The 115343-nt window shown below is 38.7% G+C and carries 114 protein-coding genes and 1 pseudogene (1 of these 115 running past the window's edge); 60 read left to right on the top strand and 55 right to left on the bottom strand.

The annotated features are described in order from the left end of the window. A protein-coding gene (locus tag B554_RS0105980) for an alpha/beta fold hydrolase (RefSeq protein WP_019457330.1) crosses the window boundary here: on the top strand, positions 1-470 show its end. Its footprint begins 538 nt before the window's first position; the window shows 470 of its 1008 coding nt (coding positions 539-1008); its start codon lies off the left edge, out of view; its stop codon occupies positions 468-470. A 54-nt stretch (positions 471-524) separates the two neighbouring features. Here the strand turns inward: B554_RS0105980 and B554_RS0105975 are convergent, their stop codons facing one another. Beyond that, a complete protein-coding gene (locus B554_RS0105975; protein WP_019457329.1) occupies positions 525-1142 on the bottom strand; it encodes a TetR/AcrR family transcriptional regulator in 618 nt (205 codons plus the stop codon). Between the two features lie 78 nt (positions 1143-1220). Between B554_RS0105975 and adeD the strand changes: the two genes are divergently transcribed. Next, a complete protein-coding gene (gene adeD / locus B554_RS0105970; RefSeq protein WP_019457328.1) occupies positions 1221-2345 on the top strand; it encodes a multidrug efflux RND transporter periplasmic adaptor subunit AdeD in 1125 nt (374 codons plus the stop codon). Between the two features lie 9 nt (positions 2346-2354). Then, a complete protein-coding gene (adeE, locus tag B554_RS0105965) occupies positions 2355-5468 on the top strand; it encodes a multidrug efflux RND transporter permease subunit AdeE (RefSeq protein ID WP_019457327.1) in 3114 nt (1037 codons plus the stop codon). A gap of 76 nt (positions 5469-5544) precedes the next feature. Here adeE and B554_RS0105960 read toward each other — a convergent pair whose 3' ends face one another. Continuing rightward, positions 5545-6150 carry a nitroreductase family protein gene (locus tag B554_RS0105960; RefSeq protein WP_019457326.1) on the bottom strand — a complete coding sequence of 202 codons (606 nt, stop codon included), beginning with the start codon at positions 6148-6150 and terminating at the stop codon, positions 5545-5547. A 37-nt stretch (positions 6151-6187) separates the two neighbouring features. Next, the gene (locus B554_RS0105955; RefSeq protein WP_019457325.1) at positions 6188-6970 is read right to left on the bottom strand and encodes an SDR family NAD(P)-dependent oxidoreductase; all 783 of its coding nucleotides are present in this window, start codon (positions 6968-6970) and stop codon (positions 6188-6190) included. Positions 6971-7092: 122 nt separating this feature from the next. Here B554_RS0105955 and B554_RS0105950 point away from each other — a divergent pair, with 122 nt between their 5' ends. Next, on the top strand, positions 7093-7659 hold the full coding sequence (locus tag B554_RS0105950; RefSeq protein ID WP_019457324.1) for a TetR/AcrR family transcriptional regulator: 567 nt from the start codon (positions 7093-7095) through the stop codon (positions 7657-7659). A gap of 13 nt (positions 7660-7672) precedes the next feature. On the opposite strand, the gene B554_RS0105945 is transcribed toward B554_RS0105950, so the two are convergent. Further along, on the bottom strand, positions 7673-8812 hold the full coding sequence (locus B554_RS0105945; protein ID WP_029767610.1) for a glycerate kinase: 1140 nt from the start codon (positions 8810-8812) through the stop codon (positions 7673-7675). 394 nt (positions 8813-9206) lie between these two features. On the opposite strand from B554_RS0105945, the gene B554_RS0105940 reads away from it, so the two are divergent. From B554_RS0105940 to epmA, 5 genes are all read left to right on the top strand, one after another. Continuing rightward, positions 9207-11615 carry an FdhF/YdeP family oxidoreductase gene (locus B554_RS0105940; protein WP_019457323.1) on the top strand — a complete coding sequence of 803 codons (2409 nt, stop codon included), beginning with the start codon at positions 9207-9209 and terminating at the stop codon, positions 11613-11615. A gap of 78 nt (positions 11616-11693) precedes the next feature. Then, on the top strand, positions 11694-12485 hold the full coding sequence (gene fdhD / locus B554_RS0105935; protein ID WP_019457322.1) for a formate dehydrogenase accessory sulfurtransferase FdhD: 792 nt from the start codon (positions 11694-11696) through the stop codon (positions 12483-12485). Positions 12486-12592: 107 nt separating this feature from the next. Next, complete coding sequence (locus B554_RS0105930) at positions 12593-12985, top strand: YkvA family protein (RefSeq protein WP_019457321.1); 393 nt, start codon at positions 12593-12595, stop codon at positions 12983-12985. A 104-nt stretch (positions 12986-13089) separates the two neighbouring features. Continuing rightward, entirely contained in the window at positions 13090-14157 is a 1068-nt protein-coding gene (locus B554_RS0105925; protein WP_019457320.1) for a 4-phosphoerythronate dehydrogenase, read from the top strand. Further along, positions 14154-15128 (top strand): EF-P lysine aminoacylase EpmA, encoded by a 975-nt coding sequence (gene epmA / locus B554_RS0105920; protein WP_019457319.1) that lies wholly within the window; start codon positions 14154-14156, stop codon positions 15126-15128. Before B554_RS0105925 ends, epmA begins: the two co-directional genes overlap by 4 nt. Before the next feature lie 57 nt (positions 15129-15185). Here epmA and B554_RS0105915 read toward each other — a convergent pair whose 3' ends face one another. Beyond that, positions 15186-16166: a Tim44 domain-containing protein gene (locus B554_RS0105915; protein ID WP_019457318.1), complete on the bottom strand. Its 981-nt coding sequence runs from the start codon at positions 16164-16166 to the stop codon at positions 15186-15188. 82 nt (positions 16167-16248) lie between these two features. Next, positions 16249-17637, bottom strand: a complete 1389-nt coding sequence (gene radA / locus B554_RS0105910; protein WP_019457317.1) for a DNA repair protein RadA — start codon at positions 17635-17637, stop codon at positions 16249-16251. A 339-nt stretch (positions 17638-17976) separates the two neighbouring features. On the opposite strand from radA, the gene B554_RS0105905 reads away from it, so the two are divergent. From B554_RS0105905 to B554_RS0105880, 6 genes are all read left to right on the top strand, one after another. Next, positions 17977-19500, top strand: coding sequence for an alanine/glycine:cation symporter family protein (locus tag B554_RS0105905; protein WP_019457316.1), 1524 nt, complete (start codon positions 17977-17979; stop codon positions 19498-19500). Between the two features lie 301 nt (positions 19501-19801). Next, positions 19802-21208, top strand: coding sequence for an amino acid permease (locus B554_RS0105900; protein WP_031944927.1), 1407 nt, complete (start codon positions 19802-19804; stop codon positions 21206-21208). Between the two features lie 140 nt (positions 21209-21348). Then, positions 21349-21573, top strand: a complete 225-nt coding sequence (gene lptM, locus B554_RS0105895) for an LPS translocon maturation chaperone LptM (RefSeq protein WP_019457314.1) — start codon at positions 21349-21351, stop codon at positions 21571-21573. Positions 21574-21595: 22 nt separating this feature from the next. Continuing rightward, entirely contained in the window at positions 21596-22846 is a 1251-nt protein-coding gene (gene lysA / locus B554_RS0105890; RefSeq protein ID WP_019457313.1) for a diaminopimelate decarboxylase, read from the top strand. Positions 22847-22851: 5 nt separating this feature from the next. Next, positions 22852-23697 carry a diaminopimelate epimerase gene (dapF, locus tag B554_RS0105885; RefSeq protein WP_019457312.1) on the top strand — a complete coding sequence of 282 codons (846 nt, stop codon included), beginning with the start codon at positions 22852-22854 and terminating at the stop codon, positions 23695-23697. Between the two features lie 103 nt (positions 23698-23800). Further along, positions 23801-24406, top strand: coding sequence for an alpha/beta fold hydrolase (locus tag B554_RS0105880; protein ID WP_019457311.1), 606 nt, complete (start codon positions 23801-23803; stop codon positions 24404-24406). Between the two features lie 49 nt (positions 24407-24455). Here the strand turns inward: B554_RS0105880 and B554_RS0105875 are convergent, their stop codons facing one another. Continuing rightward, positions 24456-25079 carry a LysE family translocator gene (locus B554_RS0105875; RefSeq protein ID WP_019457310.1) on the bottom strand — a complete coding sequence of 208 codons (624 nt, stop codon included), beginning with the start codon at positions 25077-25079 and terminating at the stop codon, positions 24456-24458. 166 nt (positions 25080-25245) lie between these two features. Between B554_RS0105875 and xerC the strand changes: the two genes are divergently transcribed. The 6 genes from xerC to gyrA all read left to right on the top strand — a co-directional run bounded on the left by xerC (position 25246) and on the right by gyrA (position 33395). Continuing rightward, positions 25246-26133, top strand: a complete 888-nt coding sequence (gene xerC, locus B554_RS0105870) for a tyrosine recombinase XerC (RefSeq protein WP_079393627.1) — start codon at positions 25246-25248, stop codon at positions 26131-26133. A 465-nt stretch (positions 26134-26598) separates the two neighbouring features. Then, positions 26599-27348, top strand: a complete 750-nt coding sequence (locus B554_RS0105865) for an electron transfer flavoprotein subunit beta/FixA family protein (protein WP_004699812.1) — start codon at positions 26599-26601, stop codon at positions 27346-27348. A 17-nt stretch (positions 27349-27365) separates the two neighbouring features. Further along, complete coding sequence (locus B554_RS0105860) at positions 27366-28298, top strand: electron transfer flavoprotein subunit alpha/FixB family protein (RefSeq protein WP_004699815.1); 933 nt, start codon at positions 27366-27368, stop codon at positions 28296-28298. A gap of 77 nt (positions 28299-28375) precedes the next feature. After that, complete coding sequence (locus B554_RS0105855; protein WP_025465108.1) at positions 28376-29218, top strand: helix-turn-helix domain-containing protein; 843 nt, start codon at positions 28376-28378, stop codon at positions 29216-29218. 91 nt (positions 29219-29309) lie between these two features. Next, positions 29310-30269 carry an MBL fold metallo-hydrolase gene (locus B554_RS0105850; RefSeq protein ID WP_019457307.1) on the top strand — a complete coding sequence of 320 codons (960 nt, stop codon included), beginning with the start codon at positions 29310-29312 and terminating at the stop codon, positions 30267-30269. A gap of 411 nt (positions 30270-30680) precedes the next feature. Further along, the gene (gyrA, locus tag B554_RS0105845) at positions 30681-33395 is read left to right on the top strand and encodes a DNA gyrase subunit A (RefSeq protein WP_019457306.1); all 2715 of its coding nucleotides are present in this window, start codon (positions 30681-30683) and stop codon (positions 33393-33395) included. Between the two features lie 56 nt (positions 33396-33451). Here gyrA and B554_RS0105840 read toward each other — a convergent pair whose 3' ends face one another. The 8 genes from B554_RS0105840 to B554_RS0105805 form a co-directional block, all read right to left on the bottom strand. Beyond that, on the bottom strand, positions 33452-35098 hold the full coding sequence (locus B554_RS0105840) for an ArnT family glycosyltransferase (RefSeq protein WP_019457305.1): 1647 nt from the start codon (positions 35096-35098) through the stop codon (positions 33452-33454). Between the two features lie 9 nt (positions 35099-35107). Further along, positions 35108-35488: a GtrA family protein gene (locus B554_RS0105835; protein WP_019457304.1), complete on the bottom strand. Its 381-nt coding sequence runs from the start codon at positions 35486-35488 to the stop codon at positions 35108-35110. A gap of 1 nt (position 35489) precedes the next feature. Beyond that, a complete protein-coding gene (locus B554_RS0105830) occupies positions 35490-36470 on the bottom strand; it encodes a glycosyltransferase family 2 protein (RefSeq protein WP_019457303.1) in 981 nt (326 codons plus the stop codon). Further along, positions 36467-37261: a ChbG/HpnK family deacetylase gene (locus B554_RS0105825; protein WP_019457302.1), complete on the bottom strand. Its 795-nt coding sequence runs from the start codon at positions 37259-37261 to the stop codon at positions 36467-36469. Before B554_RS0105825 ends, B554_RS0105830 begins: the two co-directional genes overlap by 4 nt. A 258-nt stretch (positions 37262-37519) precedes the next feature. Next, on the bottom strand, positions 37520-38611 hold the full coding sequence (locus B554_RS0105820) for an ABC transporter permease (protein ID WP_019457301.1): 1092 nt from the start codon (positions 38609-38611) through the stop codon (positions 37520-37522). Continuing rightward, a complete protein-coding gene (locus tag B554_RS0105815; RefSeq protein WP_193760136.1) occupies positions 38608-39738 on the bottom strand; it encodes an ABC transporter permease in 1131 nt (376 codons plus the stop codon). Before B554_RS0105815 ends, B554_RS0105820 begins: the two co-directional genes overlap by 4 nt. A 3-nt stretch (positions 39739-39741) precedes the next feature. Further along, positions 39742-40863 (bottom strand): HlyD family secretion protein, encoded by a 1122-nt coding sequence (locus B554_RS0105810; RefSeq protein ID WP_019457299.1) that lies wholly within the window; start codon positions 40861-40863, stop codon positions 39742-39744. A 13-nt stretch (positions 40864-40876) separates the two neighbouring features. Continuing rightward, positions 40877-42364 (bottom strand): TolC family protein, encoded by a 1488-nt coding sequence (locus B554_RS0105805; RefSeq protein ID WP_019457298.1) that lies wholly within the window; start codon positions 42362-42364, stop codon positions 40877-40879. Positions 42365-42740: 376 nt separating this feature from the next. On the opposite strand from B554_RS0105805, the gene serC reads away from it, so the two are divergent. Next, the gene (gene serC / locus B554_RS0105800) at positions 42741-43820 is read left to right on the top strand and encodes a 3-phosphoserine/phosphohydroxythreonine transaminase (protein WP_019457297.1); all 1080 of its coding nucleotides are present in this window, start codon (positions 42741-42743) and stop codon (positions 43818-43820) included. A gap of 56 nt (positions 43821-43876) precedes the next feature. Here the strand turns inward: serC and B554_RS18940 are convergent, their stop codons facing one another. Further along, a complete protein-coding gene (locus B554_RS18940) occupies positions 43877-44023 on the bottom strand; it encodes a hypothetical protein (RefSeq protein WP_019457296.1) in 147 nt (48 codons plus the stop codon). A 33-nt stretch (positions 44024-44056) separates the two neighbouring features. After that, positions 44057-44998 (bottom strand): hypothetical protein, encoded by a 942-nt coding sequence (locus B554_RS0105790; RefSeq protein ID WP_019457295.1) that lies wholly within the window; start codon positions 44996-44998, stop codon positions 44057-44059. 256 nt (positions 44999-45254) lie between these two features. On the opposite strand from B554_RS0105790, the gene B554_RS0105785 reads away from it, so the two are divergent. Then, complete coding sequence (locus tag B554_RS0105785) at positions 45255-45740, top strand: YaiI/YqxD family protein (RefSeq protein WP_081400310.1); 486 nt, start codon at positions 45255-45257, stop codon at positions 45738-45740. Positions 45741-45750: 10 nt separating this feature from the next. Beyond that, positions 45751-46659, top strand: a complete 909-nt coding sequence (locus B554_RS0105780; protein ID WP_019457293.1) for a DMT family transporter — start codon at positions 45751-45753, stop codon at positions 46657-46659. Positions 46660-46688: 29 nt separating this feature from the next. On the opposite strand, the pseudogene B554_RS19250 reads toward B554_RS0105780, so the two are convergent. After that, positions 46689-46769: pseudogene (locus B554_RS19250) on the bottom strand (PilZ domain-containing protein); the annotation flags it as partial. 137 nt (positions 46770-46906) lie between these two features. Between B554_RS19250 and B554_RS0105775 the strand changes: the two are divergent. The 3 genes from B554_RS0105775 (at position 46907) to B554_RS0105765 (ending at position 51337) form a co-directional block, all read left to right on the top strand. Next, positions 46907-48142, top strand: a complete 1236-nt coding sequence (locus tag B554_RS0105775) for a lipoprotein-releasing ABC transporter permease subunit (protein WP_031944926.1) — start codon at positions 46907-46909, stop codon at positions 48140-48142. After that, on the top strand, positions 48135-48821 hold the full coding sequence (lolD, locus tag B554_RS0105770; protein ID WP_004699850.1) for a lipoprotein-releasing ABC transporter ATP-binding protein LolD: 687 nt from the start codon (positions 48135-48137) through the stop codon (positions 48819-48821). Before B554_RS0105775 ends, lolD begins: the two co-directional genes overlap by 8 nt. 83 nt (positions 48822-48904) lie before the next feature. Continuing rightward, positions 48905-51337 carry a DNA internalization-related competence protein ComEC/Rec2 gene (locus B554_RS0105765; RefSeq protein ID WP_019457291.1) on the top strand — a complete coding sequence of 811 codons (2433 nt, stop codon included), beginning with the start codon at positions 48905-48907 and terminating at the stop codon, positions 51335-51337. On the opposite strand, the gene B554_RS0105760 is transcribed toward B554_RS0105765, so the two are convergent. Beyond that, on the bottom strand, positions 51290-52273 hold the full coding sequence (locus B554_RS0105760) for a lysophospholipid acyltransferase family protein (RefSeq protein ID WP_081400309.1): 984 nt from the start codon (positions 52271-52273) through the stop codon (positions 51290-51292). The genes B554_RS0105765 and B554_RS0105760 overlap by 48 nt on opposite strands. A gap of 132 nt (positions 52274-52405) precedes the next feature. Between B554_RS0105760 and sppA the strand changes: the two genes are divergently transcribed. Together sppA and B554_RS0105750 are read left to right on the top strand one after the other, a co-directional pair. Continuing rightward, a complete protein-coding gene (gene sppA / locus B554_RS0105755) occupies positions 52406-53422 on the top strand; it encodes a signal peptide peptidase SppA (protein WP_019457289.1) in 1017 nt (338 codons plus the stop codon). A 19-nt stretch (positions 53423-53441) separates the two neighbouring features. Then, the gene (locus tag B554_RS0105750) at positions 53442-54251 is read left to right on the top strand and encodes an alpha/beta fold hydrolase (RefSeq protein ID WP_019457288.1); all 810 of its coding nucleotides are present in this window, start codon (positions 53442-53444) and stop codon (positions 54249-54251) included. Positions 54252-54314: 63 nt separating this feature from the next. On the opposite strand, the gene purN is transcribed toward B554_RS0105750, so the two are convergent. Together purN and purM are read right to left on the bottom strand one after the other, a co-directional pair. After that, positions 54315-54944 carry a phosphoribosylglycinamide formyltransferase gene (gene purN / locus B554_RS0105745; protein ID WP_019457287.1) on the bottom strand — a complete coding sequence of 210 codons (630 nt, stop codon included), beginning with the start codon at positions 54942-54944 and terminating at the stop codon, positions 54315-54317. Then, a complete protein-coding gene (purM, locus tag B554_RS0105740; protein ID WP_000071984.1) occupies positions 54941-56011 on the bottom strand; it encodes a phosphoribosylformylglycinamidine cyclo-ligase in 1071 nt (356 codons plus the stop codon). The genes purN and purM overlap by 4 nt, the downstream gene beginning before the upstream one ends. A 135-nt stretch (positions 56012-56146) precedes the next feature. Here purM and cxpE point away from each other — a divergent pair, with 135 nt between their 5' ends. From cxpE to B554_RS0105720, 4 genes are all read left to right on the top strand, one after another. Next, positions 56147-57340, top strand: coding sequence for a chloramphenicol efflux transporter CxpE (gene cxpE, locus B554_RS0105735; RefSeq protein ID WP_019457286.1), 1194 nt, complete (start codon positions 56147-56149; stop codon positions 57338-57340). A gap of 20 nt (positions 57341-57360) precedes the next feature. Beyond that, positions 57361-58059: a DnaA regulatory inactivator Hda gene (gene hda, locus B554_RS0105730; RefSeq protein WP_004699865.1), complete on the top strand. Its 699-nt coding sequence runs from the start codon at positions 57361-57363 to the stop codon at positions 58057-58059. Between the two features lie 307 nt (positions 58060-58366). Further along, positions 58367-60220 carry a rhombotarget A gene (gene rbtA / locus B554_RS0105725; RefSeq protein WP_019457285.1) on the top strand — a complete coding sequence of 618 codons (1854 nt, stop codon included), beginning with the start codon at positions 58367-58369 and terminating at the stop codon, positions 60218-60220. Between the two features lie 15 nt (positions 60221-60235). After that, on the top strand, positions 60236-62680 hold the full coding sequence (locus tag B554_RS0105720) for a CSLREA domain-containing protein (protein WP_019457284.1): 2445 nt from the start codon (positions 60236-60238) through the stop codon (positions 62678-62680). 82 nt (positions 62681-62762) lie between these two features. On the opposite strand, the gene B554_RS0105715 is transcribed toward B554_RS0105720, so the two are convergent. From B554_RS0105715 to B554_RS0105695, 5 genes are all read right to left on the bottom strand, one after another. Continuing rightward, positions 62763-63152, bottom strand: a complete 390-nt coding sequence (locus B554_RS0105715) for a DUF3106 domain-containing protein (protein WP_004699871.1) — start codon at positions 63150-63152, stop codon at positions 62763-62765. After that, positions 63142-63462, bottom strand: a complete 321-nt coding sequence (locus B554_RS0105710; protein WP_019457283.1) for a hypothetical protein — start codon at positions 63460-63462, stop codon at positions 63142-63144. Before B554_RS0105710 ends, B554_RS0105715 begins: the two co-directional genes overlap by 11 nt. Beyond that, on the bottom strand, positions 63452-64066 hold the full coding sequence (locus tag B554_RS0105705; RefSeq protein ID WP_019457282.1) for an RNA polymerase sigma factor: 615 nt from the start codon (positions 64064-64066) through the stop codon (positions 63452-63454). The genes B554_RS0105710 and B554_RS0105705 overlap by 11 nt, the downstream gene beginning before the upstream one ends. A gap of 159 nt (positions 64067-64225) precedes the next feature. Beyond that, positions 64226-65002 carry a TrmH family RNA methyltransferase gene (locus tag B554_RS0105700; protein ID WP_004699877.1) on the bottom strand — a complete coding sequence of 259 codons (777 nt, stop codon included), beginning with the start codon at positions 65000-65002 and terminating at the stop codon, positions 64226-64228. A 58-nt stretch (positions 65003-65060) separates the two neighbouring features. After that, a complete protein-coding gene (locus tag B554_RS0105695; protein WP_025465104.1) occupies positions 65061-66032 on the bottom strand; it encodes a class 1 fructose-bisphosphatase in 972 nt (323 codons plus the stop codon). A gap of 182 nt (positions 66033-66214) precedes the next feature. Between B554_RS0105695 and B554_RS0105690 the strand changes: the two genes are divergently transcribed. Next, a complete protein-coding gene (locus B554_RS0105690) occupies positions 66215-66403 on the top strand; it encodes an NF038105 family protein (RefSeq protein WP_002052586.1) in 189 nt (62 codons plus the stop codon). Positions 66404-66458: 55 nt separating this feature from the next. On the opposite strand, the gene pal is transcribed toward B554_RS0105690, so the two are convergent. From pal to B554_RS0105635, 11 genes are all read right to left on the bottom strand, one after another. Continuing rightward, positions 66459-67022: a peptidoglycan-associated lipoprotein Pal gene (pal, locus tag B554_RS0105685; RefSeq protein ID WP_004699882.1), complete on the bottom strand. Its 564-nt coding sequence runs from the start codon at positions 67020-67022 to the stop codon at positions 66459-66461. Positions 67023-67049: 27 nt separating this feature from the next. Continuing rightward, a complete protein-coding gene (tolB, locus tag B554_RS0105680; protein ID WP_019457280.1) occupies positions 67050-68330 on the bottom strand; it encodes a Tol-Pal system beta propeller repeat protein TolB in 1281 nt (426 codons plus the stop codon). A 94-nt stretch (positions 68331-68424) separates the two neighbouring features. Then, complete coding sequence (gene tolA, locus B554_RS0105675) at positions 68425-69900, bottom strand: cell envelope integrity protein TolA (protein ID WP_019457279.1); 1476 nt, start codon at positions 69898-69900, stop codon at positions 68425-68427. Between the two features lie 3 nt (positions 69901-69903). Then, positions 69904-70356 (bottom strand): protein TolR, encoded by a 453-nt coding sequence (gene tolR, locus B554_RS0105670; protein ID WP_002052868.1) that lies wholly within the window; start codon positions 70354-70356, stop codon positions 69904-69906. After that, a complete protein-coding gene (gene tolQ / locus B554_RS0105665) occupies positions 70356-71054 on the bottom strand; it encodes a protein TolQ (protein ID WP_019457278.1) in 699 nt (232 codons plus the stop codon). Before tolQ ends, tolR begins: the two co-directional genes overlap by 1 nt. A 25-nt stretch (positions 71055-71079) precedes the next feature. Then, positions 71080-71487, bottom strand: coding sequence for a tol-pal system-associated acyl-CoA thioesterase (gene ybgC, locus B554_RS0105660; RefSeq protein ID WP_004699892.1), 408 nt, complete (start codon positions 71485-71487; stop codon positions 71080-71082). A gap of 212 nt (positions 71488-71699) precedes the next feature. Beyond that, positions 71700-73034, bottom strand: a complete 1335-nt coding sequence (locus B554_RS0105655) for a M20 family metallopeptidase (protein ID WP_019457277.1) — start codon at positions 73032-73034, stop codon at positions 71700-71702. Positions 73035-73239: 205 nt separating this feature from the next. Next, positions 73240-74244, bottom strand: a complete 1005-nt coding sequence (gene ruvB, locus B554_RS0105650; RefSeq protein WP_002052424.1) for a Holliday junction branch migration DNA helicase RuvB — start codon at positions 74242-74244, stop codon at positions 73240-73242. Between the two features lie 8 nt (positions 74245-74252). Next, positions 74253-74852, bottom strand: coding sequence for a Holliday junction branch migration protein RuvA (ruvA, locus tag B554_RS0105645; RefSeq protein WP_016146147.1), 600 nt, complete (start codon positions 74850-74852; stop codon positions 74253-74255). Positions 74853-74860: 8 nt separating this feature from the next. Next, positions 74861-75529 carry a hypothetical protein gene (locus tag B554_RS0105640; RefSeq protein ID WP_019457276.1) on the bottom strand — a complete coding sequence of 223 codons (669 nt, stop codon included), beginning with the start codon at positions 75527-75529 and terminating at the stop codon, positions 74861-74863. After that, entirely contained in the window at positions 75529-76869 is a 1341-nt protein-coding gene (locus tag B554_RS0105635; RefSeq protein WP_004699901.1) for a deoxyguanosinetriphosphate triphosphohydrolase, read from the bottom strand. The genes B554_RS0105640 and B554_RS0105635 overlap by 1 nt, the downstream gene beginning before the upstream one ends. Positions 76870-77178: 309 nt before the next feature. Between B554_RS0105635 and purL the strand changes: the two genes are divergently transcribed. The 3 genes from purL to B554_RS0105620 all read left to right on the top strand — a co-directional run bounded on the left by purL (position 77179) and on the right by B554_RS0105620 (position 82907). Beyond that, on the top strand, positions 77179-81012 hold the full coding sequence (gene purL, locus B554_RS0105630; RefSeq protein WP_019457275.1) for a phosphoribosylformylglycinamidine synthase: 3834 nt from the start codon (positions 77179-77181) through the stop codon (positions 81010-81012). Positions 81013-81094: 82 nt separating this feature from the next. After that, the gene (locus tag B554_RS0105625) at positions 81095-82309 is read left to right on the top strand and encodes a multidrug effflux MFS transporter (protein ID WP_019457274.1); all 1215 of its coding nucleotides are present in this window, start codon (positions 81095-81097) and stop codon (positions 82307-82309) included. Positions 82310-82355: 46 nt separating this feature from the next. Next, the gene (locus tag B554_RS0105620) at positions 82356-82907 is read left to right on the top strand and encodes a hypothetical protein (RefSeq protein WP_019457273.1); all 552 of its coding nucleotides are present in this window, start codon (positions 82356-82358) and stop codon (positions 82905-82907) included. Here the strand turns inward: B554_RS0105620 and B554_RS0105615 are convergent. Continuing rightward, on the bottom strand, positions 82902-83495 hold the full coding sequence (locus B554_RS0105615; protein ID WP_019457272.1) for a hypothetical protein: 594 nt from the start codon (positions 83493-83495) through the stop codon (positions 82902-82904). The genes B554_RS0105620 and B554_RS0105615 overlap by 6 nt on opposite strands. 171 nt (positions 83496-83666) lie before the next feature. Between B554_RS0105615 and B554_RS19220 the strand changes: the two genes are divergently transcribed. After that, positions 83667-83792, top strand: coding sequence for a KGW motif small protein (locus B554_RS19220; protein WP_019457271.1), 126 nt, complete (start codon positions 83667-83669; stop codon positions 83790-83792). 68 nt (positions 83793-83860) lie between these two features. After that, positions 83861-84175, top strand: a complete 315-nt coding sequence (locus B554_RS0105605) for an NIF3 1 (RefSeq protein WP_019457270.1) — start codon at positions 83861-83863, stop codon at positions 84173-84175. On the opposite strand, the gene B554_RS0105600 is transcribed toward B554_RS0105605, so the two are convergent. Then, a complete protein-coding gene (locus B554_RS0105600) occupies positions 84168-84968 on the bottom strand; it encodes an enoyl-CoA hydratase-related protein (protein ID WP_019457269.1) in 801 nt (266 codons plus the stop codon). The two genes, B554_RS0105605 and B554_RS0105600, sit on opposite strands and share 8 nt — an antisense overlap. 109 nt (positions 84969-85077) lie before the next feature. Here B554_RS0105600 and B554_RS0105595 point away from each other — a divergent pair, with 109 nt between their 5' ends. Then, positions 85078-85644 carry a nicotinate-nicotinamide nucleotide adenylyltransferase gene (locus tag B554_RS0105595; RefSeq protein WP_004699920.1) on the top strand — a complete coding sequence of 189 codons (567 nt, stop codon included), beginning with the start codon at positions 85078-85080 and terminating at the stop codon, positions 85642-85644. Here B554_RS0105595 and B554_RS0105590 read toward each other — a convergent pair. Beyond that, on the bottom strand, positions 85636-86562 hold the full coding sequence (locus tag B554_RS0105590; protein WP_019457268.1) for a LysR family transcriptional regulator: 927 nt from the start codon (positions 86560-86562) through the stop codon (positions 85636-85638). The two genes, B554_RS0105595 and B554_RS0105590, sit on opposite strands and share 9 nt — an antisense overlap. 97 nt (positions 86563-86659) lie before the next feature. On the opposite strand from B554_RS0105590, the gene gstA reads away from it, so the two are divergent. The 3 genes from gstA to B554_RS0105575 are packed head-to-tail and all read left to right on the top strand — an operon-like array spanning position 86660 to position 87887. After that, entirely contained in the window at positions 86660-87280 is a 621-nt protein-coding gene (gstA, locus tag B554_RS0105585) for a glutathione transferase GstA (protein WP_019457267.1), read from the top strand. A 12-nt stretch (positions 87281-87292) separates the two neighbouring features. Next, positions 87293-87505: a 2-hydroxymuconate tautomerase family protein gene (locus tag B554_RS0105580; RefSeq protein WP_019457266.1), complete on the top strand. Its 213-nt coding sequence runs from the start codon at positions 87293-87295 to the stop codon at positions 87503-87505. Position 87506: 1 nt separating this feature from the next. Continuing rightward, a complete protein-coding gene (locus B554_RS0105575; protein WP_019457265.1) occupies positions 87507-87887 on the top strand; it encodes a nuclear transport factor 2 family protein in 381 nt (126 codons plus the stop codon). Between the two features lie 4 nt (positions 87888-87891). On the opposite strand, the gene B554_RS0105570 is transcribed toward B554_RS0105575, so the two are convergent. The 8 genes from B554_RS0105570 to dapD all read right to left on the bottom strand — a co-directional run bounded on the left by B554_RS0105570 (position 87892) and on the right by dapD (position 92985). Continuing rightward, a complete protein-coding gene (locus B554_RS0105570; RefSeq protein ID WP_019457264.1) occupies positions 87892-88254 on the bottom strand; it encodes a glyoxalase superfamily protein in 363 nt (120 codons plus the stop codon). An 11-nt stretch (positions 88255-88265) separates the two neighbouring features. Then, positions 88266-88835, bottom strand: a complete 570-nt coding sequence (locus B554_RS0105565; RefSeq protein WP_019457263.1) for a CAP domain-containing protein — start codon at positions 88833-88835, stop codon at positions 88266-88268. 119 nt (positions 88836-88954) lie between these two features. After that, complete coding sequence (locus tag B554_RS0105560; protein ID WP_019457262.1) at positions 88955-89416, bottom strand: peroxiredoxin; 462 nt, start codon at positions 89414-89416, stop codon at positions 88955-88957. A gap of 17 nt (positions 89417-89433) precedes the next feature. Next, a complete protein-coding gene (locus tag B554_RS0105555; protein WP_019457261.1) occupies positions 89434-90120 on the bottom strand; it encodes a diphthine--ammonia ligase in 687 nt (228 codons plus the stop codon). Positions 90121-90211: 91 nt separating this feature from the next. Then, entirely contained in the window at positions 90212-90628 is a 417-nt protein-coding gene (locus B554_RS0105550) for a hypothetical protein (protein ID WP_019457260.1), read from the bottom strand. A gap of 13 nt (positions 90629-90641) precedes the next feature. Next, a complete protein-coding gene (queC, locus tag B554_RS0105545) occupies positions 90642-91313 on the bottom strand; it encodes a 7-cyano-7-deazaguanine synthase QueC (RefSeq protein WP_019457259.1) in 672 nt (223 codons plus the stop codon). Positions 91314-91353: 40 nt separating this feature from the next. After that, positions 91354-92064: a 7-carboxy-7-deazaguanine synthase QueE gene (queE, locus tag B554_RS0105540; protein ID WP_019457258.1), complete on the bottom strand. Its 711-nt coding sequence runs from the start codon at positions 92062-92064 to the stop codon at positions 91354-91356. Positions 92065-92163: 99 nt separating this feature from the next. Continuing rightward, positions 92164-92985: a 2,3,4,5-tetrahydropyridine-2,6-dicarboxylate N-succinyltransferase gene (gene dapD / locus B554_RS0105535; RefSeq protein WP_004699931.1), complete on the bottom strand. Its 822-nt coding sequence runs from the start codon at positions 92983-92985 to the stop codon at positions 92164-92166. Positions 92986-93269: 284 nt separating this feature from the next. On the opposite strand from dapD, the gene carO reads away from it, so the two are divergent. Further along, positions 93270-94019, top strand: a complete 750-nt coding sequence (gene carO / locus B554_RS0105530; RefSeq protein ID WP_019457257.1) for an ornithine uptake porin CarO type 1 — start codon at positions 93270-93272, stop codon at positions 94017-94019. A gap of 89 nt (positions 94020-94108) precedes the next feature. Here the strand turns inward: carO and B554_RS0105525 are convergent, their stop codons facing one another. The 6 genes from B554_RS0105525 to B554_RS0105500 all read right to left on the bottom strand — a co-directional run bounded on the left by B554_RS0105525 (position 94109) and on the right by B554_RS0105500 (position 99618). Beyond that, positions 94109-95032: a CysB family HTH-type transcriptional regulator gene (locus tag B554_RS0105525; protein ID WP_019457256.1), complete on the bottom strand. Its 924-nt coding sequence runs from the start codon at positions 95030-95032 to the stop codon at positions 94109-94111. Between the two features lie 71 nt (positions 95033-95103). Beyond that, positions 95104-96165 (bottom strand): sulfate/molybdate ABC transporter ATP-binding protein, encoded by a 1062-nt coding sequence (locus B554_RS0105520; RefSeq protein WP_002052588.1) that lies wholly within the window; start codon positions 96163-96165, stop codon positions 95104-95106. Between the two features lie 11 nt (positions 96166-96176). Continuing rightward, on the bottom strand, positions 96177-97061 hold the full coding sequence (gene cysW / locus B554_RS0105515; RefSeq protein ID WP_004699936.1) for a sulfate ABC transporter permease subunit CysW: 885 nt from the start codon (positions 97059-97061) through the stop codon (positions 96177-96179). Then, positions 97058-97891 (bottom strand): sulfate ABC transporter permease subunit CysT, encoded by an 834-nt coding sequence (gene cysT / locus B554_RS0105510; RefSeq protein WP_004699938.1) that lies wholly within the window; start codon positions 97889-97891, stop codon positions 97058-97060. The genes cysW and cysT overlap by 4 nt, the downstream gene beginning before the upstream one ends. Positions 97892-97971: 80 nt before the next feature. Beyond that, a complete protein-coding gene (locus tag B554_RS0105505; RefSeq protein WP_019457255.1) occupies positions 97972-98580 on the bottom strand; it encodes an RBBP9/YdeN family alpha/beta hydrolase in 609 nt (202 codons plus the stop codon). 30 nt (positions 98581-98610) lie between these two features. Further along, on the bottom strand, positions 98611-99618 hold the full coding sequence (locus tag B554_RS0105500; RefSeq protein ID WP_002052521.1) for a sulfate ABC transporter substrate-binding protein: 1008 nt from the start codon (positions 99616-99618) through the stop codon (positions 98611-98613). Between the two features lie 262 nt (positions 99619-99880). Here B554_RS0105500 and pabC point away from each other — a divergent pair, with 262 nt between their 5' ends. The 4 genes from pabC (at position 99881) to B554_RS0105480 (ending at position 102924) form a co-directional block, all read left to right on the top strand. Beyond that, positions 99881-100693: an aminodeoxychorismate lyase gene (gene pabC, locus B554_RS0105495; RefSeq protein ID WP_019457254.1), complete on the top strand. Its 813-nt coding sequence runs from the start codon at positions 99881-99883 to the stop codon at positions 100691-100693. A 1-nt stretch (position 100694) separates the two neighbouring features. Continuing rightward, positions 100695-101765 carry an endolytic transglycosylase MltG gene (mltG, locus tag B554_RS0105490; RefSeq protein ID WP_019457253.1) on the top strand — a complete coding sequence of 357 codons (1071 nt, stop codon included), beginning with the start codon at positions 100695-100697 and terminating at the stop codon, positions 101763-101765. A gap of 9 nt (positions 101766-101774) precedes the next feature. Beyond that, on the top strand, positions 101775-102374 hold the full coding sequence (gene tmk, locus B554_RS0105485) for a dTMP kinase (RefSeq protein WP_019457252.1): 600 nt from the start codon (positions 101775-101777) through the stop codon (positions 102372-102374). A gap of 133 nt (positions 102375-102507) precedes the next feature. Beyond that, positions 102508-102924: a PaaI family thioesterase gene (locus B554_RS0105480; RefSeq protein WP_019457251.1), complete on the top strand. Its 417-nt coding sequence runs from the start codon at positions 102508-102510 to the stop codon at positions 102922-102924. Between the two features lie 57 nt (positions 102925-102981). Here the strand turns inward: B554_RS0105480 and nadB are convergent, their stop codons facing one another. Further along, on the bottom strand, positions 102982-104625 hold the full coding sequence (gene nadB / locus B554_RS0105475; RefSeq protein ID WP_019457250.1) for an L-aspartate oxidase: 1644 nt from the start codon (positions 104623-104625) through the stop codon (positions 102982-102984). A 231-nt stretch (positions 104626-104856) separates the two neighbouring features. On the opposite strand from nadB, the gene B554_RS0105470 reads away from it, so the two are divergent. The 12 genes from B554_RS0105470 to B554_RS0105410 all read left to right on the top strand — a co-directional run bounded on the left by B554_RS0105470 (position 104857) and on the right by B554_RS0105410 (position 115159). Then, positions 104857-106233, top strand: coding sequence for a Do family serine endopeptidase (locus tag B554_RS0105470; RefSeq protein WP_004699956.1), 1377 nt, complete (start codon positions 104857-104859; stop codon positions 106231-106233). A 120-nt stretch (positions 106234-106353) separates the two neighbouring features. Beyond that, complete coding sequence (locus tag B554_RS0105460) at positions 106354-106806, top strand: acyl-CoA thioesterase (RefSeq protein WP_019457248.1); 453 nt, start codon at positions 106354-106356, stop codon at positions 106804-106806. Positions 106807-106982: 176 nt separating this feature from the next. Beyond that, entirely contained in the window at positions 106983-108800 is a 1818-nt protein-coding gene (gene lepA / locus B554_RS0105455; RefSeq protein WP_004699962.1) for a translation elongation factor 4, read from the top strand. A 69-nt stretch (positions 108801-108869) separates the two neighbouring features. Then, positions 108870-109697 (top strand): signal peptidase I, encoded by an 828-nt coding sequence (gene lepB / locus B554_RS0105450; protein WP_019457247.1) that lies wholly within the window; start codon positions 108870-108872, stop codon positions 109695-109697. Between the two features lie 23 nt (positions 109698-109720). Further along, positions 109721-110095, top strand: a complete 375-nt coding sequence (locus tag B554_RS0105445; RefSeq protein WP_019457246.1) for a DUF4845 domain-containing protein — start codon at positions 109721-109723, stop codon at positions 110093-110095. After that, a complete protein-coding gene (gene rnc / locus B554_RS0105440) occupies positions 110067-110759 on the top strand; it encodes a ribonuclease III (protein ID WP_019457245.1) in 693 nt (230 codons plus the stop codon). The genes B554_RS0105445 and rnc overlap by 29 nt, the downstream gene beginning before the upstream one ends. An 11-nt stretch (positions 110760-110770) precedes the next feature. Then, positions 110771-111793 carry a GTPase Era gene (era, locus tag B554_RS0105435; RefSeq protein WP_077163210.1) on the top strand — a complete coding sequence of 341 codons (1023 nt, stop codon included), beginning with the start codon at positions 110771-110773 and terminating at the stop codon, positions 111791-111793. A gap of 18 nt (positions 111794-111811) precedes the next feature. Beyond that, on the top strand, positions 111812-112012 hold the full coding sequence (locus B554_RS0105430; RefSeq protein ID WP_004699972.1) for an NF038104 family lipoprotein: 201 nt from the start codon (positions 111812-111814) through the stop codon (positions 112010-112012). A 9-nt stretch (positions 112013-112021) separates the two neighbouring features. Beyond that, complete coding sequence (recO, locus tag B554_RS0105425; protein ID WP_019457244.1) at positions 112022-112735, top strand: DNA repair protein RecO; 714 nt, start codon at positions 112022-112024, stop codon at positions 112733-112735. A 13-nt stretch (positions 112736-112748) separates the two neighbouring features. After that, a complete protein-coding gene (gene pdxJ / locus B554_RS0105420; protein WP_019457243.1) occupies positions 112749-113474 on the top strand; it encodes a pyridoxine 5'-phosphate synthase in 726 nt (241 codons plus the stop codon). A gap of 6 nt (positions 113475-113480) precedes the next feature. Next, positions 113481-114125, top strand: coding sequence for a tRNA-(ms[2]io[6]A)-hydroxylase (locus B554_RS0105415; protein WP_004699979.1), 645 nt, complete (start codon positions 113481-113483; stop codon positions 114123-114125). A gap of 272 nt (positions 114126-114397) precedes the next feature. Further along, a complete protein-coding gene (locus B554_RS0105410) occupies positions 114398-115159 on the top strand; it encodes an SDR family NAD(P)-dependent oxidoreductase (protein ID WP_019457242.1) in 762 nt (253 codons plus the stop codon). The last annotated feature ends 184 nt before the right edge of the window (positions 115160-115343 follow it).

Below are 115343 nucleotides of genomic sequence, written 5' to 3'. Positions count from 1 at the left end.
ATCGCAGTATTGATCAATGGTATCAGCGTGAACTGAAAGTGAGTGCTGAGTCTATTAAAGCTTATGAATTAAAAACTTATTATCAGGGGCAATGGAAGCCTGAATATGATAAATGGGTAGATATGTTAGCTGGATTAAATGCAGGGAAGGGACATGAAAAAGTCGCTTGGAACTCAGCACTTATTTACGACATGATTTTTACTCAACCTGTCTATTATGAATTCTCTCATCTTAAAGTGCCTACCGTGCTGTATATCGGTACAGGTGACACAACTGCAATTGGTAGTGATATAGCTCCACCTGAAGTTAAGGAAAAAATTGGTCAATACAGTGTTCTAGGTAAAGAGGCTGCAAAATTAATTCCAAACGCTGAATTAATTGAATTTTCAGGTATGGGACATTCACCACAAATGCAAGACCCGAAACTATTTCATGAGGCTTTGATCAAAACTTTAAAGAAATACGATTAATGATTTGAGGCAATAAAAGCCCCTCTAAATACGGAGCTTTTATTGCTTAGACAATTATTCTTTATACTGCCATGCCTTTAAAAACATTGAACAAACTTCTTGATTGAGTTTTTTTAATTCCTGAGGAGTGGGTAGTGCACCACCTAACATTGTTGCAGGATAAGAATATCCCATCATAGCACCCAAAAAGGCTTTAGCAGCTTCATCAGGATGTTCAACTTGAATTAAGCCTGCATTGTGTGCAGTTTCAAGAATATGACTTAAAGACCTCTTAATATTGCCTTGAGTACGATTCTGGATTTTAGGAAGAATCTCTTTCATTTCAACTAAAGCAATAATCATTAATCGTTGCAGACGAATCGCATCAACATTATAAAAATGAGTTTGCACAGCGTGCCCAATATCAAATAAACGTTGATCTAATCGTTTGTTGCTAGCATCGTGCTGCTCAATAAAAGGAGCTTCCATTTCTGCTTTTAAATGATCGAAGACTTCAATCAGCAGCGCTGTTTTGGTTGGAAAATGGTTATATAAAGTTTGTCGATTTGTACCAGCTTTAGTGGCAATAGCCTCTAAACGGACTTCTAAACCTTGTTCAAGAAAGAGTTCACGTGCTGCTGCTATAAGAGTTGGGCGGATTCGAGAGGGACGTCCTGGAGATTTTTTTAACATATGGTGTTTTCTTGCACATCTTATTTATTTACTTTACAGTAAAGTAAATAAATTGTCCATATTTCTCGGGTTCCCGATATGCCTGATATTCATTTTTTTAGTCGTAAAACCTTGTATTTATTGCCTCTGCTCTTGTTTCTAAGTGGATGTGATTCTGAAAAACCTATTGTTAAAAATAACCAAAAGGTTGGTGTTATCACTATAAAAAAAGAGACGATTGAATCTTCTTATCAGTTAGCTGGAAGAACAGTGGCTTCTGAAATTTCACAAGTGCGTCCACAAGTAAACGGAGTAGTTGTTGAGCAGTTGTTTAAAGAAGGCTCTCAGGTGAATAAAGGACAACCGCTTTATAAAATTGATTCGTCACTCTATCGCGATAGTGTTGATGAGGCTGCAGGTAATCTTTCTCTTGCTAAAGCAACAGTGAACTCAACTCGTCTGCAAGCGGAGCGCTATAAGGAGCTCATTAAGGTAAATGGAGTGAGTCAGCAAGAACTTGATAATGCATTAAGTGCTTATGAACAGGCAAAAGCTACCGTTGCGGTAAATGAAGCTGTATTAAAAACAGCACGAACAAATTTACGTTATACACAAGTTACTGCGCCTATTTCAGGTCGAATAGGACGCTCTTCAATTACACGCGGTGCTTTAGTCACTTCGGCTCAAACAGACCCTTTAGCAACCATTCAAAAACTTGACCCGATGTATATCGATTTAACCCAGTCGAGTGATGAATATATGGCGCTGCGTAAACAGCTTACTGAAAATGGAATAAAACCAACTCAACTTTCAGTCCGTTTACAGCTTGAAAATGGTACTACTTATTCGCAGCAAGGTACCTTTAAATTCAGTGATATTGCAGTGGATGAAGCGACAGGAAGTATCACGTTGCGTGCAGCATTTTCAAATCCAAATCATGGTTTATTGCCGGGAATGTATGTGCGCGCAGAACTTGGAACGGGTACGCGGCCTAACAGCATCTTGATCCCCCAAGGTGCTCTTTTCAGAGATGCTGATGGAAACGCGCTTGTATGGGTGGTCGGAAAAGATAATAAAGCTGAACAAAGAAAAATTAAGCTAGGAAATGCAATGGATAACCGTTGGTTAGTGATATCTGGCTTGAACGAAGGAGATCAAGTCATTGTTGATGGCTTGCAAGGTTTAAGTGCCGGTATGGCGATTGAACCCACACCAATGAGCTGAGGATACGCTATGTTGTCGAGTTTTTTTATTGCACGGCCTATTTTTGCTTGGGTTCTTTCTATTTGTATTATGGCCTTGGGTACCATTTCTATTTTGACCTTGCCCATTGAACAATATCCAGATATTGCACCACCGGGTGTAAACGTCACTGCAAATTATCCCGGAGCATCTGCCAAAACTGTTGAAGATAGTGTGACCCAGATTTTGGAACAGCAAATTAAGGGCATTGATGGTTTACTTTATTTTTCATCGAGTAGTAGTTCGGCTGGTCAGGCACGTATAAGCTTAAGTTTTAATCAAAAAACAAACCCTGACACAGCGCAGGTTCAGGTACAAAACGCCGTCAATCAGGCGCTTAGCCGACTTCCTCAAGAGGTTCAGCAACAAGGCATTACCGTAACAAAGTCACAGGGTGACAGTTTATTGGTCTTTGCACTTTACGATGAAAGTAACACAAGAACTTCTGTCGATATATCCGACTACATGGTGAGCACACTTCAAGACCCATTAAGTCGCGTTGATGGTGTAGGTGAAATCACAGTATTTGGTGCTCAATATGCAATGCGCATATGGCTCGATCCGCATAAACTAAATAGCTATGGCCTTATGCCTTCCGATGTCAGAACTGCAATTGAAGCTCAAAATGCACAAATTACAGCAGGTGAGTTAGGTGCATTACCGACTCGTGACGGACAGGCTTTAAATGCAACAGTAACCGCATTATCCCGTCTACAGACTGTCAACCAATTTGAAAATATTATTTTACGGACTCAAACAAGCGGTGCTGTTGTTTTACTTAAAGATGTGGCTCGTGTAGAGCGCGGTGCAGAAAGCTATCAAACCTCTACACGTTTGAATGGAAAGCCAGCTTCAGGTATGTCTATTCAACTTGCTTCGGGCGCCAATGCTTTAGAAACCGCTGAAAGGGTGAAAGCTGAGGTCACGCGTTTAACCGGCTCTATGCCATCGGGGTTAAAAGTTGCATACCCTCGTGACAGTACGCCATTTGTCGAAGCATCTGTAAAAGGGGTGATTAAAACTTTAGCTGAGGCAATTGTTCTCGTCATTATTGTTATGTTCTTATTTTTGCAGAGCTGGCGTGCGACTTTAATTCCAGCTATTGCGGTTCCTGTCGTATTGTTAGGAACATTTGGCGTACTCAGTATATTGGGCTATAGCATTAATACGCTGACTTTATTTGCGATGGTTTTGGCAATTGGTTTGCTTGTAGATGACGCAATTGTCGTTGTAGAAAATGTCGAGCGGGTTATGCATGAGCAAAATCTTGATGCTCGGCAAGCCACCCTAATTTCGATGAAAGAAATATCGGGTGCGTTGGTCGGTATTGCGATGGTCCTTGCTGCGGTATTTTTACCGATGGCTTTTTTTGGTGGTTCTGTCGGCATTATCTATCGCCAATTTTCGGTAACACTCGTATCGGCTATGGTGCTTTCAGCCATTGTTGCTTTAACTCTTTCACCTGCGTTGTGTGCAACCTTACTCAAACCTGCAAATGAAAAACATAAGCAGAGAAAATTCTTTACTTGGTTCAATCGTAAAGTCGAACAAGGGCAATCGGGCTACCGTACCAAGTTGCTTGCGGTTTTAGGTAAACCCAAAATATTCATGATCATATTCTTAGGCATTACAGCTTTGTTAGGCTGGCAATATACGCGTATGAATACTGGGTTTTTACCACAAGAAGACCAAGGCTCGGTTATGGTCCAGTTTAGTACACCTGTAGGCACGACACTCGCTGAAACAGAACGGGTGGGTAATCAGATAGCAGATTATTTCCTGACGAAAGAAAAGGATAATCTCAATGTGATTTTCATGGTGATGGGTAGAAATAACGCAGGCAGTGGGCAAAATGTGGGAATGGCATTTGCTGGACTCAAACATTGGGATGACCGAGAAGGGAGTCAAAACACAGCAGAAGCAGTGATTGCTCGGGCAAACTCATATTTCAAGTCACTGCGTAACGCACGTGTTCAGGTACTTTCACCAGCCGCGGTGAGGGGGCTTGGACAATCAAGTGGTTTTGAACTTTGGTTACAAGATGCTGAAAATAAAGGACGTGATGCTTTACTGGCGGCACAAAACACTGTGTTAAAAGCAGCAAGTGCTGATTCTGGCTTAGCAGCAGTCCGTCTAAATAGTTTAGAAGATAAAGCTCAGTTACAAGTCGACATCGATCAAAGAAAAGCCAGTGCACTTGGTTTGGCTCAAGCCGATATCAGTAATACGCTGTCGTCGGCATGGGGTGGATCTTATATTAATGATTTCATCGATCAGGGACGTGTTAAGCGAGTTTATATGCAAGGAGACGCGATTTATCGTTCCTTACCTCAAGATATTGGGCAATGGTATGTTCGCGGTGCGACAGGTCAGATGACGCCATTTTCTAGTTTCTCTTCTGTAAAATGGCAAATGGGACCCCAAATGCTGCAACGCTTTAATGGTCTTTCAGCTGTACAAATACAAGGTTCTGCGGCAACTGGTGAAAGTTCTGGTGGAGCTATGGATAAGATGCAGCAGTTAGTTGATCAGCAACAAGGCTTTAACCTTCAGTGGAGCGGGTTGTCTTATCAAGAGAAGTTAGCTGGTGGTCAAACCATTTGGTTATATTTAGCCTCAATTATCTTTATCTTTTTATGTTTGGCAGCACTTTATGAAAGTTGGTCTATTCCTGTTTCTGTCATGCTAGTGATTCCTTTAGGCCTGATTGGAGCTGTAGTGGCTGCAAGTCTAGCTGGTTTTGTGAATGATATTTACTTTCAGGTGGCTATGCTTACTACCATTGGACTTTCTGCCAAAAATGCTATTTTGATTGTTGAATTCGCGGCAGCTAAGTTAGAGGCAGGACAAGCATTGATGGAAGCGATTATTGAAGGTGCAGGTCAGCGATTACGCCCCATTATTATGACATCTCTGGCATTTGTGGCTGGTGTTCTTCCATTGGCTGTATCTACAGGTGCAGGGGCTGTAAGCCGTAAAGAAATTGGTATAGCCGTAACGGGCGGTATGATTTCTGGTACCTTACTTTCTATTTTCTTTGTGCCTTTATTTTTTCTGTTAGTTCGTCGTTTAACCAATAAATTAAACGCAAAAAAGGCAAAATAATGTTGCAAAAATAACATTTCAGCTAAAAGTTAGCCCCTCATGCTATTTATAGTATGAGGGGCCAAAATTTTAGTACTTAGAATGTATTTTGAATAATCACATCGTCGTAAGGAAGTTTACCCACACGTGGGTAAGGTTCAGAAGCCGACTTACCAACGGCAATCATTAAACACACCACATGGTCTTCAGGCAAGTTAACAAGCTTCGCCATTGCGTCAAAGTCAAAACCGTCCATAGGGCAGCTATCTAAACCATGTTCTTGAGCAAGTAACATGAGGGTTTGAGCAAAAATGCCCGCACTACGCATCACTTCGTCACGTTGAGTTTGTGGGCGGTCACGGTAATACTGGTCAATCGCACCTACCATAATATTTTGCACTTCTGGAGTCGCACCATCCCATACACGTTTAGCATCGGCTTCCCATGTATTTACTTTTGCACATAACACAATCAGTAAAGATGCTTCTGTAACTTGTGGTTGGTCCCAAGCAATGGCACGAATTTTTTGTCTTAACTCAGTGTCTTCAATAATCACTGGACGCCAATGTTGCAAGTTAAAAGCACTTGGTGCATTTGCTAAAACTTCTTGTAATAACTCTTTCTTGTTATCTTCAGATAACTGAAAAGAAGGGTCGAAGCGTTTAATCGCACGGCGCTTACGGAGAGCATCAATAACATTCATAAGTTTTTCCTACTTAAGAGTTGGGTAGCGGTACTTGTTAGTTTTTATAACGTTGAGCTACTTCAGCCGAAGAAAAGTTTGGTAGTAAAGTGATACGTGATTTTTCAAAATTATTCCATTGATTTTCGTCTTTCAGCACAGGAATTGTAATTGTTTCTTTGCGATCAAAACCGATAAGAGCAGCATCTACCAAATCATTGACATCCATTAATGGTGGTACTTGGCTTAAATCCATACCTGAACGTTCCCAAATTTCAGTTTTAGTTGCCGAAGGTAATACTGCTTGTACATATACGCCATGATCTTTTAACTCTAAATGTAAACCTTGGCTAAAAAATTGGATGAAGGATTTACTTGCACCATAAATGGTAGAACCAAATTCAGGCGCTAAGCCAAGCACAGAGCCTAAATTAATAATGGCACCTTTACCTTTATTTACGAGTTTTTGAGAAATTGCATGAGATAACCGCACCACCGCACTCATATTTAAAGTCAGAAGTTTTTCAATCTCATTACGATCTTGAGTTAAAAAGTTTCCGTTTAGTGCAATGCCAGCGTTATTTACCAAAATTTCAATATCAGCATCGTTTTTGAGTACATCTTCAATTTTACTGATGTCCTGATCTTTTGATAAATCGGCTTGAATGAACTCGACCTGTACACCGTATTTTTCTTGAAGGTCCTTCGAGATTTTATCTAAGCGGTTGGTGTCTCGTGCCACCAGAATTAAGTTATGGCCACGTTGAGCAAATCGGTCTGCATAGACAGAACCAATCCCTGACGAAGCTCCTGTAATAAGTACTTTTGATTGAGCTGACATGTGATGTCTCCACGCTTTAATTTTTAGATGATAATCATAATCTAAAATAACTAATTTTTGATGTCAATCATAATCAATGTATAATTATGATCAGTAGGGTGAATAAAAGTGGGTGCGTCAACATGAAAGTCAGTAAAACTCAGGTAAAGGAAAACCGAGAAAAAATTGTTGAAAAGGCGACTCAACTGTTTCGTAGCAAAGGCTACGATGGGGTCGGCATTGCCGAGTTGATGTCTAGCGCAGGTTTTACCCACGGCGGCTTTTATAAACATTTCACTTCGAAAACAGACCTTGTCTCAATTACTGTTAAACATGGGCTTGAGCAGGTTTTAAAAAGAATAGAAGGTTTAAACTTAACTCAATTTATTCAGCTTTATGTGTCTCGTACTCATCGAGATAATCGAGATTTGGGCTGTACCTTAACAGCGCTATCTTGTGATGCCGCAAGACAGCCCGACGAAGTAAAAGTCGAATTTGAAGAGGGCATTGAGCAACTTATTCAGTTCATTATGAATGAACGCGCCAAACAAGTTTCTTTGGAAACGCCAGAGTTGAGAAAGCAAGCCATTAATATTCTTGCCCAGTCTGTAGGGGCAATTGCCTTGTCTCGCGCATGCCCAGACCAATCAAACCTTAGCGATGAAATATTGGAAAGCTGTAAAGAGAACCTTTTAAAATTAGCCGACTAAGCTTTTTTATCTTTCAAGCTGGTTTGCTAAACTGAATTAATCTCGAAATATCGACTGTTCGTTCATAAATGAGTTCCGCCGCATGTTCACAGGCCTGTTCTAATGTAATGGGGCCATTGGCTAGCGAAAAAGCAGCCGTAACCCCATGTTCATAAAGTGCTTGGTAGCCTTCGCCTAATGTCCCAGCAATCACAATCACAGGTACATTGTGCGCCTTTGCTATTTGGCTCACCCCAAAAACTGTTTTACCACTTAAAGTTTGCTGGTCAAATTTACCTTCACCCGTAATCACCCAATCTGCATCAGCAATTTTACGTTCAAGTTCATTCAGTTCAGCCACGACTTTAACACCAGCTTTAAACGACGCATTTAAATAACTTTTGGCAGCAAACCCCAAACCACCCGCAGCACCTGAGCCTGCTTCATCTCGTTTGTCAAAACCTAAAAGCTCCGCTGACACATCGGCAAAATGTGCAAGTGCTGCATCAAGTAACTTTACTTGAGTCGGAGAAGCACCTTTTTGTGGACCAAAAATATGAGATGCGCCATTTGGGCCGCAAAGTGGATTGGTCACATCGGCAGCCAGTAAAAACCGTGTGTGCTGAATGCGAGAATCGAAATGTGTTAAATCAATTTTGGATAGATTGCTTAGAGCGAGGCCACCTGCAGGTAAAACGTTTTGATTGGTATCGAGCAAAACTGCGCCCAAAGCACTGAGTAAACCTGTGCCGCCATCATTAGTGGCACTACCGCCCACAGTTAAAATTATGTCTTTTGCACCTGAGTCTAAAGCATCCAAAATGAGTTGGCCTGTTCCAAACGTTGTGCTGTGGCAAGCATCACGCTCTGACGGTGGGACTAACTGTATGCCGCTCGCTTGAGCCATTTCAATGATGGCGATTTTTTGTTTTTCTAACCATCCCCATTTGGCTTGAACAGGCTGACCTAAGGGGCCAACCACAGTTTTTTCACGCCATTCACCTTTGCAGACTTCTAACACTGCTTCAATGGTTCCTTCGCCTCCATCTGCCATTGGGCAAATCAAAGTTTCTGCATGACGAAAAACTGCTTGCCATCCTTTGGCAATGGCCTGAGCTACCTTTAAAGCAGATAAGCTGTCTTTAAATGAGTCAGGGGCAATCACAACCTTCATAAATGCTCTAATAAGAATAGATTTATCATTGTTTTATACTGCTTAATGCCAAAAAACCATAGTTAAACACATGTAAGTGTCAATTTAAAAACACTTTCACTCTGTTAAGTGTGAAGGCTAATAATGTTTTGATCTGTAAAAACCACAGTTATTATTTTTTTAAATATTTGTTTTAATTAGTATTATTTAAATGGTGTACTTGGGGTGAATGATTGTAATTGTAAACAATATGGCACATATTATAAGAAGCCTTGAGCCAGCTTTTAAAATATGAGCAATAACATCAAAAGCAGACTCTACTCATCGGTAATTAGCGGGTAGCTTTGATCAAACCATAATTAAATTGTGATTTCATTGAGCCTGTTGAGTGTAAAAGAAATAAGAGGATGAAAAAGTGGATAATTCAGAAGAACAAAAGCACATACAGGAAAATAATAGTTTTGCGCGAATTGAGCCATATACTCATCCTGCTGGTGGGTGGGGCGCACTGCTCAGTGTTGCTCGAAACCTAAAGCGACAAGATATTTTAGGCAAAGGCTCAATTACCTTACTCAACATTAATCAGCCGACAGGTTTTGACTGTCCCGGCTGTGCATGGCCAGAAAAGAAAGACGCTCACGCATTTAACTTCTGTGAAAATGGTGCCAAAGCGGTTGCCTTTGAAGCAACCAGTAAAACCGTTACTCCTGAATATTTCGCAGGGCATACAGTCAGTTGGCTGTCAGAACAAAGTGACTTTTTCCTAGAAGACTTAGGCCGCTTAACCGACCCAGTTCGTTATGATGCTGCAACCGATAAATATGTGCCTATTTCGTGGGATGATGCATTTAAGCTTATTGCTCAACATTTACATGCGCTAGATAACCCAGACCAAGCGGCATTTTATACGTCGGGCCGTGCCAGTAACGAAGCAGCATTTTTATATCAATTGTTTGTAAGAAGTTTTGGAACAAATAACTTTCCAGACTGTTCGAACATGTGTCATGAAACCACAAGTGTCGGTTTACTTGACTCGATTGGTTTAGGAAAGGGCACAGTCACCCTAGATGACTTTGATATAGCTGATGCTATTTTTAGTTTTGGTCATAACCCCGGCACCAACCATCCGCGCATGTTAGGTACTTTGCGTGAAGTGTCTAAACGCGGCGGCAATATTATTGCGATTAACCCAATTAAAGAACGAGGCCTAGAGCGTTTCCAAGACCCACAAGCACCGCTTGAAATGATGACTAACGGCAGTACGCCAATTAGTCGTTATTATTTCCAGCCAAAAATTGGGGGTGACTATGCACTCATGTTAGGGATGTTAAAGCACTTAAATGAGTGGGATAAAAAGGCAATTGCCTCAGGTAAACCAAGCGTTTTTGACCGAAACTTTATTGCAGTCAATACCGTTGGTTTCGATGAAATGATTGCCGAGGTAGAAAGAACTGAGTGGGCAGATATTTATAAGCACTCAGGTCTGTCGCCTGAACATTTAGAAAAACTAGCTAAACTCTTTTTAGAGTCAGAGCGCTCCATTTTCTGTTGGGGTATGGGCATTACCCAGCACCGCCACGGAACCGCTAACGTACATATGCTGGCAAATTTATTGTTGGCGCGTGGTCAAATTGGCAGACCGGGTGCAGGACTTTGTCCGGTTCGTGGGCATAGTAATGTGCAAGGCGACCGCACGATGGGTATTAATGAGTTGCCTAGTCCTAAGCTGCTCGATAGCATTGACCATGTATTCGGTATTAAATCACCAAGAAAAAATGGGCATGGTGTAGTCGAAACCATTAAAGCTATGGCTGAAGGCGAGGTTAAAGTCTTTATTGGTTTAGGCGGAAACTTTGCAGTTGCAACTCCCGATACCCCATATACCCAAGAATCACTTAGAAAATGTGATTTAACCGTTCATGTCGCAACGAAATTAAATCGTAGTCATTTGGTATGTGGTAAAGATGCACTCATTTTGCCGTGTTTAGGCCGTACCGAAATTGATGAACAGCTTCACGGTCCACAAGCCATTTCGGTTGAAGACTCAATGAGTAATGTTCACTTGTCGGCAGGGCGCAACACGCCAATTTCTAAAAATATTTTGTCTGAACCGGATATTGTGGCAAGAATGGCTGAAGCGGTACTTCCAGACAGTCAGATTAAATGGAAATGGTATATCGAGAGCTATGACCGCATTCGTGACTCAATTGCCGATGTATTTGATGAATTCCATGACTTTAATTTACGTGTTTATAAACCGGGCGGTTTTCACTTAGAGCATCCTGCTAATCAACACATCTGGAATACAAAAAGTGGTAAAGCGCAGTTTATGATTACACCTCTGAGTGAGGTTTATGCCGATAAGGAAAATCAGTACGCTGCGGCATATACCGAAAGTAAAGTATATACCTTAATGACTACTCGTTCTCATGACCAATACAACACCACTTTATATGGGCTAGATGACCGTTACCGTGGGGTCTTTGGTCAGCGCCGCGTATTGTTTATGAACCAAGCCGATATTGATGAAGCAGGCTTTGAAGCAAACCAGTGGGTCGACATTGAAAGTGTTTTCTCGGATGGTGTGAAGCGTATTGTGCATAGTTTCCGTATTGTGCCGTATAACATTCCGCGTGGCAGCTTGGCCGCTTACTATCCGGAAACCAATCCTTTAGTGGCATTAAGCAGTCACGACAAGTATGCCAAGATTCCGGCTTCGAAAAGTGTTCCTGTGATTTTGCATCCCGGAAATGCACCTGAGCACTTTAACTTGGCAACAGCCGTTGACCCTGAAGATGCAGATAGAAAAGTCAGCAGCCTTTAAATCAAACACGACATTTAAAATGTAACTCAAACAAATGGCGCTCTAAACAAGCGCCATTTTGAAATAAGGGAAATAACTTTGACACCACATGCTTATGGGGTTGAAACATTACCAGTACAGCGGTTTAACAAAACCGAATCTGAAAATGTTTTAGATCATATTGTGCAAGAGTACCCAATTGCTTTGGTATATAACGGTATTTCACATGCGGTGATGATGGCAACACCAACCGATGTCAAATTATTTGCCAAAGGTTTTAGTCTTTCAGAAGGTATTTTGACCAGTTTAAAAGAGCTATATGCGCTTGATGTACATCAAAGTGAATTGGGCATTACGGTGGAAATGACCATTTCATCGAGAGCATTTGCTGCTTTAAAACAACACCGCCGTATGATGGTAGGTCGTACAGGTTGTGGTTTATGTGGCATTGAAAGTTTGGAGCAGTTTCAGTTAGATGTTCCCAAAATTACAACGCATGCATCAAAAATATGGCTTGAGCAAATTCCGAATGCTATTTCCCATTTGAAAGCCCAGCAAGAAATTACCGCTTTAACAGGTGGGGCACATGCCGCAGCATGGGTAGTTGATGGTCAAATCATGGCTTTATTTGAAGATGTAGGACGCCATAATGCCTTAGACAAATTACTTGGTTATTTAGCCCAAGAAAACTACGACACCAGTTTAGGTTTTGTGGTCATGACCAGTCGGGCAAGTTATGAACTGATACGAAAATGTGCTCAATTGAATATCAGTTTGTTGGCTTCAATTTCAGCACCCACCAGTATGGCTATTCACTTAGCCAAACAATCTGGTCTGACATTGGCAAGTTTCTGTAGGGGAGATAGGTTTGTTTTATATACTGACATTTAAAATATATTTGTCTTAAAACAAAGCTCATCTGACATTTCTGTTGCTTTTAAGCTATGAGTAGATTTTATAGATTATGATAAAACTCTACAGGTTCAGAGACAGTCAAAATGTCTTGGTTACAATCATTAAAAGAATGGGCAAAACGTCTAAGAAAACAGATTATTATGCTTTGGTTTGCATCAAGACATCCTCAAATGCCGTGGTTACCTAAAGTTATTGCTGTAGTGGCTGTAGCTTATGCTTTTAGTCCCATCGACCTAATTCCAGATTTTATTCCTATTTTGGGCTTTGTAGATGATGCGATTATTTTGCCCATACTCATTTGGTTAGCACTTCGCTTTACGCCAGAACAAGTCATTTTTGATGCAGAACAGCAAGCGAATGAGTGGTTAGAGGAACATGAAAAAGCACCACGAAATTATTTAGTTGCTGTACTCATTATTCTAATTTGGATAACACTTGCGGTCATGGCCTATTTTTATTTAGGCGGTGGTTTGTAGATAAGCCAAACTTAGAAACCCTGTGTGAATTTAGCGCCCTGAACATTGTGCTTTGCTGCAACTCAAAGGATAATAACGTTTTTATAAGCTATGAGTTGCAGACAATGAAAATCGTCGCAGATGAAAACTTGGCATTTACCGATTACTTTTTTTCAGAATTTGGCGATATTCAACACCATGCAGGGCGCACCTTAATACACGCAGATGTAAAAGATGTTGAAGCTTTATTGGTTCGCTCAGTCACCGCAGTGAACGAAAGTTTAATTCAAAACACTGCTTTAAAATATGTGGGTAGTGCCACAATCGGAACCGATCATTTAGATATTCAAGCCCTTGAAAAGCATGATATTACATGGGCCAATGCAGCAGGTTGTAATGCACAAGCGGTTGCTGAATATGTGATTACTGCTTTACTGCATTTAGATGTGAACTTTTTAGAACAACAAGAAAAATTTACGCTAGGCATTGTTGGTCTTGGAAACGTGGGGAAACGTTTGGCCTATATGGCTCGGTTGCTTGGCTGGAACGTCATTGGTTTTGACCCCTATGTGCAGTTAGATTCAATTGAAAATGTAAGCTTTAAAACCCTATTGCAACAAGCCAATGCTATTTCAATTCATGTACCGCTCACCAAACACGGTGAGCATGCGACGTATCATTTGTTTGACGAAAATGCTTTTGCAGCGCTTCAACCTAACACAATTTTAATTAATAGCGCTCGTGGTCCAGTCGTGAAAGAAGCCGCTTTAATGCAAGACATTCAACGTACCCAGCGTAAAGTCGTGCTCGATGTATTTGAACATGAGCCAGTGATATCAGATGAGCTTTTAAATATGTTAGCGTTGGCAACACCGCATATTGCAGGTTATAGCCTCGAAGGTAAGGCTCGCGGTACACAAATGATTTATGAAGCGTTTTGCCAAAAATTTGGATATGACATCAATAAACGTTTTGAAACTCAGTTGCCTGCATGCGAAGACTATTTTTCAGGACATGATTTAAAAGCGGTTTTAAAGCAAAAATTAGCTCAAATTTATGATATTGCTCAAGATGATGCCAACATCCGTGCCTGCGTTAAAGACGGTAAAGTAGAGCAAAAAGCATTTGATTTATTACGTAAAAATTATCCGCTGCGCCGTGAATGGGCAGCACATGGGGGGACACAGGCATGAGTTTAAGTTATCAACCTACTTGTTCAATTGATGCTTTAAAGGCTCGTGCTAAGCTTTATAACCAAATTCGCCAGTTCTTTGCAGAACGTGATGTCATGGAAGTCGAAACGCCAATTGTTTCACAAGCAGGCGTTACCGATGTGCATTTGGCTTCAGTTCAGACTTTGCGTCATATTCATGGCAAGTTGCAGACTCAGTATTTACAAACCTCGCCAGAGTTTGCCATGAAGCGTTTATTGGCAAGTGGTAGCGGGCCGATTTATCAAATCTGTAAGGTGTTCCGAGATGATGAACACGGGCGTAAACACAATAGTGAATTTACCATGCTTGAATGGTACCGTCCGGGTTTAGACTTAAAAGCATTAATGCATGAAACAGCCGATTTATTACAAACTTGTTTGCAGCATCGCTTTGGTGAAGTGCGTCCATTTATTTTAAGTTATAAGCATGCTTTTCAGGACCGTTTAGACATTAACCCTTTGCAGGCCACTTTGAAACAACTCAAAGATACGGCAAATCGTGTTGGGTTAAATCTCGATTTGGGCGATGACCGCTTAGCTTATATGGATTTGTTGTTTTCTCATTTTGTTGAGCCAAGTTTAGGTTTTGATGCACCTGTATTTTTAACTGACTTTCCACCAGAAATGGCGTCTTTGGCGAAAGTGAAAGTAGATGAAGATGGGGAAGAGGTCGCAGCGCGTTTTGAGGTTTATATTGAAGGCTTAGAGCTTGCCAATGCTTACGATGAATTGCTCGATGCAGACGTGTTACGTTCACGCTTTGAAGCAGATAATGCAGAACGGGCTAAGCAAGGGCTTCATGTCATGCCCTTAGATGAGCACTTATTGGCTGCGTTACCTCACATGCCTGAATGTTCAGGAATTGCTTTAGGCATAGACCGTTTACTTATGGTTGCAACCGATCAACTTAAAATTGAAAAAGTCATCGCATTTCCAGCCGAAATTGCCTGAGGGCGAGCAAATAAAAAAGCCACATATTGTGGCTTTTTTATTTAGAGCTTAGTTAAATTAAGCTTGTTGAATACCTGCAACAACCCAGTCTTGCTGAGAGCCAACAGGTTTTACAAAGTGCCAGATTTCAGTAAATGGCTGTGGCAAGCTATTTAAATCTTCACTTACTGTACCTGTGAAGCGTACGCTCACAATGTATTGACCATTTTCAGTCGCACTGTCTACAACCATTGCATTTAAGTTACTAAACTCAGCAACGTCCTGATCTTGATTCTCCATGATGTCGTTATACATAGAGTTATAAAGCTCAGGTGTTAAGTAGCGACGAATTTCTTCAACGTTACTTGCACTGTTAATTGACTGAATGTGGTTAAAACGCTGACGAGCAACACGTAAGAAAGAAGCAGGCTCACTACCATCTGGTAACTGATTGCCGTTACTTGTTGTTGCACCACCAAACGGAGCGTGAGTTGCAGCTGTACCGCCAGCAACCGACTGACCAAAAATATTGGTGTTGTCGTTTGAGTTAGTTGGCGTAGCCGAACGTCCAAAAGTGTTTTGACCGTTGCTGTTTGGAGCATACGGATTATTTGCTGCTAATTTTTTTTTCCCGCCAAATTTGCGAAATACAAAAAAGGCAACAGCAGCAGCAAGTAATACCCATAACCAACCTGGGATACCACCTTTCTTCTCTTGTTGTTGAGCAGCTTGTTGCTGATTGTCTGGCTGGGTTACACGTTGTTCAGTTGATGTTGGTTTATCATCAGCTAAAGCATGTGCTGCAACAGCACCTACGGCAGCACCAGCTACACCAGCCGCAACCATTGAACCCACACCCGGACCAGATCTTTGAGGTGCTGTAGCAGGTTGTTGAACTGGAGCCACTTGACGAGGTTGTTGATATGACTGGCTTGAAGTGGTAGAGCGTGCCATGCCGTGGCTTTTACCACCACCTGCACGTTTTGCTTCAGCAACCGGAGAAATTGCCAAAGCAGCCATTAAAATACCCGTTATCAAGCCGCGCTGGTGTACTTCCATAGGAAATTCCTGTTTAAAATTAATTTGTAATTGTATTTATGCAGCCATTTACACTAAATTTCAACTATAAAAATATGTTTTTTTATGTCAATTCATCACTGAGTTGCATTGCTTCAGTGAGGGCTTCATGTAAGCGTGCCACAGCAATCACTTGAACGCCCGGAATCTCTTTTTGTGGGGCGTTTCCTCTTGGTAAAATGACGTATTTAAAGCCATGTTTTGCAGCTTCTTTCAAGCGCTCTTGTCCATTTGGTACTGGGCGAATTTCACCTGAAAGCCCAACTTCACCAAAAACTGCAAGTTGCTGTGGTAATGCTTTGGTACGTAAACTCGAAGCACAGGCAAGTAAAACAGCTAAGTCAGAACCTGTTTCAGTAATTTTTAAACCACCGACAATATTGACATAGACATCTTGTCCTGTAGTTTGCACACCGCCATGACGGTGCATTACAGCAAGCAACATGTTTAAGCGGTTTTGTTCAAGACCAAGTGCGACACGTCGTGGTTGTCCTTGCGCATCATCGACTAAAGCTTGAACTTCAACTAAAAGTGGGCGAGTACCTTCACGGCTAATCATGACAATTGAACCGGGAATGGCTTCATCGTAACGACTTAAGAAAATAGCAGAAGGGTTAGCCACTTCACGTAAGCCTTTATCGGTCATGCCAAATACGCCTAGTTCGTTAACTGCACCAAAACGGTTTTTAACAGCACGAATCATACGATAACGTGAGTCTGACTGACCTTCAAAGTAAAGTACACAGTCCACCATGTGTTCTAAAACACGTGGACCTGCAAGTGCACCTTCTTTGGTCACGTGACCAACAATAAAGAGTGCCGTGCCACTATTTTTTGCATAGCGGGTTAACAAAGCAGCAGATTCACGAATTTGTGAAACACCACCCGGAGCAGATTGGAGCGTTTCTGTGTAAAGCGTTTGAATTGAATCTAAAATTGCAACAACAGGTTTTTCTTGCTCTAAAACTTCACAAATGCGTTCTACACAGGTTTCAGCCATAACTTTTAACTGATCTGTCGGCAGGTCAAGGCGCTGAGCACGTAAAGCCACCTGAGACAACGATTCTTCACCCGTAATATAAAGTGCAGAGCTTTTTGCACTTGCCATGTAGGTTGCTGTTTGCAAAAGAATAGTCGATTTACCAATACCCGGGTCACCACCAATTAGTACCACTGAGCCTGTGACCAAACCACCACCAAGTACACGGTCAAACTCGCTAATACCTGTAGGTAAGCGGGTTTCATGAGAAACGGAAACTTTATTTAGTGTTGTGATATTGGCAACTTGGCCTGCGTAGCCCCCAATTTTAGGACGTGCGCGATGGGCTGTAGTCGGCTCGAGTTTGACTTCAGTCAGAGAATTCCATTCACCACACTCTGAACATTGACCAGCCCATTTAAGATGATCGGCACCACATTGCTCGCAACGGTAAACAGTTTTGACTTTACTCATAAAAAATTGAAATTTTGCTCGATATTATAGAAATATAGTTCTTTGGAAATTCTTCATATATTTTCCCTTAATTTTTCATAAAAGAGTATTAGGAAATTTGAAGGGATATTTTTAAGAACTAACAAAGGAAGGACACCAAAAATAACACGATATAAGATTTTTACAAGTCAGATAGGGTTTGTTTTAAATGCCTATACAAAATCTAAGCTATCCCCAAGGAATGTATTTTTACTCAAGTCTATATCACGGTTTATCATAGGTATGGCATGGATATTGCTCAATTGAAAATGAACAAAATAATATGAGTATTGTATTTTAAAAATACAAAGGTTGATATCTATGAGTGCAGCAGAAATTGTTGATTCGGTTAATAGTATTATATGGAGTAAGGCGCTGATTTACTTATGCTTAGGCGTCGGTTTATTCTTTTCTATTTTGACACGATTTGTTCAAGTCCGCCAAATTAAAGAAATGGCCAGACTATTAATAAAAGGAACTTCTTCAGAACAGGGAGTTTCATCATTTCAAGCTTTATCCGTATCTCTAGCCGGTCGTATTGGTGTAGGTAATATTGCGGGTGTTGCAGCAGCAATTGGTTTTGGTGGACCTGGTGCAGTTTTTTGGATGTGGATGGTTGCATTCTTTGGTGCTGGTACAGCTTATGTAGAGTCAACACTTGGTCAACTTTATAAAGTTGAGTATCAGGGACAATATCGTGGTGGCCCAGCATTTTATTTTGATAGAGGATTAGGTCAGCGTTGGTTGGGAATTGTATTTGCTATTGCTGCAATTGTTGCTTGTGGTTTGTTTTTACCGGGGATTCAAGCAAATGCAGTAGGAAAAGCTTTTACCCAGATTACTGGTGAAGGTGCAATTGTTTTTGGTGATGTAGGTGTTTATAAACTGGTTGCTTTAGTTGTCGTAATTGGTTTGCTTGCTATCCTCATTTTTGGTGGTATTAAACGAATTGCTCAATTTGCTGAACTGGTTGTACCTTTCATGGCAATTGGTTATTTCCTCATGGCTGTAATCATTGTTGTGGTTAACATTTCAGATCTTCCAAAAGTATTAAGTCTAATTTTCACTGATGCATTTACTCCAATGGCGGGTCTTGGTGCTGCAATTGGTTGGGGGGTAAAACGTGGTGTTTATGCCAATGAGGCAGGGCAAGGAACAGGTCCACACGCAGCAGCGGCAGCAGAAGTTCAACATCCAGCTCAACAAGGTTTAGTACAATCTTTTTCAATTCACTTTGACAGTATAATTGTTTGTTCTGCTACTGCATTTATGATTTTAATGACAAGCCAATATAATGTTCAGGGGGCTTTAGAAGCAGGTCAATTTCTTGTTCAAAATGTTCCCGCATCGACTGAAATTGGTTCACCAGCATTTACACAATTAGCAGTGAGCACTATTTTTGGTAATTTTGGTCAGATCTTTGTCGCTTTAGCCGTATTCTTTTTTGCCTTCACCACCATCGTAGCTTATTACTATATAGCAGAAACAAATCTTGCTTATTTGAGCTACATTACAAAATCACCATCATTATTGTTTATTGTGAAATGTTCAATCATTCTCGCTGTAGGCTATGGTTTGCTTAGTGCGACAGGTTATATCTGGGGTATTGGTGATATTGGTGTAGGTTTAATGGCATGGATTAATATTATTGGTATCGTAGTCACCTACTTTATTTATAAACCAACGATTAAAGCACTCAAGGATTACGAAGAACAACAAAAAGCTGGAGTAAAAGAATACACTTTTGATCCTATTAAATTAGGAATTAAAAATGCAACATTCTGGGAGGAACGCTTGAAGAAAAAACAAGAAATAGATACACAGTTGAAAAAAACAGGTAGTTAAATTTTAGAGATAACATAACTCACAAAAGGTGGTCATATTGACCACCTTTTTTTATATGAGATTGATCATTAAATGAGAAACTGCATGTTCCAAAGATGTGCGTTGTATTGCTTGGTTCTTGTGCGTATTATCAGATTTAATGGTATGTATCTTTAAATTATCAGCCATACAGACAAAATTGGTTAGCTGAAAAGTTGTCAAAAAATATACATTTAAAAGATACCTGCAAATGGTGCGATATCGTCTTTTTGATTTGGATTTAGCTAACGGACTAAAAAAATTACTGGAGTGTATTCATAAAATGTCGAATCAAAATCTGAGTGAGCCTCATGAACAAGGTGAACTCCATCGAAGCCTCTCTAATCGGCATTTACAGCTGATCGCGATTGGCGGTGCAATTGGTACTGGATTATTTATGGGATCAGGCAAAACAATTAGTCTTGCTGGTCCATCGATCTTATTCATTTATTTGATTATTGGCGTGATGGTGTTTTTTGTCATGCGCGCGCTTGGTGAATTACTTCTTTCAAATCTTGCCTATAAATCATTTATTGACTTCACCACTGATTTAATCGGTCCATGGGCGGGTTACTTTGTGGGATGGACATACTGGTTATGTTGGATCACGATTGGTATCGCTGACCTTTCTGCAATTATCTACTACTTACAATTCTTCAATAATGGTCTACCTTTCTCGCCTGTCGAAGGGGCAATGATTAGTGTTGCCGCGATTGTATTTATTATGGGCTTAAACCTACTGACAGTACGTTTATTTGGTGAATTAGAGTTCTGGTTTGCACTCATTAAGATTTTAGCAATTATCATTTTAATTGCTGTAGGTCTATGGATGATCTTTACTGGCTTTACGTCTAGTACGGGTGAGGTTGCTTCATTTACTCATTTGTGGGCGAATGGTGGGTTCTTCCCAACAGGTGTGCATGGCTTCTTGGCTGGTTTCCAGATTGCAATCTTTGCTTTCGTTGGTGTTGAACTTGTGGGAACAACGGCTGCGGAAACAAAAGATCCAGCACGTAACTTGCCAAAAGCAATTAACTCCATTCCAATTCGTATCATTATCTTCTACGTCTTGGCATTGCTTATTGTGATGTCTGTAACGCCGTGGAACAGAATTGATCCAGCGATCAGCCCGTTTGTAAACTTGTTTAGCCAAGCAGGTGTTGCAGCGGCAGCAATCTTGATGAACTTGGTGGTATTGTCATCGGTTATGTCATCAATGAATAGCGGTGTATTCTCAACAAGTCGTATGTTGTTTGGTTTATCTCGTGAAGATCAAGGACCGAAAGCTTTTGGTAAATTGAACAGACGTGCAGTACCTGCAAATGCATTGTATTTCTCTGCTGCGTGTTTATTGTTAGGTGCAGCATTACAGTATTTTGTACCTAATACAGTAGAAGCATTTACTCTAGCAACAACTCTTTCAACCATTTTGTTCATTTGCGTGTGGTTACTTATTATCTGGAGTTATATCCGTTACTACACGACACGCCCTGAACTGCATGCCAAATCAACATTTAAATTGCCGGGTGGTTTATTTACCTGTTGGATCACGATTATTTTCTTTGTTGGCATGATTTACGTGTTGTCTTTAGAGCCAGACACGTTTAAAGCGCTTAAAGTCAGCCCAATTTGGTTTGTTATCTTGATCATTGGTTATTTCTTCTTTTATAAACCGCGTCATAAAAAGTAATTAAATTTATTTGGTTATGACTAAACGCTGGCTGAAAAGCTGGCGTTTTTTATGCATATTGTTTTTCTCTTTAAGTTTACTCTTTAGCCGCTTGCATGATCACGGTATACTGCATCGAATTGTTTAAATCAGGTGCTCAGATGCTTCGTGTCATTTGCCTCATCAGTTTATTGAGCAGCAGTATTTTGCTTACAGCTTGTGGTCAGTCAGGAGCATTGCAGCTACCTTCTGATCCAAATTATGACAACCGTGCAAAATACTTGCTTTATCGTAATAAAGAATCAAAACCAGCTGTGCAAAAGGATGAAAAGTCTGATCAGCCAGTCGAGTCATCATCAGCCCAAAACCAAACTACATCACCTTAAGCTTTGAAATAAGGACACATTCATGAGTTTCACTCGCATTAATGGAGTATTGCATGCAGAGCAATGTTCTATGGAGCAGCTTGCGCAGCAATTTGGCACCCCTTTGTATGTTTATTCAAAAGCGGCTTTTGAAAAACATTACTTGGATATGGACCGTGCTTTTGACTTTATTGATCATCAAATCTGTTTTGCGGTGAAATCTAACTCAAATTTAGCGGTTCTTAGTGTCTTGGCAAAACTTGGTGCGGGTTTTGATATTGTATCTGGTGGTGAGCTGGCTCGCGTTTTAAAAGCGGGTGGAGATGCATCTAAAGTTGTTTTTTCAGGTTTAGGTAAAACCGAAGCAGATATTGAAACATCACTCAATGTAGGTATTGCTTGCTTTAACGTAGAGTCTTATGCCGAATTAGACCGCCTTCAAAAAGTGGCAGCTCATTTAGGCAAAAAAGCGCCGATTTCATTACGTGTAAATCCAGACGTTGATGCAAAAACGCATCCTTATATTTCAACTGGTTTAAAAGAAAATAAATTTGGTATTCCAAGTGATACAGTTTATGAAACTTATCAATACGCGGCTTCTTTACCTAATCTTGAAATTGTAGGTATTGATTGTCACATTGGTTCACAGCTCACTGAAACTAAACCGTTTGTTGATGCTTTAGACCGTGTCATGCTGATGATTGATGAGTTGAAAAAACTTGGTATCAATCTTAAACATATTGATATCGGTGGTGGTTTAGGTGTTTGCTATAAAGATGAAGCACCGCCAAGTGTTGAAGAATATGCAAACTCTATGAAACCAGCTTTAGAAAAGTTAGGTCTCAAGGTTTATATGGAGCCGGGTCGTAGCATTAGTGCAAATGCGGGTGTACTTTTAACCAAAGTTGATTTACTGAAGCCAACAAGTCATCGCAACTTTGCCATTATTGATGCAGCAATGAATGATTTGATTCGTCCTGCTTTATATGAAGCTTGGATGGATATTCAGCCTGTTGTGCCACGTACCGATACTGAAGAAAAAGTATGGGACCTGGTTGGTGCGATTTGTGAGACAGGTGACTTTATTGGTAAAGATCGCTCACTCGCATTACAAGAAAATGACTTGTTGGCTGTACTCGGTGCAGGGGCTTATGGTTTTGTCATGAGTTCAAATTACAACACGCGTGGCCGTGCAGCAGAAGTCATGGTATCAGGTGAAAAGAGCTATTTAATTCGTGAACGTGAAACGGTTGAGTCGCTTTGGGAAAAAGAACGTTTATTGCCTGAGGAGTAAATGAGATGTTGTTAGAATTTACCAAAATGCATGGCCTAGGCAATGACTTTATGGTGGTTGACCTGATTAGCCAAAGAGCTTACTTAGATACGGCAACCATTCAACGTTTGGCAGATCGACACTTTGGTGTTGGTTTTGACCAGCTTTTAATTGTTGAGCCACCAGATTTACCAGAAGCTGACTTTAAATATCGCATTTTCAATGCAGATGGTTCTGAGGTTGAACAGTGTGGTAATGGCGTACGTTGTTTCGCGCGTTTTGTACACGAGCGTCATTTAACCAATAAAACCAACATTACCGTACAAACCAAAGCAGGTATTGTAAAGCCAGAGCTTGGGCAAAATGGTTGGGTGCGCGTAAATATGGGCTACCCAAAGTTTCTACCAAATGAAATTCCATTCATTGCTGAGCAACCAGAAGCTTTATATACCCTTGAGTTAGCAAATGACCAAAACATTAGTATTGATGTGGTCAACATGGGTAACCCACACGCGGTCACTATTGTTCCAGACGTACTCACTGCTGATGTAGCAGGTATTGGCCCACAAGTTGAATCACATCAACGATTCCCTGAACGTGTGAATGCTGGTTTTATGCAAGTGATTGATGAAAAACATGTTCGCTTACGTGTATTTGAACGTGGTGTTGGTGAAACTTTAGCTTGTGGTACAGGAGCATGTGCTGCTGCGGTCAGTGGCATGCGCCGTGGTTTGCTTGCTAACTCAGTTGAAGTTGAACTTGCTGGCGGTAAGCTACAAATTGAATGGCAAGAAGGTGATGTAGTCTGGATGACTGGTCCAACAACTCATGTATATGATGGGCGTTTGGATTTACGTTATTTCCAAGGTTAATCGCATGGCCTAAATAGTAGCCTCTTTTCATCAGTTAAAGTGATAAAAGAGGCTTTCTTTTATATGTACAATAACTTTTTAATTTCATTACTTTATAAAAAATATGAATAATTTAATTTTCTTACCTGGTGCATCAGGCAGTACTGCATTTTGGCATCCTTTAATTGAAAAATTACCTCAGCAATACCGTACAAAAATTATTGGTTACCCCGGTTTTGGCGATACACCAGAATCCCTTGAAGTGAAGAGTTTTGAAGACCTAACAAATTATGTGGTCGATCAAATTAATGAAGAATCTATCATTGTTGCCCAATCTATGGGTGGGATTTTTGCCGTTGCCGCAGCGCTACAAAAACCTCATTTGGTGAAAGGGCTGGTCTTAATTGCTACTTCTGGTGGAATCAACCTTAAACCATTTAATGTTCAAGACTGGCGTGAAGCATATAGCCAAACATTTTTAAAATATCCAGATTGGTTTGTTACCACTCATGCTAACTACGAAGAGTTTTTGCCAGATATAAATGTTGAAACTTTATTAATCTGGGGCGATAACGATCCAGTGAGCCCAGTTCAGGTAGGTCAATATTTAAATCAAAAGTTTGAAAAGTCGACGTTATATGTTGTGAAAGGTGGGGACCATCAATTAGCAGAAAAACATGCCGATGAAGTTGCAGTCCAAATAGAAAACTACTTAAAAAACTTCATGTAAATCTTTAGCTATTATTTGGCGTGCTATGTGTTAGCACGCTTTTTAAAATTTATCTCTTACTGAAAGCTAATTTCAATGCGAACAACACAAAAATACTGCCCGTAATTCGGTCCATATATTTTACAAATTTAGGTTGTTTTAAATAACGTGAAAGTGGTTGCATAGCTAAAATTAATAAAGTTGACCATATTATTCCAATCACCACATGAATCATTACAAGTCCCATTACCCAAGTAACAGCCGATGCTTGCGCTGGAATGAATTGCGGAAGAAATGAAATATAGAAAATGCCAACTTTAGGATTGAGTAAATTGCCAAAGAAACCTTTAATGAACCAATTCTCTGAAGTAGGGCGATTGGAACTATTTTCTTGCATGTCTGCGAGTTGGTTACGTGGTTTTAAAATCATATTTAAACCAAGCCATGCGAGATAAGCAGCTCCCATCCATTTTAGAATATTAAAAGCTAAATCAGATGCCATAAGTAGAGCGCCTAAACCGCAGGCCACGACAACTCCCCAAGCGATACAGCCAAGACTAATTCCTAGAGCTGCTTGGAACGCTTTAGATTTACCCTCAAGTGTAGCGGTACGAATAATTAAAGTCGTATCTAAGCCAGGAGTAAGCGTAAGTAAAGTAATGGCAATTAAGTAGGGAATGAGTATGGTAGTCATGACAGCAAGGTTCCGACGAATACTTAAAGTGAAGTGTAATATATAAGTTAGATTCATTATGCTGTGCGATATGAAATTTTCATGATCAATTAGTTTTTGGTACACTCAAAAAAAAATGGGCAAATAAATGGAGAGCAATTTGGATTTTGCATTACAACTGCTCTCGATGTGGTTGAAAGAAAGAAAAATTCAGAACCAGTCTGAGCATACAATCACGGCTTATGAGCGAGATGTGAAAAGCTTTCTTGAGTTCTGTGACTCAAAAAAAATTGATTTAAAAAATGTTGAAGCTTCAGATTTACGTGAATATCTAGCTCAACGTGTTGAGCAAGACCAGTTAAGCGCAAGTAGCATGCAGCGTCATCTCACTTCTATTCGTCAGTTTATGAAATGGGCTGAACAGGGCAAATATCTAGAAATTAATCCCACTGACGACTTTAAGTTAAAACGTCAGCCTCGGCCTTTGCCGGGTATGATCGACATAGAAACGGTTAATCAAATTTTAGATCAACCTATGCCAGAGAAACCAATTGATCAGCAGCTTTGGTTAAGAGACAAAGCCATGTTGGAACTACTGTATTCAAGTGGTTTACGACTCGCAGAACTACAAGGCCTAACCATTAAAGATATCGATTTTAATCGTCATCTTGTTCGTATTACGGGTAAAGGAAATAAAACCCGTATTGTCCCATTTGGGAAAAAGGCAAAAGAAAGTCTATTGAATTGGCTCAAAATTTATAAAATCTGGAAAGGCCATTTTGACCAAAATGCTTCTGTTTTTATTTCTCAACGAGGTGGTGTGCTCACTCCTAGGCAAATCGAGAAGCGTGTAAAACTTCAGGCGCAAAGAGCCGGTGTAAATGTCGATTTACATCCGCATTTACTTCGCCATTGTTTTGCCAGCCATATGTTATCGAGCAGCGGTGATTTAAGGTCGGTGCAAGAAATGTTAGGTCATAGCAACTTATCGACTACGCAAATTTATACGCATATCGATTTTGATCATTTGGCTCAAGTGTATGATCAGGCTCATCCACGAGCGACTAAGCATTAGGTAGTTTAAGATAATTTATTTATCAATAAGCGACTTTGATTGCACTAAATAAGGTGAATGTAGAGATCATTTGTATTTATTTACAAATTTGTATAAAGAAAAAGGGTGAAATTACCCAATTGACCATTTTGATCTTTGCACAATTTGTCAGCATATATAGCCTGAAAACGACAAATTTTGAGTCTTTTACACCGTGCTTATGCTTCTTACTAATAAGGTAAATAAAATAAAAAGATAATAAAAATCAATGTATAAAATAGACTTTAAAAAGAATAAAATAGAGGGTAATCATGTATAAATTTTTTTTTATGAACTGATGATTTCATTTTTTTTGTACTGTTCCAGAAAATTGTGACTTGACCGAAATGCCAAACACATTGCAAGATAGGGTACCTAAAAAATTTTAATCGAAGAGTTAATATACTTTTCTCAACATTTACTTTTGCTAGAACAGCCGAGGATTACATGAAGGCTCTTGTTGCTGTAAAACGCGTGGTTGATGCCAACGTTAAAGTTCGTGTTAAGCCGGACAATAGTGGGGTTGACCTTACCAACGTTAAAATGTCAATCAACCCATTTTGTGAAATCGCAGTGGAAGAAGCGGTTCGCTTAAAAGAAAAAGGAACAGTATCAGAAATCGTTGTTGTTTCTGTTGGCCCTAAAGAAGCTCAAGAACAAATCCGTTCTGCAATGGCTTTGGGTGCAGACCGCGGTATTTTAGTTGAAACCACTGACGAAATTGGCGCTTTAGAAGTTGCTAAAATCTTAAAAGGTGTTGTTGATGCTGAAAAACCAGAACTTATCCTTCTTGGTAAACAAGCAATTGATGATGACTCTAACCAAGTAGGTCAAATGCTTGGCGCATTATTAGGTGCTGGTCAAGGTACGTTCGCTTCTGAAGTGAAAGTAGATGGCGGTAAAGTACAAGTGACTCGTGAAATCGACGGTGGTTTACAAACTGTTGAGCTTGCACTTCCTGCAATCATTACAACTGACTTGCGTTTAAACGAGCCACGTTATGCAGCATTGCCTAACATTATGAAAGCTCGTAAAAAACCGCTTGATACTAAATCTCCTGCTGATTACGGTGTTACAGCTGGTACTAAGCTTAAAACTGTTAAAGTTGAAGCTCCAGCAGAACGTAAAGCTGGCGTACAAGTGAAATCTGTAGATGAGCTTGTAGAAAAATTGAAAAATGAAGCGAAAGTGATCTAATACGGAAGGATAAAATCATGAGTATTTTAGTTATCGCTGATCACAACAACCAAACACTTAACGGTGCTACTTTAAACGTTGTTGCTGCAGCACAAAAAATCGGTGGTGATATTACTGTATTAGTTGCTGGTTCAGGCGCTCAAGCAGTTGCTGACGCTGCTGCTAAAGTTGCTGGCGTAAGCAAAGTATTGCTTGCTGACAACGCGGCTTATGCAAACCAATTAGCTGAAAACGTAGCTGGCTTAGTTGCTGACTTAGCTAAAGGTTACAAATACGTTTTAGCTGCTTCTACCACTACTGGTAAGAACATTCTTCCACGTGTTGCTGCACTTCTTGATGTAAGTATGATCACAGACATTATTTCTGTTGAATCTGCGAACACATTCAAGCGTCCAATCTACGCTGGTAACGCAATTGCAACTGTTCAATCTGACGAAGCAATCATTGTTGGTACTGTTCGTGGTACAGCATTTGATCCAGTTGCTGCGGAAGGTGGTTCTGCTGCGATTGAAACAGTTGGCGAAGTAAAAGATGCAGGCATTTCTAAGTTTGTATCTGAAGAAATCGTTAAACTTGATCGTCCAGAATTAACAGCTGCTCGTATTGTTGTATCTGGTGGTCGTGGTGTAGGTTCTGGTGAGAACTACCACAAAGTACTTGATCCATTAGCTGACAAGCTTGGTGCAGCACAAGGTGCTTCACGTGCAGCAGTTGATGCAGGCTTCGTACCTAACGATTTCCAAGTTGGTCAAACTGGTAAAATCGTTGCACCTGAGCTTTACATTGCTGTAGGTATTTCTGGTGCGATCCAGCACTTAGCTGGTATGAAAGATTCTAAAGTTATTGTTGCAATCAACAAAGACGAAGAAGCACCAATCAACAGCGTTGCTGACTACTGGTTAGTTGGTGATTTGAACGCTGTAGTACCAGAGTTAGTAAGCAAGTTGTAATTTACAGCTTGTCACTTATTCAAAAAACGCCCTTGTGCTATAACTAGCCAAGGGCATTTTTTATTTAGATCATTATTATGAATATTAATTATTCCGCTTCCATAGAAGCTCATCAATTGCATCAGTCATTGGTGAGATTGGCACGGGCAGATATGGCACGAGATTATTTATGTATTCGATCTAAAAATCAGCATGGGCTAGCCAATATTAAAGTTAACCAGTTGCATATGGGATTTATCCTATATGGGCAACAACAATTGAATCTTCAAACAAAACAAATTAATTTTAGTGCTGGCGATCTCTATATCATAAAACCCGATACGGTTATCGATGCAGTTAATCTGCCTGACCCTATAACGGGTGAATATCTCACTATTCTTGTGCCTATGTGTGACGAAGTCATTCAAGCTGCACAAATGATTTGGGCAAAGCCCGTAGTCGACAGAACAGAAGCAATATTAAAGTTTTCAATTGATGATTTCGCTACCTCTTTAACCGAGTGGCAAACAGCTTTGTTTAATCATGATGTGGTGAAAGCACGTTTATGTATTACCGCTATGCTTGTACAGTTATGCCAACAGCACTTCTCAGATGTATTAATTGTACCGCCACCTAAATTGACAAAAATCATTCACGATTGGGTAATAGAGAATCCACAGCACCATTGGCAGTCTCGTGAGTTTGAAATGCGACTGGGTTTGAGCAGTGCAACGCTTCGCCGTAAGCTCAGCTATGAAGATACAACCTTAAGAGAAACGATTACACATGCACGTCTTACTTATGCACTTGAGATGTTGTATTCGAAAAAACTACCCATGAAAACCATTGCAGCCAAATCGGGATATCAATCGGTTGCTATTTTTCGTGATCGCTTTGTAGGGCGTTATGGTATAGATCCTGCCCTTTTAGCTGCTGACTAAGCTAATTTGAGCGTTTCATATCGCTTATTGAGCGATTTAGATAGATAAAGGCCAGTAGAGTTAAAGTATTAAAAATACCAAGGACTCTATGATGAAATCATTAACATCACTTGCGATATTATTACTGCTGAGTGCCAGTACAGTTATACATGCAGAACAAAAGCCAACCGTGCATCAGGTTGATGGTTACTTTTTACAACCCGTAGGAAACCTTAAAGTAACGGCATTGTTTGATGGGGAACTGGGACTGCCTCGTAGTGATTTACTGGGTATTTCAGCTGAAAAAGCCAATCAACTGTTTGAAGAAAATTTTGTTCCTGTAGATGAGCATAATCAGATTGTCACGGATTTCTCTGCCTATCTTGTGCAAACACCGACACAAAATATTTTAATTGATGCAGGAACTGCAAAATGTTTTGGGCCTACTTTGGGTCATGTACGTGAAAATTTAAAGAAAGCAGGTGTACAGCCTGAACAAATAGATACCATCTTAATTACACATGCCCATCCTGATCATTTATGCGGTATTACACTTGATGGCAAAATGGCTTATCCAAATGCGAAAGTTTATCTGGCTAAAGAAGATATCGACTTTTGGACATCATCTGCAAATGAAGCAAAAGCCACCGATTTTTTTAAACCAATATTTAAAATGACGCGTGATGCCTTACAGCCATACCAAAAGTCAGGACAACTAGTTGCTTTTACCAAAGCCACTTTTAACGTACCGAATGTTCAACTGATCGTGACTCATGGTCATACGGAAGGTCATTCTTCATACTTAGTAGATGGACAAAACGGTCAAAAGTTCTTAGGTCTAGGTGATGTGGTACATTACGGTGCAGTCCAATTTCCTTATCCTGAAGCAAGCTACAAACCCGATACTCACTCGAATCAGGCTATAGCTGTTCGTAAGAATATCTTTGAACAAGCCTATAAAAACCAATGGTGGGTAGGGGCAGCACATATCGCTTTTCCCGGCATTGGACACATTGGTAAAAGCTCAACAGGATATCAATGGATACCGGCTCAATACCGTCCTGTAAAATGATAAGTTCAAATTGATTATTCAAAAAAAGAGCAATGAATTTGAAAAATTGACTCGGAAACTTTAGCTCAAATATTGCTAAGTTGGGTTAAGACGAAAAGTTTGATTCTTTAAATAGATGAAATGTGTTCTAAAAAGAGCACTTTCATGCTGTTTATATTTTGGTCGAATAATTGAGTTTTAAGGAATACATTTAAAAGTAGAAATCTATAATTTTAACTTATTAATTCTAATAGAATTTTTATTGTAAAAAAATGCTATTTTAAGATCGCTAAACTCCCAGTTAGCGAGCAATTTATGCTATAGTATACAGCTATATTTTTTTCGATTTTAGTTCACTTTCCGGAACTAAATTTTTTGCAAGATCAAGACATATAAACGGATAGAAATATCTATCTGTAAGAAGGAGTATGCATGAGCGTATCGGAAATCCGACCGATTGCCATTGAGGACGAACTCAAGCATTCATATTTAGATTACGCAATGAGTGTAATCGTATCTCGTGCATTGCCGGATGTGAGAGACGGTCTTAAACCTGTTCACCGTCGTGTGCTTTATGCCATGCACGAATTGGGCAATGACTATAACAAAGCCTACAAGAAATCTGCTCGTGTCGTTGGGGACGTAATCGGTAAATATCACCCGCATGGTGATTCAGCTGTTTATGAAACCATTGTTCGTATGGCTCAAGACTTTAGCTTACGTTATTTATTGGTTGATGGTCAGGGTAACTTCGGTTCGATCGATGGTGATAGTGCCGCGGCAATGCGTTATACCGAAGTCCGTATGACTAAGCTGGCACATGAGCTTCTTGCAGATTTAGAAAAAGACACAGTTGACTGGGAAGATAACTACGACGGTTCAGAACGTATTCCTCAGGTACTTCCGACACGCGTTCCAAACTTGTTAATTAACGGTGCTGCTGGTATTGCTGTAGGTATGGCAACCAACATGGCACCACACAACATGACAGAAGTTGTGAATGCATGTTTGGCTTATGCTGATAATCCGAATATCTCGATTGAAGGATTGATGGAATACATTACTGGTCCTGACTTCCCTACAGGCGGTATTATTTACGGTAAATCAGGTATTGTTGATGCCTACCGTACTGGTAAAGGTCGTTTACACATTCGCGGTAAATACCATTTCGAAGAAGATGAAAAGACAGGTCGTACAACCATCGTCTTTACTGAAATTCCATATCAAGTCAACAAAGCAAGAGTGATTGAACGTATTGCTGAGTTAGTTAAAGAGAAAAAACTTGAAGGCATTTCAGAGCTTCGTGATGAGTCTGATAAAGACGGTATGCGTATTGCTATTGACTTAAAACGCGGTGAAAACGCAGAAGTCGTTGTAAATAACTTATTCTTAAATACCCAGCTTGAAAACTCATTCAGCATCAACATGGTTTGTCTAGACAACGGACAGCCAAAATTGATGAATCTGAAAGATATTATTGCGGCATTTATTCGTCACCGCCAAGAAGTTGTGACACGCCGTACCATGTTCGAATTACGTAAAGCACGTGAACGTGGTCATATCTTGGAAGGTTTGACAGTTGCTTTAGCAAATATTGATGAAATTATTGAAACCATCAAAACTTCTGCTAACCCTGCTGAAGCGCGTGAGCGTTTACTTGCTGGTGAGTGGGCAGGTGGTGGTGTTATTTCATTACTTGAAAAAGCAGGGGCTATTTCGGTTCGTCCAGATGAAATTGAAGGTGAAGATCCAAATCGTCCATTTGGTCTAAGCGATTCAATTTACCGTCTATCTCCGACGCAAGTAGGCGCAATTTTAGAATTACGTTTACACCGTTTAACAGGTCTAGAACAAGACAAGTTACACGCAGAATATACTGAAATTTTAGGTCAAATTGCTGAACTGACGGCAATTCTAAACGACTTCAACTTGTTGATGGCTGTTATTCGTGAAGAGCTAGCACAAGTATTACAACAATATGGTGATGCACGTCGTACCGAAATTGTTGAATCTCGTGTTGATTTCTGTCGTGAAGATTTAATTCCAGAAGAACAAGTGGTATTAACTGTTTCTCAAACGGGCTATGCAAAAACTCAACCACTTTCAGACTATCAGGCACAGCGCCGTGGTGGACGTGGTAAGTCTGCAACCTCAATGAAAGATGATGACTTTATTCAACATCTGATTGTGGCATCGAACCACGCGACGGTACTTTGCTTTACCAACGTAGGTAAAGTGTATCGCCTGAAAGTATTTGAAGTTCCTCAAGCATCACGTGGGGCAAAAGGCCGTCCAATCGTGAACTTGTTACCTTTAGATGCAAATGAAACCGTCACTGCTATCTTGCCGTTAACAGAGTTCCCAGAAAACCACTATGTGTTTATGGCGACTGCTTCTGGTACGGTTAAGCGTGTTGAGTTAGAACAGTTTGCTAACATTCGTTCAAATGGTTTACGTGCTATTGAACTCAATGAAGAAGATACCTTAATTGGTGTTGCGATTACTGATGGTAATCAGCAAATCATGTTGTTCTCTAACGAAGGTAAAGCGATTCGTTTTGCTGAAACTGACGTACGTGCAATGGGTCGTACAGCGAAAGGTGTACGTGGTATGCGCGTGAGCTTCGCAAGCAGTACCTTAAGTGAAGAAGATGCAGACGTTGAAAACGATGAATCGGATGATAACGATGATTCAGCAGATTCAAATCTAGTAAGTCGTATTGTATCGCTTGTAGTTGTACCAGAGACAGGTGAAGTGCTATGTGCGAGTGCCAACGGTTATGGTAAACGTACTCCTGTAAATGACTTCCCAACCAAGAAACGTGGTGGTAAGGGTGTTATTGCAATTAAAACAACTGAACGTAACGGTGAGCTAGTTGGTGCAGTTTCTATTGATGAAACTAAAGAGTTATTGTTGATTTCTGATGGTGGTACGCTTGTTCGTACACGTGCCGCAGAGGTTGCAATGACAGGCCGTAATGCTCAAGGTGTTCGTCTCATTCGTTTAAGCGAAGAAGAAACTTTAGTTGGTGTAGTTTCAATTGAAGCTGTAGAAGACGAAGAAGAACTTCTTGAAGGCGAAGTAGATACGACTGAAACCGATAGTGAAGAAGCAGTATCTAATAATGAAGATACTTCTGAAGAGTAAAACGTTTTAAAATAAAAAAAGGAAGCTTAGGCTTCCTTTTTTTATGTCTAATCTATTTATTTTGCTGGATGGAAAATAAATACATCATAGTTTCGGTAGTGTAGAGTTTTCACAGAAGGATCTTTAGTTGCAAAATTATTTGGCTGACTGACTACAATCAAATCTTGCTTTTGGGCTAAGGCATCTTTAAGTTGCTGCTCGCTCCATAAATACTTCTTACGTTCAGGCTCAAATAACAGTCCATCCTTAATTTCTAAAGAGGCGCTATCAGAATGAACACTATCCCATTCATTTACAATGTAGACAGGCTTTTTAAGCTGTAAAAGGAAAGGCACATCATAGAAATAGTAATTATAGAAAACTATTTTTGTAGATGGGGTGATGTACTCAGCAAAATCTGTTTGGCCCACATTATTTTTAGTATCTAAAATACGAACAGCAAAAGGAACCGCACTACATAGAACAATTAAACTTATAAAAATATAGTTTAAATAGCTCACTTTTTGCTTTTTATATAACCATACTAAAACCAATGGAAGCACAATTAACAGTGTGCCAATCGTGTAAATGAAGACAGCTTCGTGTTGGAAAAAAGGCTGATTCGCACGCAGAAAATGTGGGGTAGCCACAATACCTATTCCAAGAATCATAATAAATACAGGAGTACCCCATACCTGTAATTTGGTTTTATAACTGTTTTCAAGAACCTTATTCATCACAAGTGCCAAGAAAATAGTAAGGGGCGGGACAGCAGGTAAAATATAGCCCGCTAGTTTAGAAGGTGGAATAGAGAAGAAAACCGTGACAGAAATAAACCACCATACAAGCAAGGCAAATACACCAGATTGCTTATGATCTTTAAAGACGGTCTTAATAGATTCAAATCGACTTGCAAAAAAACAAGGTAAAGAACCAACAAATAAAATAAGTAGATAGAAACACCACGGTTGCTTATTATTAAATTCTTTTGAACTAAATCGACTAAATTGTTGGTCAATAAAGAAATAATGCAAAAATTGAGGATATTTACTTTGTACTGCGTATAACCATGGACTAACGATAAGTAAGAATAGCAATATCCCTAATGGATTAAGAAGCGAAGGTATTTTCTTCCATTGTTTTGTGTAGAGTAACCAAGGTAATAAAATCATGCCTGGAATGAGAACACCAATAAGTCCTTTACTGAGAAAGGCTGCTGCGCCTGCAAAATAACCTAAAAATAAGATAGATTTACGTGCAGAAATAGTGAAATCAGCAAAGCATAAAACGCTTAATGTAATCCCGGATGCTACTAACAAGTCATGGTTAATGTATTGACTACTACCAAAAAAAAGTAGGTTAGTCGCTAAAATAATAACCGTGAGTTGCGCTACACGCTCTGAAATATGTTTTTTTACAAACCAGAATAGACCAACTAAGGTGAGTGTAGCTGCTAAAACAGGTACTAAGCGTAACACCCATACATGCACCCCAAAAATTTCCATAAAAATAGAACTTAACCAATGGAGCAATGGCGGTTTATGCATAAATGGTAAACTATCGATTCGTGGAGTTAACCAATCTCCAGATTCGACCATCGCTCGGCTAATATCTCCGTAGCGGCCTTCATCCGGTACTGACAAAGGTCTTATCCAAGAAAGAACAAGTAACCAGCATGGTAAAAAAAATAATAAAAATTTCGAATTACGAAGCCATTGCTGCATACACAATCCTTAATGTTGAAATGCAAAAAAACGGTTAAGCAAAAAAGTCACGACAGAAGTCAGAACAATTGCAATACACACTAAGGTTGAAACAGGAATGTCAAAATAAAGATTTGAAAGTAAAAGAAAACTTTCATTAAATAAAAAACCTAAGCCTGCAACTAATGTGAATTTTGGTAAAGTCTGACGATGAGCAAGATGCTGTGCTTTAAAAGTGAAAATGCGATGCCCGAAATAGCTCACCCAATAGGCAACTAAAAATGCAAGTAAATTGGCATATTGCAGCTCGACATGCTTCTTAAACAGAAGCATGGCTACACTATAGTGGGTGAGTGCTGCTGCGGCACCAGTAGTGGCAAACCGCGTGAGCTGAAAAATATGAGCAAACATGTTAGAAACTTGAGAAAGTATTTTCAGGCTTTGTGATGGATTTTTCTTGTTTAATATGAGAATGTTCGGATGCAACAATGTACTTTGGTCTATTTTTTACTTCCGCATAAATTCGACCTACATATTCACCAACAATACCCAAGAATAGCAATTGTATACCACCTAGTAATGTCATGCCTGCTACAAGTGTTGCCCAACCTGGAACAGAAACACCCTCAATCAAGGTTTTAAGGATAATCCATGTTCCGTAACCCATAGCACCTAAAGCTAAGATTGCACCTAAATAAATACAAATGCGTAAAGGTAAATCTGAAAAACCAGTTAGACCTGACATAGCTAAGTTAAAGAGAGCTTTTACGTTAAAACTAGAACGACCATGTTGACGTTCTTGCTCAGAAAAATTAACGCCTATACTTTTGAATCCAACCCAAGCATAAAGACCCTTCATATAGCGGTTTTTTTCTGGCAATTGTTTAATTGCTTCAACAACTTTTGCATCTAGTAGGCGGAAGTCGCCCGCGCTTTCAGGGATATCGATCGGAGAACTTAAGTTTAATATACGATAGTAACCTTGGGTTAAAACACGTTTAAGCCAAGATTCAGTAGTACGATTGCGAATACCATACACCATGTCATAACCATTTTTCCAAAGGTTAATCATGGTTGGAATTGCTTCAAATGGATGTTGAAAATCAGCATCAATGAGTAGCGTCACTTCACCTGTTACATGATCTAAGCCAGCACTTAGCGCTGCCTCTTTACCAAAGTTGCGTGAAAGTTCAAGCACAACCAATGGGTAATCATCAATCATTGTTTGTAGAATAGGAATGGTGTCGTCTTTACTCCCATCATCTACAACAATAATTTCATAGCTAAGATTTTGCTGTTTTAGACTATTTGCTAAAGCAGGAATAAAAGTTTTTAAATTTTCTGCTTCGTTATAGGCTGGAACAACGCAGGATAAAAATGGTTTTGTGTTCATTGCATTGCCCCTAGTCTAGTGAGCTGTATACCATATTGCTGACAATCAAGTTGGAACTGATCCGAACTGAAATATTCATATTCTTGTATTCGGGCATGTTGAATCGGATCTTGATCATTTGATTCTGCAAGCGCTGGATGGCACATAATCAGTAAGTGGTCTTTTGCATGCGCAAGCCAATACTGGTTCAGTTCGCCATAGTCAGTTTGCTTAAAATCATAAATGCCAGCAAATTGGTCATTTTGATTAAAATGATATGTTTGACATGCTTTTGCTAAAGAATTAGAGCCGAGTGCAGACAGCACGCGAGTCTTAAAACGATAGTGAGGTAAATCTATCGGGTGCTGTAAATTTCGAATCCAACCCGTAAATTTTTTCTCTTTTAACAATTGCAGCAAAATATCGCGTATGAATGGAAATTGATGAATATGCTGATGTCCATCAATAAAATCTGGGTGCTTTCCCATGACTGAAACAAATAAGTCCCATTGCTCTTCAATACATTGGATAATTAATTCACGATTCAGACTTGAAGACCATGCACGTAAAATAAGCATGGGTAAGGAAAAAACAGTATTACCTGAAGCGAAAGCATGGGTAAGATTTAAATGTAAACCAACATCAACTTGGTCACTAAAAGGTTTTAATTTGGCAGCAGCAGTTTCCCATAAATCAGACTGAGTCATACATGAGGTCGCTTGAAGTGTACCTTGTTCAATTAATTGAATAATTGCGTCAGATATTTCCGCATTCATTGCAAAGTCATCTGCGCAATAACACACCTTTGCCATATTCAAGTTCCATAATGGGTCAGAGTAGCAGAGATACCCTGAAAAGCTGCTGAAAAACTAAACAGCTTTACTATGAACAAATATCCTTAATTTCAACTTAAAGTTTTCTTAAGGTTTTATGACAATTGATACAAATTAATGCTTTGAATTTGTTTATTTTTTTATAAATTTTTGGTCAATTTCTTAAAGAAATATTTTTAACTATAAGATTTTATAGTAAATAAAATTATAATTTGTATGTAATGTCTATTCATATTCTCACTTATTTTCTTTTAAGCGAGAATACGCTGTAATTAAAAAAATGATTCCAATTGTTGCAAGAAAAATTAATTTAGGTATCACAACATTTAAAGGAACACCCATTTGATTAAGCTGTACAAACATTTGTACACCGTGTGTAGAAGGTAAGCACCAAGCAAACCATTGTAACCATTCAGGCATGGCATGGTGGGGCCATGCGGTACCAGTTAATAAGAAAAGCGGAACTGAACTAAATACAATAATATGTCCAGCACGTTCAGGCATGTCTAAAAGTGAGCCAATCAACATGCCTAATCCAATCACACAACTAATAAAAATTGGAACCGCGACGAGTAAACCAATAAAATTTCCACCGTGTGGATAGTCGTTGAACCACAAGGTAAAACCAAAAAGATAAAAACTACCTAAGCAACCAATAGTAAATAGGCTGGCAAAAATTCCAGCAAACCGAACAGCTGTAATTTTTTTATGCTGTTCGCGGTAGCTTGCAATCAGCATGGCTAAGCCTAATACAATCGTTTGATGAATAATGAGTGTGGCAACTGCTGGAAAAATATAGCTTCCATAACCTGAAAGGGGATTAAATAAAGGAACCTGATGAATAGAAAGGGCTGGTTGGAAATGAGTACGCTCTCCAAATTTTTCAACATATTCTTTTAATGTGGCCTCAATAGAAGTAGCAAGACCTAACCCAATTTCTTTAGTTTTTAAAAAGTTGGTTGTACTTAAGTATAAGCCAATACCACCAGTTTCTCCGCGGCGTAGGCTCTGTGTTAAGTTGTTGGGTAAAAGTAAAATACCATCTGCTTTTTGTTCACGAACCATTTGTTCGGCTTCGAGAAAATTAGCAGTGACATCAACAATTTTAACGTGCGGACTATTGCTAGTTTGTCCAATAATTTGAGAGCTTAAAAGACTCTGTTCCTCATCAACAATGACAATTGGAATTGATTCGGCACGTTCAGCTTTATAGGCAGTTGGATAAAAAAAGCTATAAAGAATGACTGATAAAATCAGTGTAGTGAAAACCGAACTGTTACTGACAATATCTTTAAATGTTTGGGCATAAGCCTTTAAAAATTCTTTCATTGTGCTGTCCCCCGAACTAGTTTTTTAAGCAGCAAGGAACTCAAAATGAAATAAATAAGACAGTAGCCAATCAGTATTAAAAAGGGTGTCATTGAAATAAAAAGTGGACTTCCAATCACCCATTGTTCGGTTTGGAGCTTTGCATAAGGTGTATATGGAATAATTAAAGACCAAAATTTAGTGAAAATTGGTGCATTATTTAAAGGCAGAGTAACCCCTGCAAAACTTAAAGAAGACCCGCCATATACCGCAATAAAACCAAAAGTTTTACTTAAATTTTTGGTGGCAAGAATGACGGTGCTACTAATGAGTGCATAAGAAAAATAAAGCAAGAACTGGGCAACTAATAAGAAACTGAGAGAACCTGCGACAAACCAACCGCGAATCTCAACCAACCAAAACATCCATAACCAAGTCCAGAGACAAAAAATAAAGCTATAAAGTAAATTTTTAGTCAGTAAGCCGCGAATAAAATTTTCACGGTTAACCCACTGGTTTAATGTGCCGCGTTTAAGCTCTTGTCCAATAGCAAAAGCCACACAACAACAGAGTAATAGATGCAAAACAGCAGGAACCATAAAAGGTTCTAAATAAAATTCATAGCTCATGCTTGGGTTATAGAGCGTTGAAATTTTAACGTGCGCTGTAGGAACATCTAAATAGGGGATATTATTTGCTAAATAACTCTGGCCTGCATAGTCTGCTAAAGCATTGAGTGTACTGACTAACATGGCAGAGGAAATCGTATTTCCTACGCTAAAAAAAGATTGGTTAAATGCAATGCTAATTTGAGCGTCTTGAGCTTTTACAAAACGTTTTTCAGCACCGTCAGGAATAAAAACATAACCCCAAATTTTGGTTTCATTGAGGAGTTTTTCAGCTTCGGTCGGGCTTGCAGTAATTGTTTTAACATCTACCGTATGGTTTAACGAAAGATATTTTTCAATATTGCGGCTCAGCTCACTTTGGTCCTGATCAATAATTGCGATAGGTAAATGTTCAGCCTTACCTGCATAAAACATGCTGCTAAACAAAAAAATGATAAAAGCAGGGATGAGTGTCACCATACACAAATCCCATTTATTGCTTCTTAAGTAGTTTAGTTCACGTAATATACTGGCAAACATGTTTTATTTTTCTTCTTTAATTTTAAATAGAACACTCATACCAACCTTTAAGTCTTTGACAGGACGCTCAGGCACTAGATGCAATTTAAAGCTACGAATATCATAACCACCAGTCTGACGAGTGGTTTTAATCGTGGCAAATTCACCTTCAGCATCAATATTTTTTACTTTAAACATTACGGTTTGATTCAGCGCAGGAATGAATCCTTCTAGCGTTTTGTTTTTATAAACAGAAGCGTACTGATTTTCACCGACATTTAAACTCACCCACAAATCATCATCTTCTAAAATGCTGACAACCGGCACACCTATTGCAACTAGTTCAGAAGGTTTACCATAAGTTTTTGAAACTGTACCTGAAATAGGAGCGAGTAAGCGGGTTTCTGCTTCAAGTGCTTGGGCTTCACTGACAGCTGCTTTTGCAATATCCACTTGAGCATCTGCTGTAGATTTCTGCTGACTGGTACTTCCGCGCTTTGCTCGCGCATATTGTTGATAAGCTGCCTCACTTAACTCTTGAGCAGAGGTTTGGGCTGCAAGCATCTCATCTCGTCTTTGACGGGAAATGACACCTTGTCTATATAAATTTTCTCCACGCTGATAAGTGGTTTTTGCAAGATTTGCTTGAGCTTTCATACTCTGCCAGTTGGCATACAGAGTATCAATATTTTCTTGTTGCGAACCTCGATCCACAGTCGATTGAAGTGCTAAAGCTGATTGTAAGGTTGCTAAGGCTTGTTGCTTTTTGGCTTCTATTTCTGGACTGACTAAACGAACTAGAGGTTGTCCTTTAGAAACTTTTTGACCTTCTTGTACATAAATTTCTTCAATACGACTTGGAACTTTAGTGCTCACGTGAATCGTTTCAGCCTCAACTCTGCCTTGTAATTCAATAGGCTTTGGTTGATAACTTTTCCACAAACCGAAAATGATCAAACCTAACAAAGCAATAATGACTACACCAATTATTAGTTTAATTTTTGAATTTTTAGGTGGCTGAGTATTACTTTTATTCGACTTTACTTCTTGAGTATTGTCAGTTTGAATATTTTGTTGATCTTGACCTGTTTGCTCTGTATCCGTAACAGGTGAATCTTGTTGAGAAGAAGATGATTCTTGATTCATTTTATGCCCCTTATTAGCGGATATAGTCAGTATGTGGTTGAGTCACATAAGCTTTAAACTGGTCCATAGAACCATGGCTTTGCAATAAGGTTGCAAGTGACATGACATATTTATATGCATTTAAAGCCATTTCTGTTTTTAGAGCACTTAATGCATTTTGCGCATCAATAACTTGTGTGGCTGTTCCCATACCTTCACGGAATGAAAGTTCCTGAATACGTAAGTTTTCTTGAGCTGCACTAATATTTCTTTGCAATAACGTGTGACTTTGCTGTGCTGAATTGAGCTCGTTATATGATTTATTCAATAATCCTTCAATTTCTTGTTTAGTTCGCTCAGTTAATAGTTCTGAGGCATAACGTTTTAACTCGGCCGCATGAATATTCTTATTTTTATCTACACCTGAAAACAAGTTGTACTTTGCCATCACACCTACAATCCAGTTTTCCTTTTCATCTAGTGCATATTCGCCAAAAGCAAATAGACTTGGTTTCTTTGCTGCTTGTTGAGCTTGAATATTTGCATTAGCCAATTGAGTATCTAACTGCATTTTTTGCACAAGACTCGATTTTTGAGCGTAACTACTTAGTAGTGCTTCTAAAGATTGGCTACGAACTGTATTTACAAAAAGAGGAGTACTTAAATCAGCATTACTTTGCTGATGAAGAAGATTGTTTAAACTGAATTGACTGGCATTTAGGTTTGCTTGTGCGTTTTGTAAAGCTCGCTCTGCATTGTTACGAGCAACTTCAAATTGCATGCGTTGACCTTTACTAATAAAACCTTGCTGTTCGAGCTTTAACGCATTGCTATAATGTTTCTGCATTGCATTAAAGTTAAATAAGCTACTAGCGACTAGTTGCTGTTGTAATTGCACATTGAAATAACTTTGTACGACTTCAAACCGCTGGATATCTTGTTGTTGCTGGCTTGAAAGTTCTGAGCGCTGGGCCTGAATGTTGGCTATCTTTTTTGCACTGCTGGTTAAGCCCCCTGTATAAAGAGGCATCACGACTGAAATAGACGGGCGTACGACTTGATCTTCTAAAGTTAAATTGGCGTAGTTAGGAAAGCGATTTATCCCATCATGGATGATTTGGTTTGAACCTTCCTGAATTTGTCCCAAAACATCGGATGGAATGACATTGTTCCACTGGGACAATTTGTCATTTAGCCCTTGGCTTAAATCATTCTCAAGCTTTTGTTTGAAACCACCAAGTGGTACGTCTGTTTCACTGTGAAATGCGTATGCTCTTACGTTTAAATCAACTCTAGGTAACCCTAGGCCTTTGACTGCTTCAGCTTCTAATTGAGAAGCTTGTTGCAATGCTTGGTTGGCTTGGGTGCTATATGAGCTTTTTAAAGCTTGTTGTTCAGCTTCGGCATAACTTAAGCTTTGTGCATAAATAGGCGTTGCAATAAATATTCCCAATACCAAAGTAAGATAATTGGGTTTAAAGAGAAAAGGGCGTATTGACTGTCGATACTGATGTGTTGGCATTTTATATAACAATTTTTGATCATCCCTTATAGTTTAAATTTCTTGTTATTAAATTCAATTATCATATTGTTTATTATACAATTGTATAGAAGCACAAAATGATTTTGAGTTTATTTTACTTGATGGAAAATTATACAGCATACTTTATATATTCATCACAGTATGGGAAACTCCATTCACAAGTCAAGTTGAACTTTATTTAATAAAACTTATAAAAAAATAAGTGAAAGCAAAGAAATAAATAAAATAGTTATTGAAAAAATAAACCTAAATACGTCCTAGCATTGAAATATTTACTAGAGAAGCTGCTGCAAGCTTAAGCAATCTGTGGTTAAATGCCTTTTTTTATTGTGTTTCACTTTACAAGGGAAAAATCATGCGCGCGTACAATTTCTGTGCTGGTCCTGCTGCATTACCTACTGCCGTTTTAGAAAAAGCTCAACAAGAATTGTTGGATTGGCAAGGTAAAGGTCTATCCATCATGGAAATGAGTCACCGTAGTGCTGACTATGTTGCGGTAGCTGAAAAAGCTGAAGCTGACTTGCGTAAGCTTATGAATATTCCTGAAAACTATAAAGTGCTATTTTTACAAGGTGGTGCGTCATTACAATTTTCAGCAATTCCTTTAAATCTGCTTGGTAAAAATAACAAAGCAGATTATATCCATACAGGAATTTGGTCTGAAAAAGCGTTAAAAGAAGCAAAACGCTATGGCGATATTAATGCTGTAGAAGCAGGCATTAAAGTAGATGGTAAGTTCGCAATTTCTGATCAAAGCGAATGGAACTTATCTGATGATGCTGCTTATGTTCACTATGCAGATAATGAAACAATTGGTGGTTTACAGTTTGCAGGTATTCCTGATGTTAAAGCACCACTTGTTTGTGACTATTCATCAAGTATTTTATCTGCTCCATTAGATGTGACCAAGTTTGGTTTAATCTATGCTGGTGCGCAAAAAAATATTGGTCCTGCTGGTTTAACAATCGTTATTGTTCGTGATGATTTACTTGACCAAGCTAAACCAGAAATTCCAAGTATTTTAAAATATGGTGATCAAGCGAAAAATGGTTCTATGGTAAATACACCATCGACTTATGCTTGGTACTTGTCTGGTTTAGTATTCGAATGGTTACTAGAGCAGGGCGGGGTAGACGCTATTCATAAAGTTAACCTTGAAAAAGCTCAGTTACTTTATGGTTATATCGATTCAAGCGATTTTTATAATAACCCGATTGCTATTCCAAACCGTTCAATTATGAATGTACCATTTACTTTGGCAGATGAAGCTTTAGAAAAGCAATTCTTGAAAGAAGCTGAAGAAAATCATTTATTGAACTTAGCAGGTCATCGCTCAGTTGGTGGTATGCGTGCAAGTATTTATAACGCAGTTCCATTAGAAGGCGTTCAAGCACTTATTCGCTTCATGGATGATTTTGCTAAACGTAATGGTTAATTAAATCAAATAAAAAAGCCCTCGAAAGAGGGCTTTTTTATTGTGTAATTTATTCATTAAAAAGGAACAAAACCAAATTGATGAATCATCATCGCGGCTAAGAACATACCTAAAACAAAAAAGCAAAACGCACCAGTATCGACCCTTATACGTGGGTTACTAGTTTGAATGAGGCTGGTGGTTTGTTCAGGTATAATCTTCATTCAATAGCCTAATTTTTAAAATATTAGTGAAATTCAATTAGTTTCACTATTTTTAGCATAAATATTCGCCTGAATCCAGATATTACCGCGAATATATTCACCAATATTAAAGTTTTTGTACAAATCATTTTGGGTCGCAATGCGCACTAATATGGCAGGAAGATCATCTTCTAAAACTAAAGTGACATCATAAAGAGTATATTCTGCTCCCATAAATGACATTGAAGTTTTACCTACAATATTACCTTGGAACCAAGCTTCATCTTCCTGACCAAGATTTTCTCCATATAAATATGCAACCATTTTAGAAAAATCGACCGTTACAGGTTCATGATCTTCCTCAGTTTTTGGTTGCCATTCATTAATGAGCTCTTGTAGGTTTTCAGGTGCAACTCCATTATGTTCAGTCAAAATTGCATTTAACGCACGGTGGTGTTTAATAGATGCTGGGTCATCTACAACAATGGTTTCACCAGCAGGGACTGCTTCTAACTCATAGGCCCATGCATTAAATTGAACTTGATAAGTTTGGGTTTTGTCATATTGACAACGATTAACACTAAATAAATTATCAAATGCATAAACAGTTGTATTTTTATTTAATCTTAAACTTAATACTGCTTGAGTTGCTGAGTCACAAGTAATGATGCGCTCAATTTGCGCATTATATTGATAAGGACTTTCAAAACTAGGGAATGCTGTTTTTAGTGCGCGCGGTTTTTGATTTTCAACCGCAATAATTTGGTTAATGGTGACATTCTGTCCTTGAGGACCCTGAATCAGCCAAAAAGATTGATCCATCTCATCTTCATGCTGACATAAGCCCATTGGCATTACAGGTGCATCAAGCGCCAGTCCAAGCCATTTTGGTACATCTGTCTCTGGATGGGAGGTTAATAGATTCCAATGCTCGCCATGACTACCAAAATTTTGGTCGTTTACCATAATAACTTCTGGACTGTTTTGATTTTTCATAAGTACGATTGATGTTGGGTTTATCTCACTTGTTATATTAAATCGAGGGTAATTGCTATTTTTCAAGTCAACATGTGTAAATTCTCTTGTAAAAGCACATATTTACTTATCAAAAATCCTTCCAGTCGATAAATCACTCGCCTTTAAGAGTAAATATGCTCGATTGTTAAGATATTGTTAAAATTAAATTTAGAAAATAAGTTTTATATTTAGCGCTATTCTCGAGTGAAATGCATCTGTTAGACTTAGATTTTTAGTGGAAATAGAGAATAACGTGCTGCCATTTAAGCTGTGGGTAGACGCAGATGCATTACCTAAAATTTTGCGTGAAGTCATTTTGCGAGCTTCAGATCGTTATCAGTTGGAAGTGATTTTTGTAGCCAATCAAAATGTCGGAATTACCCCGTCGGTACGTATTAAGTCAATACAGGTTTTAAGTGGAGCCGATCAGGCCGATCAGGAAATTGTAGACCGCATGTCTGAAAATGACATTGTCATTACACAGGATATTCCGCTTGCTGCTCAAGTCATTGAAAAAGGCGGTATTGCAATTCATCCACGGGGTGAGGTTTATACCACTGCGAACGTAAAAGCACGTTTGCACTTACGTGATTTTATGGACACGCTGCGCGGCGCTGGTGTACAGACAGGTGGCCCACCTCCAATTTCAGAACGTGATAAGCGTGAGTTCTCGAGTTCACTCGACCAAACGATTTTAAAGCAAAAACGTAAAACTGCTTAGTGAGCCTCTTATGCCATCCCAAACCAACTTGGCTTCAACGTATGTGTTGCTTGTATTTATTTGGGCAACGACACCTTTAGCCATTGTATGGAGCGTGTCTGATTTACATGTCATGTGGGCTTTGCTGTTACGTTTTTATATAGCATTACCTCTTTCGGTTATCGTGTTATTGGTCTTAAAAACAGCTTTTCCGATTCATAAACAAGCTCTCCATAGTTATTTTGCAGGTTCTTTTAGTTTAATTGGCTCTCAAATTTTTACTTATGCTGCAACTCAGTATTTAAGTTCAGGCATGATCGCCCTTATGTTCGGTCTGGCACCTATTATGGCTGGTTTAATTGGTCGTTTCGGGTTTGGTCAGCATCTTTATAAACTACAGTGGCTTGGTATGGCGATTGCTGTTTGTGGCCTAGCAATCATTTGCTTAAATGGATCTGGTCAGCACGTGCATCCATTTGGCATTGTTTTAATGTTGATTAGTGTTTTCGTTTATTCATTTTCTATTTTTTGGGTAAAAAAAGTGAATGCCAAAATTCAACCTATGGCTCAGGCAACAGGCTCAATTTTGGTATCTTCACTTTTGGCGAGCTGCCTAATTCCATTTATTTGGCAATATGCACCGACCCATTTACCGCAAGCTAAATCTCTATTTGCTTTAATTTATACAGTGCTTATGGCCTCGCTTGTGGCTATGTTCTGTTATTTCAAACTTGTACAAAATATAAAGGCAACTACTTTATCGCTTACCACTGTTATTACGCCTATGTTAGCTATGGTGATTGGTGCTGTTTTAAATCATGAGCATCTTTCGATGATGGTTTTTGTGGGGGCATTTATTATCTTGTTTGGTCTATTCCTTTATTTCTATAAAGACATTCAGGCAAACCGTAATTTTGCTCAACATATTAAATCTAAATAGCAGAAGATGAGGGTAATTTGTTGAGCTTATTCATTAAATTGTTCTAATTCGTAGCTAAATGCATGATCAAATTGATCTCATATCTTAAGTAGTAGAAAATAGCGCAGCAATATAATATTAGGATTGTTAAGGATAGGTCAGAACTTACTGATTTTTAAACCTTAATACTGCATCTAACGATATGGCCAAATAGGAAGTGTAACTTGCACTTCTCTATTTTCCATCAATGACCTTGGATTTAGAAGGTATGTTTAAACCAATCTCACTGTATATAGGGTTGAGATATACTCGCGCACGACGCAGTAATCATTTTATTTCTTTTATTGCATTGGTTTCGATGATCGGTTTGACACTTGGTGTTGCTGTACTGATCACGGTACTTTCTGTAATGAATGGTTTCGACCGCGAATTGAAAAATCGTGTTTTGGGAATGGTTCCGCAAGCGACAGTTTCATCGACGCAAATTCTTACGGATTGGCCTGAACTGGTTAAACGAGTTGAAAAACATCCCCATGTCACTGGAGTTGCACCTTTTACCCAATTGCAAGGTATGTTAACTGCTCAAGGGCAAGTGGCTGGTATTATGGTGACGGGTATTGACCCAAAATATGAGAAGAATGTATCTATTATTCAAGATCATATTGTTGCTGGTAGCCTTGACTCACTGAAAAAAGGTGAGTTCGGTATTGTGCTTGGTAAAGACATGGCCGATTCACTTGGTTTACGTCTAAATGACAGCGTGACACTGGTTTTACCTGAAGCAACTCCATCTCCAGCAGGTGTTGTGCCTCGTTTTAAGCGCTTTAAAGTGGTTGGTATTTTCAGCGTAGGAGCTGAAGTGGACTCAATGGTTGGGTACATTGCTTTATACGATGCATCGACTTTATTGCGTTTACCTGATGGTGCTCAAGGCGTCCGTTTAAAAATGGATGATATCTTTGCTGCTCCTCAAGTTGCCGATGATATTGTGAAAAATTTACCAAGCAATTTCTATGCAACGAACTGGACCTATACACACGGTAATTTGTTTAACGCCATTCAAATGGAAAAAACATTAGTTGGTTTATTACTTGTACTGATTATTGTAGTTGCGGCATTTAATATTGTCTCTTCTTTGGTCATGGTGGTTACCGACAAAAAATCGGACATTGCAATTTTACGTACTTTAGGTGCGTCACCATCTATGATTACTAAAATCTTTATGGTGCAAGGTACAGTGATTGGGGTGATTGGTACAGTTGCTGGTACGGTTTTAGGTGTAATTTTGGCACTTACAATTAGCGATATTATTTCTTGGTTTAATAATGTGCTCGGACTTAATTTGTTCGATGCCTATTTTGTACATTACTTACCTTCTTACTTAAGATGGCAAGATGTGACAATTATCGTAATTGTTTCTTTACTCTTAAGTTTCTTGGCAACTATTTATCCGGCACTTCGTGCAGCCAAAGTTCAACCTGCCGAGGCATTGCGTTATGAGTAAAATCGTTTTAGAAGCAAAAGAGATTTATAAGCATTTTGATGACGGTAAATCTAAGGTTGAAGTCATTAAAGGTCTTTCTTTACAGGTTGAAGCAGGGCAGTTTGTATCTATTGTCGGTGCAAGTGGTTCGGGTAAAAGTACTTTGTTGCATGCACTTGGTGGCTTAGAGCAACCAACTCAAGGGCAAGTATTTCTAAATGGACAGCGCTTTGATAACTTGGGTGAAGCAGAGCGTGGTTTCCAACGCAATAAATACCTAGGTTTTGTGTATCAATTTCACCACTTGTTACCTGAGTTTTCTGCACTTGAAAATGTAGCAATGCCTTTAATGCTTCGAGCAGACAGTCAATTTAAGTCTGTAAAGGCACAAGCTGAGTATTTGCTAGATCGAGTTGGGCTATCTCATCGTATGGACCATAAACCAGGTGAACTTTCTGGTGGTGAGCGTCAACGTGTGGCTCTTGCTCGAGCATTGGTGACTAAGCCTGCGGTCGTTCTAGCTGATGAACCAACGGGTAATTTGGACCGTAAAACAGCTGTGGGTATTTTTGAGTTACTTACTGATCTTAAGAAAGAACTAAACATGGCAATGCTCATTGTGACCCATGATGAGCAATTGGCTCAGGCGGCAGATTCTATCTTACATATGGAAGATGGTTTGTGGGTAAGCGGTTCTTAAAAAATTGTCATTAAATCACATTGTTAAAGCCCACTCAGTTGGGCTTTAATTTTGCCCCTAAAATGATAATGACAAGATTTTGAATGTTTAAAATTATTCTATTGGGGTGGATTGGCGGTATTGCATTAATGGGTATTCATTTACCTTTAATCATGCAATATGGAGAAGTAGCTAAAGTTCTACTTTTACTTACCTTTATTTTTTATCTTTTTAAACGATCAGTATTTGTTGGTCGACCACTTTTAAAGGCAATGTATTGCCTGTTATGTACAACAAGTCTGTTTATTGTCGGGTATCAATATGCCGAGAATGCACTGATCGAACGCTTACAACAAAGAGAAACAGATTCAAAGAATCTCGATATTATTGTTCATATAAAGCAACTCAGTGAAGAAAAAGACAATAAAGTTCAACAAATTGCACAAGTATTAAACTTATCAAAAGAACCAGTAAATTGGCTATTGTATTTGAAAAATAATAATCAGGGTGTTTTGAAGGGCAGTCAAGAACTTGAATTAGGCCATTACTATCGATTATCTGGAAAAACAAAACCTGCTCATAGTTATGCCACAACAGGAGCTTTTGATCAGGAAAAGTGGTTTATTCAGCGAAATATAATGTCTGGATTTACTGTTCAGCATATTGAACCTTTAAGCCTTGATGAGATCTATCGATTAGGATATCAACAGCATTTGAAAGAGCAGCAGTCCTTTTTTAATAGATTTCATTTAAATATCGAAAAGCTTCGCTTAACTTTTAGGTATCTATTACACAATTCTTCATTACAGCAAAAGGGCCTACTTTTAGCTTTGCTGACTGGTGATGAAAGTCTTTTATCAGATGAAACTCAACTACAATTTAAACAATTAGGAATTGCTCACTTATTGGCGATTTCAGGGCCACATGTACTTATTTTTGCCATCATGTTGTCTTGGGTGTGTCATCAACTCATTTGTCGTTATTACCCTCAAATTTATTTATGGAAACCCAAACAAGTTTTATTGGCTGTACCATGCTGCCTCGGGGTTTTAATTTATACAGCTTTTGTTGGGTTTGAAATTCCTGCACTACGGACATTGTTGTCAGTCTTTATATTTATTTCTTTCCTAGTATTAAAACAACCCCTTAAACCATTTGCATTACTTGTATATAGCGCAAGTCTATTGTTGCTAATGGACCCGTTTAGTGTCCTTTCTGCAGGTTTTTGGCTGTCTTATGGGGCATGCTTTATTTTATTAAGAATTTATCAAACTATAGTGCAGTTACCTGAGCAACATTTTTTAAGTCTGAGTTCAAAACTGATTTTTATGAGTAAGGTGTTAATTGAGTCTCAGGGCAAAATATTTATTGCATTGAGTCCGTTAACCTTACTTTTCTTTCAACAAATTTCTTGGGTTGCTCCATTAACCAATATTATTGCTGTGCCTATTGTTGGCAGTGTTATTGTTCCATTAAATATTTTGGCTGCTTGTGCATGGTTTATCGTCAAACCATTCGGGAATATGCTATTTCACTTTAATGATATTTTACTGAGTATCTTACTAAGTTGCTTAAGCTTATTAGAAAAACTCTCTCTAACAATACAAGGTATAAGCTTGACGCCACTGGCTTTATTCGCAGTGAGTTTAGGTATTCTTATTTTATTTTTACCTAAAGGTGTTTTGCCAAAAACATGGGGAGTACTCTGTTGTTTACCCCTAATTGTAATGAACAAAACGAACCAGCAAATTCAGCTTCATATTTTAGATGTTGGGCAGGGGCAAGCTTTTTTGTTGCAGCAGCCTGAACAAAACTGGCTAATTGATACAGGTGGTTCTTATGATGAAAAGAAATTTAGTATCGGTCAAAATGTTGTAGTCCCATTTTTACGCCAACAAGGTGTAAAACAATTAGATCGTGTCGTGCTCTCTCATCTTGACCAAGATCATAGTGGTGCTTTTCCTGCTATTCAGCAAGTAATTCCAGTCAAGCAAGTTATTTCAAATGAGCAATCTTCAAATACTCTCAAACAGTCATTTCAATATTGTCATCAAGGTCAACACTGGCAATATCCAGAGTTAGATATTCAAGTTTTATGGCCTAAACAAAAAGATTTAGTTTTTGTTCATTCTCAACAGAACCAATATTCTTGCGTTGTATATATCCACTTTAAAGGAGTCAGTGATTACCAAAATTTTCTGATTATGGGAGATGCAGGATGGGAAGCAGAATACGAGTTGTTAAAAGACTATCCACGCTTAAAAGTAGATGTTTTGATATTGGGTCATCATGGAAGCAAGCACAGCTCTGCTTATGATTTCTTAGCAACTTTAAAACCAAAACTGGCAATTGCATCAGCAGGGTTTGATAACCGTTATGGCCATCCTAGCCAAGAGGTTATCAATCGTTTAAAAGCCCTTCATATTCCACTTAAAAGTACAGTAGAGCAAGGAGCGTTAAGTTTTGTTCTGGAGAATCACAAGATGGTTTTACACGACCGACGTTTTGAGCGGCTCTGGTTGCGTAGAGCTCTCTAAAGCTTCAGCTTTGAGTCTATTCACAGTTTTTATCGCTTCTAAAGGGTCAATATTATAAACATTATCTAAAGCTGGGTTTGCTTTAAAGCGTTTATAGCTCCAGTGATAGTGTTCTGGATATTTATGAATGAGCTGCTCAATTGCTTGGTGGATGACATAAGTACCATCATCCGCAGAGCCTTCATAAATTTTCTCATCCATAGGTTCAATATGCATGGTAAAGCCGTCATTTTCATTACGGATTGCATAGAGAAATAAAGCTTTCGCTTTTGTTTTTTGGATGAGTTTTGCACTTAAATTACTTGAAGCAAGTGGAACACCAAAATACTTCACCATATCTCCACCAATGTTTGGAGTGTGATCTGGCAAAATGACTGTAGTTTCACCCTTTTTGAGTGCTTTAAAAATTTGTCTTACACCACTTTCATCGGTCGGAACTAAATTTGCTTGTTCACGACTGCGAGCTTCTCGTACAAAACGATCAGCATCATCATTTTTGACTGGTTTATATAAAATGGTCATTGATGTGAACTGGGCGCACCATGCATTCATGACTTCCCATGTACCAAAATGTGGGACGACTAATACAACACCTTTTTTTTCAGCTAGTGCATCATGAAAATATTGTTCACCTTCTATACGATGGATACGAGCAATGTTTTCTTGGTTGGATGAACCCCAAATACTTAAAAACTCAAAATATGAGGTCAGCTCATTTCTTACAGCTTTTTCTGTAATCGCTATACGCTGTTGCGGTGTTAAATGGGGCAGAGCAATTCTTAAATTAAGTTCTATACTTTTTGATGTTCTGGTAATTTTTAGAGTATTTACTAGGCCAGCCAATATACGAGCAATAGAACGCCCAAATTGAATAGGTAGTCGGCTAAATGTTTTGAGTAATTGATAGTTCATGCTTTTTGAATCTGGTCTAGTCATCTATAGCAGTAGGGAGGGAGCAACAAGTAAAAAAAGACAAAAATATTATAAATGAAATCATATTATTTAGACAGTTTTTATCAAATCAATGTATATAATGACATCATTTCGATTGATTTGGATTGGAATTTTATGTCCGATTGGCCACCAAAACCACAAAATGAACCTATAACCCCTAAACAGAATGGACCAGAATGGCAAATCCTTGAGAAAGCTGTACTCGCTTCTGTGGAAGAACAACGCCGTAGTCGTCGCTGGGGTATATTCTTTAAAACACTTACTTTTATTTATCTATTGTTCATTGTTGTATTAATGGGTAAAGGTTGCTCAACCAGCAAAGAAAGCTCTGCAGCAAGCAGTAGTAGTGCTCATCTGGCTGTGGTTGATATTGTTGGAACCATTGATGCTTCAAGCAATCAAGCGGTAAATAGTGAAGATACAAATAAAGCCCTTAAACGTGCTTTTGAAGCTTCAAATAGCAAAGCAATTGCACTTAATATTAATTCTCCTGGCGGTTCTCCTGTTCAGTCAGACGAAATTTGGCAAGAAATTCGCTATTTGAAAAAAGAACATCCTGATAAGAAAGTCTATGCAGTAATTGGTGATATGGGTGCTTCAGGTGCTTATTATATTGCTTCTGCTGCCGATGAAATTATTGTAAATCCATCAAGTTTGGTCGGTTCAATTGGTGTCATTATGCCAAATTATGGCATTACTGGCTTAGCTCAAAAACTCGGAATTGAAGACCGTACTTTAACAGCGGGTACCAATAAAGACATTTTAAGTATGACAAAACCGATCAATCCTGTACAAAGAGAGCACATTCAATCTGTACTCGATAACGTCCACACTCATTTTATTAATGCAGTGAAAGAAGGACGTGGGAAACGCTTAAAATCTAATGATCCTGCTATTTTCTCTGGTCTTTTCTGGACTGGTGAACAAGCAATTCAGTTAGGTGTTGCTGACCGTTCAGGTAACATTACGAGCTTGATGCGTGAACTGAAGCTTGATAATAAAGTTGACTACACGATTGAACGTAACCCATTACAATCTATTCTTGGTCGAATGGGTGCAGAAATGGGTAAAGGCTTAAGTGAGTCGGTTGCTCAACGTTTAGAGACGAGTCAAAACGCCAAGCTACAATAATTTAAATCAGGATAACGGTATGTCAGTAAAACCGGTTATACACTTTGCGCATGCTAATGGTGTGCCATCTATGGTGTATCAAAAATTGTTTGATCAATTAAAAGATGAGTATGACGTCATTTATGTTCCTCTTATTGGTCCTGACAAACGTTATCCAATTACCGATCATTGGCCTTTTTTGGTTGATCAGGTGATTGATAGTATTGTTCGTCAAGCTAAAGGGCGAAAGGTGATCGGACTTGGTCATTCGCTGGGTTCAGTTTTGACCTTAATGGCATCCTTTAAACGCCCTGAGCTTTTCTCACAAGTGATTATGTTAGATCCGCCTCTTATTTTGGGTCGATACTCTTTTGCTTTTCATATGGCAAAACTGTTTAAACCTAAAATAGTCGATGACATGACACCTGCGGGTTTATCTGCACGTCGTCGTGAACATTGGGAGTCACGTGAGCAAGCGGCTTCTTTATTGCGTCCAAAAGGTTTTTATAAAGACTTTGATGAGGACTGCTTTCAAGCTTACATTGATTATGCTTTGAAAGCAGATTCGGTACGTGGCGGCGTAACTCTTACTATTTCTCGTGAAGATGAAGTTGCGATTTTCCGTAAAAATCCTTCTTGGTGGTGGCTACCTATGCCAAAACCAAAAATGCCTGTACATTTAGTTGTAGGAAAAGAAAGTGCCTTCTTAAAAAGAGGTTTCCCTCAAATGGCAAAGCGTAAAATGGGAATTCCATTTAGTGTTGTTGAAGGAGGGCATATGTTCCCACTAGAGCATCCGATTGATACAGTGAATTATATTAAGAAGCTTATTCATAGCAATTTACGCTAATAAGATTTCTATAAAAAAGGACATGCATGCATGTCCTTTTTTAATTTTCGTTGAGCAAACCTTTTACCAAGATGCAAAACGAATAGGGTGTTCAAGAATTTGATTACGGAAATAGGCTTGTCCATTTTTCCATGTCAGTTGGCCATTACATAACCATTCTGCAACTTGAGGATAAATAAAGTGCTCAAGTTTATGTACACGTTCTGTCAAAGAGGCAACATTGTCATGTTCTTTGACTTCAATTGCAGATTGAGCAATTGCTTGACCAGCATCAAGTTCAGAAGTTACAAAGTGAACTGTACAACCATGCAATCGATCACCTGTATTTAATACACGCTGATGTGTATTAACACCTTTATAAGCAGGTAATAGCGAAGGATGGATATTGAGCATTTTACCTTGCCATTTATCGACAAAGTTAGCAGTTAAAATACGCATGAAGCCAGCTAAAATAACAACGTCAGCTTGCCAAGCCATAAGTTGCTGATGCATCGCTTCATCAAAATCGGCACGACTAGGAAAGTCTTTATGCGAAATTACCGCTGTCGCGATATTGGCATTTTGAGCACGCTCTAGGGCATAAGCATCGGCTTTATTAGACAATACACCTACAATTTGCCCTGATAGACGTGCATCTATCAAGGCTTGTAAGTTACTGCCGTTCCCAGAGACTAGAACAGCAATTTTCATCATTCAAAGATCACACGAATTTTTTCGTCTGCACCTTCCACTGATTCAGCATTTTCTTGGATATGTCCGATTTTCCAAGCTTTTTCACCTTGAGCATTAAGCACTTCAATTGCTTTTTCTGCATCATTTGCGTCAACTGCAATCACCATACCTACACCACAGTTAAAGGTACGGTACATTTCAAAACGTTCTACATTGCCTTCACGTTGTAAAAGTTTGAATAATTCTGGCCATTCCCAAGAAGCTTCATTAATTACAGCTTGAGCACCATTTGGTAATACACGTGGTAAGTTACCCGGTAAACCGCCACCAGTGATGTGTGCCATAGCATGTACATCAACTTGTTTGCAAAGCTCAAGAACTGGTTTTACATAAATGCGTGTTGGTTCCATTGCTACATCAGCAAGTGGGCGACCATCAATCACTTGAGTTAAGTCTACATTCTTAACATCTAAGATTTTACGTAGTAATGAATAACCATTTGAGTGAGCACCACTTGAGGCAACACCAATAAGTACATCACCTGATTTTACTTTAGAGCCATCAATAATTTTGCTTTGCTCAACAACACCTACAGCAAAACCAGCAAGATCGTAATCTTCGCCTTCATACATACCTGGCATTTCAGCTGTTTCACCACCTACAAGTGCGCAACCTGCAAGTTCACAACCTTTACCGATACCAGTAACTACGTTTGCAGCTACATCTACATTTAAGTGACCAGTAGCATAATAGTCGAGGAAGAATAATGGTTCTGCGCCACAAACTAAAAGATCGTTTACACACATAGCCACAAGATCTTGGCCGATTGTGTCATGACGATTAAGGTTAAGTGCTAAACGTAATTTAGTACCTACACCATCGGTTCCAGAAACCAAAACTGGTTCTTCGTAACCTTTAGGGATTTTGCATAGTGCACCAAAGCCACCAAGTCCGCCCATTACTTCTGGACGAGTTGTACGTTTAGCGACTGACTTGATACGATCGACCAGTGCGTCGCCCGCTTCAATGTCAACACCCGCATCTTTATAGCTTAAGCCGGTATTTGGGGTAGAAGTTGAGTTGCTCATAAATGAAGTCTCCGCATTGGCGGCAGATTATAACCTGAATATACGAAACTCTTATGTTATTTATGCTCGAAAATGCTATCTTTAATAAAAATATTTTTCTATTTATAACGATTAAATCAAAAAAGGCTAGATTTTATGCAAGATCGTATGCTGCGCCGTATTTTCTTACTCGCAGGTATTGTATTGCTGGTATGGGTATTATACTTGCTCAAGCCTGTGGTCATTCCATTTCTTGGTGCTTTTTTCCTGGCTTATTTATTTAGTCCACTGGTCGATGTTCTAGTAAAAATTAAGCTCCCTCGTTGGTTGGCAATTAGCATTGTTTTTATCGGTATTGGTGTAACTTTAACCGTAGCTTTGTGGTATTTAGTTCCACTCATCTGGAAACAGCTTGTTTATGCACGAGATAGTATTCCTGCTGGGATTCATTGGATTAATGCAGAGCTATTACCATGGATTTCTTCAACATTCCATGTCCAGCAAATGGAAATTGACACCGATCAAATGTCGAAAGCAGTTATGGATTATGTCCAGACCAATTACAGTGCAGACAGTATTCAGGCTGTTTTATTAAAGCTTGCACAATCAGGTCTGAATTTTATTCAGATTGGTGGAACAATTGTTTTAATTCCAATTATTGCTTTCTATTTCTTGCTTGATTGGGACCGTATGCTACAAAACTTACGTCGTCTCATTCCGCGTCCGTATGAAGCAACGACTTTGCAAATTGTTCGTGAGTGTCACAGTGTTTTAGGAGCATTTGTTAAGGGACAATTCCTCGTAATGCTTTTACTCGGTATCGTCTATGCGGTAGGTCTTCAAGTCATTGGGTTAGAGGTCGGGCTAATTATTGGTATGGTGGCAGGCCTTGCCAGTATTATTCCATATCTAGGTTTTGCGGTCGGTATTATTGCCGCTGTGATTGCAAGTTTATTCCAGTTTGGAATGGACTGGATGCATTTATTACTGGTTGGTGTGGTTTTTATGATTGGTCAGGCAGTAGAAGGCTACATTCTGCAACCATTCTTACTCGGTGATAAAATTGGTCTTTCGCCTGTTGCTGTCGTATTTGCCGTTTTGGCAGGTGCACAACTTGCTGGCTTCTTAGGCATGTTGATCGCATTACCTGTAGCTGCTGTGATTGTAGTGCTCTTGAAACATTTAAGAGAAAACTATGAAAGGAGTTCATTATATGCACCATCTTCTACATTAGTGATCCAAGAAGGCAATATTGAGCAAATTCATATAGAAACTGAAGATACTAAACTTGATCTTGAAGTTAAAAAACAGCAAGATACAGATACACCGAATCTTTCAGATCAGAAATAATTTCAAGGCCAATTCATTATATGCGTCAACTCCAACTGGATATAGAACCTCAACTTGATGCTCGAATCAGTGATTTTTCGGGACCGGGTTGGGGGCATGTAGTTGATGCAGTGCGTCAACTACATGCAGGTCTAGTCAATAGATTTTATATCTATGGTGGAGCAGGAACGGGAAAGAGTCATTTGCTATCAGCAATTTGTGATTCTTATTTAGAAGTAGGCAAGTCTGCAATAAAAGTTTCTCTGCTGGAACTGCTTGACGCTCCAATTGAGGCAATTACTTGTTTAGAGCACTATGACCTAGTTGCTTTAGATGATATTGAGTCAATTAGTGGTGTACCTCACTGGCAAAAAGCGGTTTTTCACTTAATGAATAATCATGAAGGGCAACTCGTGTTTTCTTCGCGTGTTGCGCCGATTGAATTGAAATTAGAGTTACCAGATTTGCAATCAAGACTTACTCAAGCAGTGAGTGTAAAAGTGCCAAGCGGAAGCTTATATGCTGATCGCTATGCTTTAGTAACCTCTGTAATGTCTAGACGTGGGATCCATTTCGATCAGCAGATTGTAGATTATTTGCTTTTGCATGGACCTCATCAGGCTTCTGTATTATTGCAAACGGTAGCTCAATTAGAGAAACTTCTTAAAGGTGAGAAGACGAAGCTGTCAAATGCAACTTTAAGACAAATCTATGCTTTAATTGATGAGTATCAACAATAAAAAAATTTAATTTTTAGCTTAAGCCTGTGCTTTACTATAAAAAATATTCATCTATTAACTACTTATAATTTAAATTCTAAAGTGCACTACTAAATTTTTAGATAAGTAAAATCTACATGTATTAATAGATGTTTAATTAAGCAAATATTTATGAAGCTGCTTATCTAAAATGACGCTATAGACCGATCAAAAGATCTTGAGAAATTCTGACTCCTGTGACAAAGTACGCACAAAGGATGCGTTTGCAAAAGTTAAAACTTTGCAATATTGACAAAGAAAAATGAAAAAAATAGGTAAGGAGAAGGGTATGCTCAAACGGAGCATTGCTTTTGCATTATTGGCTGCTGCTGGGCACGCTTATTCTGCTGATATTCAAGTCACAAGTTTAGTTGATGAAGATAAAGATGATACGGTATGTACCTTACGAGAAGCGGTACAATTTCTGAATTATCGTGGTTCATCAAACGCTGCTGATGTTGAAAAGTATGCAAATGGCTATCATGGCTGTGGAAATAAAGATTCCTCATCAAATATTATTTTGCAGCGTGATAACGAATATACGTTAAATTCAAAAATAACGATTACAGCCCCTCTTACGATCAGTACCGCAAAAAATGATTCTACGATAGTTGATACTGATCAGCCTGGTTCCCATAACGCAACAATAAAGATGGTGGGTACAGATCAGCTATTTAAAATTGATGATGGTAGTGTAGAGAAAGCATCCTTTGCTGTGACCTTGAGTGATCTTAACTTACAAGGCGCAGGTTCAAACTCTAAGGTATTAACAGGTGGTTTAATTTTAAACCATGAAAAATTGACTATCCAAAATTCACGATTGATTGGTGGGTATGCGAATCAGGGTGGAGCAATTTACAATCAAGGATTGTTATCTAAAACAGGCCAAACTGCTGGTTTTGTAAATATTATAAATAGCTTGATTCAAAATAATAAAGCGACTCAAGGTGGTGTTATTTATAGTGAACAGCCTTTATATCTCGTCACTCAATCTGTAATACGTGATAATGAAGTTTCTTCTTCAGATGGCGCATTATTTTATGGTGCAACAAAATTTGATGATGAAAGTACAGGAGGATACTTAAATGTACGTGCTATAGGCTTTAGTAACAGTACATTCTTCCACAATAAAGTTGGATTTATTGCAAACATTAAAGATGGAATGTTTGTTAATAACATTACAATGATCAAAAATGCAGCTGGGTTATTTCTCGATGCTCCACAGGGAAATGCTTCTGTTTCGAACAGTATATTAGTGGGTAACACTGCGAACTGTACTGCAAATACAGATGACAAGACCGTTATTCAAAGTAATTTAGTGATTGCTGACTGTAATCGTAATGCTACTGCAAAGTTACCTAATATCCTTTTTCCTGCTAGTGAAAAGTTAATCGCTGGAGATATCGATGAAGGTGTCTGTGATGTAACAGCGAAAGATGGTTTGTTATGCCCATTTAGCACGCCGAAAGATAGCTTTTTGGGATTTTTTAAGCCTCGTCTACTCGAGAGTTATAATAGCCTAGCTGATTCTTTAATTATCAATAAGGGACGGCTATATAGTGACGGTTCATCGGTTGGATTGGCTAGTTGTGAAAGACTTGACCAACGTGGAAAAAACCGTAGTGGCTATGATGAGCTGTGCGACTTAGGAGCAGTTGAATATATTTTAAATAATGAAATTGCGACTGTTGGACAGGATATTAAATATGGACAAGTTGCAAAATTTAATATTTTAGATTCTTTAAGTGAAGCTGATTTGGTCACACCTGCTACTTGTAAACGTTTATTTGGTGATCGACCTGATGGTAAAGACTGGCAACCAGGTTGTTTAAAAATAAAACAGAGTACTGATACTCCAGTTTCTAAAGGCAGCATAACAATAGACCAGAATGGAAATGTCGTTTACACACCAAATGGAAACTGGCATGGTGCAGATATTTTTAGTATTCAAGTTGTTACGAGTGTATCAAGATTTAATGATGGTTCAGATTTCCAATATGTCTCGATTCCGGCAACTGTAGTCCAAGAACCTTTATCTGGTATCGAAGATAAATCTGTAAGTACTGGTGGTGGGGGAAGTATAGGTGGCGGTTTAATTTTAGGGTTATTTGGTTTAATCGCGCTACGCCGTTTCAAGTCATAATCAGGGATGAGGACTATGAAAAATTATAAAAAAGCAGTATTAGCACTAGCCGTGCTGGCGGCTATGCCTCTTTTTGCTGATACAACAAATCAAAGAATTGAAGTTACAACTTTTGCAGATGAGGATGGTGAGAATCCTAATGCTTGCTCGTTAAGAGAAGCAATAAAAGTTGCTGAAACACGAAGATCTGATTATGGATGTACCGTCTATAACACCTCTAAAAGTCAGGTGATTCAACTAAAAGCAGGGACTTATACATTAAATAAAGAGCTGGTTCCCAATGCAGATATAGCAATTTATGGGTTCGGTGAAAAAGATCAAGATAAGAATTGGTCAGAAAAAAGTGTGTTAACCAATGACTATCCAGCACTACAACCGTTACAGACAATAATAAATGCTGCTGGAAAATCGCGTATTTTCAACACAGCCGTAAATAAACAGCCTCTATTTATTCAAAACGTTATTTTGGAAAATGGTATAGCACCAGATTTTGGCGGTGCGATTTATGCTGGTGGCAATGTCACATTGCTCAATACTCAGATATTAAACTCTCAAGCTCCAAAAGGAGGAGCAATTTTTCTGGGTGGTGATAATGTTAATTTGTCTACAACACACTCTTTAATTCAAGGTAATACAGCAACATCTGGAAGTGTGCTTTCGATGAGCTGTTGGAATGGTACAGCCTATGCAAAACGAGAAGTAACATTTACCTCTTCTAGTATTATCAATAATGGTTCGAATAGCTCTAATAATACTTTTGAGTTTTGCGGGGAGCCCAAAGCAACTTTTACAATTAATACCATCGCTCGAAATATTGCAAATGCAGTAAATGGCAGTATTTTGAAATTTACTGGTGATGCTACTCCAAACGGTACTCCTAATCCTTCAACCATACTTAGCGCTAACAGTACTTTATCTTTAAAAAATAATACTGTTGTTGAAAATAATGCTTATAGCACCTTCTTATATGACACTATGGGGAGTAAAGAGTTAAGGTTTAATGTAATTGGTTATAATTTGGGAACCTATGCTTGCCATTATTTTATAGGGCCCGCGGCTGATTTAAAAAATGCTGGTTTCACACTATCATTTAATGCTCTGAATCTGATAAATAATTCTGCGAAATGTGACTTACCAACAGAAGCACTGACTGCTACACATCGAACTGTTGATATTGTAGGTGTTCCGTTTAACTCTATACTTGAGTATCAGGATATAGCTCCGAAAACGGGATTTTTGCCCCTTTATTTTCCAATAAATAATTCTCCTTTATTACCATCTAAAAAAGAAGACTTAGTAGATGTAGATCCTGAAGGTAAAGATACCTGTACGTCTATAGACCAACGAGGTTTATCACGACTTGCGGACAGTAAATTATATTATCAACCAAATAGTCGTAATAGTTGTGATATTGGCTCAGTCGAGTTAATGAAACTTACTGCTGGTGATATAAAAGGTTTAGGTAATACCTCTCTTACGGATTTGCTGGCTAAATATCAATCTCAATATGATACGGTTCAGAAGAATATATTGAATCCAGATTATGCGTATTTGTTGAATGTATTAAAAATTGATTCAGCAAATTATAAAAATCTTCTTGATCAAACCAAAGCAAATGCAAAATATCGAGCAATCTATATTGATTTGAAAGCAAATGGCTTACCTTTGCCAAATGAAGATAGTAATCATATTTTAAAATTCTTTAATACAACGGATTATAATATTAATCTTGAAACTGTTGGAACAGGATTAATTGACGATAAAGTATTTAATATTAAAGATAAAGAAGAAGCAGTACTTAAATGTGAATGGAATCCTGCTTTGCAGCAAATTATTTTTTACAGATTGGATGATGTTATTACCCAAGCTGGTGATTACAACTATTGTAAGTATACGATTAGCAGTAAAGATGGGACCACACAATCATCTGGGCTATTGGAAGCTCGTTTTGATAATATTCCACCAGTTGCCGGTAATGGTACGGTAACGTTTAAGTATTTAGCAAATGAAGTTATTCCTTTAAATTTATTACAGTATGCTAATGATGATGGGGATGGTCCTGTAAACACACTTAAGACTAAACCAAACAAACCTAAATTTTGGGTAAATGATCAGGGTGTGGAGTTACCAATTTATATACCAAGCAAAACCTCAAAAGACGGTATTTTCAAGGTAGTGAAAGCAGATCGGGAAGGTCCGTGCCCTAAAAGTGATAGTGGTAATACTTGCTATGGTGGTAACATCTATATTCAAGCGAGCAACGTGTTTAATACTTTCAATGATACATTGACCTACTATGTATACGATGCAGATGGAACTATTTCAGCTAGCGCAGGAACGATTAATTTAGTAAGCACAGCAACTACAACTGATGATTCAAGAAGTGGTGGGGGAGGTATAGGCATTCTCTCTATTGCATCACTGTTAGGTTTAATTGCTTATAGACGTTATCGTAAATAAGAAAAAATAAAAAAGCCTCCATAGGAGGCTTTTTTTATTGCTAGTCGGATTTCAAAACAAGCATTTTTATTAAAAGTTTAGATTAGTGTTCTAAATATTTATTGATATATTCTTCGCGTATAGCTGTTCTTTCGTCTGCACTTGCTTTAAGCATACGCTGACGTAAATCATTACGCTCTTGTGTACTCATTTTTTGCCAAGCTTCACGCATTTTCTGCTTTTCTGCATCTGGGAGTTGGTTGAACCAATCCATGCGTTGTTGCAGATTAGCGCTTTGGTTCGCTGGTAATTCTTTTAAGCTTTGATAGCGTTTAATTACAGCTCGTTGTTCTTCTTCAGACATAGCATTCCAAGTATCATCTACTTGCGTATTGGCATCTTTAGAAAAAATCCAGAAACGTTCAAAACCCGCAAAACTTGTTTGCAGGAAACTTAATGAACAAAGGATAAGTGCTAACTTTTTAGCTACCATGTTGAACTTTATCCTCACCCAACACCATCAGCATTTCTAAATCTTCAACCATCTGTGGCGATAATTTAGGATTTACAATAACTTGATTTTGTGGCTTTTCGATCAACTCCGCTGAATTTGGTAAAATGACAAAACCAGTAATTGCTGCGGCAAGTGCGAAACCCGTCATTTTCCAGACACTATAGTAAGATGCTGGCTTCTGTTGGATATGGTCAAGCACATGATTCATTACCACTGTTTTATTTTTATGGTGATCAGCCAAACTATCGAGTTTAGACGTCACCTTTTTAGTGAAATCATCATGATTCATTAGAACCTCCCATGGGATTTAAATGTGCTAAGTACTCTCTAAGTCCCTGAATTGCTCGATGATAATGGGTTTTGACACTACCTTCAGTACAGTTCATGATTTGCGCTGTAGTATGGGTGTCAAACCCTTCCCAAGCACGTAACATGAAAGCCTGCTGTTGACGAACAGGTAGTTTTGCAATCGCTTCTCGTATCTCTTCTATCGTTACTGCTTGATCTAGAAAATCTGCTGGATTGATTGCTTTTTCATCGACAACATCAATGATTTCTTCATCATCATTGTCTAGACTAACTTTTTTGAAGAATGAAAATGGATTTGCCCGACGTGCTTCTTTACGACGCCAATCCTGAAGCTTGTTATTTAGAATAGTATAAAACAGCGGATACCATTCTTCAGTACTTCGATCGGCGTAAGACTTGTGTAAAGCAATAAATGCTTCTTGAACCAAGTCCATCGCAATGCCTTGTTGACCTTGGGTAGCACTCTCCATCATCACCAAAGCACGACCAGTAACATCTTGCATAAAAACCTTTAGGCGTTGCTCAGCCGTGCTGGCATGAACACTAGATGCTTCCGATCGAGACTTTTTCGGTGCTAAATCCATGGAGATGGAAAATCCTGTCATTGGACGTACCCACCTTATCTTCAATATATCTCTTATATAACGTTGAAAAGAGGTGGGAGGTTGACAACAATCGGCTATTTTTTAGTAGTGTAAATGATTTTTTTCACAAATATGAGCGATGTAAAATAAATTAACGTTTTATTGGCGTTGGCGAACCATTTCAAAAAAACAAATAGATCCTGCAATTGCTACATTTAATGACTCTTGACCACCGGGCTGAGGTATTGTCACCGACTGCGCATGCTCTAAAGCATAATCACTTACGCCTTGTCCTTCGTTGCCCAAAATCCAAACGCATGGCTTTGAAAGATCTTTTGAATAGAGGCTGGTTGAGCGATGAGAACTTGTAACGAAAACAGGAATATCGAATTTAGGAAGAATATCGGTCAATTGGAAGTTTTCAAAACAATGTAAGCTAAAATGAGCTCCCATACCTGCTCTTAAAACACGAGGAGACCAGAGGGAGGCAGAGCCTTGGGTACAAATGATTTGTTTAATATTTGCTGCTGCTGCTGAACGTAATAATGTACCTACGTTGCCTGGGTCTTGTACATTTTCGAGAATTAGAGTGTCTAAGCTATAATCAATCGTTGATGCTGTTTTAGGTAAATCAATAATAGCCAAACAAGGCAGAGTATTACCTAAAGTACTTAAGTCTTTGTATAGAACTTCACTAATAATAAAAACGTGACCCTGATGAAGTTCGATAATTTTTTTTAAATCGTCATGTTCCAACGCCTGTTCAGTTGTAAACAACGAAAAGAGCTTTTTCTGTTGTTGTAACCAAGCTAGGCAAAGGTGAGTACCTTCAAGAACTGTTTGCTGATGCTTTTTTCGGGCGCTATTGAGTTCAATTAAACCACGCAAATGTTTAATTTTTGCATTGTCTTTTGATTCTAAAAAAATAACCGCCATAAGGATATATCCAAAAGGGCGTCATCATACTATATGACGCCCTCTATAATTTAAATTATTAATGATAGCTTGTTACGCGTTCAACTTCATTTTTAGAACCAATAATTACAGGAACACGTTGGTGAAGCTCTGTAGGTTCAATATCTAAAATACGAACACGGCCAGTAGTTGATGAACCACCTGCTTGTTCAATAAGCATACTCATTGGGTTAGCTTCATACATTAAACGTAAACGACCTGCTTTTTTCGGGTCTTTTAAGTCATATGGATAAAGGAAAATACCACCACGGCATAAAATACGGTGAATATCGCCCACCATACATGCTACCCAACGCATATTGAAATCTTTTTCACGTACAGATGTTTTACCTGCAAGTAACTCTTCAATATATTGTTTTACTGGTTGTTCCCAATGACGTTGGTTAGATGCATTAATTGCAAACTCTTGAGTGTCTGCTGATACTTGAACATTCTCTGTAGTAAGTAAGAATGTTTGAGTTTCTGGATCTAAAGTAAAGAAAGCTACACCATTTCCAACGGTTAAAGCCATCATTGTTGATGGGCCATATAACACATAACCAGCAGCAACCTGTTGAGTACCTGCTTGCATGAAATCTTGTGCTTGTGTAACTGCATTTTTTGCAGGGAGAATCGAGAAGATTGTTCCTACGCACATGTTGATATCAATGTTACTTGAACCATCTAATGGGTCGAATAATACTAAGTATTTGCCGTTTTCTTGCGCAGGTGTAAAGTCATCAAGTTCTTCAGATGCAAGACCACTAACATGAGGGTGAACTTTTAACGCATCAATTAAATAGTCATTAGAAATCACATCAAGTTTTTTCTGTGTTTCACCTTGAACATTTTCATTACCAGCACTACCTAAAATTCCAGCCAAAGCACCTTTTTGTAGGGCTTGGTCAATGGTTTTACAAGTCGTAGCAATCGTGTCGATGACTTGGGCCAACTCAGGTGTAAGGTTCCCTTTTTCTTGTTGTAAAAATTGGGACAATGTGAGGTTGGACATAAAAAAACGCTCCTGTGCGCAAGCATCAAAATGAGTCAAATAAATACGTGGCATATTCTAGATGAGAATGCCGGAAAATAAAAATTATCTTACTTTATTTGTGTTGCATTTATGCTTACAAGCCCCATTTTACATGGTATGTTGTTTGCATAGCAAAGGAATGTATATTTAGGAGAATCGAAATGACAACTAAGAAGTTTGATGCGACCCCCACGGCAGGTGAACCAATCAATTTAGAAGAAATTTCGAAAGAAAGTGTTCAGGAGGCTTGGAAAGACTATGAAGCAAAACCTGAATATAAAGCTTTTAATAAGCATGATTTGATTGAGTCGATGCAACATTCAGAAGAAGAGGAAAACAAATCCTCTTAAATTAAGAATCAAAAAATAAACGCCCATATGTGGGCGTTTATTTTTTAGGAGTGTCTTATTTTAATAGAGGAGGAACCGCTTCATAGTTAATTTCAACACGGCGGTTTTCTTTCCAAGCTGATTCGTCATGGCCTGGGTTAACAGGAGCTTCTTTACCATAACTTACCGCTTCAAGTTGCTGTGGATTTACACCATTTGTGATGAGGTAACTTTGAACTGCTTTTGCGCGGCGCTCACCTAAAGCCATGTTGTACTCACGTGTACCACGTTCATCTGTATGACCTGTCAATGCAACTTTTGAATTTGCATTTGCCATAAGGAACTGAGCATGGGCTTGAAGTGTTTGATAATCTTCAGCAGATAAATCACTACTGTCGTAATCGAAGTGAACAACACGTTTAGCTAAAGCAGCTTTATTTGCTTCAGTTACACCTTTTGATGAAGCACCTGCCAAATTTTGGGCATTTAATGCAGCATCTTCACTTAAACCTGTCGTGTTTACGGTGCTTGGGTTTGTAGTACCAGCATTTGCAGTCGTTGCTGGTTTACGGCTCGCACAACCTGTCATGACAAGCGCTACACTAAGTAGAGGAAAAGCCAAATATTTGATTGATTTCATCATCATCTCCATCAATGGAAGAAAAAGTTATTTAGGTGCCCAGGCTGGTTCACGTACCTCACCTTGTTCACTTGGTAAATTCATACGGAAACGACCATCAGTGGACATGACAGACAGTAAACCACGGTTCCCTTCACGAGTTGCGTAAACCACCATTTGTCCATTTGGTGAGAAACTTGGTGATTCATCTAAACTCGTAGGGGTAAGAATATTAACAATCCCTGTATTAATATCTTGGATAGCAACCTTATAGTTACTACCACTTGGTCGATGCACCAGTGCAATTTTTTTACCATCTGCACTTAGAGTGCCACGTGCATTAAATGACCCTTTAAATGTTAAACGTTTTACTGAGCCATCTCCAAAATCATAGCGATAAATTTGAGGAGAGCCTCCACGGTCAGATGTAAAAATAAAAGCTTTTCCATCTGGGGTGTAACGAGCTTCTGTATCAATTGCCGTGTCATTTGTCATACGTTTGATTTGGCGAGTTGATAAATCCATTTGATAAATTTCAGGGTTACCATTCATTGACCCTGTAAATAGCATTGATTTACCATCTGGTGAAAAGCTCGGCGCACCATTCAAACCTTTAAAGCTGGTAAGTACTTCACGTGTTCCAGTAGAAAGATCTTGTAGGTAAATTGCTGGACGTTTAGTTTCAAAGGAAACATAAGCAATTTTTTTGGCATCAGGAGTCCATGCCGGAGATAGAATCGGATCGCGTGAAGAGAGAACAGTTTTTGGTTGTTCACCATCTGTATCTGCAATTTGTAAAGTGTAACGTTCAGCAGGAGTAGCTGGATTACGTAATACATAAGCGATACGACCACTAAAGTCGCCTGCAATACCAGTCAAAGCTTGATAAATAGCATCACTAACCATATGTCCAGCTTGGCGGATGCGCGAAGCAGGTACATTTAACAACTCATTTAGAAGATATTGCTGTTTTTGCACATCATAAAGTTGGTAATGGACTTCAAACCCATCAGCTGTTTGCTTAATTTGCCCTGTAACAACGTATGGAATACCTGCAGCTTGCCAATCAGATGCTTGAATCTGGTTAATAGCAGCATTTGCAGGTAAGTTTTTCGATGAACTTGTGAAACGTCCTGAACGGTTTAAGTCCGTTTCAACAATAGGGTAGAGTCCATTGTCATTGTTAAATGGAACAATAGCGATTTTGGGTGCCTGATCAGGTGCTTTTGCAATTTCTAAATGTAGCTGAGCAAATGCAGCTGTTGGTGCAAGAGGACTTAATGCTGTAAGCAACGTTAAGGCTAGAAGATGTTTGCGGCTCGTTTTCATAAGTTTAAAGTCATAGCAGGTATTTTTTGTGACTGTGGATTTTGTAGCATAGTTACATGCCTTAAACTATTTAAAGCATGTAACTCTTTAAAAATTATTGCGCTCTAAATGTAGAGGTAACACTTCTTGCTTCACGCCTTGCATCAGGGTCTGATGGCATAGGATATGGCGCAGCGGCTTGAATCGCAGCTTTAATACTTGCATCTAGTGCATCATCACCACTTGAACGCGTAATCACAATAGAACTAACGCTTCCTGAGTCGGAGAGAGTAAAACGAACACTAACTGTTTTACCACTATTACCAGTTGGGACATCCCAAGAGCGTCGAATTTTCTGCTCAAAATCACGCTTCGCTGAAGATGCAATTTTTTTGGCTTCACCCTTTTTCTGAGCGGCTTCTTCCTGTGCTTTTTTAACAGATGCAGCTTTTGCTTCGGCCTCAGCTTCAGCTTTACGTCTTGCATCTTCAGCCTCTTTTTGCTGTTTCGCTTTTGCGTCAGCATCAGCCTTATGCTTGGCATCCTCAGCCGCTTTCTGCTTTTGAGCCTTTGCATCGGCTTCAGCTTTACGCTTAGCATCTTCGGCAGCTTTTTGGTGTTTAGCTTTTGCGTCAGCATCAGCTTTACGCTTGGCATCCTCAGCCGCTTTTTGCTTTTGAGCTTTTGCATCGGCTTCAGCTTTACGCTTGGCATCTTCAGCTGCTTTTTGGTGTTTAGCTTTTGCATCGGCTTCTGCTTTACGCTTAGCATCCTCAGCCGCTTTCTGCTTTTGGGCTTTTGCATCAGCTTCAGCTTTACGCTTGGCATCCTCAGCTACTTTCTGCTGTTTAACTTTCGCCTCTTCAGCCGCTTTGCGTTTAGCATTTTCAGTTGCTTTACGAGCTTCATGTTTCGCTTTTGCCTCAGCTTCAGCTTTACGTTTTGCTTCTTGCTGTGCCTGAAGTTTTGCATTTTCTGCTTCACGTTTCAGTTTTGCATCGGCCTCAGCTTTTCGTTTAGCAGCTTCTTCAGCTTTGCGAGCCTCATTTTGTTCATGTTTGGTTTTTGCCTCAGCATCAGCTTTACGCTTTTGTTCGGCTTCAACTTTTGCAGCTTTTGCCTCAGCTTGACGCTTAGCTTCAGCTTGCTGCTTTTGAGCTTCCTCTAAACGTTGTTGTTCCGCAGCTTGCTTCGCTTTAGCAGCTTCTTCGGCTTTACGTTTTTCCTCAGCTAATTTTGCTTGCTGTGCCTGCTCGGCTTTTTGCTTTTGGGCAACCAGATGTTGTGCTGTGGGCGGAGGAGGAGGAGGTGATGGTACTGCTGGAAGATTTTGAGGAAGATTTTCATCCACAATTGGGCTTAGAACTTCTTCTGCCTGATTTTCTGCTGTAGTTTGTGGCTCAACTTCTTTTGCTAAAGGCGGTGGTAAATCTTCTGGCTTAACTAAAATAGTAGTTAGCTTTTTGGGCTGTTCAGGTGGTTTACTCAAGCCTAAAAAAAGCAAGCCGACAATAGCAATTGCATGAACTCCAAGTGTGAAGCCCAATGCAATCGCATTCTGTTTAAAAGGAGGCTTTTGATTTTTGTTCATAGCTTATTTTAAAGGCTCTGTCAGAAGGCCAACTTGAGTTAAACCTGCTTCTTGTAAACTTGCCATCAATGATACGACCTCGCCGTAAGGGCGTGACTTATCACCATTCACTAAAACCGTAAGCTGTTTGTTTTCCTGCTCAGCTTGCTTTTGCGCTTCACTTAATACAGATTCGAGCTTTTCACGAGAAAGTGGCTCGTTATCTTTATAGTCTTGGTATTGAAGATAAATATTGCCATCTTTACCAATCGTTACCATGGCTGGCATATCTTTGGATTCAATTGGACGATTATTTGCCTGAGGTAAGTCGACTTTAATACCGCTAGTAATCATGGGAGCAGTCACCATGAAAATAACTAAGAGTACGAGCATTACATCGATATAGGGTACGACGTTCATGTCACTTTTTAATGGTTTTTTTATGCGCTCAAAGCGCCCTGAACGTTGAATAGCCATTATGCATCTTCCTGTGATGGACCCACAGATTGACGTTGCAATAAAGCAATCATTTCTTCGGCAAATAATGCGCGGTCAGAGTAGACGCTTTCACCTTTAGCCGTAAAGTGGTTAAAAGCGAGTACTGCAGGAATGGCAGCAAATAAGCCAATTGCAGTTGCAATAAGTGCCTCGGCAATACCCGGTGCAACCGTTGCTAAAGTCACTTGGTCAACGGCAGCTAAACCAATAAAAGCATTCATGATTCCCCACACTGTGCCAAATAAGCCGATATATGGGGCAACAGAACCGATACTTGCCAAAGTGCCAAGGCCATATTCAAGAGTACTTTGATCACGACTTAAACCAACACGTAAAATACGTTCGGTACCTTCGATCGTTTGGGAGGTAGAAGCGTGGCGCTTTTTAAGTTTGAAAAATTCACTCAGCCCTTGATAAAAAATATCCTCAAGACCTGAACGTTTTGAGTTGAGTTGTGCGTTGTTATAGAGCGTATTGAGTTCAGCACCAGACCAGAACATTTTTTGAAAATGTTCATCACCTTGACGTGCCTTTTTATAACCCATATGTAACTTGGCAATCAAATACCAACTAAAGATTGATGCTAACAATAAAATTAGCATGACCAATTGGACGACTGGACTTGCTTGTAAGATAAGGTCAGAAATATGCAGGGTTGATTCGATGTTTGTTGCCATAGTTACATATGCCGGTTGCTTTTTTTTAGTCTTGTTCCAATTCTTTACGAATAAGATCACGTATTTCTTCTGGAAGACGACGAGCTACAAGTTCTTTACTTAAACATGCCAATTCAACCTCGCCAGAAGCAAGCAAGATTTCACCACGATAAATATTTTGTTGCAACACAAATGACGCAGCTTTACATGAAACTACACGTGCTGTAACAGTAATTAGGTCATCCATTAGGATAGGACGCATGTATTTTACGTCAATTTTGTGAACAACAAAGTTGTAGTCTTTTTGATGCCAGTAATGATCAACACCAGAAGCACGAAGCCATTCTGTACGGGTACGTTCCATGTAGCGAATGTGGTTGGCATGGTAAACGATACCGCCTGCGTCCGTATCTTCGATATAAACACGAATATTGAATTCAAAATGATTCGCCATGAGAGTATTCCGTTTTAGTTCACTATAGAGCTTTATATTTAAAATATGACTTTGAATAAAACATTCGTTCTATTCAAAAGCCATACATCTGCTTTTAAATACGGGGCAGTTTAGCAGATTGCATACTAAGTCCTATGGCACAACCTTTCAATTGCGATTGCTGTATTTCTAATCTAAAAACGCTACATCTTATAGCTGGCAAGCTTTTTAAGTTAAGAGGGCTTCCATGAAGTTTGAACTTGTTTTGATATATTCGGATAATCTAATACGAATCTGACGTGTAGCTCTGTTCCAGTTTTTAAGGCTTTATTATCTACAATAAAATAGGGGCTATGATTTGGTGCAGCTTGAGTTAAGTCCTGATTTTCTGGTGTTGCACCTAAGAAAACAAAGAATGATGGCATTAATTTGCCGTAATAGGCAAAATCTTCACTTGCGCTTGCATTATGATCCAAAACATGAAGTTTTGAGTCTCCAACAACCTTGACTAAAGTTGGCTGAATAAACTGAGTCAGTGTTTTGTCATTCATGGTCACTGGCGCATAAGGTGCAATTTCAACTTTGGCAGTCACATCATTGGCTTGAGCATTATGCTCTATCATGACTGGTAAACTTTTTAAGATATTTGCTCGTATTTGTTCGTTATTAGAGCGGATAGTCCCGACCATATTCACCTGTTCAGGAATTACATTTCCTGCTGTACCACCTTGAATATTCCCAATACTCACTACACCCATACCTTGAGTGAGATCAGTCCTTCGGCTAATAAGGCTTTGTAAATTATTAATCATTTGTGCAGATGCATAAATTGGATCTCTACCTAACCAAGGGGTAGAGCCATGTACCTGCTTGCCGTTGACCTGAATACGTAAATGGTCTGCACTATTTAAAATAGCGCCATCTTTATAATAAAGGTGGCCACTTTGCATACCGGATATGACATGTATGCCAAAAATGGCTTCAGGTTTATAGTCTTTAAATGCTCCATCTGCGATCATCTTTCTGGAGCCGATTTGATCACCTTGTGTGAAATTATCTATATCTGCTCCACCTTCTTCGGCAGGTTGAAAAACAAAGACAACCGTACCTGATACTTTATCTTTATTGGCAGCTAGAATTTTTGCTGCACCTAATAGCATTGCGGTATGTGCATCATGTCCACAAGCATGCATCACATAAGTTTCTTTACCTTGATAAATTGCTTTTTGTTTACTCGCAAATGGAACACCACTTTTTTCTTCCATAGGTAGTGCATCCATGTCGGCTCTAAGCGCAATAATAGGGCCGGGTTTATTACCTTTTAAAATACCTACAACACCTGTTTTTGCATAACCTGTTTTGACTTGAATGCCATAAGACTTTAATTCTTTTTGAACAAGTGCAGATGTTTTAAATTCCATATTGCCAAGTTCAGGATTTTGATGAATATGTTGTCTTAACTGAATGACCTGATTTTCATTTTGTTGTGCGGCATCTTTGACCCAATCTGCTAGGCTCAACTGGCTTATGAGGGCTAGTGGAAAAATTAAAGCGGCTTTTTTGTACATGTCCTTATCCTAAAAATATTATTTTCCATAAGATTTTATATCTAGATTTCTTATAATTCAGTTTTTAAAAATATTAAAAAATCAATAAGGTATAAATATAGACTTAAAAGGTATAGAGTAGCTAATGTATTGATAAGACAATTATTATTTGAATTGAAAAAGAATACTTAAATTAAAAAAGGAAGAGAAAACTCTCTTCCAGTGCTTAGTTTTTAGGCTCAGGTGGCGTCATGCCAAATTGTAGGTAAGACTGATTGGTTGCTATACGACCTCTTGCTGTACGCATGACATAACCTTGTTGAATTAAATAAGGTTCAATCACATCTTCAAGTGTACCGCTATCTTCAGCCATAGCTGCTGCAAGCGCTTCAACTCCAGCAGGGCCACCATCAAAACGCTCGAGTAACATGCTCAAATAACGACGGTCTAGGGTATCTAGGCCAGCTTTATCAACATTGAGCATATCAAGCGCACGTTGTGCCATTTCATGGGTCACTTCTCCTGTACCTTTCACTTGTGCGTAGTCACGAACACGTCGTAATAAACGATTGGCAATACGAGGCGTTCCGCGTGAGCGACGAGCTACTTCTTCTGCACCTTCAACTGTAATTGGTACATCCATGAGGTTTGCAGAGCGCGACACAATGTGAGTTAAATCTTCTACAGAGTAGAACTCAAGACGCTGCACAATACCAAAACGGTCACGTAGTGGTGAGGTGAGTAAGCCCGCACGTGTAGTTGCAGCAACTAGGGTAAAAGGCGGTAAATCAAGTTTAATTGAACGAGCAGCAGGGCCTTCACCAATCATGATGTCTAATTGGTAATCTTCCATAGCTGGATACAGAATTTCTTCAATTACTGGTGAAAGACGATGGATTTCATCAATAAATAAAACATCACCTTCTTCAAGATTGGTGAGCATCGCTGCTAAATCACCCGCACGCTCTAAAACAGGCCCTGAAGTGGATTTGAGGTTGCCACCCATTTCACGCGCAATAATATTGGCAAGCGTGGTTTTTCCTAAGCCTGGTGGACCGAAAATCAGTGTGTGATCGAGTGCTTCACCACGACCACGAGCCGCGCCAATGAAGATTTCCATTTGCTCGCGTACAACTGGCTGTCCAATATAGTCGGCAAGTGAAGTCGGTCGAATAGCCCGATCAAAATGATCTTCAGGTTTTTCTGTTCCACTGATTAGACGGTCTTGCATAAGTGTGTTTACTTCATCATTGATTTAAGAGCAGCACGAATAATATCGGCTGATTCAGTGTAATCGGCTTTAACCGCAGCTACAGCTTTTTGTGCTTCAAGTGGCTTATAACCTAAAGATTGCAGCGCAGCTTCTGCTTCTGCAACAGGAGAGTTTGCAGCAAATTGAATTTGAGGCATTGTCGCCGCAGTTGAAGTGCCTTGAGCCAAGGTTTTAAAACGGTCACGAAGTTCAATCATTAAACGTTCAGCTGTTTTTTTACCAACGCCCGGAACTTTGACTAGCGTATTAATATCATCATGTTCAATAGTGTGAACCAATAGCTCAACGCTTAACGTCGATAAAATACCTAATGCCATTTTCGGACCAACACCATTTACTTTTAATAAGGTGCGGAAAATAGTTTTTTCTTGAGCATCGCTAAAACCGTAGAGCTGCTGTGCATCTTCACGCACAACTAAATGCGTCCATAGCGTAACTTTCTGGCCTTTTTGTAATTGGCAAAATGTTGAAAGTGGCGTATCAATTTCATAACCCACACCATTTACATTCAGTAAAACAGTAGGGGCTTCTAAGGCAAACACTTCGCCAATTAAACATCCGATCATTGAATCTTTCACTTATTTGTTAATGGTTGAATAGTAGATGCCATTTGTTCTAAACGCAAAATGGCTTTTAAAATTTCTTTTCGATTTCGTGTGGATTTTATCCATGCAGGTAGACGTGAAAAATAACTGTTATTACCAGTCTGTTTAGTTCTTTCTCTTAAATTAGCGTCAATGAATATTTTTAATTCTTTTAAATGTGCAGGGCTATAAACGTATATGTCTCCATGCCTACTTGAAGTTTTTAGATAAAGTTCAAGACCATAGTGTGTAAAACCAAATTTTTGGTCTAAAACAAAAGCTATATTATATTTTTCAAATTTTGAAAAATTTTGGCATAGATGACATTTAGCTTGAATATACGGAGGATAAGCTCCTGAATTATTCAGCTTTTGATTTGCCTTGATCCATGACCCACCACAACTTTGGCAACGCTGGTAAGTTGTGGCGTAAAAATGACCATTGTGACGACTCGATATTAAGCTCTCTTCAGCTTTAATTTGATAACAACAATTTAAACAACTAAAAGAAAAAGTTCCTTGATAAGGCGCATTTACTGGTGACAAAGGACTGTCATATTTTAGGATACTCAGATGAGAACATTTAGGACATTTTACCCACTGATCTGAATACATAAAAGATGATGGATAAAGCCCTCTATCAACATGTCTACTTATCATTAAAACAAACCTATTTTATTGCCTTGTAGCTCTTGCGCCAAGCTATAAGCCTGATGATCTGAAAACTTACTAATAATATCGAGTACCTGCATGATATTACTGTAGTGGTTATTGCTAAAGCGGGCACCGTATAAATGAAGGATCGACATTAAACGTTGTTCTTTAAAGCTTAAAGATTTATGTGGCATGGTTAATGGTACAAACGCGTCAAGAATAGTTTGCAAACTTTGATGTGCAATAATTTCTAAACCAGACTTCTGTGGGTGTTCAAAGATTTTTTCACGCGCCAGATTTTTGGCTGTTTCAATCCCTTTAGCAATATCTGGTGAGCAGTATTGTAAAAGGCTACCTTGGAGCTGACCTGTAATAATTTCATACTGATGTTTGGCAAAAGCGGTAGTGACTTCATCAACTAAACGTTTCATGACACGACCACGTAATGCCGAAATTTTTTGTTGCCATGTACTACTTGGCATTGATAATTCTTCAGGTTGGCCATAATCTGCAATTAAATTCAGAAAAATGGGTTCAACTTCTTGGTAATTCAGCATATTTAAAATAATGCCATCTTCTAAATCAATGAGGGCATAGCAAATATCGTCTGCAGCTTCTAATAAATAAGTAAGCGGGTGGCGGCAGTAATGATATTCACCTAATTGAATGAGACCAAGCTGTTCAGCAATTTGCTTTAAAATTTCTTTTTCAGACTGATAGCAACCAAATTTGGCTCGTTGGTGTGATGGACGATCACCTTGAGAAGCTATTGTTTTTGAAAGCCAAGGATATTTTAAATATGCGCCTAGGGTCGCGTAAGTTAAACGCATACCACCATCGTCTGGATGATAGTCAATACGGGTTAATAGCCGTAAACCTTGAGCATTACCTTCAAACTGACGAACATCGGCTTCTTCTTCGGGCGTCAATTTTTTTAGAAAATCATTATGTGATGCATCGTCAAACCATTCACGAATTGCATATTCACCAGCATGACCGAAGGGTGGGTTACCAATATCATGTGCAAGGCAGGCTGCTTGAATGATTGCGCCAACATCGGCAGGAGAAATCCAAACGGGCAATTCATCTTTTATTTTTTCGGCTGCCAGCATACCCATGGAACGGCCAATACAGGAAACCTCAAGGGAGTGAGTTAAACGGGTATGGATCCCGTCATGCTGTGCTAAGGGGTGAACTTGAGTTTTACGGTTTAACTGACGAAAACTTTGTGAAAATATAATGCGATCATAATCTTTATGAAATGGGCTTCGAGCCAATTCTGTACTGCTTTTTTTACTACCTAAACGAACTGCAGAAAGCAGTTCTAACCAACGCATTTGTTCCATTTATCATTATTCAAAACTATAAAGCCTGATCATGCCAAAAAAAACTTAAAAGCACTAGCGTGGTGCGACATAGTTTGTCTTAGTTGAGGTTTTATTATGTTATTGAATAAACATGAAACAATTTATTTTTACCTATAATGCTTAAAAAAATGATTTTGAACAAAAAACACATCACTTCTTGCAGAATTAGGTTACAGAATACTGATTCTACATCTAGCTGATTTTAGCAAGACACAGTAGAATATGCGCTCTCTCTAAAGTCACATTGCGGTAAGGTTCACAAGACCTGCCCGTGGAGCCAAAATCAACATGTTTATCGTGGCCGGTGCAGCAGCACATTCTTCTTTTAAGAAAGCTCAACTATTAACACGTTTATCGTCAATTAGTTCTGTTCAATCTTTTGACAGCCAATGGGTCTATTTGTTTGATCAAGCGCTCAACGAGCAGCAACATCAATCTGCTTTGCAATTATTAAATGACGGTGAGTCTTTTGAACTTCGTCAAACTGCAAGTGATGAGATTCAGATTTTAGTAACACCACGTGTGGGTACTATTTCACCTTGGTCTTCTAAAGCAACTGATATTTTCAAGAACTGTAATACACCAGTTCACCGTTTAGAACGCGGTCTTTTATTTACGTTAAAAGGTGTTTCTGAAATTTCTAATGAAGTAAAACAAGTACTTCATGACCGTATGACAGAAACTGTTTTTGCTCAAATTGATGATGCAAAAGCGCTCTTTTCAGAAACAGCTCCAAAACCTTTAAACTCAATTGATATCTTGGGTGAAGGTAAAGAAGCATTAGTAAAAGCCAACAACGAATTTGGTTTTGCTTTATCTGAACAAGAAATTGATTATTTAACCGAAGCGTTCACTCGACTTGGCCGTAACCCAAATGACATCGAGTTAATGATGTTTGCACAAGCAAATTCTGAACACTGTCGTCATAAAATCTTCGGTTCTGAATGGACAATTGATGGTGAAAAACAACCATTATCATTGTTCCAAATGATTAAAAATACTTATAAAGAATCACCAACTGACGTGTTATCAGCATATAAAGATAACGCTTCTGTAATTGTTGGTTATGACACTATGCGTTTTTATCCAAAAGCAGATGAAAATGGTCATTTTGTCTATAAATATAAGAGCCAAGCTGCTCATATTTTAATGAAGGTTGAAACTCACAACCATCCAACAGCAATTTCTCCATTTGCTGGTGCTGCAACTGGTTCAGGCGGTGAAATCCGTGATGAAGGTGCAACTGGTCGTGGTGGTAAACCAAAAGCTGGTTTAACAGGCTTTACAGTTTCTAACTTAAATATTCCTGGTTTTGAACAACCTTGGGAAGAAAACTACGGTAAACCTTCACGTATGGCATCGCCATTACAAATTATGATTGAAGGTCCATTAGGTGGCGCGGCATTTAACAACGAATTCGGTCGTCCTGCATTAAATGGTTATTTCCGTACTTTCGAACAAAACGTAAATGGTGAAGTGAAGGGCTTTCATAAGCCAATCATGATCGCTGGTGGTTACGGTAACATTCGTCCTGACCATGTAGAAAAAGATGCGATTCAACCAGGTGACTTGCTCATTGTATTGGGTGGCCCTGCAATGTTAATCGGCCTTGGTGGCGGTGCAGCATCTTCTGTAGACAGCGGTACAATGGGTGAAAGCCTTGATTTCGCATCTGTACAACGTGAAAACCCAGAAATGGAACGCCGTTGTCAAGAAGTGATCGATACATGCTGGCGCTTAGAAGACTTCAACCCAATCGTTTCTGTACACGACGTTGGTGCGGGTGGTTTATCAAACGCTATGCCTGAACTTGTAAACGACCACGAGTTAGGTGCAGTTCTTAATCTTCGTAAGATTCCTTCATTAGAACCGGGCATGAGCCCAATGGAAATCTGGTCAAACGAAGCACAAGAACGTTATGTTCTTGCAATTCGTCCAGAGTCTTTAGAACAGTTCGAAGCAATCTGTGCACGTGAACGTTGCCCATTTGCCGTTTTGGGTGAAGCAACAGAAGCACGTCATTTAACTGTTGAAGATCCATTGTTCCAAAACAATGCAGTTGATATCCCAATGCAAGTAATGCTTGGTGGTACACCGCGTATGCAACGTTCATATGAAACAATTGAGCGTAAAGGTAACGAGTTTGATGCTTCAAAAGTTGATTTGAAAGATGCGATTTTCCGTGTATTGAAAAATCCTACAGTTGCGTCTAAGTCATTCTTGATCACCATTGGTGATCGTTCAATTACTGGTATGGTTGCACGTGACCAAATGGTTGGTCGTTGGCAAATTCCTGTTGCAGATGCAGCAGTAACAACTACAAGCCTACAAGGCTTCACCGGTGAAGCAATGGCAATGGGTGAGCGTCCACCAGTTGCATTGTTAAATCCAGCAGCGTCTGCTCGTTTGGCAGTTGCTGAAGCAATTACCAATATTGCATGTGCAAACATTGAACAAATTAGCGATATCAAACTTTCTGCAAACTGGATGGCTGCTGCTGGTCAAAAAGGTGAAGACCAAGCACTGTTTGAAGGTGTGAAAGCGATTGGTATGGAAATGTGTCCTGCTTTGGGAATTGCAATTCCTGTAGGTAAAGACTCACTTTCAATGCGTACGACTTGGAATGATAACGGTGAAGATAAAGCTGTAACATCTCCAATGACTGGTGTAATTACTGCATTTGCTCCTGTAGCTGATGTTCGTAAGACTTTAACACCTGAACTTAAAAATTTAGAAGATTCAGTACTTGTACGCATTGATTTATCTAAAGGTCAGTTCCGTTTAGGTGGTTCGATTCTTGCTCAAGTATATAAAGCAATTGGTTCAATCACTCCAGATGTTGATAGTTTTGATGATTTCAAAGCGTTCTTTGCTTTAATTCAAGACTGGAATAACCGTGGATTGATTCAAGCTTACCATGACATCGGTGATGGTGGTTTACTCGCAACTGTAGCTGAAATGATGTTTGCTTCACGTCTAGGTGTGGCATTAGAAAACCAATCTACTGCGGGCTTATTTGCAGAAGAAATTGGTGCAGTAGTTCAAATCAAAGCAACTGATTGGGATGCTTTACAAGCAGATGTTGCTGCTTCTAGCTTGAAAGATGCAATTGCTGTAGTTGGTCGCGTAAATAATACAGATCAATTATCTGTAAATGGTTTGACACTAGAGCGTGCAGAGTTACAACAAGCTTGGTCTGAGGTATCTCATCAGATCCAACGTTTACGTGATAACGTTGAAACTGCTGATCAAGAATTTGCTTTAATTACTGATAAATCACATCAAGGTTTAATTGCTAAACCTACATTTGATTTAAATGAACCTATTGAAGCGCCGTTTATCAACAGCCGTCGTCCTAATATGGCAATCTTGCGTGAGCAGGGTGTAAATGGTCATATTGAAATGGCAGCAGCTTTCGACAAAGTTGGCTTTAATACGATTGACGTACACATGAGCGACTTACTTGCTGGTCGTGTAAGCCTAAGTGATTTCGAAGGTTTAGTGACTTGTGGTGGTTTCTCTTACGGTGACGTAATGGGTGCAGGCGGTGGCTGGGCAAAATCAGTTCTGTTCAATGCGAAGTTACGTGATCAGTTTGAACAATTCTTCCACCGTGAAGGTACGTTTAGCTTAGGTATCTGTAATGGTTGCCAAATGTTGTCACAATTAGCACCGCTTATTCCAGGTGCTGAACACTGGCCACGTTTCCACCGCAATATGTCAGAAGTTTTTGAAGCGCGTAGCGTAAACGTTCGTGTTGAAAAATCTGTTTCTGTATTACTTGATGGTATGGAAGGTTCGATTTTACCAATTGCTGTTGCACATGGTGAAGGTCGTGCGGTTGCAAGTGAAGCTAACATAGCAAGCTTGAATGCAGCGAACCAAGTTGCATTGCGTTATGTTGACAGCCATGGTAACCCGACTCAACATTATCCATTGAACCCGAACGGTTCACCGGAAGCGATTACTGGTGTAACGTCTAAAGATGGTCGTGCAACAATTATGATGCCGCATCCAGAGCGTACTTTCCGTGCAATTCAACACTCTTGGAGTCCAGAAGAGTGGACTGAAGATGGTGCATGGTTACGTATGTTCCGTAACGCACGTAAGTTTATCGGTTAATATAAAAATTGAAATAAGCCACCGAAAGGTGGCTTATTTGTATGTAGTACAATGTAAATAGAATAAATAGTAGAGAAGAAAAATGAAATCAAAAATCCATTTCCGTGAGTTTGCACTTTTGATGGCATTACTCATGTCTATTGTTTCTTTTTCAATAGATGCAGTTTTACCTGCTTTAGGTGAGATTGGACGAGTTTTTGACTTAAAGAATAATAATCAGACACAGTGGGTCATTATTGGTATTTTTTCTGGTATGACGATAGGGCAACTTATTGCTGGACCACTATCTGATGCGATCGGTCGTAAACGCATTTTATTTGCTGGGATCATCATTTACTTTTTGGGAAGTTTATTGTGCTTTACCACACAAAGTTTTGAATGGTTTTTAGTAGGGCGCTTTATTCAAGGTATTGGGGTTTCTGGACCTTACGTGGCTTCTATTTCAATTGTTAGAGATAAATATAGCGGTGCTCAAATGGCCCGTATCATGTCCTTAATTATGATGGTGTTTATGGTTGCTCCAGCAATAGCACCAAGTCTGGGACAGCTTATTATTCATTTCTTTGGTTGGCGTAATATTTTTGTTTTATATATGGTTTATGCAACAGTGGTTGGTGCATGGGTAGCATTACGACTAGAAGAAACCTTGCTGCCTGAAAAACGTTTACCTATGCGTTTACAAGCATTTCAAGAGGGCTTTAAAGAAGTAGTGAGTAACAAAACCACCATGAGCTATTTGTTATGTGCAGGCTTTTGCTTTGGTGGATTTATTGGCTATTTAGGAACTTCTCAACAAATTTTTATGCAGCAGTTTGGTAAAACTGGGCAAGAGTTTAGTGCTTACTTTGCTGTGCTTGCGGGTGTGATGGGAATTGCTTCATTTACCAACTCTAAAATTGTGATGAAGTTTGGTATGCGTCCAATTTGTATTTATGGCTTTCTAGGTCTGTGCTTAATTTCTTTGGTTTTCTTAGGAATTCAACTTTTAGGCGTGGCTGTGTCATTCTGGATGTTTATGCTTTATGCCTGCATTCTGTTTTTATTATTTGGAACTTTATTTGGTAACTTAAATGCGATTGCAATGGAGCCAATGGGGCATGTTGCTGGTATGGCTTCGGCCATTATTGGTGCAGCGTCCTCCGTTTTGTCACTTATTCTTGCCTCTATTATTGGGCAATTATATGATGGGACCTTAATACCAATGACTGGCGGCTTCGCTATTTTATGCGGTTTAGCATTTATGATGACCGTATATGAGAAGAGACAGTTAAAGATTGTTGATAATGCAAATCTTTGATTAAATATGATAAAAGTTTTATTTATATATTATTGTCTTTAAATAAATGAAGAAAAGATTATTAGATACTGCAACTGTATTACTAGATAAGTTTGTTAATCGTTATCATGATTGTGAGGGTTTTTGGGCAATCGGTGTTTTGTATACACATTGTTTTTCAATAGGTGAGTTTTCCTTAACATTTGATCTATTAAATAGTAACTCTTTCATAAATGATGAATTTTTAAAGAACGTAAATAATAAATTCTCGAGCTATCTAGATGATTATTTAGCAATTCATAAGAAAAAAAGAGAGGATTTGATTGAGGCTGTCATAAAAATTGCATTTGATAAAGATCATAAAATATCAGCAGATACTCTATATGGTGATTATTTCCAGGTTAGAGTAATTCTTGTTGATTCATACACAAGAACTTTTTCTAGATACAATGATGGATATTGTGTGGCTCATACTCATTGGATAAAGCAAAGAAATTATATAGATTCATTACCAATAGAAGATCATCCACTCATAGGGAATTATAATTTCTCATTAAATTTATCTCCAAAATCTTTAGAGATTACAGATGTATTATTTAATATTCCTAAAGTTCTATAATCCATCAGCTCGTGGTGAAAGCCAATCTTTATACTTATTTATTAACTCATTCCTCTTGGCGTCATTAAAGATAATAAAATCAATGCCACCATCATATGGAGCAATAATTATATTTTGCTCAAAAGAAATCATAAAGGCTCGAACCTCATCGTCGGCGATCTTTTTTAATAAGTCATTGTGTTCATTTTTTTTCCAAATTTCATTGATGGAATACGGTCTATAGAAATGATCTTCTTCGTCATCATCATAATTTTCGGGATTAGCTTGTGTTAGATTTATTTCTTTTTCTGGATGAAATTCGTATTTGAGCCTTAAAGTTGGATCATATATTTTATTATTATCGCTTTGACTGAAATAATGACCGGTAACAATAAAAATAGAAGCATTAGAATCGAAACAGTCATCAATAATTTGATTATGACGATTTAATAATAATTCATATTCTGCAGGTGTATCTGCATATCTTTTTGACTCTGGAAGGCTATGAATTCGGAACCAAAATTGTGAAAAATATTGTCGAAAACAATGTGAAATTGGAAGTTTATTAGGATAAAAAAACTTCCATTGATTTATGAATGAATTAGTCATTTTTCTTTTGGCCTAAATATTTATTAACATGTTATTTGATAAGTTACACAAAAAACAATTTAATAAGAAAAATATTTCGATGGGTAAGGTAAATTTATATTAAATTATACTTTAAGGAAGTTGGTTCAATTTTTGCTTTCTCTGTAACAACGATAAAAATCGGAGATCAAAATGATGAAAAACAAAAATCACATAAGAGCGATGTCTACAAAGGACAGAGGCTGGCGCTTATTTGGCTTAGCACTTGCTATTCAAATTCTTTTTATTGGAGCAAATTATTTGGCACTGATGAGCTGACTTTGATTTAGGGTATTCTTAAAAGGTATGCTTTAACATAAGTTCAATATTTTTGGGTCATTTTACAGATGTTAAAGTTAATCTATTACGTACCTGAGTCATATCTTGAGTCGACTAAACAGTCCATATTTGCTGCTGGTGCAGGTGGTATCGGGAATTATGAACACTGCGCATGGCAAGTCAAAGGAATAGGGCAGTTTAAACCAGTCAAAGGCGCTGATCCTTATATTGGACAGCTCGGTGAACTCGAACAAATTGAAGAATGGCGTGTTGAAACAATTGTACTTGAAGAAAAGGCAAGTGAGGTTGCGAAAGCATTAAAGGCAAGCCATCCTTACGAAGAGCCTGCCTTTGAATTTATCCAAATTTTGGATATTAGTTAAATTGTGAGAAATCTGGTTTACGTTTCTGCATAAATGCCTGTACAGCTTCTAGCATTTCAGGTGATTGAACGCGTTGCATAAAGATTTCAGCTTCATGATCAATACATGCAATGATCTTATCCAGATCATGCTTCATCAATGCTTTTGTTTGTTTCAGTGAAGCAAGTGGTAATGCTGCTAAGTGTTGAGCAGTTGCCTGAGCAGATGCGTAAGAATCTTCAACGACTTCATTCACTAAACCAGCTTGTGTTGCCGTTTCTGCATTAAATTTTTTCGCAGTAAACAAAAGTTCAGCTGCTTTGTGATAGCCGGCTTGTTTAACCAATAGTTGGCTAGCACCACCTTCTGGAGAAAGGCCAAGGCTTACAAATGGAATTTGGAATAAGGCAGTGTTGTCAGCAAACACTAAGTCCGCATGTAATAAAATCGTAACACCAATACCAATTGCTACACCTTTTACTGCAATAATCAAGGGTTTCGATAATTTGGCAGCAGATTTAAGGAGTACAAATGGAGGAACTTGACCTGCCGGACCTGCATTAGGATTTTGTACAAAACCCATAAAGTCTTTCATATCATTACCAGCGGTAAAATCTTGTTCAATACCACGTAAAATGACTACTCGTACATCTTTATTTTGATCAGCTTCATCAAGCGCTTGAGCAATCCATAAGTAAAGTTCGCCATATAATGCATTTTTTGCTTCTGGGCGATTTATGGCTAAGGTGAGTACGCCACCTTGCAAATTTGCTTGTAAATGTTCATGAGGTTGTTGAATACAGCTAAGTGTCATCGTACTATCCTTGCTTTAAACCACGTTGTTGATTTTTAGGTTCTCATTATGGCGCATATTTTTTGTAATAAGCGTAACTGGTGAGTTCATAAAAAGTGAAAAACTCATTATGTATACATTTGACTATCTTGTTTTTATAGGGCGTTTTCAACCATTTCATTTGGCTCATATGCAGACAATTGAAATTGCTTTGCAGCAAAGCCATTATGTCGTTTTAGCATTAGGCTCTGCTCAAATGGAGCGCAATATCAAGAATCCGTTCTTAGCAGTAGAGCGCGAGCAAATGATCTTGTCAAATTTTTCACCGGATGAGCAAAAGCGTATTCGGTTTGTACATGTTGTTGATGTTTATAATGATGAGAAGTGGGTAAAACAAGTCAAATCACTGGTAAATGGTGTAATAGAACCGAACTCAAAAGTTGGTTTGATTGGGCATTTTAAGGATGAGTCTTCTTATTATTTGAGACTATTTCCTGAGTGGATTATGGTGGAACTGGATAGCTTAAAGGATTCTATTTCAGCCACTCCAATGCGTGAAGCTTATTATCGTGGTGAAATCCAAACGGAATTTTTTCCTGTAGGAACGATTAAATTTTTAGATGAATTTAAAGAAACTGAAGTTTATGCTGAACTACAACGCAAATATCTCATAGATGATAAAAGTAATTTAAATTAAATCAGTTTGTGGCCTTAATTCTTGAATCAGAAAATCGATAAGAACACGAATATGAAAAGATTCGTGTTTTTTATGTGGGTAGAGGAGAGAAAAAGGACGTGAAGTTCCTGAAAATTTTGTAAGAACTTCAAGCAACTCTCTATTTTTAAGTTCTTTTTCTACTATAAAACGGTAGGTTTGTAATAATCCTGCACTATGTTTTGCTAAGGTGACAGTACCTAAAATATCATCTAAACAACGAATCTTACCTGTGCTTTGATATTCAATAGTTTGATGATTTGAATTGAATAACCAAGGTACATTTTTTCCTGTACTAGGTAACACAAATTGAATGCATTGATGATTCTGCAAATCGTCAAGAGTCTGCGGTGTGCCGAAATTTTTTAAATATTCTGGTGAAGCCACCACTATTAGCTCAGCTTGTTCAAGCTGACGTGCAATCAAATTCGAATCAGCAAATTGTCGTCCACGAATTGCTAAGTCATATCCTTCTGCAATAAAGTCCACATTTTTATTAGTTAGTTGAACATCAACTTCGATGGCGGGATATTGTCGTGAGAATTTTGCTAATAATGGCAATATTCGGTAATGCCCATAAGGTGTCGGTACGCTGATGCGAACCAAACCTGAGGGTTGTTGCTTTTGGTTTTTAAGTTGTTGCTCAGCTTCTAAAATTTGCTTTAATGCTTGTTTACATTCCTCAAAATACATTTTTCCTTGTGGTGTCAAACGTACGTGTCGAGTCGTTCTCATAAAAAGTGGTGTTGCTAAATGTTTTTCTAATCGGGCAATTGAACGGCTTACCGCTGCTGGACTAACACCTGCATGAAGTGCTGCTTTGGAAAAGCTTTCGTTTTCTGCGACTAAGCAAAATAGCTCTACGCTACTAAACATCATTCTTTTTAGCTGTTGAGCCATTTATTACACCATGTAAAAAATGATTTGAGTTTTTGGCTATTTAAGCACATATAAGTAAACAATAAGATGATTTTCATACCTTGTATGGAGTTATTTTATGAAACTATTTTATTCACCAAATGCCTGTTCTTTAGCGCCACATATTGTTTTAAGAGAGTTAGGATTTCCATTTGAATTAATCAAGGTTGATTTACACCAGCATTTAACAGAAATGGGTGAAGACTTTTACCAACTTAATAAAAAAGGACAAGTACCGTTATTACAGCTTGATGATGGTTCATTGTTAACGGAAGGCGCTGTAATTAGCCAATTTCTTGTTGACCAATCGTCAAGAAAAGATTTATTAGCTGAAATAAATACCGTCGATCGTTACGAGACTCTCTCATGGGTGAACTTTATTGCTTCTGAAATTCATAAAGCGTATTCGCCATTTTTCAATGACTCTTATAATGAACAATGCAAAAGTGTATATAGCATCATCCTCAATAAGCACTATTCATGGATTGATGAACAACTAAAGGGACAAAAGTATTTAACAGGAAGCAACTTTACGATTGCTGATATTTATCTTTTTGTCGTTACTCGCTGGTCTGATTTTATTGGGCCCGATTTAAAGAATTTTATGCATTTAGCAAGTTTTATGCAGAGAATCGCCGAGCGTCAAACAGTTCAAGATGCTATTGCAGCCGAATCTCTTTGTTATGAAAGAAAATTATAAAAGGAGATGAGTATGCCTTATATCTTAATTCAAATTACTAAAGAAAATGTCTCGTTACAGCAGAAACAACAATTAATTCGAGAAGCAACGGAGCTTATGGTTCGTATACTTGATAAAGATCCTGCTACTACATTTGTAGTCATTGATGAAGTTGAAACTGATAACTGGGGTGTTGCAGGTGAAACTGTTTCTGCGATACGAAAAAGACAAAGTTGGAGTACTTAAAATGCAAAATAATCCTATTACTGAGATTCAGAAACAACTAGAGCAATATTTTGATGGTTTGTATTTTTGTGATGTGCAACTTCTAAATAATGTTTTTCATCCTGATGCTATATATATCAATGTAACCGAGCAACCCGTACTACGACTTAGCATGGCTGAATATTTTCCGATTGTTGCGAGTCGAATTTCTCCAGCTTCAAAGCGACAAACACGACAGGATAAAATCAATTCAATCAATTTGATTAATGAACGGTTGGCACTAGTACATGTTGAATGCGTTATCCACCCTAAATATTTTTATGATGCTCTTACATTTGTATTTGAAGATGATAAATGGAGGATTATATCGAAAGTATTCCATTATCAAATATTAACGGACTGAATGATTAAGCATCTGCCCAAAATATAAGTCGGTTGGAAAAAGGATCGGTGATGCTGAGTTCAAGGGTTTCCCAATCTGTTTTTTCAACCTGAGGTTTAGAAAATTTATAATCTTTTTTGCTTAGTTCACTATGCAACTCATAAATATGTTCCCAATAAATACGGATTGCACTATGAGGGCTCGCATCTCCAAAATGTTCAGATAAATGAATGATGCAATCATCTTTGGAGATTTGTAAATACAACGGAAAGTTATCTTCAAATTGGTGTTGCCAATCAAGCTGAAAGCCTAAGAAATCAAGATAAAATGATTGAGCTAACGCGACATCAAAAATTCTTAAAATAGGGGTAATTGAACCAGATTGCATCATTTTTCCTTTTAACGTGTACCAAATTGTTGTGTCCAGTAACTCTTTTGTTTAGCAGACTGGTCCGAAGCACAAGCGATTGCATAAGTTGTAAACTTAGGGTTCATTAGGTTACTACAATGTAGAGGGCTTGCTAGCCATTTTGTCATTACTTCATTTAAAGTTTTCTGCCCACTCGCAACATTTTCACCATTAACTTTACCAAGTGAATTATAAAGTTTTAAACGTGACTTTAAATCTAGTCCTGTTGAGCCAACATGTCCAAGAAAGTTATGTGTTGCCATATCTTGACTATGAGAGAGCGCACCTTGGTATAAATTATTATTCCAACTCAGCGGCGTAGTTGCAGAAAAATACTGCTGACCACACTGGCGTGATTGCTGGCGAATTTGATTAATAGTATTAAGAATAGCTTGTTGATAGGCAGGATTTTGTAAATCTTGGCAGCTTATTTCTGTAGGTGATTTCTGAATTTGTGGAGTAGAAGAGCTAAGAGTCGGAGGCATACTCGAAGAGTTCACAGAACATGCAGTTAAAATAAGACTACAAACCGATAAAATAGAAAAGTTTAGTAGACTCATAATCATGCCTTCATTTGAATTATTTTAATATTTTTATCATACGCGAAATTGAACTGATTGAGTGATTTTTATACAATAGAAAAGCGAGTATTAGACTCGCTTTTCTCTACTTAAGTTTATTAAGCTGATTGTAATGTTTTTAAGTCTTCTAGAACTTGTTCAGCATGTCCAGCAGCTTTTACTTTGCGGTAACTTTTAACTAAAGTTTTGTTATGGAAAATGAAAGTGGAGCGTTCAATACCCATTACTTTTTTGCCATACATATTTTTTTCTTTAATGACATCAAAGTGATTACAGAGCACTTCTTCTTTATCACTAATCAGATCAATAGTCAGTGCCTGCTTTTCTGTAAAGTTCTGATGAGCTTTTACCGAGTCGCGAGAGACACCATAAATACGAGCGCCCAAAGCATCAAACTGGTCTTTTAAACAAGAAAAACCGACAGCTTGTGTGGTACAGCCTGGTGTTGAATCTTTAGGGTAGAAGTAAATAATCAGCCATTCATTATCGACTTCAGCCAAATTAACTTCGCCGTGTGTAGTAGGGAAAACCTGATTTGGCAGTTGAATATTCTCAGACATTTCTTATCCTTTAAAAGTTAAATTTGATCTAATTCAAGTGGTAGAAAAGCATATTCTTCATGATAAACAATATCGAGTTTTCTTACAGGAATAGCTTTGTTAAAAATTGGACCATCAATGACAGTGGTATGGAATTCGCCGCCCTCACCACATGGATCAATGCCACGGTTTTCAAGCTCTTCTATATATTCTAAAGATAAAATTTGACCTAAATCTTCTACTTTCATTCCTAGTTTAATATTAACAGTGACAATTACACTTTTAAATCCAAGTTGAATAAACTCTTCAACAACTTCACGGTGCGGACGCAGCCAGAGTGGCATGCCTAATTTAAGCCCCACTGTTTGAGTGACACGGTCATGCCAACAACCATGTTCAGGCATATCTAAGTCACCTGTAACCAGCACTTCTGCACCTTTTTGTTTAGCTTCACTCAATAAGCTAATGAATTTACTTTCATAGTCATTCCAGCTAGATGAAGCCATAAATACGGGTAAGCCCATTGCTTGCGCTTGTGCTCGAATAATATCAAGTGGCATTGCATGCGAACGAGAACGTTGACCATACTCTTCCAGCATAACAATTAAACCCATTACCTTGCCAGTTTTCATAGCGTGGTAGAGAGCAAGAGAGCTGTCTTTACCTCCACTAAATGAGACAATAGACTTTTTATCAGTTGCGTTGGTTTTCCATTGTTCTTGCATGGTTTATTTCGAATGACTAAATGAGTGTTATTTTAGCAGAGCTATAAAAAAAGCCTGCATAAATGCAGGCTTAATTTGACTCAATAAAAGCTTATTTTTTAGGAGCTTGTTGTTGAGCTGCTTTCATCGCATCTTCAGTTAACTTCTCAAGTTTAGTTGTTAACTGAGGACCTAAACATGCTTTAAGATCACGGTTTTGTTGTTGTACAAAAGCTAAAGAGCTTGGGCTTTTCTTCGCATTGATTGCGCTTTGAATTTCCCATTTTTGAGCTTCAGTTACTTTACCTTGAGCATCAACTTGGCAGCTACAGAATTTGCTAACTTCAGCTGAACTTAATTTACCGCCTTTTGCAGTTTGGTCTTTACAAACGTTGATTAATGCACCTTTAACGTTAGTGCTTTTATATGCCGCTTGAACTGGGTTTTCAGCTGCATGAGCTGAACCAGCCATAAGTGCAACTGCTGAGAATAAAGATGAAAGAATAAGATTTGATTTTAACAACTTCATAAATTTTACCTACTTATTGCGGTATGTAGCGTGTTGGATCGGTAACACCAGCATCGATAAAGCCTTCTTTACGTAAACGGCAACTGTCACACTTGCCACACGCACGTCCTTGAGCATCTGCTTGGTAGCAAGATACCGTTTGGCTATAGTCTACGCCATGTTCAATCCCTAAACGTATAATATTCGCTTTGGATAAATGTAACAGGGGTGTTTCAAATTTAAGTGGTTTTCCTTCAACGCCAGCTTTTGTTGCTAAACGAGCCATATTGGCAAAAGCATCAATAAATTCTGGGCGACAATCAGGATATCCTGAATAATCAACAGCATTGATACCAATCACAATTGCTTCAGCATTGAATACTTCAGCTGCTGCTAAGGCATATGAAAGGAAAATTGTGTTACGTGCTGGTACATAAGTTACAGGAATGCCTTCTTGTAATTGTTCTGGTACCGCAATGTTATGGTCTGTAAGTGCAGATCCGCCTAAATTTGCTAAATCGATATTAATAACACGATGTTCAACACCAGCACATTGAGCTAATGCTTTTGCTGCATCGAGTTCAGTGGTCGAGCGTTGACCATACATAAAACTAATAGCAATACATTCATAGCGCGCTTGTGCCCAAGCTAGGCAAGTGGTTGAGTCTAAGCCGCCTGAAAGTAAAACAATGGCACGAGGGCGCATATTTTTCTCCATATTCGGAATAATTTATTTTATTGAGCGATTAACGACCTGATTCATCATTCCAAAGCAGTTTATGTAACTGTAGTTGGAAACGAACAGGCATTTTATCGTCCAGTATCCACTGTGCCAGATCACGTGCTAAACGTGGTAGGCCAACAGCACCTTTTTCAACTGCAAAAGCAGGGGAGAACCAAACGGTACTGACTTTAGTTTGCAGTTGATATTGTTCAACTTGTTGCTTTGACCATTCATAATCTTCACGGTTACAAATCACAAATTTGATTTGGTCATGTGATGTTAGACAGTCAAGATTGCTGATGAGATTACGATGTTCTTCACCAGAAGTTGGAGTTTTTAAATCGAGGACTTTAGAAACGCGTGGGTCTACTTTTGACACATCGAGTGCGCCACTGGTCTCTAAAGAAACGTCAAAACCTACATCGCATAAACGTTGTAATAAAATTAAGCAATTTGGCTGCGCTAAAGGTTCACCACCAGTCACACAAATATAAGGGGTTTTATATTTTTCAGCCGTTTCAATAATGTGCTCAAGTGATAAACGCTCGCCACCTTCAAAAGAATAAGTGGTATCGCAATATGTACAACGTAAAGGACAGCCTGTGAGACGAATAAATACAGTCGGTAGACCAGAGGCATTTGCTTCACCCTGCAACGAGTAAAAAATCTCGGTAATGCGTAAACCAGACGCAGGGTCAGAGACAGGAATTGCAGAGGAACGTAAGGAAGCCATTCTAGAAATACCACATTATATAAAAAATAAAATCTCTACGATCAGTGTTGATCGTAGAGATGAGGAGCGATTAAAGCTCCGCAAGAGAGTTATAACAAATTAGTCAGCGCGTAACAAATCGTTCAAGCTAGTTTTTGCACGTGTTTTTGCATCAACTTTTTTCACGATGATTGCAGCATATAAGCTGTAAGTACCACATTTAGATGGCAAGCTGCCTGAAACTACAACTGAACCTGCTGGTACACGACCGTAATGGATTTCGCCAGTTTCGCGGTCATAAATTTTGGTTGATTGGCCGATGAAAACGCCCATTGAGATAACTGAACCTTCTTCGACAATAACACCTTCAACGATTTCAGAACGCGCACCGATAAAACAGTTATCTTCAATAATAGTTGGGTTAGCTTGTAAAGGCTCTAAAACACCACCAATACCTACACCACCAGACAAGTGAACGTTTTTACCAATTTGAGCACATGAACCTACAGTTGCCCATGTATCAACCATTGTGCCTTCATCTACATAAGCACCAATGTTGACATAAGATGGCATTAACACCACATTTTTAGCTTGGAAGCTACCACGACGAGCAACAGCAGGAGGCACAACACGTACACCAGCAGCTTTAAATTGCTCTTCAGTCCAACCAGAGAATTTAGTTTCAACTTTGTCGTAGAAACGAAGATCACATGACTCGATTGGTTTATTGTCATTGAGTTTAAATGATAATAAAACAGCTTTTTTTAACCATTGATGAACAACCCATTCACCATTGATTTTCTCTGCAACACGAAGTGTACCGTTATCTAATCCAGCGATGGCTTCTTCAACAGCTTGGCGAATTTCGCTTGAGCAATCTGCTGCAGTAAAGTTTGCGCGGTCTTCAAATGCTTGCTCAATGATCGTAGAAAGCTGAGACATGATCTTCCTTCCATAAAAAATTTTAAAGATTTTACACTAATTTGTGACAAGAATCTTTGAAAAAACGTGTTACTTTTTAAGCGAGAGTTAAAGTGGAAAAGCTTATTAGATAATCAAGTGTTTTTTACACAAAAATGATTTGAAAATAAAAATTTAACTCAATTTGTATCAAAAAATAACAGAAATCTAGCAGTTTTTGTATAAAAAAGACTCTATGCTCTTGAATATAATTTTTGTCACAAGCTGAAAAATTAAAAACAGAGCCTTTTCTTGAGGAGAAAACGATGAAAGTATTACGTGTTTTAGTGACAACTACAGCTTTACTTGCTGCTGGTGCTGCAATGGCAGATGAAGCTGTTGTTCATGACAGTTATGCATTCGATAAGAACCAATTAATTCCAGTAGGCGTACGTGCTGAGGCTGGTACCACAGGTTACGGTGGTGCTTTATTATGGCAAGCAAACCCATACGTTGGTTTAGCATTAGGTTATAATGGTGGTGACGTTTCTTGGCGTGATGATGTGTCAGTAAATGGCACTAAATACGACTTAGATATGGACAATAACAACATTTATTTAAATGCTGAAATTCGTCCATGGGGCGCGAGTACTAACCGTTGGGCGCAAGGCTTATATATTGCCGCTGGTGCTGCTTATTTAGACAATGATTATGATTTAGCTAAACGTATTGGTAATGGTGGAACATTAACAATTGATGGTAACAATTATCAGCAAGCAGTTGCCGGTCAGGAAGGTGGTGTTCGCGGTAAAATGAAGTATGAGAATGATATTGCTCCTTACGTAGGTTTTGGTTTTGCACCTAAAATCAATAAAAACTGGGGTGTATTCGGTGAAGTAGGTGCTTACTATACTGGTAATCCAACAGTTCAGTTAACTCAATATAATCTTGCACCTGTAACAGGTAATACTACGCTTCCACAAGATGCAGTTGATAAAGAAGCAAATAAAATCCGTAACGATGACAAATACAAATGGTTACCAGTGGGTAAAGTTGGTGTGAACTTCTACTGGTAATATCCTAAAGAAAAACGAGCTTCGGCTCGTTTTTTTTGTACTTAGTAAAATAAAAGAGCTTAAAAGCTCTTTTATTTTATTCTTAATTTTTATTCATCTGGATAAGCAATTTTCTTAAGCGCTTTAATATCAGCATCGGGTGAGCATAAAGAAATAAACTCATAACCGTAACCACGTAATAAATGACCTTTACGAACAGCAATCCATGTGGTGTTAACACCAAAGATATCAGTTTTAATTTGCTTTAAACGATAGTCACGTTCTGCATCGTAAGCAACATCGTTGACAATTCCGACGCCCATGCCAAGTTCTACATACGTTTTAATAACATCGGCATCAAGAGCAGACATTACAATATCAGCATCGATTTGAGCGTCTTCAAATGCTTTATCAATTTTTGAACGGCCTGTAAAACCACCGTGATAAGTAATTAGCGGATATTCAGATAGAGCATCAAGATCAATCTTATTGAGCTTTGCAAGCGGGTGATCTTGCGGAGTAATAATACTGTGTTGCCATTGATAGTATGGAATACTTGCTAAGTTTTCTTCAGTTGTTAAAGACTCTGTCGCAATACCAATATCTGCTTCACCTTGTAAAAGCATTTCTGAAATTTCAACGGGGCTGGCTTGTTGCAAAATCAAATGTACTTTAGGGAAGAGCTTTTTAAATTGATTGACGATCGGTGGTAGTACATAACGTGCTTGAGTATGCGTTGTCGCAATTGTTAACGTACCTTCATCCACTTTATTAAAGTCATCGGCAAGACGTTTAATATTTTCCGCATCTACAAGCATACGCTCTACAATGCTAAGTAGTGATTGGCCCGGTTCAGTTAAACCAAGTAAACGTTTACCTTTACGAACGAAAAGTTGTACACCTAATTCATCTTCTAAATCTTTAATATGTTTACTTACACCTGATTGAGAGGTGTATAACGCGGCAGATGCTTCCGTTAAATTAAAGTTTTGGCGTACTGTTTCTCGGATAATTCTTAATTGTTGAAAGTTCATTTACACTTTTCCTCGAAAGAGGTGAGGAATGGCTTTAAATTCCGCGACATGATTCCTCACCAAATAATTCCTTAAGCAACTTGATCTGCAAATAGATGAAGTTGAGATGCACTGACCCAAACAGTTTGATTTGGTTTAAATGCATGTTGTTTTGCAGCTTCACTGCTCAGAGCAATCTCAATTAAACGTCCATTACGATCTTGTAATTCCGCCACTACTTTTCCAGCAATCCAGACTTCACGTACAAAAGTTGCTTCAATTGTATTTGCCTGAGGTTGCGAATGAATATGTAACTCATCCGGACGGGCAAAAGCAATCACTTTTCCTTGCGGTGCCTGAACTGTAGTCGGTAATTCGATACGATCATTGCCAATACGGATAATACCGCCAGCATGTTCACCTTCAAAACGATTTGCTTGACCCAAGAAATCAAATACAAATGGCGTTGCAGGTTTTTCGTAGACTTCTCGCGGCGAACCAATTTGTTCGACATTGCCTTTATTCATCACAATAATCTGGTCGGCCACTTCAAGAGCTTCTTCTTGATCATGGGTTACGAAAATTGAAGTGATATGCAATTCGTCATGCAAGTTGCGTAACCAGCGACGTAATTCTTTACGGACTTTGGCATCAAGTGCGCCAAATGGTTCATCAAGTAATAAGACTCGTGGCTCTACTGCCAACGCACGGGCTAAAGCAATACGTTGACGTTGACCACCAGAAAGCTGAGCAGGGTAACGGTCTGCTAAAAAGCCCAGTTGAACTAGATCAAGCAGACGAGTAACACGTTTTTTAATCTCAGCTTCCGAAGGACGGGTCGCACGAGGGCGAACACGTAAACCAAAGGCAATATTGTCAAATACAGTCATGTGACGGAATAAAGCATAGTGCTGAAATACAAAGCCGACTTGACGTTCGCGAACATGGACATTAGTTGCATCTTCGCCTTCAAGTAACACTTGACCGCCATCTGCTGATTCTAAGCCAGCAATAATACGAAGTAGTGTGGTTTTACCGCAGCCAGATGGTCCGAGTAGCGCAACCAGTTCACCCTCTGGAAAGTCTAGGGAAATATTTTTAAGCGCATGGAATGCACCAAAGTGTTTTTCAATATTCTTAACTTGAATACTCATGATTTCATTCCTTACGAATCAGTTGAATGCGGTTCTGGTTTGTCTTGATGTAGTTCTAACCAAGTTTTCAATACCAGTGTTAATAAGGCTAAGAAAGCAAGTAATGAGGACACAGCAAAGGCTGCACTAAAGGTGTACTCGTTATATAAAATTTCAACATGAAGTGGCAGGGTATTGGTTTCACCACGGATGTGGCCAGAAACTACCGATACTGCACCGAACTCACCCATTGCACGCGCATTACACAAAATCACGCCGTAAATTAAACCCCACTTAATGTTAGGCAGAGTGACTTTCCAAAAGGTTTGCCAGCCTGAAGCACCTAACACAATTGCTGCTTCTTCTTCCTCTGTTCCTTGAGCTTCCATCAGTGGAATTAACTCACGTGCAACAAAAGGAACGGTAATAAAGATGGTCGCTAATACAATCGCAGGTACGGCATATAAAATCTTGATGTCATGGTCCATTAACCAGCCGCCTAACCAACCTTGAGCACCAAAAATCAGTACAATCATTAAACCTGCAATAACAGGCGAAACCGAAAAAGGCATATCAATAATGGTGGTTAAAATCGCTTTGCCTCTAAACTGGAACTTAGAAACAGCCCATGCAGCGGCAATACCAAATATCACGTTAATTGGAACGGCAATCGCTGCTGTGAGTAATGTTAATTTCACCGCTGACAAAGTATCTGGATCAATTAGAGCCTGAACATAAACTTCAAGGCCTTGTTTAAATGCTTCAACAAAAACCAAAATAAGTGGCAGCATCAAGCAACTAAGAAAGAAAATCAGTGCAACTGTAATGAGCGTATAACGTACCCAAGTCGGTTCACGAGTCGCATCACGGGACTGTAGCTTCAAAGCAAGTGCATTGCTGTCGGTATGTAGGTTCATGTGATATTTCTCCCTGTACGACGGTTTGCCCAGGCTTGCAGTAAATTAATAGCAAATAAAATAATGAAAGAGAGAACTAACATGACCGCTGCAATGGTGGTTGCACCTGCATAATCATATTCTTCAAGGCGAGAAATAATCATGAGCGGGGCAATTTCTGTTTTAAACGGCTGGTTACCTGCGATGAAAATTACAGAACCATATTCACCCACGCCACGAGCAAATGCTAAAGCAAAGCCTGTAAATAGAGCAGGTAGTAATATTGGCAAAATAATTTTAGTAATCGTCTGCCAGCGATTTGCTCCAAGTGCAGAAGCAGCTTCTTCAAGCTCGGTTTCGATATCGCTTAGTACGGGTTGAACAGTTCGAACAATAAAAGGAATACCAATAAATACTAAAGCTAGCGTAATCCCGATCGGTGTATAGGCAACCTGAATACCGAGTGGTTCTAAATATTGACCAATCCAGCCAGTGGGTGCATAAAGTGAAGTAAGCGCAATACCTGCAACTGCTGTTGGAAGTGCGAAAGGTAAGTCTACTAAAGCATCAACCAGACGTTTTCCGGGAAAGTTATAACGAACAAGGCACCAAGCTAAAAGTAGTCCGAAAACAACATTAATAAACGCCGCAATTAAAGCTGAACTAAAGCTCAATTGAAGCGATTTTAAAATACGTTCAGAGGTTAAAATTTCCCATAGTCCGTCCCATCCGATTCCAAATGATTTGATAAAGACTGCGGCTAATGGAATAAGCACAATAAAAGAAACGTAGGCGAGGGTGAAGCCCAATGATAGACCAAACCCAGGCAGCACTCGGGATCGCTGCGACATGATATTTCCTCAAAGAGAAAAGCCTGCTGAAACCAGTAAGCGAATAAATAAAGATAAACGGCGCGGTATAAAGCTGGGTATTAAGCAAATTTCAAAGAGAAATGTGTCTTTACCGGATCAATAGATGAGTGGCTACACATCGAGTCTTCAGGAAGTAGATAATTCAGTAAGTCAGGGAATGGGCCAAAACCAGAAGCAACATTAATATGACCGACTTCTCCAAGATTAATAGGATTTAATTGCCAAGCTTTAGCAAGTTGTAAAGCATCAAAAAAATCTAACCAAGGATCATTTTCACTAATCAGTAGTGTTGTAGGCACATTAATTTTTAACTGATGAAAATAATCTTTGTAGTCAGTCAAGCTATGGCGAGCAAAACCAGCTTCACCAAAACGTGCCGGATTTGCGGGAGCAACCAAAATTAGTTTTTTAACTTGAACTTGTAACTCAGGATGCTCGGCCAAAGCGGCAACACTTGTTAAGCAACCGAAACTATGCGCAACAATTTGTACTGGTGCTTGTACTGTTTGAACAGTTTTAACAAATTGCTCAATCCATTCACTTAATACGGGTCTATCCCAGTTTTTTTGCTCAACACGAGAACTAGACACGAGTTGACGCTGCAACCAAGATTGCCAATGTTGATGTTCACTTCCACCTACACCTGGAACAATTACAGAGTGAGTCATGTCTGTTCTCCTTATCCTTAGTACAAAGAATTACTTCTCTGCACTATTGATTTTCACGATTTGATCGAAAACTCCACCATTATCAAAGTGTTGTTTTTGCACTTTTGTCCAACCGCCAAACTCTTTATCAATTGTTACGAGTTTCAATGGTTTAAATACATTGCTGTATTTTTTGAGTACAGCTGCATTACGCGGACGGTAGAAGTTGCGTGCCGCAATTTCTTGGCCAGCAGGTGAGTACAAGTAGTTGAGGTAACCTTTCGCGATGGTGAGATTGCCTTTTTTGGCAGCATTTTTCTCAACAACAGCAACTGGTGGTTCAGCTAAAATCGAAAGAGACGGGGTAATAATTTCAAATTTGCCTGGTTGTTCGCGAACAGCTAAATGAGCTTCATTTTCCCAAGCAAGCAATACATCACCAATGCCACGTTCAGCAAAAGTCGTGGTTGCACCGCGTGCACCCGAATCTAGAACTTTAGTGTGCTTATAAATTTGGCGGACATATTCTTGTGCTTTAGCATCGTTACCACCTGGTTGATGTTTTGCCCAAGCCCAAGCTGCAAGGTAGTTCCAGCGAGCACCGCCAGAAGTTTTCGGGTTTGGTGTAATAATTTCTACACCTGGTTTGATTAAGTCACCCCAGTCTTTAATTTGTTTAGGGTTACCCTTGCGTACCAAAAACACGATTGTTGATGTGTATGGAGTAGAGTTTTGTGGCAACTTCTTCTGCCAATCAGTTGGAAGCAATTTTGCTTTTTCAGCAATTTCATCAATATCAGCTGCAAGCGCTAATGTCACAACGTCAGCATTTAAGCCATCAATCACGGCACGAGCCTGTTTACCAGAACCACCGTGTGATTGTTTAAACTGAATATCTTGTCCAGTACGCTGTTTCCAATAAGTACCGAACTGTTTATTAAAGTCTGTATATAACTCGCGAGTTGGATCATAAGAAACGTTTAAGAATTCTTGAGCTGCAAATGATGAAACAGAAAGAAGTGCAGCAATAACCCCGACTTTTAATTGAGAAAAACGCATGAGATAACCCCTCAAAAATACGAAATGTTCAAAACATGAACGCAGAATAGCGCTAGTCTTTATTCTAAAAAAATAATAAAAAACGAATTTAATATGAAAAATATAGAAATATAAAAAATGGATAAGCTATTCTTAAATCTTGATATATAACAAGTTTCAAAAGTGCTGATTAAATCGGTATAATTTTTTAAAATCAGTCATTTATTAATTAAATGAAAGGTGTTGTATTGTTGGGCGGTTTTTAAGAAAGGACGGATTAAGCATGTGGTGTTTTAAAAATGGGCAACCTGTTGAAACCATTCCGTTACTAGACCGAGCATTTCATTATGGAGATGGATGCTTTACCACAATTCGTATTTTTCAAAATAAGATCGAGCTTAAAGCAAGACACTGGGAACGTCTAAAACTTGCCTCCCAAAAACTAGCTTTAACTGCAAACTTTGACTTCATTGAACAGAGTTTACAGCATCTATATAAACAAAACCTTTTACTCAATGGCACTTTAAAAATTGTAATTAGCCGTGGTGAAGGTGACCGTGGTTATAGTTTGCCAAAGCATGAAGCAGATATTTATGTCTGGTTCTATCCAAAAGCATTAGATCAGTTCCGACCAGACTTTATTAAGTGTGGGGTTTTAAATCAGGCCTTGGGTTTAACCATGCCGAGTCTAGTGGGACTTAAATCTTTAAACCGGCTGGAACAGGTGCTGCTAAAAAAAGAAGCAGATCAACAAGGGTGGGTAGAAGCATTAGTATCTGATGTACAAGGTTATATTGTTGAAGGGGTAAGCAGTAATTGTTTTATTCGTTTAAATGATAGATGGATTACACCAGAACTTCGCTATAATGGCGTCCACGGTGTGATGCGCGCAGAAATTTTGGCGCGTATGCAGCACTATGGAATTGCCTGCGAAGTCAGAATAATTGAATTAGATGAAGTGCCACAAATACAGAGTCTATTCTTTTGTAATGCTTTACATCCAATGCGAGTGGTTACTCAAATCGGTGAACAAACTCTAGATTCACAGGCGTGCCTAAATTTATTTCATAATCTTAACTTGAATCAGATTCATTAATATGCCGAAGCCACCTGTGAACGCGAAAGCAAAAAATGCTAAAAAAAAGGGCAAGAAAACAGCATCTCATTTTCCTAAAAAGTTGGTGCTGATTGGCTTTTTTATCGTTTTAATTTCTATTTTTGCTATTTTGTGGTCAAGTTTATTTAAAGCTTATCCTGTTGAAGGGAAAAAGCAGATGCTATCGATCACATCAGGTGAGACCTATTCTGGTTTTATTGATCATTTAGCCAAAGACAACAAAATCCATTTCCCTATTGTACTTAAGCTTTATCAAAAGTTCATGATTCATGACAGCATGAAAGCTGGTGTGTATGAAATCGAACAGGGAATGAGCGTAAGGCAAGTATTAGAGATGTTGTCTAATGCTGATAATGCTCAGATGAACCGTGTTTTGGTGATTGAAGGTACAACGTTTAAACAACTTATTACTGCATTAAAGAATGATAAAAATGTAAAAAATACAATACTCGATTTACCGGATGATCAGCTCATGAAGGCGCTAGGAATTCCATATCATCATCCGGAAGGTTTATTTGCGCCTAACACTTATTTCTTTGCAAAAGGTGAGACTGATAAAAAAATCCTCACCGCTTTATATCATCATCAAATGAAAGCCTTAGATACTGCTTGGGCAAATCGTGCACCAAACTTACCTTATAAAGATAAGTATGAAGCTTTAATTATGGCTTCAATTGTTGAAAAAGAAACAAGTGTAGATAGTGAGCTTGAGCAAGTATCTGGTGTATTTGTGCGCCGTTTGAAAATTGGTATGCGTTTACAAACTGACCCAACCGTGATTTATGGAATGGGTGATAACTATAAAGGTAAGATTACTCGCGAAGACTTACGTACACCAACTGCATATAATACCTATACCATTAATGGTTTACCGCCGACACCAATTGCTTTACCTAGTCAAAAGGCAATTGAAGCAGCATTACATCCAGATGACTCAAATAATATTTATTTTGTGGCAACTGGTAATGGCGGTCATAAATTTACAGCAGATTTACAGGCTCATAATCAAGCGGTACAAGAGTACTTATCCGTGTTGAGATCGAAGAAATAAGGAAAAAAGATGTTTATTAGCTTTGAAGGCACGGAAGGGGTAGGTAAAACTACACTCATTCGAAAAATTCATCAGCATTTTGAAGAGCAAGGTAAACAAGTTGTTTTAACCCGTGAACCAGGTGGTACGCCTTTAGCAGAACAAATACGTTCAATGCTTTTGGCGGTGAATCATGATGAAAATATGAGTCACGATACTGAACTACTCTTAATTTATGCGGCACGTGCGCAACACTTACAACAAGTGATTTTGCCCGCTCTAGAGTCTAGCAAAATTGTTTTAAGTGATCGCTTTACCGATGCAAGCTTTGCTTACCAATGTTCGGGTCGTGGTTTAAGCCAAGATAAATTACAGCTTTTAAATCAGAACTTTGTGTCACGTATGCCAAACGTGACTTTCTGGTTAGATGCACCGATTGAACTCGGTATGAACCGTGCACGTGAGCGTGGAGCTTTAGACCGTTTTGAACAAGAAAAGTTAAGTTTCTTTACTAAAGTTCGTGAAGGTTATGAGACCTTATGGAAAGCTGAACCTGAACGTATTAAACGTTTAGATGCTACGCAAAGTCCTGATCAGGTTTTTGAGCAAGCCTTACAATATTTAAGATAAATAATAAAAGCCACTCTCATATTTGTGGGAGTGGTTAAAAATAATGACAAATCTGCTTAAAAAGAACATAGAACATATTGAGCAATATTTTATGCTATTTTGAATACTGTTCTTAAATCGAAGAAAAACAAGGATGAAAAGTTCAAAAGAAGAAATTATAGCGTTTCTTGAAAAGGAATTTCCCCCAAGTCTTGAACATTGCACGATTGAATCAGTCACGCCTAAAGCTGCTGTCGTTTATTATCACGTCGATCAAAGACATCAACGACCAGGCGGTACCATATCTGGGCCTACCATGATGACTTTGGCAGACTTTGCTTTGTATATTGCAATACTCGGTGAAATCGGAATTATTGGTTTAGCCGTAACCACTAACTTTAATATTAATTTTTTAAGAAAACCTGCAGGTGATAAAGATCTACGCAGCGAATGTAAACTCATGAAAGTCGGAAAGAGTCTGGTTGTTGGTGAGGTTTGGATTTATTCAGTTGGATTAGATGAACCTGTAGCGCATGTAACCGCAACTTATTCAATTCCACCTAGACCATGAATATTAAATTCAAAAAAAGCACAGCAAGAGCTGTGCTTTTTTTATAAGAAGAACAGTTTAAATTTCTGTATTAACCAATGGTTGTTCTACTGCAAAAGTTGGAGGAGTTAAAACTGTTTTACGAATCTCTTTCGAAGTTTCTGGATAATCGAGCGTGTAGTGTAGCCCACGTGATTCTTTGCGGTGCATGGCACAGCGAACAATCATCTCAGAAACGAGCACAAGATTACGCAGTTCAATCAGGTTTTTGCTAACACGGTAATCTTGATAATATTCAGTGATTTCACGCTTTAACATCTCTATACGGTGTAAGGCACGTTCTAAACGTTTCGTGGTTCTGACAATACCAACGTAGTTCCACATGGTCGAACGTAACTCATCCCAGTTTTGTAAAATCACCACATCTTCATCTGGGTTGGTTACTTGAGAGTCATCCCAAGTCGGTACTTCTGGTAATTTGAAGTTTTCATCAAACTTATTTTCGATGTCTTTTGCTGCACTCATGCCGTAAACAAAGCACTCAAGTAATGAGTTACTCGCCATACGGTTTGCACCATGTAAACCTGTATAAGAGGTTTCACCGATTGCATATAGACCTTCAATATCGGTCTGACTATTTGAGTCAACTACAACACCACCACATGTATAGTGAGCTGCTGGCACTACTGGAATCATGTCTTTGGTAATGTCGATACCTAACTCAAGTAATCGTGCATAAAGTGTAGGGAAGTGCTCTTTAATAAATTCAGGTGATTTGTGGGTAATATCTAACCATACATGACGAATACCGAGACGCTTGATTTCGTGGTCAATGGTACGTGCCACAATATCGCGAGGAGCCAACTCTGCACGATCATCAAAACGAAGCATAAAACGTTCGCCATCTGGCAAGCGTAAATAAGCACCTTCACCACGCATGGCTTCGGTAATTAAGAACGAACGCGCTTGTGGATGGTATAGACAAGTTGGGTGGAACTGGTTAAATTCCATATTGGCTACGCGGCAACCTGCACGGTAAGCCATGGCAATGCCATCGCCTGTGGCAATATCTGGATTTGATGTGTAAAGGTAAGCTTTCATCGCACCACCGCAAGCAAGTGCGGTAAATGGTGCAAGGAAAGTATGAACTTTTTCAGTGTTTTCATCTAAGGCATACAAACCAATAGCGCGATTTGCCTGATCTGTATGACCCAATTTATGCGACGTGATTAAATCAATCGCAATGTAGTTTTCAAAAATAGTAATATTCTTGCGTTCTTTGGCGCGTTCAACCAACGTCGTTGAAATGGCTTTACCAGTAGCATCAGCAGAATGGATAATGCGGCGCTGTGAGTGACCCCCTTCACGAGTTAAGTGAAGTTGCTCATCTTCATCTAAGGTGAACTGAACACCTTGCTCTAAAAGGAAATCAACAGAAGGGCGACCGCCTTCTACAGTATGTTGAACTGCATCTATTTCACATAAATGAGCACCTGCAATCATCGTGTCATTAATGTGTTGTTGAATAGAGTCAGTTTCATCAAGAACAGCAGCAACACCGCCTTGTGCATAGAAGGTACTTGCTTCAGTCAAAGCAGCTTTGGCTAAAACTGCAATATTAAAATGACTTGGTAACGATAAAGCCAGACTTAAACCAGCACCGCCACTGCCCACAATAATCACGTCAAAGTGGTGAATTGTCTGTTGATTAGGCATGTCCATTCGCATCAATTTAAAACGTCCGCTAATGACACCCCTTTTTACCTAAAAAGGCAAGAGCTTAAGCGCTCTAAGTCACAGAAAAATTGCAATTACCTTAAAAAATTGCAATGTGTAAAATAAACATGATCATGATGTCTTATAAGTAAACATATTGTTACGCACAATTCCAAAGCATTGTGATACAAAAGTTTTATTCTTATTTCTCGTAGACCAATTGTGGGTGAGCACCGAATGAAATCTCGCTATTTACAACAAGGAATGTATGCAGCGGTATTTACAGTTGCCGCTGTTCAAGCAAACGCTGCTGTTGATTTTTCAAACCTCGTTGAACAAGTTAGTCCAGCTGTGGTGAGTGTAAATGTCGTAAAAAAAATGACTCAGGATGAACTGTTACAACAGCAAGTTCCTGAAATTTTAAAACGTTTCTTTGGTAATCAGGTCATCATTCCACAGCAACAAGGTCCTCAAGAAAAAACCGCATACGGTAGTGCATTCTTTATTAGCAAAGATGGTTACTTACTTACAAACCATCATGTGATTGAAAATGCTTCCCGCATTAGTATTACTTTAAATGACCGTCGTGAAATTGACGCAACTGTTGTTGGTAGTGATGAACGTACCGATGTTGCATTATTAAAAGTCAATGGAAATAATTATCCAGCTTTAAAAGTGGGTAATGTTGACCGCTTACGAGTTGGTGAGCCTGTTTTAGCGATTGGTTCACCATTTGGTTTTGATTACTCCGCTTCAGCAGGTATTGTCAGTGCTAAATCACGAAATATGAGTGGTGAAACCTCTGTACCGTTTATTCAAACAGATGTGGCTTTAAACCCAGGTAACTCAGGTGGCCCATTGTTTAATCAAAACGGTGAAGTAGTCGGAGTAAACTCACGTATCTTTAGTGGTACTGGTGGTTATATGGGCTTGTCTTTCTCTATTCCAATCGATGTGGCGATGGATGTAGCAGAACAGCTTAAAACCAAAGGGAAGGTTACTCGTTCATACTTAGGCGTTATGATGCAAGATATTGATCGTAACCTTGCTGATGCCTACAAATTACCTAAACCAGAAGGTGCTCTTATCACACAAGTTACGCCAAATTCACCTGCTCAAAAAGCAGGGCTTAGAGCTGGTGATGTGATTTTAAAACTTAATGGAACTTCTGTACTACGCACAAGTGATTTGCTCTATGCTTTAAACAAAGTGCAGCCAAATCAAACTGTTCAGTTTGAAGTATTACGTGATGATAAAACTCGTAATATTTCAGCAACTCTGGCAACCGCACCAGATGAAACACCAGCTACAGGTGCTCAGACTTCTGCCTCTAAAGGTCCGGTTTTAGGTATGAGTATTCGTGATTTAGCTGAGCCAGAGAAAAATGCATTGAGCGTAAAAGGTGGTATTTATGTTCAAGATGTTCGCCGTGGTGGACTAGCATCATTGTCAAATATTATTCCGGGTGATGTGATTATTCAGGTTAATAATACTCAAATTTTGAATAGCCAAGATTTTGCAAAAGTTGTTTCTAACTTACAAAAAAATACGGTTGCGCGTGTTGGAATTATTCGCCAAGGCCAACGTGCAATGCTTGGTTTGCGTATCCAGTAAAATAATTTAAAAATGAACCACCCTGAAAATGGGTGGTTTTTTATTATTTGTATTCGGCATAATGTTCGATCTAGCTAATTTAATTGTAGTTTTAGGTTTAATGATTAAAGTGGGTGTTTTGTGAGCAGTATTTTCGATTTGCATATTCAGGTTCAGCCACAGCATATTGATGCTTTGGGTCATGTTAACAATGTAATGTATGTCCAATGGATGCAAGATGTTGCTGCTGCTCATGTTGAAACATTAGGTGTAGGCGTAACCAAATACCTTGAGCTTAAACATGCAATGGTGGCCGTTGAGCATCATGTGCAATACCGTAAAGCAGCGTTTGAAGGCGAAGAAATTGTACTGCGAACATGGCTCGATGATATCAATGCACTTTACTCATTTCGCCAGTATGTTTTTTATCGTCCTTCTGATCAGGCAGTCTTATTTGTTGGGAATACCAAGTGGGCATGTATTGAAATTGCATCCGGTCGACCAAAACGAATGTCGCCAACTTTTACACAAGCTTATAAGCCCCTTGATACAAGCATAAATCCTTTGGATTTTACTATTTCATATGCTCGTTAGTCGGAAGTATTACATATGCTTTGAATTGTCATTTTTTAGAACATAAGTACAAAGCTCATGATTATTTTGGATACTTTAAAATATCCATCTGCTATAATCTCTCGCAATTTGTTAAACCGCTTTGGCTATGTATTAAAACAAGCTACATAGCACTTTATATTTTCTCAAGGTAGCCCATGGCGCAAGCTAAAAAATCCGTTGATATCAAAAATATCCGAAACTTCTCGATTATCGCTCATATTGATCATGGTAAGTCTACTTTAGCTGACCGTTTCATTCAGATGTGTGGTGGCCTACAAGATCGTGAGATGCAAGCTCAGGTCTTGGACTCAATGGAGCTTGAGCGCGAACGTGGGATTACCATTAAAGCAGCGTCTGTGACATTGTATTACACCCATCCAAATGGGCAGGAATATCAGCTTAATTTTATTGATACACCTGGGCACGTTGACTTCTCGTATGAAGTTTCTCGTTCATTAGCTGCATGTGAAGGTGCATTATTGGTTGTTGATGCTGCGCAAGGCGTTGAAGCACAATCAGTTGCAAACTGTTATACAGCTATTGAACAAGGTCTCGAAGTTCTTCCTATCTTAAATAAAATTGATTTACCGCAGGCTGAACCTGAACGTGTAATTCATGAAATTGAAGAAATTATCGGGATTGAAGCGACAGATGCACCGACTTGTTCAGCAAAAACAGGTTTAGGCGTTGAAGGTGTATTAGAGCGTTTAGTTGATGTTATTCCGGCACCAGAAGGTGACCGTGAAGCTCCACTTCAAGCGTTAATTATCGATTCATGGTTTGATAACTACTTAGGTGTAGTTTCTCTTGTCCGTATTAAACAAGGTCGTATCCGTAAGGGCGACAAAATGTTGGTTAAGTCGACAGGACAAACTCATCCGGTAACTTCTGTTGGTGTATTTAATCCTAAGCATACTGAAACAGATATTCTTGAAGCTGGCGAAGTAGGTTTTGTTATTGCAGGTATTAAAGACATTTTTGGTGCGCCAGTAGGTGATACCATTACACTTGCAACTACACCAGACGTTGCAACGTTACCGGGTTTCAAAAAGGTTAAACCGCAGGTTTATGCAGGTCTGTTTCCAATCGATTCAAGTGACTTTGAACCATTCCGCGAAGCATTACAGAAATTACAAATTAACGATTCTGCCTTGTTCTTTGAACCTGAAAGTTCAGATGCACTTGGTTTCGGTTTCCGCTGTGGTTTCTTAGGCATGTTGCATATGGAAATCGTACAAGAGCGTTTAGAGCGTGAGTACGATCTCGATTTAATTAGCTCTGCACCAACAGTAGTTTATGAAGCTGTTACCAAAAAAGGTGAGACGATCTATATCGACAGTCCGTCTAAGATGCCAGATGGTTCAGTTGTTGAAGATTTACGTGAGCCAATTGCTGAATGTCATATTCTTGTGCCGCAAGAATACTTAGGTAATGTCATGACCTTATGTATTGAGCGTCGTGGTGTACAAAAAGACATGAAATTCTTAGGTAATCAAGTTTCGATTACTTTTGAAATTCCAATGGCTGAAGTTGTAATGGATTTCTTTGACAAGCTTAAATCATGTTCACGTGGTTTTGCATCGCTAGACTATAACTTCGTACGTTTCGAAAGTTCATCTTTGGTTAAGGTTGATGTGCTAATTAATAGTGAAAAGGTTGATGCCTTGGCTATGATTTGTCACCGTAATGATGCTCGTCATCGTGGTATTGCTCTAGTTGAAAAAATGAAAGACTTGATTCCACGTCAAATGTTTGATGTTGCAATTCAGGCTGCCATTGGTGCACAAATTATTGCTCGTTCGACCGTTAAGGCGATGCGTAAAAACGTCCTAGCAAAATGTTACGGCGGTGACGTGTCTCGTAAGAAGAAATTACTTTCTAAACAAAAAGAAGGTAAGAAACGTATGAAACAAGTGGGTAGTGTAGAAATTCCACAAGAAGCGTTCTTAGCTGTTTTGAAAGTAGAAAGATAAAAGAAAGGGCTGGGTGAACTTATATTCTCCCAGCCATAAAGCAAGCAGCTAGGCTGCGAGTGAGGTCATGTGGATTTTGATTTTAATTTAATTCTTGTTCCAGTTACGCTGATTTTATTTGCGGTGTGGTTGCTAGATAAGCTCGTTTTTAAACAGCGTGCGAATAAAGGGCGAGAGAACGAAAATTTTGTTATTACATGGGCCTATGACTTTTGGCCAGTTTTAGCTGTTGTGCTTGTATTACGTTCATTCCTTTATGAACCATTTAACATTCCATCAGACTCTATGGTTCCAACTTTAGAGACTGGCGATTTTATTTTGGTTAACAAGTTTGACTATGGTGTTCGTTTACCTATCGTCAATAAAAAAGTGATTGATGTTGGTGAGCCTAAACGTGGTGATGTCATCGTATTTCGTTATCCACCTCAGCCGACTATTAGCTACATTAAACGTGTAATTGGTTTACCGGGTGATCATATTGTTTATGATCATGGGCAATTGATTATTAATGGTCAAAAAATTCCTAAAGTAGCAACTCAGTTTAGTCGTGAAAAAGATGCTTTAGATACACCTACGTCGATTTATCATAAAGAAACGATTGGTGATCATACCTTTACAATGCGTGAGCTTGAAGGCGTAAATGTTGCGCGTCAGGCACCTTTTATCAACTATGTTGATAATGGCAAATATTCGAACCAAGACGGTTTATATTGGGAAGTGACAGTTCCAAAAGGACATTACTTTGCAATGGGTGACAACCGCGATCAAAGTGCTGACAGTCGTTTCTGGGGCTTTGTTCCTGAAGAAAACTTAACAGGCCGAGCTTTCTATGTCTGGATGCATAAAGAACCTGGTTTCCACCTGCCAAGCTTTAACCGAAATGGAAAAATAGATTAAAAACAACCATTAGGAAAACAAAAATGCGTAAGGCACAACAGGGTACTTCGTATTTAGCAATTTTATTTGGGGTGGTCATATTTGCAATTGCGGCGAAAGCCGTACTTGCAGTTTGGCCAGCATATTGGGATGATCGTGTGATTAATAATCAGATTACTGAGCTTATGCAACAAAGTTCAGCTGATACCACACCCCAAAAGTTTATGACACAAATGGATCAACGACTTGAAATGAACAATATTCGTGATCTCCATTTTAAAGAGATTGCTGAAGTGTTTAACCAATCGGGTCTAATTGTCAAAAAGAAATATGAAGTAAGAAAACCATTCTTACTAAATATTGATTTAGTTTTAACATTTGAGAAGAGTTTTGACAAAACATCAGTTCAAACTAAGTGATCCTCGCTTACTCAGTCGGATCGGTTATCAATTTAAGCAGCCCGAATTGCTACAGTTAGCTTTGACTCATCGTTCGGTGAGTCATAGGTATAACTATGAACGTTTGGAGTTTTTAGGCGATTCGCTGTTGGGGATGATCATCGCCAATTATTTATATCATGCCTACCCACATGAAAATGAGGGGCGTTTAACGCGTATGCGTGCAACTCTGGTTCGCCAAGAAGCTTTAGGTAAAATTGCAACCGATTTGCAACTTAGTCGGTGTTTAATATTAAGCACGGGCGAATTGAAATCTGGTGGTCATCATCGTGAGTCAATATTGGCAGATACTGTAGAAGCGATTATTGGCGCAATATATCTTGATTGTAGTGACCTGAACCTACTCAACGATATTGTGTTAAAATGGTATGTACCTTATTTAGATCATATTGAGCCAACAGATCAACTCAAGGATCCAAAATCACGTTTACAAGAGTATCTACAAGCACGTAAAAAACCTCTCCCTGTTTACGAGGTTGTAGATATTCAGGGTGATGCACCTCATCAGCACTTTAAGGTCGAATGTTTGGTAGATGGTTTACCAAAGATTTATGGTGAGGGGTCAAGTCGTCGTTTTGCCGAGCAGGCAGCAGCGGCGGAAATTTTAAAGTTATTGGAGCAATAACCTGCATGTCGATGCATTCTGATCAAATCAATCCAGATTCAAATGAAAACCAAGATCCAAACAATCTGATTGATCAATTTTTTAGTTCCAAAGGCGTTACAATTCCTTCGGATTTTAAGAGCGGATTTGTGGCGATTGTGGGACGTCCAAATGTGGGTAAATCTACCCTCATGAACCATTTATTGGGTCAAAAACTCTCGATTACTTCGCGTAAACCTCAAACGACACGCCATAAAATTATTGGTATTGATTCACGTGAAAAAATGCAAGCGGTCTATGTAGATACACCGGGGATGCATAAGAAAGAAGTACGTGCAATCAATAAAATGATGAATCGTGCTGCGCATTCTGCACTACGTGACGTTAACTTAGTTTTATTTGTTATTGATGCCTATAAGTGGACTCAAAATGACGATTTAGTGCTTGAGAAACTCAAGAATGCTGAAATGCCAGTTATTTTGGTGATTAACAAAGCTGATACTTTTGAAGATAAAAGAGAGATTCTTCCTCTAATTCAAGAGCGTACTAAGCTTATGAATTTTGCTGAGATTGTTCCTGTTTCTGCTCTACGTGGAGCTAACTTGGAACATTTAAGTGAAACGATTGAAAAATATCTTCCTTATCAGCCACCACTGTATTCATTTGATCAAATTACGGACCGTTCTGAGCGCTTCTTGGCAAGTGAGATCATCCGTGAAAAAATCATGCGTCAGTTGGGTGAAGAACTTCCATACGATTTAACAGTACAAATTGAATCTTTCAAAACGGAAGAAGAAACTGTTAATGAGAAAACGGGACGACTAAAACCAGCTTGTACTTATATCGATGCAACTATTTTTGTGGATCGTGCTGGTCAAAAAGCAATCGTAATTGGTGAGAAAGGTGCCAAGCTTAAAACGATTGGTATGGATGCCCGTAAAGATATGGAAAAAATGTTCGAACAAAAGATCATGCTTACCTTATGGGTTAAGGTTAAAGGCGGTTGGTCTGATGATGAGCGTGCTTTAAAAAGTTTAGGATATAGTGATATCTAAGAAGCAGGGAATACTGGTATGAAAGCAATTACATCAATATTAGCTATTGTTGGATGTGCATTGATGTTGCAAGGTTGTGTGTACAAGCTTGTAACCGTACCAGTAGGTATTGCTTATAAAACAACTAAAGGTGTAGTGAAGGGTACAGCTGCTGTTGTAGGAGCTGTAATTCCTGATGGTGATGACGACGATAAGAAAGAAAAAGAATCTAAGGAATAGTTTCTTTTTATGATGCGCAATGAAATCCTGCATGGATATATGATTCATCATCGTAAATATCGTGAAAAAAGCCATATTGTGCATCTCTTCACTCAAGAGTATGGGCGAGTCGATGGTATTTTAAGACAAACTCCACCCCCTCAATATCAGCCTATCCGATTACAAGCTACGGGTAAAAGTGAACTGAAAAATTTTACGAAACTGGAAATACTAAATCAGCCAGTTTTCTTTTTTGGTGATGCTTTTTTCGCTGGTTTTTATTTAAATGAAATTGTTTTAAGACTTTGCCCTTTAGAAGAAGCAATGCCACAAACATTTGAACAATATCAATTAACACTACTTCAACTACAAGAATTGTCTTCGCACGAAAACCCAGATCTCTTTCTTAGACAGATATTAAGACAGTTTGAACATGCCTTGCTTCCTGAGTTAGGTTACGCGATTGATTTTTCAGTTGATAGCTCCCAAAAAGAAATTTTGCCGCATCAATTTTATCAATTTCAAGTGACTGAAGGCTTTGCTCCAGTCGTTCAGGCAGGCCGTTCATCTTTGTCTGGAAAAGCAATTTTATCTATGTTGGACTATGAGCAAGGTCAGGATTTTTCTCACGAACAATTGCAATTATTAGGTAAACTATACCGTCAAATGATTACATCGCTTTTAGGAGATCGTCCCCTAAAAAGCCGACAATTGTGGATTCAAAACACTCAAACTCAATCGTAATTAGGATTTATTTATGGCTGCATTGCTTGGTGTAAACATAGACCATGTTGCTACTTTAAGACAGGCGCGCGGTACGACTTACCCAGATCCTGTAGAAGCTGCTCTCATTTGTGAACAAGCTGGCGCAGAGGGTATTACTTTGCATTTGCGCGAAGACCGTCGCCATATTCAAGATGATGACGTGCGTCGTATGCGTCCATTGTTAAAAACGCGTATGAATCTAGAGTTGGCTGTTACTGATGAAATGGTCGAGTTTGCAAAAGAAATTCAGCCACAGCATGTGTGCTTCGTTCCTGAAAAACGCCAAGAAGTGACAACGGAAGGTGGTTTGGATGTCGTAGCTAATTTTGAAAAAGTTAAGGCTGCAACTCAAGCTTTAGCTGCATTGGGTTGTGATGTATCTTTATTTATTGATGCAGATTTTGCTCAAATTGATGCGGCAATTGCATGTGGAGCACCTACGATTGAGTTACATACAGGTGCGTATGCAGATGCGGAAACAGAGCAAGAGCAACAAGAAGAACTAGCACGTATCGTAAAAGGTGTCGAATACGCGGCAGCAAAAGGTTTAGTTGTAAATGCCGGTCATGGTCTCAATCTAAAAAATATTGCTCCAATTGCAGCGATTCCACAAATTCATGAGTTAAATATTGGTCACTCAATTATTGCTGAGAGTGTTTTTGTAGGTCTGGTACAGGCTGTTAAAGATATGAAAACAGCAATTCAGGCAGCAGGATAATTAGTAATGTCGAGTATCAATTATGATGAGTTAATGCAGCCTGTATTAGACTTCTTGGGGTGTCAAACCCCAAATGAATGGTTGGATGAGGCAATCAATAATTTAGATATCTTGATGCAAGATCATGCTAATTGTGAAAAGAAAGCTGCTAGTACAGCAATGAACTTAATGTTCCGCTATAGCTTCTTTCCTGACTTACAAGTAAAACTTGCTCAACTTGTACGAGAAGAAATGCTTCACTACGAACAAGTGCTTGAACTTATGGCTAAGCGTGGTCAAGAGTGGACTGGTTTAAGTGCCGGACGTTATGCTGGTGGTCTCCGTAAAGAGATTCGTACCTATGAACCTGAAGCTTTAATCGATGTACTTGTGGTAGGTGCTTTTGTTGAAGCGCGTTCATGCGAACGCTTTCATGCACTTGCTCCACGTGTAGATGATGAGTTAGGACGCTATTATCGTTATCTGCTTAAATCAGAATCACGTCATTTCGAAGACTATTTAGCTCTCGCACTCGATGTGGCCAAAACAGCAAAAATGAAAAATCCTAAAGAGGATATTCAGCAGCGTATTGAACATATTCGTGAGGTTGAAAAAAATCTGATATTAACACCAGATGATACTTTCCGTTTTCACAGTGGTGTTCCTGCGTAGTTTTTGACGGCTTTTGTTAAAAAAGTTTACCTTCCAAGGTAAACTTTTTTATTGGGTATAATTTATCTAGTGGGATCAAATAACTCTGCTTTTAGTTATTTAATGCATATAATTATTTAATAAATATATTTTTTATAGATTTTAATTTCTCTTAAAATTTTTAAAAAAACTTTTATTTTTTTAGCCTAATAATAAATATTGTGTAAATATAAAGGCTGATATGTTCATCATGAGTTCAACTAAAATAGTTGATTATTTCCAAGGATATAAGAATGTTAGCATTAGTTACAGGCGCATCGGCAGGTTTTGGTTATAGTATTTCAAAAAAGCTGATCGAGTTAGGCTATAACGTTATTGGATGCGGAAGACGGGCAGAAAAACTAGAAGAACTAAAACAACAACTTGGTGAAAAATTCTATCCATTAGTATTTGATATGACGGATACAGCAGAAAATATAAATAAGATATTTAAGGAGTTACCCAATGAATTTCAGATTGATCAAATTGACTTACTTGTAAATAATGCAGGTTTGGCATTGGGTTTAGAGTCGGCAGATAAAGCGGAATTAGATGATTGGTACACGATGATTGATACCAATGTTAAAGGGCTTGTGACAGTTACCCGATTAATTTTACCAAGTATGGTAAACAAGAAATCTGGCTTAATTATTAATATGGGTTCAATTGCAGGTACATACCCATATCCGGGTGGTAATGTTTACGGTGCAACAAAGGCTTTTGTAGAGCAGTTTAGTCTAAATCTTCGTGCGGATTTGGCTGGTACAGGTGTGCGCGTGACTAACGTTGAACCAGGGCTGTGTGGGGGGACTGAATTTTCTCTTGTACGTTTTAAAGGAGATCAAGATAAAGTGAGTAGTCTCTATGATAAGAAAAACCCAATTTTGCCTGAAGACATTGCAAATACGGTAGCTTGGATTGCATCTCAACCACCACATATCAATATTAACCGTATAGAAATGATGCCAACAACGCAGTCTTTTAATCCTTTAAAAGTGGTTGAAGTAGAAGAATGATTTAAGAAGAAAATATGTTGTTTAGAGTTAAGTTGTATCGTTAAACCTAACACATGCTCTAAGAAAAAATTAAATCCTCTATCAATAGATAGGGGATTTTTTGTAGTTATTGATAAATTTATGGCAAAAAAAAGCCCACTTTAATGCTGCGGGCTTTTTCGTATTTGGCTCTCCCACCTGGGCT

The organism is Acinetobacter sp. GG2 (assembly GCF_000292385.1).
GTDB lineage: Bacteria > Pseudomonadota > Gammaproteobacteria > Pseudomonadales > Moraxellaceae > Acinetobacter > Acinetobacter seifertii.
Note: the sequence above shows the minus strand (reverse complement) of the source record. Positions and strands in the feature narration are given on the sequence as shown.

Excerpts from the sequence above, each read along its gene's own strand:
- xerC (WP_079393627.1), top strand. The coding sequence starts at position 25,246 with ATGTGGTTGAAAGAAAGAAAAATTCAGAACCAGTCTGAGCATACAATC.
- rbtA (WP_019457285.1), top strand. The coding sequence starts at position 58,367 with ATGCTCAAACGGAGCATTGCTTTTGCATTATTGGCTGCTGCTGGGCAC.
- recO (WP_019457244.1), top strand. The coding sequence starts at position 112,022 with ATGATGCGCAATGAAATCCTGCATGGATATATGATTCATCATCGTAAA.
- B554_RS0105855 (WP_025465108.1), top strand. The coding sequence starts at position 28,376 with ATGAATATTAATTATTCCGCTTCCATAGAAGCTCATCAATTGCATCAG.
- B554_RS0105900 (WP_031944927.1), top strand. The coding sequence starts at position 19,802 with ATGTCGAATCAAAATCTGAGTGAGCCTCATGAACAAGGTGAACTCCAT.
- dapF (WP_019457312.1), top strand. The coding sequence starts at position 22,852 with ATGTTGTTAGAATTTACCAAAATGCATGGCCTAGGCAATGACTTTATG.
- lepA (WP_004699962.1), top strand. The coding sequence starts at position 106,983 with ATGGCGCAAGCTAAAAAATCCGTTGATATCAAAAATATCCGAAACTTC.
- B554_RS0105595 (WP_004699920.1), top strand. The coding sequence starts at position 85,078 with ATGTATACATTTGACTATCTTGTTTTTATAGGGCGTTTTCAACCATTT.
- tolR (WP_002052868.1), bottom strand. The coding sequence starts at position 70,356 with ATGGCTATTCAACGTTCAGGGCGCTTTGAGCGCATAAAAAAACCATTA.
- pal (WP_004699882.1), bottom strand. The coding sequence starts at position 67,022 with ATGAAATCAATCAAATATTTGGCTTTTCCTCTACTTAGTGTAGCGCTT.
- lysA (WP_019457313.1), top strand. The coding sequence starts at position 21,596 with ATGAGTTTCACTCGCATTAATGGAGTATTGCATGCAGAGCAATGTTCT.
- B554_RS0105945 (WP_029767610.1), bottom strand. The coding sequence starts at position 8,812 with ATGAAGGTTGTGATTGCCCCTGACTCATTTAAAGACAGCTTATCTGCT.
- B554_RS0105960 (WP_019457326.1), bottom strand. The coding sequence starts at position 6,150 with ATGAATGTTATTGATGCTCTCCGTAAGCGCCGTGCGATTAAACGCTTC.
- cxpE (WP_019457286.1), top strand. The coding sequence starts at position 56,147 with ATGCAAGATCGTATGCTGCGCCGTATTTTCTTACTCGCAGGTATTGTA.
- B554_RS0105720 (WP_019457284.1), top strand. The coding sequence starts at position 60,236 with ATGAAAAATTATAAAAAAGCAGTATTAGCACTAGCCGTGCTGGCGGCT.
- pabC (WP_019457254.1), top strand. The coding sequence starts at position 99,881 with ATGTGGTGTTTTAAAAATGGGCAACCTGTTGAAACCATTCCGTTACTA.
- mltG (WP_019457253.1), top strand. The coding sequence starts at position 100,695 with ATGCCGAAGCCACCTGTGAACGCGAAAGCAAAAAATGCTAAAAAAAAG.
- B554_RS0105780 (WP_019457293.1), top strand. The coding sequence starts at position 45,751 with ATGCCATCCCAAACCAACTTGGCTTCAACGTATGTGTTGCTTGTATTT.
- tolB (WP_019457280.1), bottom strand. The coding sequence starts at position 68,330 with ATGAAAACGAGCCGCAAACATCTTCTAGCCTTAACGTTGCTTACAGCA.
- B554_RS0105715 (WP_004699871.1), bottom strand. The coding sequence starts at position 63,152 with ATGGTAGCTAAAAAGTTAGCACTTATCCTTTGTTCATTAAGTTTCCTG.
- B554_RS0105850 (WP_019457307.1), top strand. The coding sequence starts at position 29,310 with ATGAAATCATTAACATCACTTGCGATATTATTACTGCTGAGTGCCAGT.
- B554_RS0105860 (WP_004699815.1), top strand. The coding sequence starts at position 27,366 with ATGAGTATTTTAGTTATCGCTGATCACAACAACCAAACACTTAACGGT.
- queC (WP_019457259.1), bottom strand. The coding sequence starts at position 91,313 with ATGCGCCCTCGTGCCATTGTTTTACTTTCAGGCGGCTTAGACTCAACC.
- B554_RS0105905 (WP_019457316.1), top strand. The coding sequence starts at position 17,977 with ATGAGTGCAGCAGAAATTGTTGATTCGGTTAATAGTATTATATGGAGT.
- B554_RS0105575 (WP_019457265.1), top strand. The coding sequence starts at position 87,507 with ATGCAAAATAATCCTATTACTGAGATTCAGAAACAACTAGAGCAATAT.
- purL (WP_019457275.1), top strand. The coding sequence starts at position 77,179 with ATGTTTATCGTGGCCGGTGCAGCAGCACATTCTTCTTTTAAGAAAGCT.
- tolA (WP_019457279.1), bottom strand. The coding sequence starts at position 69,900 with ATGAACAAAAATCAAAAGCCTCCTTTTAAACAGAATGCGATTGCATTG.
- B554_RS0105410 (WP_019457242.1), top strand. The coding sequence starts at position 114,398 with ATGTTAGCATTAGTTACAGGCGCATCGGCAGGTTTTGGTTATAGTATT.
- B554_RS0105555 (WP_019457261.1), bottom strand. The coding sequence starts at position 90,120 with ATGCAAGAACAATGGAAAACCAACGCAACTGATAAAAAGTCTATTGTC.
- lolD (WP_004699850.1), top strand. The coding sequence starts at position 48,135 with ATGAGTAAAATCGTTTTAGAAGCAAAAGAGATTTATAAGCATTTTGAT.
- B554_RS0105810 (WP_019457299.1), bottom strand. The coding sequence starts at position 40,863 with ATGAATCAAGAATCATCTTCTTCTCAACAAGATTCACCTGTTACGGAT.
- purM (WP_000071984.1), bottom strand. The coding sequence starts at position 56,011 with ATGAGCAACTCAACTTCTACCCCAAATACCGGCTTAAGCTATAAAGAT.
- lptM (WP_019457314.1), top strand. The coding sequence starts at position 21,349 with ATGCTTCGTGTCATTTGCCTCATCAGTTTATTGAGCAGCAGTATTTTG.
- B554_RS0105775 (WP_031944926.1), top strand. The coding sequence starts at position 46,907 with ATGTTTAAACCAATCTCACTGTATATAGGGTTGAGATATACTCGCGCA.
- B554_RS0105875 (WP_019457310.1), bottom strand. The coding sequence starts at position 25,079 with ATGACTACCATACTCATTCCCTACTTAATTGCCATTACTTTACTTACG.
- B554_RS18940 (WP_019457296.1), bottom strand. The coding sequence starts at position 44,023 with ATGAAGATTATACCTGAACAAACCACCAGCCTCATTCAAACTAGTAAC.
- B554_RS0105605 (WP_019457270.1), top strand. The coding sequence starts at position 83,861 with ATGTTAAAGTTAATCTATTACGTACCTGAGTCATATCTTGAGTCGACT.
- B554_RS0105415 (WP_004699979.1), top strand. The coding sequence starts at position 113,481 with ATGTCGAGTATCAATTATGATGAGTTAATGCAGCCTGTATTAGACTTC.
- ruvB (WP_002052424.1), bottom strand. The coding sequence starts at position 74,244 with ATGCAAGACCGTCTAATCAGTGGAACAGAAAAACCTGAAGATCATTTT.
- B554_RS0105525 (WP_019457256.1), bottom strand. The coding sequence starts at position 95,032 with ATGAACTTTCAACAATTAAGAATTATCCGAGAAACAGTACGCCAAAAC.
- B554_RS0105830 (WP_019457303.1), bottom strand. The coding sequence starts at position 36,470 with ATGAACACAAAACCATTTTTATCCTGCGTTGTTCCAGCCTATAACGAA.
- B554_RS0105480 (WP_019457251.1), top strand. The coding sequence starts at position 102,508 with ATGAAAAGTTCAAAAGAAGAAATTATAGCGTTTCTTGAAAAGGAATTT.
- B554_RS0105600 (WP_019457269.1), bottom strand. The coding sequence starts at position 84,968 with ATGACACTTAGCTGTATTCAACAACCTCATGAACATTTACAAGCAAAT.
- B554_RS0105570 (WP_019457264.1), bottom strand. The coding sequence starts at position 88,254 with ATGCAATCTGGTTCAATTACCCCTATTTTAAGAATTTTTGATGTCGCG.
- B554_RS0105590 (WP_019457268.1), bottom strand. The coding sequence starts at position 86,562 with ATGGCTCAACAGCTAAAAAGAATGATGTTTAGTAGCGTAGAGCTATTT.
- B554_RS0105700 (WP_004699877.1), bottom strand. The coding sequence starts at position 65,002 with ATGGCGGTTATTTTTTTAGAATCAAAAGACAATGCAAAAATTAAACAT.
- gyrA (WP_019457306.1), top strand. The coding sequence starts at position 30,681 with ATGAGCGTATCGGAAATCCGACCGATTGCCATTGAGGACGAACTCAAG.
- dapD (WP_004699931.1), bottom strand. The coding sequence starts at position 92,985 with ATGTCTCAGCTTTCTACGATCATTGAGCAAGCATTTGAAGACCGCGCA.
- B554_RS0105500 (WP_002052521.1), bottom strand. The coding sequence starts at position 99,618 with ATGCGTTTTTCTCAATTAAAAGTCGGGGTTATTGCTGCACTTCTTTCT.
- cysT (WP_004699938.1), bottom strand. The coding sequence starts at position 97,891 with ATGTCGCAGCGATCCCGAGTGCTGCCTGGGTTTGGTCTATCATTGGGC.
- hda (WP_004699865.1), top strand. The coding sequence starts at position 57,361 with ATGCGTCAACTCCAACTGGATATAGAACCTCAACTTGATGCTCGAATC.
- B554_RS0105565 (WP_019457263.1), bottom strand. The coding sequence starts at position 88,835 with ATGAGTCTACTAAACTTTTCTATTTTATCGGTTTGTAGTCTTATTTTA.
- B554_RS0105950 (WP_019457324.1), top strand. The coding sequence starts at position 7,093 with ATGAAAGTCAGTAAAACTCAGGTAAAGGAAAACCGAGAAAAAATTGTT.
- tolQ (WP_019457278.1), bottom strand. The coding sequence starts at position 71,054 with ATGGCAACAAACATCGAATCAACCCTGCATATTTCTGACCTTATCTTA.
- B554_RS0105955 (WP_019457325.1), bottom strand. The coding sequence starts at position 6,970 with ATGTCAGCTCAATCAAAAGTACTTATTACAGGAGCTTCGTCAGGGATT.
- B554_RS0105825 (WP_019457302.1), bottom strand. The coding sequence starts at position 37,261 with ATGGCAAAGGTGTGTTATTGCGCAGATGACTTTGCAATGAATGCGGAA.
- B554_RS0105655 (WP_019457277.1), bottom strand. The coding sequence starts at position 73,034 with ATGTACAAAAAAGCCGCTTTAATTTTTCCACTAGCCCTCATAAGCCAG.
- adeD (WP_019457328.1), top strand. The coding sequence starts at position 1,221 with ATGCCTGATATTCATTTTTTTAGTCGTAAAACCTTGTATTTATTGCCT.
- sppA (WP_019457289.1), top strand. The coding sequence starts at position 52,406 with ATGTCCGATTGGCCACCAAAACCACAAAATGAACCTATAACCCCTAAA.
- B554_RS0105505 (WP_019457255.1), bottom strand. The coding sequence starts at position 98,580 with ATGACTCACTCTGTAATTGTTCCAGGTGTAGGTGGAAGTGAACATCAA.
- B554_RS0105790 (WP_019457295.1), bottom strand. The coding sequence starts at position 44,998 with ATGAAAAATCAAAACAGTCCAGAAGTTATTATGGTAAACGACCAAAAT.
- B554_RS0105470 (WP_004699956.1), top strand. The coding sequence starts at position 104,857 with ATGAAATCTCGCTATTTACAACAAGGAATGTATGCAGCGGTATTTACA.
- B554_RS19220 (WP_019457271.1), top strand. The coding sequence starts at position 83,667 with ATGATGAAAAACAAAAATCACATAAGAGCGATGTCTACAAAGGACAGA.
- B554_RS0105695 (WP_025465104.1), bottom strand. The coding sequence starts at position 66,032 with ATGTCCAACCTCACATTGTCCCAATTTTTACAACAAGAAAAAGGGAAC.
- B554_RS0105445 (WP_019457246.1), top strand. The coding sequence starts at position 109,721 with ATGCGTAAGGCACAACAGGGTACTTCGTATTTAGCAATTTTATTTGGG.
- B554_RS0105865 (WP_004699812.1), top strand. The coding sequence starts at position 26,599 with ATGAAGGCTCTTGTTGCTGTAAAACGCGTGGTTGATGCCAACGTTAAA.
- queE (WP_019457258.1), bottom strand. The coding sequence starts at position 92,064 with ATGGCTTCCTTACGTTCCTCTGCAATTCCTGTCTCTGACCCTGCGTCT.
- epmA (WP_019457319.1), top strand. The coding sequence starts at position 14,154 with ATGAGTTTAAGTTATCAACCTACTTGTTCAATTGATGCTTTAAAGGCT.
- B554_RS0105975 (WP_019457329.1), bottom strand. The coding sequence starts at position 1,142 with ATGTTAAAAAAATCTCCAGGACGTCCCTCTCGAATCCGCCCAACTCTT.
- B554_RS0105880 (WP_019457311.1), top strand. The coding sequence starts at position 23,801 with ATGAATAATTTAATTTTCTTACCTGGTGCATCAGGCAGTACTGCATTT.
- B554_RS0105765 (WP_019457291.1), top strand. The coding sequence starts at position 48,905 with ATGTTTAAAATTATTCTATTGGGGTGGATTGGCGGTATTGCATTAATG.
- B554_RS0105750 (WP_019457288.1), top strand. The coding sequence starts at position 53,442 with ATGTCAGTAAAACCGGTTATACACTTTGCGCATGCTAATGGTGTGCCA.
- B554_RS0105930 (WP_019457321.1), top strand. The coding sequence starts at position 12,593 with ATGTCTTGGTTACAATCATTAAAAGAATGGGCAAAACGTCTAAGAAAA.
- B554_RS0105815 (WP_193760136.1), bottom strand. The coding sequence starts at position 39,738 with ATGTTTGCCAGTATATTACGTGAACTAAACTACTTAAGAAGCAATAAA.
- B554_RS0105820 (WP_019457301.1), bottom strand. The coding sequence starts at position 38,611 with ATGAAAGAATTTTTAAAGGCTTATGCCCAAACATTTAAAGATATTGTC.
- B554_RS0105550 (WP_019457260.1), bottom strand. The coding sequence starts at position 90,628 with ATGAAGTTGTTAAAATCAAATCTTATTCTTTCATCTTTATTCTCAGCA.
- radA (WP_019457317.1), bottom strand. The coding sequence starts at position 17,637 with ATGAGTAAAGTCAAAACTGTTTACCGTTGCGAGCAATGTGGTGCCGAT.
- B554_RS0105705 (WP_019457282.1), bottom strand. The coding sequence starts at position 64,066 with ATGGATTTAGCACCGAAAAAGTCTCGATCGGAAGCATCTAGTGTTCAT.
- serC (WP_019457297.1), top strand. The coding sequence starts at position 42,741 with ATGCGCGCGTACAATTTCTGTGCTGGTCCTGCTGCATTACCTACTGCC.
- B554_RS0105560 (WP_019457262.1), bottom strand. The coding sequence starts at position 89,416 with ATGTCTGAGAATATTCAACTGCCAAATCAGGTTTTCCCTACTACACAC.
- adeE (WP_019457327.1), top strand. The coding sequence starts at position 2,355 with ATGTTGTCGAGTTTTTTTATTGCACGGCCTATTTTTGCTTGGGTTCTT.
- B554_RS0105625 (WP_019457274.1), top strand. The coding sequence starts at position 81,095 with ATGAAATCAAAAATCCATTTCCGTGAGTTTGCACTTTTGATGGCATTA.
- purN (WP_019457287.1), bottom strand. The coding sequence starts at position 54,944 with ATGATGAAAATTGCTGTTCTAGTCTCTGGGAACGGCAGTAACTTACAA.
- B554_RS0105580 (WP_019457266.1), top strand. The coding sequence starts at position 87,293 with ATGCCTTATATCTTAATTCAAATTACTAAAGAAAATGTCTCGTTACAG.
- tmk (WP_019457252.1), top strand. The coding sequence starts at position 101,775 with ATGTTTATTAGCTTTGAAGGCACGGAAGGGGTAGGTAAAACTACACTC.
- B554_RS0105640 (WP_019457276.1), bottom strand. The coding sequence starts at position 75,529 with ATGATAAGTAGACATGTTGATAGAGGGCTTTATCCATCATCTTTTATG.
- B554_RS0105760 (WP_081400309.1), bottom strand. The coding sequence starts at position 52,273 with ATGACTAGACCAGATTCAAAAAGCATGAACTATCAATTACTCAAAACA.
- B554_RS0105690 (WP_002052586.1), top strand. The coding sequence starts at position 66,215 with ATGACAACTAAGAAGTTTGATGCGACCCCCACGGCAGGTGAACCAATC.
- B554_RS0105915 (WP_019457318.1), bottom strand. The coding sequence starts at position 16,166 with ATGGAAGTACACCAGCGCGGCTTGATAACGGGTATTTTAATGGCTGCT.
- B554_RS0105635 (WP_004699901.1), bottom strand. The coding sequence starts at position 76,869 with ATGGAACAAATGCGTTGGTTAGAACTGCTTTCTGCAGTTCGTTTAGGT.
- B554_RS0105805 (WP_019457298.1), bottom strand. The coding sequence starts at position 42,364 with ATGCCAACACATCAGTATCGACAGTCAATACGCCCTTTTCTCTTTAAA.
- B554_RS0105840 (WP_019457305.1), bottom strand. The coding sequence starts at position 35,098 with ATGCAGCAATGGCTTCGTAATTCGAAATTTTTATTATTTTTTTTACCA.
- ybgC (WP_004699892.1), bottom strand. The coding sequence starts at position 71,487 with ATGGCGAATCATTTTGAATTCAATATTCGTGTTTATATCGAAGATACG.
- nadB (WP_019457250.1), bottom strand. The coding sequence starts at position 104,625 with ATGGACATGCCTAATCAACAGACAATTCACCACTTTGACGTGATTATT.
- pdxJ (WP_019457243.1), top strand. The coding sequence starts at position 112,749 with ATGGCTGCATTGCTTGGTGTAAACATAGACCATGTTGCTACTTTAAGA.
- B554_RS0105925 (WP_019457320.1), top strand. The coding sequence starts at position 13,090 with ATGAAAATCGTCGCAGATGAAAACTTGGCATTTACCGATTACTTTTTT.
- B554_RS0105615 (WP_019457272.1), bottom strand. The coding sequence starts at position 83,495 with ATGACTAATTCATTCATAAATCAATGGAAGTTTTTTTATCCTAATAAA.
- B554_RS0105835 (WP_019457304.1), bottom strand. The coding sequence starts at position 35,488 with ATGTTTGCTCATATTTTTCAGCTCACGCGGTTTGCCACTACTGGTGCC.
- B554_RS0105520 (WP_002052588.1), bottom strand. The coding sequence starts at position 96,165 with ATGAGTATTCAAGTTAAGAATATTGAAAAACACTTTGGTGCATTCCAT.
- B554_RS0105620 (WP_019457273.1), top strand. The coding sequence starts at position 82,356 with ATGAAGAAAAGATTATTAGATACTGCAACTGTATTACTAGATAAGTTT.
- gstA (WP_019457267.1), top strand. The coding sequence starts at position 86,660 with ATGAAACTATTTTATTCACCAAATGCCTGTTCTTTAGCGCCACATATT.
- carO (WP_019457257.1), top strand. The coding sequence starts at position 93,270 with ATGAAAGTATTACGTGTTTTAGTGACAACTACAGCTTTACTTGCTGCT.
- cysW (WP_004699936.1), bottom strand. The coding sequence starts at position 97,061 with ATGAACCTACATACCGACAGCAATGCACTTGCTTTGAAGCTACAGTCC.
- era (WP_077163210.1), top strand. The coding sequence starts at position 110,771 with ATGCATTCTGATCAAATCAATCCAGATTCAAATGAAAACCAAGATCCA.
- B554_RS0105430 (WP_004699972.1), top strand. The coding sequence starts at position 111,812 with ATGAAAGCAATTACATCAATATTAGCTATTGTTGGATGTGCATTGATG.
- ruvA (WP_016146147.1), bottom strand. The coding sequence starts at position 74,852 with ATGATCGGATGTTTAATTGGCGAAGTGTTTGCCTTAGAAGCCCCTACT.
- B554_RS0105710 (WP_019457283.1), bottom strand. The coding sequence starts at position 63,462 with ATGAATCATGATGATTTCACTAAAAAGGTGACGTCTAAACTCGATAGT.